123 protein-coding genes, 1 riboswitch and 3 other annotated features (1 of these 127 running past the window's edge) are annotated in these 115343 nt (G+C 39.9%); of the genes, 53 read left to right on the top strand and 70 right to left on the bottom strand.

The genetic code is table 11. The features are described 5' to 3' along the window. Positions 1-61: 61 nt before the first annotated feature. On the bottom strand, positions 62-1213 hold the full coding sequence (locus ACTWPF_RS18290; protein ID WP_443150036.1) for a thiolase family protein: 1152 nt from the start codon (positions 1211-1213) through the stop codon (positions 62-64). A gap of 166 nt (positions 1214-1379) precedes the next feature. On the opposite strand from ACTWPF_RS18290, the gene ACTWPF_RS18285 reads away from it, so the two are divergent. The 6 genes from ACTWPF_RS18285 to ACTWPF_RS18260 all read left to right on the top strand — a co-directional run bounded on the left by ACTWPF_RS18285 (position 1380) and on the right by ACTWPF_RS18260 (position 5742). Next, positions 1380-2102 carry a 3-ketoacyl-ACP reductase gene (locus tag ACTWPF_RS18285; protein ID WP_443150035.1) on the top strand — a complete coding sequence of 241 codons (723 nt, stop codon included), beginning with the start codon at positions 1380-1382 and terminating at the stop codon, positions 2100-2102. A gap of 162 nt (positions 2103-2264) precedes the next feature. Next, positions 2265-2423 (top strand): YfhE family protein, encoded by a 159-nt coding sequence (locus ACTWPF_RS18280; RefSeq protein WP_081779442.1) that lies wholly within the window; start codon positions 2265-2267, stop codon positions 2421-2423. Between the two features lie 136 nt (positions 2424-2559). After that, the gene (locus ACTWPF_RS18275; RefSeq protein WP_443150034.1) at positions 2560-3486 is read left to right on the top strand and encodes an ABC transporter ATP-binding protein; all 927 of its coding nucleotides are present in this window, start codon (positions 2560-2562) and stop codon (positions 3484-3486) included. Continuing rightward, a complete protein-coding gene (locus ACTWPF_RS18270) occupies positions 3479-4441 on the top strand; it encodes an ABC transporter permease (RefSeq protein ID WP_161464436.1) in 963 nt (320 codons plus the stop codon). The genes ACTWPF_RS18275 and ACTWPF_RS18270 overlap by 8 nt, the downstream gene beginning before the upstream one ends. Positions 4442-4548: 107 nt before the next feature. Then, positions 4549-4728 carry a hypothetical protein gene (locus ACTWPF_RS18265; protein WP_106895694.1) on the top strand — a complete coding sequence of 60 codons (180 nt, stop codon included), beginning with the start codon at positions 4549-4551 and terminating at the stop codon, positions 4726-4728. A gap of 150 nt (positions 4729-4878) precedes the next feature. Then, complete coding sequence (locus ACTWPF_RS18260) at positions 4879-5742, top strand: dimethylarginine dimethylaminohydrolase family protein (RefSeq protein WP_443150033.1); 864 nt, start codon at positions 4879-4881, stop codon at positions 5740-5742. Between the two features lie 47 nt (positions 5743-5789). Here ACTWPF_RS18260 and ACTWPF_RS18255 read toward each other — a convergent pair whose 3' ends face one another. The 8 genes from ACTWPF_RS18255 to ACTWPF_RS18220 form a co-directional block, all read right to left on the bottom strand. Continuing rightward, positions 5790-6062: a YkvA family protein gene (locus tag ACTWPF_RS18255; RefSeq protein ID WP_106895692.1), complete on the bottom strand. Its 273-nt coding sequence runs from the start codon at positions 6060-6062 to the stop codon at positions 5790-5792. A gap of 222 nt (positions 6063-6284) precedes the next feature. Beyond that, the gene (gene treR / locus ACTWPF_RS18250; protein WP_238019556.1) at positions 6285-6998 is read right to left on the bottom strand and encodes a trehalose operon repressor; all 714 of its coding nucleotides are present in this window, start codon (positions 6996-6998) and stop codon (positions 6285-6287) included. Positions 6999-7010: 12 nt separating this feature from the next. After that, entirely contained in the window at positions 7011-8666 is a 1656-nt protein-coding gene (gene treC / locus ACTWPF_RS18245; RefSeq protein WP_443150032.1) for an alpha,alpha-phosphotrehalase, read from the bottom strand. A 24-nt stretch (positions 8667-8690) separates the two neighbouring features. Beyond that, positions 8691-10613: a PTS system trehalose-specific EIIBC component gene (gene treP, locus ACTWPF_RS18240; RefSeq protein ID WP_238019552.1), complete on the bottom strand. Its 1923-nt coding sequence runs from the start codon at positions 10611-10613 to the stop codon at positions 8691-8693. A 99-nt stretch (positions 10614-10712) separates the two neighbouring features. Further along, complete coding sequence (locus ACTWPF_RS18235) at positions 10713-11846, bottom strand: PQQ-dependent sugar dehydrogenase (protein ID WP_443150031.1); 1134 nt, start codon at positions 11844-11846, stop codon at positions 10713-10715. 422 nt (positions 11847-12268) lie between these two features. Next, positions 12269-14098: a translational GTPase TypA gene (gene typA / locus ACTWPF_RS18230; RefSeq protein ID WP_106895690.1), complete on the bottom strand. Its 1830-nt coding sequence runs from the start codon at positions 14096-14098 to the stop codon at positions 12269-12271. A gap of 404 nt (positions 14099-14502) precedes the next feature. Beyond that, complete coding sequence (locus tag ACTWPF_RS18225) at positions 14503-15828, bottom strand: sensor histidine kinase (RefSeq protein ID WP_238019548.1); 1326 nt, start codon at positions 15826-15828, stop codon at positions 14503-14505. Further along, complete coding sequence (locus ACTWPF_RS18220) at positions 15825-16517, bottom strand: response regulator transcription factor (RefSeq protein WP_161465039.1); 693 nt, start codon at positions 16515-16517, stop codon at positions 15825-15827. The genes ACTWPF_RS18225 and ACTWPF_RS18220 overlap by 4 nt, the downstream gene beginning before the upstream one ends. Before the next feature lie 168 nt (positions 16518-16685). Between ACTWPF_RS18220 and ACTWPF_RS18215 the strand changes: the two genes are divergently transcribed. After that, positions 16686-18035: a S1C family serine protease gene (locus ACTWPF_RS18215; protein ID WP_443150030.1), complete on the top strand. Its 1350-nt coding sequence runs from the start codon at positions 16686-16688 to the stop codon at positions 18033-18035. A gap of 215 nt (positions 18036-18250) precedes the next feature. Beyond that, on the top strand, positions 18251-19054 hold the full coding sequence (locus tag ACTWPF_RS18210; protein WP_443150029.1) for a hypothetical protein: 804 nt from the start codon (positions 18251-18253) through the stop codon (positions 19052-19054). A 52-nt stretch (positions 19055-19106) separates the two neighbouring features. Here the strand turns inward: ACTWPF_RS18210 and ACTWPF_RS18205 are convergent, their stop codons facing one another. From ACTWPF_RS18205 to ACTWPF_RS18195, 3 genes are all read right to left on the bottom strand, one after another. Further along, the gene (locus ACTWPF_RS18205; protein WP_106895687.1) at positions 19107-19313 is read right to left on the bottom strand and encodes a zinc ribbon domain-containing protein; all 207 of its coding nucleotides are present in this window, start codon (positions 19311-19313) and stop codon (positions 19107-19109) included. Between the two features lie 39 nt (positions 19314-19352). Beyond that, positions 19353-20057 (bottom strand): TraR/DksA C4-type zinc finger protein, encoded by a 705-nt coding sequence (locus tag ACTWPF_RS18200; protein WP_238019545.1) that lies wholly within the window; start codon positions 20055-20057, stop codon positions 19353-19355. A 67-nt stretch (positions 20058-20124) separates the two neighbouring features. Further along, entirely contained in the window at positions 20125-20571 is a 447-nt protein-coding gene (locus ACTWPF_RS18195; protein WP_238019544.1) for a GNAT family N-acetyltransferase, read from the bottom strand. Positions 20572-20667: 96 nt separating this feature from the next. Between ACTWPF_RS18195 and ACTWPF_RS18190 the strand changes: the two genes are divergently transcribed. Further along, positions 20668-21603 (top strand): aldo/keto reductase, encoded by a 936-nt coding sequence (locus ACTWPF_RS18190; RefSeq protein WP_238019543.1) that lies wholly within the window; start codon positions 20668-20670, stop codon positions 21601-21603. Positions 21604-21735: 132 nt separating this feature from the next. Then, on the top strand, positions 21736-22611 hold the full coding sequence (locus ACTWPF_RS18185) for an NAD(P)-dependent oxidoreductase (RefSeq protein WP_443150028.1): 876 nt from the start codon (positions 21736-21738) through the stop codon (positions 22609-22611). 166 nt (positions 22612-22777) lie between these two features. Here the strand turns inward: ACTWPF_RS18185 and ACTWPF_RS18180 are convergent, their stop codons facing one another. The 5 genes from ACTWPF_RS18180 to ACTWPF_RS18160 all read right to left on the bottom strand — a co-directional run bounded on the left by ACTWPF_RS18180 (position 22778) and on the right by ACTWPF_RS18160 (position 26880). Next, positions 22778-23065: a hypothetical protein gene (locus tag ACTWPF_RS18180; protein ID WP_106895682.1), complete on the bottom strand. Its 288-nt coding sequence runs from the start codon at positions 23063-23065 to the stop codon at positions 22778-22780. A 295-nt stretch (positions 23066-23360) separates the two neighbouring features. Beyond that, positions 23361-24050: a class I SAM-dependent methyltransferase gene (locus ACTWPF_RS18175; RefSeq protein ID WP_161464837.1), complete on the bottom strand. Its 690-nt coding sequence runs from the start codon at positions 24048-24050 to the stop codon at positions 23361-23363. 123 nt (positions 24051-24173) lie between these two features. Beyond that, positions 24174-24371 (bottom strand): cold shock domain-containing protein, encoded by a 198-nt coding sequence (locus tag ACTWPF_RS18170; RefSeq protein ID WP_036577114.1) that lies wholly within the window; start codon positions 24369-24371, stop codon positions 24174-24176. A 221-nt stretch (positions 24372-24592) separates the two neighbouring features. Beyond that, on the bottom strand, positions 24593-25711 hold the full coding sequence (locus tag ACTWPF_RS18165; protein WP_238019540.1) for a 5,10-methylene-tetrahydrofolate dehydrogenase: 1119 nt from the start codon (positions 25709-25711) through the stop codon (positions 24593-24595). After that, on the bottom strand, positions 25711-26880 hold the full coding sequence (locus ACTWPF_RS18160) for a hypothetical protein (RefSeq protein WP_443150027.1): 1170 nt from the start codon (positions 26878-26880) through the stop codon (positions 25711-25713). Before ACTWPF_RS18160 ends, ACTWPF_RS18165 begins: the two co-directional genes overlap by 1 nt. Positions 26881-27128: 248 nt before the next feature. Between ACTWPF_RS18160 and trhO the strand changes: the two genes are divergently transcribed. After that, positions 27129-28097: an oxygen-dependent tRNA uridine(34) hydroxylase TrhO gene (trhO, locus tag ACTWPF_RS18155; protein WP_106895678.1), complete on the top strand. Its 969-nt coding sequence runs from the start codon at positions 27129-27131 to the stop codon at positions 28095-28097. A gap of 183 nt (positions 28098-28280) precedes the next feature. Next, complete coding sequence (locus ACTWPF_RS18150) at positions 28281-28754, top strand: glutathione peroxidase (RefSeq protein ID WP_238019538.1); 474 nt, start codon at positions 28281-28283, stop codon at positions 28752-28754. Between the two features lie 271 nt (positions 28755-29025). On the opposite strand, the gene ACTWPF_RS18145 is transcribed toward ACTWPF_RS18150, so the two are convergent. The 4 genes from ACTWPF_RS18145 to ACTWPF_RS18130 are packed head-to-tail and all read right to left on the bottom strand — an operon-like array spanning position 29026 to position 32372. After that, entirely contained in the window at positions 29026-29748 is a 723-nt protein-coding gene (locus tag ACTWPF_RS18145) for an amino acid ABC transporter ATP-binding protein (protein ID WP_443150026.1), read from the bottom strand. Next, positions 29741-30400 carry an amino acid ABC transporter permease gene (locus ACTWPF_RS18140; RefSeq protein WP_106895676.1) on the bottom strand — a complete coding sequence of 220 codons (660 nt, stop codon included), beginning with the start codon at positions 30398-30400 and terminating at the stop codon, positions 29741-29743. Before ACTWPF_RS18140 ends, ACTWPF_RS18145 begins: the two co-directional genes overlap by 8 nt. 29 nt (positions 30401-30429) lie before the next feature. Beyond that, positions 30430-31203: a transporter substrate-binding domain-containing protein gene (locus tag ACTWPF_RS18135; protein ID WP_443150025.1), complete on the bottom strand. Its 774-nt coding sequence runs from the start codon at positions 31201-31203 to the stop codon at positions 30430-30432. 11 nt (positions 31204-31214) lie between these two features. Next, the gene (locus tag ACTWPF_RS18130; protein ID WP_443150024.1) at positions 31215-32372 is read right to left on the bottom strand and encodes a M20 family metallopeptidase; all 1158 of its coding nucleotides are present in this window, start codon (positions 32370-32372) and stop codon (positions 31215-31217) included. Positions 32373-32778: 406 nt separating this feature from the next. Between ACTWPF_RS18130 and ACTWPF_RS18125 the strand changes: the two genes are divergently transcribed. Then, positions 32779-33090, top strand: coding sequence for an HIT family protein (locus ACTWPF_RS18125; RefSeq protein WP_443150023.1), 312 nt, complete (start codon positions 32779-32781; stop codon positions 33088-33090). A 254-nt stretch (positions 33091-33344) separates the two neighbouring features. On the opposite strand, the gene proS is transcribed toward ACTWPF_RS18125, so the two are convergent. From proS to ACTWPF_RS18095, 6 genes are all read right to left on the bottom strand, one after another. Next, positions 33345-34784: a proline--tRNA ligase gene (gene proS, locus ACTWPF_RS18120; protein ID WP_161464350.1), complete on the bottom strand. Its 1440-nt coding sequence runs from the start codon at positions 34782-34784 to the stop codon at positions 33345-33347. A gap of 60 nt (positions 34785-34844) precedes the next feature. Then, positions 34845-35064: a binding site (T-box leader), on the bottom strand. 72 nt (positions 35065-35136) lie between these two features. Then, the gene (locus ACTWPF_RS18115) at positions 35137-35682 is read right to left on the bottom strand and encodes a GNAT family N-acetyltransferase (RefSeq protein ID WP_161464349.1); all 546 of its coding nucleotides are present in this window, start codon (positions 35680-35682) and stop codon (positions 35137-35139) included. A gap of 33 nt (positions 35683-35715) precedes the next feature. Continuing rightward, on the bottom strand, positions 35716-36267 hold the full coding sequence (locus ACTWPF_RS18110; RefSeq protein ID WP_443150022.1) for a cysteine hydrolase family protein: 552 nt from the start codon (positions 36265-36267) through the stop codon (positions 35716-35718). Further along, positions 36264-37112, bottom strand: a complete 849-nt coding sequence (thiD, locus tag ACTWPF_RS18105; RefSeq protein ID WP_161464347.1) for a bifunctional hydroxymethylpyrimidine kinase/phosphomethylpyrimidine kinase — start codon at positions 37110-37112, stop codon at positions 36264-36266. Before thiD ends, ACTWPF_RS18110 begins: the two co-directional genes overlap by 4 nt. Before the next feature lie 341 nt (positions 37113-37453). Beyond that, positions 37454-37939: a DUF456 domain-containing protein gene (locus ACTWPF_RS18100; RefSeq protein WP_106895669.1), complete on the bottom strand. Its 486-nt coding sequence runs from the start codon at positions 37937-37939 to the stop codon at positions 37454-37456. A 15-nt stretch (positions 37940-37954) separates the two neighbouring features. Then, a complete protein-coding gene (locus ACTWPF_RS18095) occupies positions 37955-38572 on the bottom strand; it encodes a glycerol-3-phosphate acyltransferase (RefSeq protein WP_443150021.1) in 618 nt (205 codons plus the stop codon). Positions 38573-38877: 305 nt separating this feature from the next. On the opposite strand from ACTWPF_RS18095, the gene ACTWPF_RS18090 reads away from it, so the two are divergent. Then, positions 38878-39456 (top strand): M15 family metallopeptidase, encoded by a 579-nt coding sequence (locus tag ACTWPF_RS18090; protein WP_161464451.1) that lies wholly within the window; start codon positions 38878-38880, stop codon positions 39454-39456. Positions 39457-39543: 87 nt separating this feature from the next. Beyond that, complete coding sequence (locus ACTWPF_RS18085) at positions 39544-40518, top strand: ring-cleaving dioxygenase (RefSeq protein ID WP_161464450.1); 975 nt, start codon at positions 39544-39546, stop codon at positions 40516-40518. 89 nt (positions 40519-40607) lie between these two features. Here ACTWPF_RS18085 and ACTWPF_RS18080 read toward each other — a convergent pair whose 3' ends face one another. Genes ACTWPF_RS18080 through ACTWPF_RS18070 form a run of 3 tightly spaced genes read right to left on the bottom strand, consistent with a single transcriptional unit; the run spans position 40608 to position 42698 of the window. After that, positions 40608-41588 (bottom strand): Gfo/Idh/MocA family protein, encoded by a 981-nt coding sequence (locus ACTWPF_RS18080; RefSeq protein WP_161464449.1) that lies wholly within the window; start codon positions 41586-41588, stop codon positions 40608-40610. A gap of 5 nt (positions 41589-41593) precedes the next feature. After that, positions 41594-41767, bottom strand: coding sequence for a YtzI protein (ytzI, locus tag ACTWPF_RS18075; RefSeq protein ID WP_081779439.1), 174 nt, complete (start codon positions 41765-41767; stop codon positions 41594-41596). Positions 41768-41783: 16 nt separating this feature from the next. Beyond that, entirely contained in the window at positions 41784-42698 is a 915-nt protein-coding gene (locus ACTWPF_RS18070; protein WP_161464448.1) for a ketopantoate reductase family protein, read from the bottom strand. Between the two features lie 427 nt (positions 42699-43125). On the opposite strand from ACTWPF_RS18070, the gene ehuB reads away from it, so the two are divergent. From ehuB to ehuA, 4 genes are all read left to right on the top strand, one after another. Then, complete coding sequence (ehuB, locus tag ACTWPF_RS18065) at positions 43126-44034, top strand: ectoine/hydroxyectoine ABC transporter substrate-binding protein EhuB (RefSeq protein WP_443150020.1); 909 nt, start codon at positions 43126-43128, stop codon at positions 44032-44034. 342 nt (positions 44035-44376) lie between these two features. Continuing rightward, positions 44377-45003, top strand: a complete 627-nt coding sequence (locus ACTWPF_RS18060; RefSeq protein ID WP_443150058.1) for an amino acid ABC transporter permease — start codon at positions 44377-44379, stop codon at positions 45001-45003. Then, positions 45003-45713 carry an ectoine/hydroxyectoine ABC transporter permease subunit EhuD gene (ehuD, locus tag ACTWPF_RS18055; RefSeq protein WP_161465409.1) on the top strand — a complete coding sequence of 237 codons (711 nt, stop codon included), beginning with the start codon at positions 45003-45005 and terminating at the stop codon, positions 45711-45713. Before ACTWPF_RS18060 ends, ehuD begins: the two co-directional genes overlap by 1 nt. Beyond that, entirely contained in the window at positions 45714-46484 is a 771-nt protein-coding gene (gene ehuA / locus ACTWPF_RS18050) for an ectoine/hydroxyectoine ABC transporter ATP-binding protein EhuA (protein ID WP_443150019.1), read from the top strand. A 107-nt stretch (positions 46485-46591) separates the two neighbouring features. Here ehuA and murB read toward each other — a convergent pair whose 3' ends face one another. From murB to ACTWPF_RS18035, 3 genes are all read right to left on the bottom strand, one after another. Beyond that, positions 46592-47536: a UDP-N-acetylmuramate dehydrogenase gene (murB, locus tag ACTWPF_RS18045; RefSeq protein WP_443150018.1), complete on the bottom strand. Its 945-nt coding sequence runs from the start codon at positions 47534-47536 to the stop codon at positions 46592-46594. 25 nt (positions 47537-47561) lie between these two features. Continuing rightward, positions 47562-48374, bottom strand: coding sequence for an alpha/beta fold hydrolase (locus ACTWPF_RS18040; protein WP_036577095.1), 813 nt, complete (start codon positions 48372-48374; stop codon positions 47562-47564). 287 nt (positions 48375-48661) lie between these two features. Further along, positions 48662-49459, bottom strand: coding sequence for a histidinol-phosphatase HisJ family protein (locus tag ACTWPF_RS18035; protein WP_443150017.1), 798 nt, complete (start codon positions 49457-49459; stop codon positions 48662-48664). Positions 49460-49735: 276 nt separating this feature from the next. Between ACTWPF_RS18035 and hisZ the strand changes: the two genes are divergently transcribed. Genes hisZ through hisC form a run of 9 tightly spaced genes read left to right on the top strand, consistent with a single transcriptional unit; the run spans position 49736 to position 57298 of the window. Beyond that, positions 49736-50977, top strand: a complete 1242-nt coding sequence (gene hisZ / locus ACTWPF_RS18030; RefSeq protein ID WP_443150016.1) for an ATP phosphoribosyltransferase regulatory subunit — start codon at positions 49736-49738, stop codon at positions 50975-50977. A 1-nt stretch (position 50978) separates the two neighbouring features. Further along, positions 50979-51629, top strand: coding sequence for an ATP phosphoribosyltransferase (gene hisG / locus ACTWPF_RS18025; RefSeq protein WP_161464515.1), 651 nt, complete (start codon positions 50979-50981; stop codon positions 51627-51629). Further along, the gene (hisD, locus tag ACTWPF_RS18020; RefSeq protein WP_443150015.1) at positions 51610-52902 is read left to right on the top strand and encodes a histidinol dehydrogenase; all 1293 of its coding nucleotides are present in this window, start codon (positions 51610-51612) and stop codon (positions 52900-52902) included. The genes hisG and hisD overlap by 20 nt, the downstream gene beginning before the upstream one ends. Continuing rightward, a complete protein-coding gene (gene hisB, locus ACTWPF_RS18015; RefSeq protein WP_443150014.1) occupies positions 52889-53473 on the top strand; it encodes an imidazoleglycerol-phosphate dehydratase HisB in 585 nt (194 codons plus the stop codon). Before hisD ends, hisB begins: the two co-directional genes overlap by 14 nt. 54 nt (positions 53474-53527) lie before the next feature. Continuing rightward, complete coding sequence (gene hisH / locus ACTWPF_RS18010; protein ID WP_443150013.1) at positions 53528-54133, top strand: imidazole glycerol phosphate synthase subunit HisH; 606 nt, start codon at positions 53528-53530, stop codon at positions 54131-54133. Beyond that, complete coding sequence (hisA, locus tag ACTWPF_RS18005) at positions 54130-54852, top strand: 1-(5-phosphoribosyl)-5-[(5-phosphoribosylamino)methylideneamino]imidazole-4-carboxamide isomerase (RefSeq protein ID WP_443150012.1); 723 nt, start codon at positions 54130-54132, stop codon at positions 54850-54852. Before hisH ends, hisA begins: the two co-directional genes overlap by 4 nt. Beyond that, the gene (gene hisF, locus ACTWPF_RS18000) at positions 54842-55615 is read left to right on the top strand and encodes an imidazole glycerol phosphate synthase subunit HisF (protein ID WP_106895653.1); all 774 of its coding nucleotides are present in this window, start codon (positions 54842-54844) and stop codon (positions 55613-55615) included. Before hisA ends, hisF begins: the two co-directional genes overlap by 11 nt. Next, the gene (hisIE, locus tag ACTWPF_RS17995) at positions 55606-56247 is read left to right on the top strand and encodes a bifunctional phosphoribosyl-AMP cyclohydrolase/phosphoribosyl-ATP diphosphatase HisIE (protein WP_443150011.1); all 642 of its coding nucleotides are present in this window, start codon (positions 55606-55608) and stop codon (positions 56245-56247) included. The genes hisF and hisIE overlap by 10 nt, the downstream gene beginning before the upstream one ends. Further along, a complete protein-coding gene (gene hisC, locus ACTWPF_RS17990; protein ID WP_161464419.1) occupies positions 56240-57298 on the top strand; it encodes a histidinol-phosphate transaminase in 1059 nt (352 codons plus the stop codon). Before hisIE ends, hisC begins: the two co-directional genes overlap by 8 nt. A 355-nt stretch (positions 57299-57653) precedes the next feature. On the opposite strand, the gene ACTWPF_RS17985 is transcribed toward hisC, so the two are convergent. The 10 genes from ACTWPF_RS17985 to ACTWPF_RS17940 all read right to left on the bottom strand — a co-directional run bounded on the left by ACTWPF_RS17985 (position 57654) and on the right by ACTWPF_RS17940 (position 66286). Then, entirely contained in the window at positions 57654-58397 is a 744-nt protein-coding gene (locus ACTWPF_RS17985) for a SurA N-terminal domain-containing protein (protein WP_106895650.1), read from the bottom strand. 325 nt (positions 58398-58722) lie between these two features. Further along, the gene (locus tag ACTWPF_RS17980) at positions 58723-59160 is read right to left on the bottom strand and encodes a VOC family protein (protein ID WP_161464418.1); all 438 of its coding nucleotides are present in this window, start codon (positions 59158-59160) and stop codon (positions 58723-58725) included. Positions 59161-59373: 213 nt separating this feature from the next. Continuing rightward, on the bottom strand, positions 59374-60318 hold the full coding sequence (locus tag ACTWPF_RS17975; RefSeq protein WP_443150010.1) for a siderophore ABC transporter substrate-binding protein: 945 nt from the start codon (positions 60316-60318) through the stop codon (positions 59374-59376). Between the two features lie 180 nt (positions 60319-60498). Next, positions 60499-61254, bottom strand: coding sequence for an iron ABC transporter ATP-binding protein (locus ACTWPF_RS17970; RefSeq protein WP_036577084.1), 756 nt, complete (start codon positions 61252-61254; stop codon positions 60499-60501). Then, positions 61248-62198 carry an iron chelate uptake ABC transporter family permease subunit gene (locus ACTWPF_RS17965; protein ID WP_119578531.1) on the bottom strand — a complete coding sequence of 317 codons (951 nt, stop codon included), beginning with the start codon at positions 62196-62198 and terminating at the stop codon, positions 61248-61250. The genes ACTWPF_RS17970 and ACTWPF_RS17965 overlap by 7 nt, the downstream gene beginning before the upstream one ends. Beyond that, entirely contained in the window at positions 62188-63141 is a 954-nt protein-coding gene (locus ACTWPF_RS17960) for an ABC transporter permease (RefSeq protein WP_238019502.1), read from the bottom strand. Before ACTWPF_RS17960 ends, ACTWPF_RS17965 begins: the two co-directional genes overlap by 11 nt. 352 nt (positions 63142-63493) lie before the next feature. After that, positions 63494-64210, bottom strand: a complete 717-nt coding sequence (locus tag ACTWPF_RS17955; RefSeq protein ID WP_106895646.1) for a DsbA family oxidoreductase — start codon at positions 64208-64210, stop codon at positions 63494-63496. A 102-nt stretch (positions 64211-64312) separates the two neighbouring features. Beyond that, positions 64313-65173 (bottom strand): MBL fold metallo-hydrolase, encoded by an 861-nt coding sequence (locus ACTWPF_RS17950; RefSeq protein ID WP_443150009.1) that lies wholly within the window; start codon positions 65171-65173, stop codon positions 64313-64315. A gap of 73 nt (positions 65174-65246) precedes the next feature. Continuing rightward, on the bottom strand, positions 65247-65708 hold the full coding sequence (locus ACTWPF_RS17945) for a DUF2188 domain-containing protein (RefSeq protein ID WP_161464310.1): 462 nt from the start codon (positions 65706-65708) through the stop codon (positions 65247-65249). A 59-nt stretch (positions 65709-65767) separates the two neighbouring features. Next, positions 65768-66286 (bottom strand): hypothetical protein, encoded by a 519-nt coding sequence (locus ACTWPF_RS17940; protein WP_443150008.1) that lies wholly within the window; start codon positions 66284-66286, stop codon positions 65768-65770. Positions 66287-66390: 104 nt separating this feature from the next. On the opposite strand from ACTWPF_RS17940, the gene ACTWPF_RS17935 reads away from it, so the two are divergent. Next, entirely contained in the window at positions 66391-67545 is a 1155-nt protein-coding gene (locus tag ACTWPF_RS17935) for a hypothetical protein (protein WP_443150007.1), read from the top strand. A 149-nt stretch (positions 67546-67694) separates the two neighbouring features. On the opposite strand, the gene fni is transcribed toward ACTWPF_RS17935, so the two are convergent. Next, positions 67695-68756: a type 2 isopentenyl-diphosphate Delta-isomerase gene (gene fni / locus ACTWPF_RS17930; RefSeq protein ID WP_443150006.1), complete on the bottom strand. Its 1062-nt coding sequence runs from the start codon at positions 68754-68756 to the stop codon at positions 67695-67697. 191 nt (positions 68757-68947) lie between these two features. Here fni and ACTWPF_RS17925 point away from each other — a divergent pair, with 191 nt between their 5' ends. Continuing rightward, on the top strand, positions 68948-69496 hold the full coding sequence (locus ACTWPF_RS17925) for an HD domain-containing protein (RefSeq protein WP_199848514.1): 549 nt from the start codon (positions 68948-68950) through the stop codon (positions 69494-69496). Positions 69497-69540: 44 nt separating this feature from the next. Here the strand turns inward: ACTWPF_RS17925 and rsgA are convergent, their stop codons facing one another. The 7 genes from rsgA to ACTWPF_RS17890 all read right to left on the bottom strand — a co-directional run bounded on the left by rsgA (position 69541) and on the right by ACTWPF_RS17890 (position 75068). After that, positions 69541-70578: a ribosome small subunit-dependent GTPase A gene (gene rsgA / locus ACTWPF_RS17920; protein ID WP_106898450.1), complete on the bottom strand. Its 1038-nt coding sequence runs from the start codon at positions 70576-70578 to the stop codon at positions 69541-69543. A gap of 293 nt (positions 70579-70871) precedes the next feature. Next, positions 70872-71696 (bottom strand): aldo/keto reductase, encoded by an 825-nt coding sequence (locus ACTWPF_RS17915; protein ID WP_106895640.1) that lies wholly within the window; start codon positions 71694-71696, stop codon positions 70872-70874. 82 nt (positions 71697-71778) lie between these two features. Next, positions 71779-72252, bottom strand: a complete 474-nt coding sequence (locus ACTWPF_RS17910; RefSeq protein ID WP_106895639.1) for a hypothetical protein — start codon at positions 72250-72252, stop codon at positions 71779-71781. Between the two features lies 1 nt (position 72253). Then, entirely contained in the window at positions 72254-72448 is a 195-nt protein-coding gene (locus ACTWPF_RS17905; protein WP_106895638.1) for a helix-turn-helix transcriptional regulator, read from the bottom strand. Positions 72449-72582: 134 nt separating this feature from the next. Next, positions 72583-74220, bottom strand: a complete 1638-nt coding sequence (gene abc-f, locus ACTWPF_RS17900) for a ribosomal protection-like ABC-F family protein (protein ID WP_443150005.1) — start codon at positions 74218-74220, stop codon at positions 72583-72585. Positions 74221-74354: 134 nt separating this feature from the next. Beyond that, positions 74355-74468, bottom strand: a complete 114-nt coding sequence (locus ACTWPF_RS17895; protein ID WP_286163045.1) for an RAxF-45 family protein — start codon at positions 74466-74468, stop codon at positions 74355-74357. Positions 74469-74555: 87 nt separating this feature from the next. Beyond that, complete coding sequence (locus ACTWPF_RS17890) at positions 74556-75068, bottom strand: GNAT family N-acetyltransferase (RefSeq protein WP_051557920.1); 513 nt, start codon at positions 75066-75068, stop codon at positions 74556-74558. Positions 75069-75250: 182 nt separating this feature from the next. Between ACTWPF_RS17890 and ACTWPF_RS17885 the strand changes: the two genes are divergently transcribed. After that, on the top strand, positions 75251-77032 hold the full coding sequence (locus ACTWPF_RS17885) for a methyl-accepting chemotaxis protein (protein ID WP_443150004.1): 1782 nt from the start codon (positions 75251-75253) through the stop codon (positions 77030-77032). A gap of 248 nt (positions 77033-77280) precedes the next feature. On the opposite strand, the gene ACTWPF_RS17880 is transcribed toward ACTWPF_RS17885, so the two are convergent. Continuing rightward, the gene (locus ACTWPF_RS17880; RefSeq protein ID WP_161464008.1) at positions 77281-77841 is read right to left on the bottom strand and encodes a DNA-3-methyladenine glycosylase I; all 561 of its coding nucleotides are present in this window, start codon (positions 77839-77841) and stop codon (positions 77281-77283) included. A gap of 2 nt (positions 77842-77843) precedes the next feature. Further along, a complete protein-coding gene (locus ACTWPF_RS17875; protein ID WP_161464007.1) occupies positions 77844-78686 on the bottom strand; it encodes a sulfurtransferase in 843 nt (280 codons plus the stop codon). A gap of 203 nt (positions 78687-78889) precedes the next feature. On the opposite strand from ACTWPF_RS17875, the gene pepT reads away from it, so the two are divergent. Next, complete coding sequence (gene pepT, locus ACTWPF_RS17870; RefSeq protein ID WP_443150003.1) at positions 78890-80131, top strand: peptidase T; 1242 nt, start codon at positions 78890-78892, stop codon at positions 80129-80131. A 31-nt stretch (positions 80132-80162) separates the two neighbouring features. Here pepT and ACTWPF_RS17865 read toward each other — a convergent pair whose 3' ends face one another. Further along, on the bottom strand, positions 80163-81344 hold the full coding sequence (locus ACTWPF_RS17865) for an MFS transporter (protein ID WP_443150002.1): 1182 nt from the start codon (positions 81342-81344) through the stop codon (positions 80163-80165). A 208-nt stretch (positions 81345-81552) separates the two neighbouring features. Between ACTWPF_RS17865 and ACTWPF_RS17860 the strand changes: the two genes are divergently transcribed. Beyond that, a complete protein-coding gene (locus ACTWPF_RS17860; RefSeq protein ID WP_443150001.1) occupies positions 81553-82575 on the top strand; it encodes a D-alanyl-D-alanine carboxypeptidase family protein in 1023 nt (340 codons plus the stop codon). A 164-nt stretch (positions 82576-82739) separates the two neighbouring features. Here ACTWPF_RS17860 and ACTWPF_RS17855 read toward each other — a convergent pair whose 3' ends face one another. Continuing rightward, complete coding sequence (locus ACTWPF_RS17855; RefSeq protein ID WP_443150000.1) at positions 82740-83273, bottom strand: HD domain-containing protein; 534 nt, start codon at positions 83271-83273, stop codon at positions 82740-82742. A 280-nt stretch (positions 83274-83553) separates the two neighbouring features. Here ACTWPF_RS17855 and ACTWPF_RS17850 point away from each other — a divergent pair, with 280 nt between their 5' ends. From ACTWPF_RS17850 to ACTWPF_RS17840, 3 genes are read left to right on the top strand one after another with little or no spacing between them, the layout of a single operon-like run. Further along, positions 83554-84306, top strand: coding sequence for a DeoR/GlpR family DNA-binding transcription regulator (locus tag ACTWPF_RS17850; protein ID WP_443149999.1), 753 nt, complete (start codon positions 83554-83556; stop codon positions 84304-84306). Beyond that, positions 84303-85223, top strand: coding sequence for a 1-phosphofructokinase (gene pfkB / locus ACTWPF_RS17845; RefSeq protein ID WP_443149998.1), 921 nt, complete (start codon positions 84303-84305; stop codon positions 85221-85223). The genes ACTWPF_RS17850 and pfkB overlap by 4 nt, the downstream gene beginning before the upstream one ends. Positions 85224-85228: 5 nt before the next feature. Then, the gene (locus ACTWPF_RS17840) at positions 85229-87127 is read left to right on the top strand and encodes a PTS fructose transporter subunit IIABC (RefSeq protein WP_443149997.1); all 1899 of its coding nucleotides are present in this window, start codon (positions 85229-85231) and stop codon (positions 87125-87127) included. A 78-nt stretch (positions 87128-87205) separates the two neighbouring features. Here the strand turns inward: ACTWPF_RS17840 and ACTWPF_RS17835 are convergent, their stop codons facing one another. Next, positions 87206-88243 carry a PTS transporter subunit IIC gene (locus tag ACTWPF_RS17835; protein WP_443149996.1) on the bottom strand — a complete coding sequence of 346 codons (1038 nt, stop codon included), beginning with the start codon at positions 88241-88243 and terminating at the stop codon, positions 87206-87208. Between the two features lie 341 nt (positions 88244-88584). Here ACTWPF_RS17835 and ACTWPF_RS17830 point away from each other — a divergent pair, with 341 nt between their 5' ends. Together ACTWPF_RS17830 and ACTWPF_RS17825 are read left to right on the top strand one after the other, a co-directional pair. After that, positions 88585-89145: a nitroreductase family protein gene (locus ACTWPF_RS17830; protein WP_161464510.1), complete on the top strand. Its 561-nt coding sequence runs from the start codon at positions 88585-88587 to the stop codon at positions 89143-89145. Positions 89146-89364: 219 nt separating this feature from the next. Beyond that, the gene (locus ACTWPF_RS17825) at positions 89365-89655 is read left to right on the top strand and encodes a UPF0715 family protein (RefSeq protein ID WP_443150057.1); all 291 of its coding nucleotides are present in this window, start codon (positions 89365-89367) and stop codon (positions 89653-89655) included. A 113-nt stretch (positions 89656-89768) separates the two neighbouring features. Here the strand turns inward: ACTWPF_RS17825 and ddlA are convergent, their stop codons facing one another. Then, on the bottom strand, positions 89769-90866 hold the full coding sequence (ddlA, locus tag ACTWPF_RS17820) for a D-alanine--D-alanine ligase (protein WP_443149995.1): 1098 nt from the start codon (positions 90864-90866) through the stop codon (positions 89769-89771). Between the two features lie 147 nt (positions 90867-91013). After that, positions 91014-91262, top strand: a binding site (T-box leader). A 37-nt stretch (positions 91263-91299) separates the two neighbouring features. Then, positions 91300-91566, top strand: a binding site (T-box leader). Positions 91567-91631: 65 nt separating this feature from the next. Between ddlA and trpE the strand changes: the two genes are divergently transcribed. Genes trpE through trpA form a run of 7 tightly spaced genes read left to right on the top strand, consistent with a single transcriptional unit; the run spans position 91632 to position 98022 of the window. Then, positions 91632-93047, top strand: coding sequence for an anthranilate synthase component I (gene trpE, locus ACTWPF_RS17815; RefSeq protein WP_443149994.1), 1416 nt, complete (start codon positions 91632-91634; stop codon positions 93045-93047). Further along, a complete protein-coding gene (locus tag ACTWPF_RS17810) occupies positions 93028-93639 on the top strand; it encodes an anthranilate synthase component II (RefSeq protein ID WP_106895620.1) in 612 nt (203 codons plus the stop codon). Before trpE ends, ACTWPF_RS17810 begins: the two co-directional genes overlap by 20 nt. Further along, complete coding sequence (trpD, locus tag ACTWPF_RS17805; protein WP_443149993.1) at positions 93611-94639, top strand: anthranilate phosphoribosyltransferase; 1029 nt, start codon at positions 93611-93613, stop codon at positions 94637-94639. Before ACTWPF_RS17810 ends, trpD begins: the two co-directional genes overlap by 29 nt. After that, positions 94636-95433, top strand: coding sequence for an indole-3-glycerol phosphate synthase TrpC (gene trpC, locus ACTWPF_RS17800; RefSeq protein WP_443149992.1), 798 nt, complete (start codon positions 94636-94638; stop codon positions 95431-95433). The genes trpD and trpC overlap by 4 nt, the downstream gene beginning before the upstream one ends. Beyond that, positions 95423-96037: a phosphoribosylanthranilate isomerase gene (locus tag ACTWPF_RS17795; RefSeq protein ID WP_106895617.1), complete on the top strand. Its 615-nt coding sequence runs from the start codon at positions 95423-95425 to the stop codon at positions 96035-96037. The genes trpC and ACTWPF_RS17795 overlap by 11 nt, the downstream gene beginning before the upstream one ends. Further along, positions 96034-97230 (top strand): tryptophan synthase subunit beta, encoded by a 1197-nt coding sequence (gene trpB / locus ACTWPF_RS17790; RefSeq protein WP_161464204.1) that lies wholly within the window; start codon positions 96034-96036, stop codon positions 97228-97230. The genes ACTWPF_RS17795 and trpB overlap by 4 nt, the downstream gene beginning before the upstream one ends. Beyond that, positions 97231-98022 (top strand): tryptophan synthase subunit alpha, encoded by a 792-nt coding sequence (gene trpA, locus ACTWPF_RS17785; RefSeq protein WP_161464205.1) that lies wholly within the window; start codon positions 97231-97233, stop codon positions 98020-98022. Positions 98023-98101: 79 nt separating this feature from the next. On the opposite strand, the gene ACTWPF_RS17780 is transcribed toward trpA, so the two are convergent. The 3 genes from ACTWPF_RS17780 to ACTWPF_RS17770 all read right to left on the bottom strand — a co-directional run bounded on the left by ACTWPF_RS17780 (position 98102) and on the right by ACTWPF_RS17770 (position 100189). Continuing rightward, a complete protein-coding gene (locus ACTWPF_RS17780; RefSeq protein WP_058949296.1) occupies positions 98102-98296 on the bottom strand; it encodes an SHOCT domain-containing protein in 195 nt (64 codons plus the stop codon). A 67-nt stretch (positions 98297-98363) separates the two neighbouring features. Further along, entirely contained in the window at positions 98364-99224 is an 861-nt protein-coding gene (locus tag ACTWPF_RS17775; RefSeq protein WP_443149991.1) for an AraC family transcriptional regulator, read from the bottom strand. 164 nt (positions 99225-99388) lie between these two features. Further along, positions 99389-100189: a hypothetical protein gene (locus tag ACTWPF_RS17770; RefSeq protein WP_443149990.1), complete on the bottom strand. Its 801-nt coding sequence runs from the start codon at positions 100187-100189 to the stop codon at positions 99389-99391. Positions 100190-100617: 428 nt separating this feature from the next. On the opposite strand from ACTWPF_RS17770, the gene ACTWPF_RS17765 reads away from it, so the two are divergent. Beyond that, positions 100618-101193: a CotY/CotZ family spore coat protein gene (locus tag ACTWPF_RS17765; protein WP_058949294.1), complete on the top strand. Its 576-nt coding sequence runs from the start codon at positions 100618-100620 to the stop codon at positions 101191-101193. A gap of 82 nt (positions 101194-101275) precedes the next feature. On the opposite strand, the gene ACTWPF_RS17760 is transcribed toward ACTWPF_RS17765, so the two are convergent. Then, a complete protein-coding gene (locus ACTWPF_RS17760) occupies positions 101276-101476 on the bottom strand; it encodes a hypothetical protein (protein ID WP_238019454.1) in 201 nt (66 codons plus the stop codon). Between the two features lie 319 nt (positions 101477-101795). On the opposite strand from ACTWPF_RS17760, the gene ACTWPF_RS17755 reads away from it, so the two are divergent. Beyond that, a complete protein-coding gene (locus tag ACTWPF_RS17755; RefSeq protein WP_443149989.1) occupies positions 101796-102122 on the top strand; it encodes a thioredoxin family protein in 327 nt (108 codons plus the stop codon). 24 nt (positions 102123-102146) lie between these two features. On the opposite strand, the gene ACTWPF_RS17750 is transcribed toward ACTWPF_RS17755, so the two are convergent. From ACTWPF_RS17750 to ACTWPF_RS17735, 4 genes are read right to left on the bottom strand one after another with little or no spacing between them, the layout of a single operon-like run. Next, the gene (locus tag ACTWPF_RS17750) at positions 102147-103337 is read right to left on the bottom strand and encodes a hypothetical protein (protein ID WP_443149988.1); all 1191 of its coding nucleotides are present in this window, start codon (positions 103335-103337) and stop codon (positions 102147-102149) included. A gap of 17 nt (positions 103338-103354) precedes the next feature. After that, entirely contained in the window at positions 103355-104188 is an 834-nt protein-coding gene (locus ACTWPF_RS17745) for a hypothetical protein (protein WP_443149987.1), read from the bottom strand. Beyond that, the gene (locus tag ACTWPF_RS17740; protein ID WP_058949287.1) at positions 104185-104874 is read right to left on the bottom strand and encodes an ABC transporter ATP-binding protein; all 690 of its coding nucleotides are present in this window, start codon (positions 104872-104874) and stop codon (positions 104185-104187) included. The genes ACTWPF_RS17745 and ACTWPF_RS17740 overlap by 4 nt, the downstream gene beginning before the upstream one ends. Continuing rightward, the gene (locus tag ACTWPF_RS17735; protein WP_443149986.1) at positions 104867-105262 is read right to left on the bottom strand and encodes a GntR family transcriptional regulator; all 396 of its coding nucleotides are present in this window, start codon (positions 105260-105262) and stop codon (positions 104867-104869) included. The genes ACTWPF_RS17740 and ACTWPF_RS17735 overlap by 8 nt, the downstream gene beginning before the upstream one ends. 338 nt (positions 105263-105600) lie before the next feature. Between ACTWPF_RS17735 and ACTWPF_RS17730 the strand changes: the two genes are divergently transcribed. After that, positions 105601-106365, top strand: a complete 765-nt coding sequence (locus tag ACTWPF_RS17730; RefSeq protein WP_106895605.1) for an exodeoxyribonuclease III — start codon at positions 105601-105603, stop codon at positions 106363-106365. A gap of 80 nt (positions 106366-106445) precedes the next feature. Here ACTWPF_RS17730 and ACTWPF_RS17725 read toward each other — a convergent pair whose 3' ends face one another. From ACTWPF_RS17725 to ACTWPF_RS17710, 4 genes are all read right to left on the bottom strand, one after another. Further along, positions 106446-107393 (bottom strand): MBL fold metallo-hydrolase, encoded by a 948-nt coding sequence (locus ACTWPF_RS17725; protein ID WP_443149985.1) that lies wholly within the window; start codon positions 107391-107393, stop codon positions 106446-106448. A 30-nt stretch (positions 107394-107423) separates the two neighbouring features. After that, positions 107424-108728, bottom strand: coding sequence for an alpha/beta hydrolase family protein (locus tag ACTWPF_RS17720; protein ID WP_443149984.1), 1305 nt, complete (start codon positions 108726-108728; stop codon positions 107424-107426). A gap of 157 nt (positions 108729-108885) precedes the next feature. Then, complete coding sequence (locus ACTWPF_RS17715; RefSeq protein WP_443149983.1) at positions 108886-110247, bottom strand: tripartite tricarboxylate transporter permease; 1362 nt, start codon at positions 110245-110247, stop codon at positions 108886-108888. A 3-nt stretch (positions 110248-110250) separates the two neighbouring features. Next, the gene (locus tag ACTWPF_RS17710; protein WP_443149982.1) at positions 110251-110508 is read right to left on the bottom strand and encodes a hypothetical protein; all 258 of its coding nucleotides are present in this window, start codon (positions 110506-110508) and stop codon (positions 110251-110253) included. Positions 110509-110702: 194 nt separating this feature from the next. Between ACTWPF_RS17710 and ACTWPF_RS17705 the strand changes: the two genes are divergently transcribed. The 5 genes from ACTWPF_RS17705 (at position 110703) to ACTWPF_RS17685 (ending at position 114503) form a co-directional block, all read left to right on the top strand. Then, positions 110703-111503 carry a TIGR00266 family protein gene (locus ACTWPF_RS17705; RefSeq protein ID WP_058949280.1) on the top strand — a complete coding sequence of 267 codons (801 nt, stop codon included), beginning with the start codon at positions 110703-110705 and terminating at the stop codon, positions 111501-111503. 243 nt (positions 111504-111746) lie between these two features. After that, positions 111747-111920, top strand: a complete 174-nt coding sequence (locus ACTWPF_RS17700; RefSeq protein ID WP_081779436.1) for a YfhD family protein — start codon at positions 111747-111749, stop codon at positions 111918-111920. Between the two features lie 129 nt (positions 111921-112049). After that, a complete protein-coding gene (locus ACTWPF_RS17695; RefSeq protein ID WP_106895600.1) occupies positions 112050-112496 on the top strand; it encodes a YueI family protein in 447 nt (148 codons plus the stop codon). A gap of 131 nt (positions 112497-112627) precedes the next feature. Further along, a riboswitch (purine riboswitch) is annotated at positions 112628-112729 on the top strand. Between the two features lie 83 nt (positions 112730-112812). Then, positions 112813-113877, top strand: a complete 1065-nt coding sequence (locus ACTWPF_RS17690; RefSeq protein WP_106895599.1) for a guanine permease — start codon at positions 112813-112815, stop codon at positions 113875-113877. Positions 113878-113963: 86 nt separating this feature from the next. After that, the gene (locus ACTWPF_RS17685; RefSeq protein ID WP_106895598.1) at positions 113964-114503 is read left to right on the top strand and encodes a phosphoribosyltransferase family protein; all 540 of its coding nucleotides are present in this window, start codon (positions 113964-113966) and stop codon (positions 114501-114503) included. A 113-nt stretch (positions 114504-114616) separates the two neighbouring features. Here the strand turns inward: ACTWPF_RS17685 and ACTWPF_RS17680 are convergent, their stop codons facing one another. Beyond that, a protein-coding gene (locus ACTWPF_RS17680; RefSeq protein WP_106895597.1) for a BCCT family transporter crosses the window boundary here: on the bottom strand, positions 114617-115343 show its 3' end. 761 nt of this gene lie beyond the right edge of the window; 727 of the gene's 1488 nt are visible here — the last part of the coding sequence; its start codon lies beyond the right edge, outside the window — the gene reads right to left on this strand; it ends in the stop codon at positions 114617-114619.

The raw sequence follows: 115343 nt of genomic DNA, 5'->3' as shown, positions 1-115343 counted from the left end.
TGTTCTATTCTACCTTTCAAGCAAGTTTAGTTTGTTCATTTTCTCAAAGCCCTGTTATGCTTTATGATAGCCTCTCAATAATCGTAGCATTCGCCATCCCCATACCTTCACAAACAGCAAGCAATCCGTACCTTCCTTCCACTCGTTCCAGCTCATGCATTAAGGAGACTAATAGTTTTGTTCCTGTAGCTCCTAATGGGTGGCCAAGCGCAATTGCCCCGCCATTCACATTCAATTTCCCAGGGTCTGCCCCCGTTTCCTCCAACCAGGCAAGTGGCACCGATGCAAAGGCTTCATTTACTTCGTAACGATCCATGTCCTCGATAGTCAGACCCGCCCGCTTTAGTACTTTATCTGTAGCAGCGATAGGCCCTGTCAGCATAAAGATAGGGTCAGATCCTACAACGGTGCGGGCAATAATACGTGCTTTAGCTTTGACTTCAAGTTCCTTCGCCTTATCAGCGGACATCAACAAGACAGCACTTGCCCCATCACTCATTTGGCTAGCATTCCCGGCAGTTATTTTTCCATTATCTTTGAATACTGGTTTTAGCTTAGCTAACGCTTCTCTTGTTGTATCTGCTCGAGGGCCTTCATCTATTTTAAACTTATTTATATCCCCATTACTTCCTGCTACTTCAACAGGTAAAATTTCCTTATTAAAATATCCTGACTCCATTGCGTTTAAAGCGTTTTCATGGCTTTGTAAAGAAAAGGAATCAAGTTGTTCTCTTGTGAAGTTCCAATGGTCAGCGATTTTTTCTGCAGATATCCCCTGGTTCACAATGTCATAGTTAGCAGTCAGACTACTACTAGGCTTTGTTTCTCCAATATTAGAAAACATTGGCGCTCGTGACATACTCTCTACACCACCAGCAATCACAACTTCCATGTCACCTGAGGCAATCGCTTGTGAAGCAAAGTGCACAGCCTGCTGACTTGAGCCACATTGTCTATCAATCGTAACACCAGGTACATGGATAGGAAATCCTGCCATTAAAGCAGCGGTACGGGCAATATTTCCTCCTTGCTCTTTTACCTGTGTGACACAACCTAAAATAACATCCTCTATTAAATCCTCGCTAAGGTTTGCTCTAGAAGTCACTTCACTCAACACAGCTGCTGCCAATTCATCAGATCTCACCTGGGCAAGTGAGCCATTTCTTCTTCCTACAGCAGTTCGGCACCCTGACACGATAACAACCTCTCTCATTCCTTTCCCTCCAATCTGTTATACGATTATTATATCTTCCTTACTCGAACTATGAAAGATAATTATCAAAACCCTCTGAAATATCGCGTGAGGCTAATCGGTAATTTTTGAATCTAGCTAAAACAGCACGTATACTTAACCTATAACAAAGAAAGGATGATCTTTTGTGGGACAGGTGATTAAAGGAAAAATAGCTTATATTACAGGTGCAGGCAGTGGTATCGGAAGGGCTACAGCACTCGAATTAGCAAGTGAGGGAGTCCATGTTGGTTTAATTGCACGGACAAAGAGTAAACTGCAAGAAGTAGCAGAAAAGGCTCAACTACATGGTGTAAAAACAAGTATCGCTGTTGCTGATATTTCAAACCAGGAAGAAGTGGATCTAGCTGTTTCTAAGCTTCAAAGAGAACTTGGTACAGCTGACATACTCCTTAACAATGCAGGGATTGGGGCCCACGGAAACATCCTGGAAATGGACCCAGAAACCTGGAAACACACTTTTGAAGTCAATGTCTTTGGGACCTATCATGTTACGCGAGCGGTGTTACCAGACATGATAGAAAAAAATCAGGGAGACATTATCACCATTTCATCAAGTAATGGCTTAAAGGCAACAGCTGGTTCTACCTCCTATAGTGCTTCTAAATTTGCTATCCAAGGGATGACAGAAGCCTTAATGCAAGAGGTAAGGCGCCATAATATTCGCGTGTTTACTTTGAACCCAAGTCTGGTCGCAACAGAACTTGCCTTTGGTGACAAACTGGATGAACAAAACAAGGAAAAATATATGCAGCCAGAAGATCTAGCGGAATACATGGTGTCCCAGTTGAAATTACATCCTCGTATATTCATCAAACAATCCTTACAATGGGCGACAAACCCATTTTAAAACAAGCTTAAACAGATCCCAATAAGAGGACTCCAGTACTGTTTATTTTCACCAATGCTTCGGATAAGCTAATGCTCTCTAATATATAGATCGTATGTTTATATGTGTGTTTTCTAGGGAAAAGGTTAGAGATAACAATACTTCTAACGAAAGGATGCTAGAATGCGAAATTCACAATACCAACCAACAAAGGACAAACAGCTATCCGATGCACAAGAAGTGCGTTATGCGAAAGAATTTAAGCAAGCAGATATGGCTGGTGGCTACCGAAAGCCCCGCGTGAAAGAAGCGAAAAGAGAAAATCCAAATTTAAAGAAATAATTTCGAGACACCTTGCTGGGAGGCAAGGTGTTTTTTATGCATGACAACACAATAGCCTCGCTTATCTTTAACAAAATAAGTGAAACTATCATTATACTAATTCGTATTACTATGTAACAGAAGGAGGGATCGTTTGATGTCAAATGTAGCAATGGAGTTACAAGATGTCAGAAAATCAATTGGCAAAAAAGAAATTATTAAAGGACTAACTTTCTCCATTTATAAAGGAGAAGTTTTTGGCTTTATCGGACCAAACGGTGCAGGAAAAACAACTACCATCCGGATGATGGTCGGTTTAATGGAATTAAGTCATGGGGATGTTCTCATTCTTGGAAATAGTATAAAGCATGATTTCAAGAATGCCATTCGTGAAGTTGGCGCTATTGTAGAGAACCCTGAAATGTATCCATTTATGACAGGTTGGCAAAACCTAATGCACTATGCACGTATGATACCAGGCATTTCAAAAGAACGTGTACAAGAAGTAATTAAACTGGTGGGGCTTGAAAAACCAATAAAAGAGAAAGTTGGCAAATACTCTCTTGGTATGCGTCAGCGTTTAGGAATCGCACAAGCCTTGCTTCACAGCCCTTCCATTTTAATATTAGACGAGCCTACTAATGGGCTGGACCCAGCAGGAATTCGAGAGATTCGCCAGTACATAAGACGCCTAGCAGCAGAAGAAAATGTTGCAGTCATTATTTCCAGTCATTTACTTTCTGAAATTGAGTTAATGTGTGACAGGATTGGGATTATTAAAAATGGAGAACTGATCGCTACCCAGACTGTGCAGGATACAAATACAGCTGAAACTCAGGATATAATTCAGGTACAAATGCAAGTATCCCCAATGAAGCAGGCAGTTGCTGTATTAAAAACAGATCATGCGCTTGAGGCTAAATCAGAGGGGGAGACAATTCTTTTCCAAACAGAAAAAGAAAAAATACCTGAGATTGTCCGCAGTTTTGTCCAACATGAAATAGCTATATACCAGGTAAATTCGTCAAAATCCAGCCTTGAGGATAAATTCTTTGACTTGATTGGAGAGAATACGATTGAATAATTTTTTTAAACTTGTTTACAATGAGCTATTCAAGATCTATATACGAAAATCCACGTGGGCAATGTACATAATCCTTGCTGGGATTATTATTGGCGTAGGTTTTTTGAGTAATATAGATGAATTGAGTTCTAAACAATACAGTGACGATAACTGGAGAGAAACCTTAGAAGAAGAAAACCAGGAACTTACAAAAGAAATGGAGGAAGCAGGAGAGGACGGTATTTTTTATGATATGAATTCTAATATAATTGCGGAAAATAATTATTATCTAGAAAATGATATTCAGCCAGATGGTTATGGCGCCATGCAATTTGTATTAGAAAATCAACTACTACTGTCTCTTGTTAGCTTGCTCACCATAATAATTGCAGCTGGGATTGTTGCTAATGAATTCCGTTGGGGAACAATAAAGCTATTGTTAATTCGTCCGATTACAAGGACCAAGGCATTGCTATCTAAATATGCTGCAGTAATCCTGTTTGCCTTTTTCACCTTGCTGTTTGTGCTGATATTCTCATACATTATTGGTTTAATTTTCTATGGGTTCGGGTCATTCAATCCTCATATGCTGGTAGACGATGGAAATGGACTTGCATACGTCTCCGTTATAAGCGAAATTGTTCCGGCATACGGCTTTAAGCTAGTAAACTTAGTTATGATGGCTACTTTTGCGTTTGCAATCTCAACAATATTCCGTAATAGTGCTCTTGCCATTGGGGTTGCCATATTCCTTATGATGGCAGCGAATCCGATTATGTTATATTTCTCTGATCGAGCATGGGCGAAGTTCATTTTATTTGCTAACACGGACTTAAGTCAATATACTGCTGGGAGCACGCCTTTCATGGAAGGCATGACACTCGGCTTTTCCATAACTGTGTTAATCGTTTATTATCTCCTATTTATGGCTCTATCTTGGGCATTCTTTACAATACGGGATATAGCCGGACAATAAAGTAAACTTCTTACGGACGGTTGCACCGGACTTTCCTTCAAGAAGTTTAAGTATTAGAATGAACCTATAGTATGTAATAATTTTCCTAAACTCTAGGGGTGTTATACGTGAAACGATATCTAACTGCTTTCTTTCTTGGTATTAGTGCCATTATTCTCATCATTGGACTACGTATTGATGTCCAGTGGAATGGGATTGTTTCCTGGGGGCTCTCTTTTATATGCCTATTATTTGCAGCATATTTCACCAAGTATATCCCAGACGAGAAGAAAAGTAGAAAACCTTAATATGGAAGGAGACTGCCTAATTGCAGTCTCCTTTTTTTATCTCAGTATGAAAAGTGGGAATTTATAGAAGTTCTAAGATTGTTAAGCTGGTTTATAAAATATCCTAGAGGGAAAAGAAATACAAAAAGGATTTTCAACGGGGGATGAAAGATGATGACAAGCATACCAACAAAAGAGCAAACTAACATGATTAGCTGTAATAGTGAATATGATGAACTTCAAAAGGTGGTAGTAGTACCTCCAGAACACATGAAGATCAAAGAAGCTATTAATGAAACACAACGCCACTTTCTAAAAGAAAACATTGATCAGTCTAGAGCTTTACGACAACACCAGCAATTTGTCAATGTGCTAAAGAAAGCAGGTATAGAAGTAATCAGCCTCCATCCCAGTCAAGATCTTAACGAACAGGTTTTCACAAGAGATATCGGCTTTACCATTGGTGATACATTATATGTTTCAAAAATGGAGGAAGCATTACGCAAACCCGAAAAAAGGGTTTTAATAAATTGGCTGGAAACAAACCAGTATAGCTATGAGGATATATTCTCCGATTCTATTGAAGGAGGAGACGTTCTGGTAGATGGACAGGATATTTGGGTTGGGAGGAGTAATCGCACCTCTGATGAGGCAATTCAAACACTAAAAGACCACTTACCGACCTACAACGTGATGCCAATTACATTGGATGATGAAATTCTTCATCTCGACTGTGTTCTAAATATTGTTAGCCCTGATACAGCATTAATTTATTCCAAGGCAGTTGACTCCGTTTCCCGCAAACGATTACGAAAGAAGTATCACTTAATAGAAGTGTCAGACGAAGAACAATTTAATATGGGGCCAAATGTGCTCTCGATTGGCGGAAACCAAGTTATCAGTCTTCCTGAAAATAAACAGGTCAATAAACAATTACGAGAAGCTGGATTCACTGTGCACGAAGTTCCCTTCTCAGAAATCATCAAATCCGGAGGCTCCTTTCGCTGCAGTACCTTACCACTCAAAAGAAAATAAAGTTAAACAAATAGAAAGACACACCGATATCAAATCGGTGTGTCTTTCTATAATGAATACTTCTCTCTTAATGAGGCTGGGGCTGACTTCACCATTCTCTCTAGGATAAAGAACACTACTGTGATGTCATCAATGAAGCCCAGACCAAGTATAAAGTCAGGAATAATATCAAAGGGAAATAAAATATAGCCAAGCGCTATTCCTGCATATAAAAACTTCTTGCCCTTACCAACTTGATTGGTTAGGAAAAAGTCCCTGAGAAATGGAATAAACTTCTTAAATTGGAATATAAATTTAAATCGTTTAATAGAGCGAATCATTACTTCACCACCTCTGTATCCAGTTTTCCCTCTTCATACGTAAACCAATCCATTTAATTCTCGCCCACGTAAATGGCAGTTAATATGCCGTTTCCAGTGTAATCCCTAAACAAAACGAAACAGTGGGTGATTAAAGATATCCGCTTGAGCTCAATGGCCTATCATTTCATACAATTGGGGTACTAAAAAACAGTGGTAGAAAACAACCACTGTTTTTTAGTATCACTTTATCCTTCTGGCAAAATCAACGAACCGAAATCGGTCAGGACGATGTCTTGACTCTGTATATTGGAACAGACGGGCATCTTCCAAATAAATAAGACTTTTTATCACAACAACATTGCTAAAGCCTTCTAGATCCAAGAATACTTTATCTTCCTCTGTCGGTTCCTCTACTATAATTTCCTTTTGTGCAAAGCCAATCGTAAGCCCTATCTCTCCCTCAATATATTCGTAAATGGACTCCTCACATATATTGGCGGGAAGCTTTGGCACGATTTCCCCTACAAAATAATCTTTATCAAGAATGACACGAACACCATCGATTGTTCTTACTCGACAAACTTTCCAAGCATCTTCTTGTTCTTCTACTTCTAATAAGGAACGTACCTGGTCTGTTGCAGTAATGTATTCCAAGTTCACAACAGATGTCTTGGTATCCAACTGCAAATTGTTAGCAAGCTCTTTAAAGCTCGTAATCCCTGATACAGGGAAGCTAAGCTTCTTCCTGTCTATCACTATAGATCCCTTACCACGAATCTTCTGTATATATCCATTTTGTGCTAGTAGGTTTAATGCTTTACGAATCGTCTCCCTGGACGTATCGTAAGTTATTGTAAGTTCCTTTTCAGATGGAAGCATCGAAGCTGTTGGCCAAACGTTTGTTTGAATGTTTTTCACTAAATCATGGTAGATCGTTAAATACTTTTTTTGCATTGGATCCCCTCATTACTCCAAATAATATACGATAGACTCGTATGGACGAAGCCTAATGGCACCAAACTTATCCGCTGAATCAGGATAATTAGAAAGAAGAATTTCTGGTTTTCCCTGCAGGCTAACTGAGAAGTTAGCTGGTTCAGCATAAAAATTACTAATCACAACAAGCTTTTTTCCTTCCCACGACCGGATATAAGCAAACACTTGCTGATGATCCTGCTGAAGAATCTGAAAATCTCCATTGGTAATGATATCATACTTTTTACGCAATGTAATAAGCTGCTTGTAATAATGGAAGGTTGATTTAGGGTCCGCTATTACTGTTTCAGCATTAATATCGGGATAGTTATCCGCTATTGGAATCCAAGGTGTACCTTTGGTGAATCCGCCATTCTCTGCTGCTGACCATTGCATCGGGGTGCGTGCATTATCTCTTGATTTCTGCTGTAAAATATCTAGTACTTCTTTTTCAGTCATTCCTTGTTGTTTAAGGTTGGTATATGCATTCAGTGACTCAACATCCCGATACTTTTCAATCGAGCTAAAGTTTGGGTTAGTCATCCCAATTTCTTCTCCCTGGAATATATAAGGTGTCCCTTGCATCATGTGTAGATTTGTCGCAAGCATCTTAGCCGACTCTACGTGGTAATGCTCGTCATCGCCAAAACGGGATACTACACGAGGTTGATCGTGGTTACACCAAAACAAGGCATTCCAGCCTCCTCCATCATGCATTCCCACTTGCCAATGGGTCAAAATTTCCTTAAGCTTACCAAAATCAAATGGAGCTTTTGTCCACTTTTCTCCGTTAGGATAGTCCACCTTCAAGTGGTGAAACTGGAAGGTCATATCTAATTCATCTCGGTTTGGGCGTGTATAAAGAATACAGTTTTCCAAAGTGGTAGATGACATTTCTCCCACAGTCATCATGTTATATGGTTTGAATACAGTCTGATTTATTTCGTTCAGGTATTCATGTATTCTAGGTCCATCCGTATAAAACCTTCTTCCATCTCCTACATCGTCATGAGGAAACTGCTGATTTTTGGATATTAAATTAATAACATCTAATCGGAATCCATCAATCCCTTTCTCAGCCCAAAAGCGAATGACCTTATAAACTTCCTCTCGAAGCGTTGGATTTTCCCAATTTAAATCTGCTTGTGTTTTATCAAAAAGATGCAGATAATACTGCTTTGATTGTGCATCATACTCCCATGCAGAACCACCAAACTTAGATTCCCAATTGTTAGGTGGACCTCCATCTGAAGCAGGGTCCTTCCAAATATAGAAATCCCGGTATGGGCTATCCTTTGAGGAAATAGCCTCTTGGAACCACTCATGCTCTGTTGAAGTATGATTGATAACCAAATCCATAATTAATTTCATCCCTCGGTTATGTGTTTCAGTTAAAAGTTCCTCAAAGTCAGCCATCGATCCGTAGAATGGTTCTATTTCATAATAATTACTGATATCATACCCATTATCCTTCTGTGGGGAACGATATACAGGTGTTAACCAAATCACATCAACCCCAAGTTCTTTTACATAATCCAATTTCTGAATGATACCTTGAATATCTCCGGTTCCACTTCCTGTCGTATCATGAAAGCTTTTTGGATATATTTCATAAACGGTAGCTTTTTTCCACCATTGTTCATCCATATACTCACCTCTGATGTCTAATATTTAATGTGTCTTTAATTTTTTCTTGGCAATCGCAAATGTAATGGTAAATGGTATAAGCAGTACTATGATAACACCAATACCAAATGCTCCCCAGCCGCCTGGGATGATAGAGAAAAATGCCGGTAAGCCACCTACACCGATAGATGAAGCAAGCACATTTTGGAAGGTGATGAATGCCCCCGCAATCGATGAACCGATTACTGCGGCAATAAACGGATATCTAAAACGTAAATTCACACCGAACATTGCCGGTTCAGTTACGCCCAACCATGCAGACAAACTAGAAGTACTTGCAAGGCCTTTAAGCTTATCGTCTTTTGCTGCTAGGAACATAGCAAATGCTGCTGCCCCCTGTGCTATATTAGACAATGCAAGGATCGGCCAAAGAAATGTTGATTCCGTACTACCGATTAATTGTAAATCTACAGCTAGGAAAGTGTGATGCATTCCCGTAATAACCATTGGGGCATAAAGCGCACCATACACCAAACCTCCAATGATTGCAAACTGATCAAATAGAGAAACCAGGCCGTCTGTAATCCAGTTCCCTATCGCAAATGTAATGGGCCCAATAATGATAAATGTAAGAAACCCAGAAATAAGTAAGGCTACTGGTGCAACAACTAAAAGTTGTAATGAATCCATTACACGTTTTTTCAAGAATAGTTCTATTTTAGCTAAAACCCATGATGCCAGCAGAACAGGAAGTACCTGGCCCTGATAACCGATTTTGTTTATTTCCAAACCAAACAAATTCCATGTTGGGACATTTCCTTCTTCCAACGCTGCACCATAATCCCAAGCATTGAGAAGTGCCGGATGAACTAAAATAAGTCCCAATACTACCCCCAGCAATTCACTTCCACCAAAACGTTTCATTGCTGACCACCCTATTAAAGCAGGCAGAAAGGTTAAGGCCGTATTTGCAATAATATTGATCATGTCTGCAATACCTGCCCATTGAGGGTACATTTCAATTACAGCTTGTTCACCAAAAATGCCCCCATTTGCAAGGATGTTATTAATCCCCATAAGTAAACCTGCAGTTACAATTGCCGGAAGGATTGGAATGAATATATCGGCCAATACTTTAATGCCACGCTGTAAAGGATTTTGTTTTCTTCCCCCAGCTTCTTTTACATCTTCCTTTGAAGCTTCTTGTATGCCCGTTTCGTCTACCATAGCACGATAGACCTTGTCCACTGTACCTTGACCAATAACGACTTGAAACTGGCCATTTGTAGTAAAAGAGCCTTTTACCAGGTCGATATTTTCCAATTCATCGTGATTAACTTGATCTTCATCATTCAAAGCAAAACGCAACCTTGTCACACAATGTGTGGCTGCTTGTATGTTTTCCAAACCACCAACAGCTGCTACAATTTGCCTTGCCTCATCACTATACTGCACAGATTGTTTTGGTTCCCTTGTCTTCTCTTTAGGTCGATCTTCCCCACTATTCGTTACAGAGAATAAAATAGTTTCCCCGGCCTTTACGTCTGTTTCTGAGGAAAGAGCAACCTCTATTCCCTCACCATTTGTTAATATAATTGGCGTGATAGCGCTTGCTGCATGCGCTTTAATATAAGCAAGATCAAATGTAATTAAAGGCTCTCCGACTTTCACCCAATCTCCCTGTTGTACATGAGCCGTAAAGCCCTCTCCATCTAGTGAAACGGTTTCAAGTCCGATATGAATAAGTATTTCCGCTCCTGAATCACTCTCAATTCCTACTGCATGCTTGGTTGGAAAAACTTGAACAATCTTTCCATCGACTGGTGATACAACCTCACCATCAGTTGGATTAACAGCAAGTCCTTCTCCCATTAACCCTTTAGAAAATGTTGGATCTGGAACTTTATCGAGTGGCAGAACTTGCCCACTGACAGGTGCGTATATTGTTTCCTTATGTTGATTCCCCATTGTTTATCCTCCTCTAAATAACCTTAACACTTGTATATACATGTTTCCAAAAGTATAACATGTATATACAAGTTATGCAAAGGCTTTCAAAATCCCAAATTATTGTGATTCGTGAAGTTGATTAGTAGGAAGCTTTAGGAAAATTAGATGGTCATCTTCTTCAGACGGCGAGCCTCTTCCATCTGTGTTATTTGTAATAAAATATAGCCCCCCGCTATCGGCATACACATCCCTTATTCTTCCGAAATCAGATAAAACCGTACTAATTGTCTCGTTTTTAGGATTAAACCGCTTTAAGCTTTGCCCACTCAGGGTCGCAAAGAAAAAACTACCATGCAAACTTGTCATTCCAGATGGCGCCCACGTCTCTTCACCAGAATGAGCGAGAGGTGTTACCATCTCTCCTTCAGTTTCATCCCCTTGTATCACAGGCCATCCATAATTTTCTCCAGGTTTAATTAAATTTATTTCATCATGTGCATTGGATCCATGTTCGGTAGCGTATAGGGAACCAGCTTCATCCCAAGCCATCCCTTGTGGATTACGGTGGCCATAAGAATAAATATAAGAGTTTTGAAAGGGATTGTCTTCAGGTACACTCCCATCAGTATTTATCCGCAAAATTTTTCCCGCTAGACTCTCTACATCCTGCGCATTTTCAGGAACAGACGCATCACCTGTTGTGACATAAAGTTTTTCATCTGGTCCTATTTTTATCCTTCCTCCTTGATGCACCTGCCCTCCGGGAATTCTATCAAGAATAGTAGATACTTCGTGCCATGCCTCTTCTCTTTCTTCAAGCTCAATGACACGCTGGTAATAAGTTCCGTCCTGCTCATAAGAATAATAGGCATACGCAATTTTACTTGATGAAAAATCCTCCGGAATGACGATACCGAGCAATCCGGCCTCTGACTGTTGGGAAAGATCTCCTTCAAACTCAACAGGCTTTCGAGTTTGCCCACTCTTTGTAATGGTGACAATGGCACCAGGACGCTCGCTAACATACAAATTTCCATCATGCTTCTCAATTGCCCATGGCGCTTCTAAGTTTGTGGCTACTTGCTCTATGTTCTCCCCTTCATTACCGGCATTTTCATTTTCTCCTGCCTCCCCTGACATTTCTTCAGCAGGTTGCTCTGGCTCAATGGGTTCGGGTTTTCTCTCATCATTCGAACAGGCCGTAAGTATTACAAAAAAAGTGCACAGAATAGCAATTCCAGTAAATCGCATAGGGTGAGCCTCCTTTCTATTTTACCTTTATTAGTTGCCTTCCTTACTTCATCCTAAACCCGTTAAATTCTATTCTATCAACGGATACATAGCCGGTAACAAGCAATTCTGGTTGATTGGGGCTCTTCTGTGATCGATTGAGACACTCCTCTTGTTGATTGGATCTCTTTTATAATCGATTGGATCTCTCCTCTTGTTGATTGACGCTCTCCTATGATCGATTGAGACGCTCTTCTGGTTGATTGGCGATCTTCTATGATCGATTGACACACTCCTCTGATTGATTAGCACACTTTTATAATCGATTGGATCTCTCATCCTAACTGATTACATGCACAAAATCGCCACTTAATTTCAGGAAAATTCCAACAATAACAACCCAAAAAAGGGAACCCACTAATACCATGGGTTCCCTACTATAATTAGACTGTTTTTGATTTTTTCGATGCTTTTTCGCGCTCGTTTTTATTAAGGATTTTTTTCCTTAAACGAATGGATTCTGGTGTTACTTCACAGTACTCATCATCTGCCAAGTACTCAATAGCTTCCTCAAGAGACATTTTTCTTGTTTTCCTGATAGTAGAAGTTTGGTCCTTGTTAGATGAACGTACGTTTGTTAAGTGCTTTTCTTTTGTAATGTTAACAGTCAGATCATTTTCACGGTTGTGCTCTCCGACAATCATGCCAGCATATATTTCTGTACCAGGTTCTACGAAAATCACACCACGATCTTCTAGTTGCATAATACCGTAAGTGGAAGCTTTTCCGTTTTCCAAGCCAACTAATACACCTTCACGACGTCCACCGACTTGCCCTTTAATTACAGGCTCGTACGTATCAAACGTATGGTTGATGATACCATAACCACGTGTCTGGGTCATAAATTCTGTAGCATAACCGATCAATCCACGAGAAGGCACCTTGAACTCAAGGCGGACCTGACCAGTACCATGGTTTACCATATCTAGCATTTCGCCTTTACGCTCTCCAAGTGATTCCATAATTGCGCCTGTATATTCCTCTGGCACATCTACTTGCACACGTTCTACAGGCTCACAACGTACGCCATCAATTTCCTTGATGATTACCTGTGGTTTAGAAAGCTGTAGTTCGTAACCTTCACGACGCATATTCTCTATCAAGATGGAAAGATGTAATTCTCCTCTACCTGATACAATCCAAGCATCAGGAGAATCTGTAGGATCTACACGTAAACTAACATCCGTTTCCAATTGCTTCAATAGACGCTCTTCAATTCTACGTGACGTAATATATTTACCCTCACGTCCAGCAAACGGACTATTGTTTACTACGAACGTCATTTGCAATGTTGGCTCATCAATTCGAAGCCATGGTAGTGCTTCAACATGATCCTGAGGACAAATGGTTTCCCCGATATTGATATCTTCCATTCCAGCAATCGCAACAATATCTCCTGCAATCGCTTCTTGGATTTCAATACGTTTTAGACCAATAAAGCCGAAAAGCTTACTAATACGGAATGACTTCTGTGAGCCATCCTCTTTTAAGACAACAACTTGTTGACCAACGCTGATTTTACCACGAACTACGCGTCCAACCCCGATACGACCAACATAGTCATTATAATCCAATAATGTTACTTGGAATTGTAAAGGCTCGTCTTTCGTATCAGCAGGTGCTGGAATATGATCTAAAATAGTAGTAAAAACAGGATCCATTGTTTCTTCTTGGGCCTCTGGTTCAAGACCAGATGTACCATTTAATGCGGAAGCATAAACAACTGGGAATTCAAGCTGCTCATCATCTGCACCAAGTTCAATGAATAGGTCCAATACTTCATCTACCACTTCTGAAGGGCGGGCATTTGGGCGGTCAATCTTGTTAAGCACAACGATTGGAGTTAGCTTCTGCTCAAGTGCCTTTTTCAGTACGAATCTAGTTTGTGGCATGGTTCCTTCATAAGCATCTACAACGAGTGCCACACCATCTACCATTTTCATGATTCGTTCTACTTCTCCACCGAAGTCTGCGTGTCCAGGTGTATCTAAAATATTAATAGATGTATCTTTATATTTAATCGCAGTATTTTTCGCCAAGATAGTAATTCCACGTTCTCTTTCAATATCTCCTGAGTCCATTGCTCTTTCATTGACTTGTTCGTTTTCACGGAAAGTTCCTGAGTATTTCAGTAACTGATCAACCAGTGTTGTTTTTCCGTGGTCAACGTGGGCAATGATCGCAATATTACGAATATCTTCTCTTAATTGCATAAAAGTACGCTCCTCTTTAAATTAGAGTTGATTCAAACTATACGATTATACCATAAAACCATAGGTATATTAAAGTTTTTTCAAAAAATTAACGAAAAATGTACAAAAGCGTCGAGCGCCTGAATGAAAAACGTAGCAACTGGACCGAAGCAACTGAGATAAAGAAATCATGCCCCTGCAAAAGGGGTATGTCGGCGTTGGCCGGCAAGGCCGGTTTTAGTCGACCTGCCTTAATTTGCGAGCCGATGATGCCTTTCACCTTCCAGGTATAAGTGCGACTAGGCCTCTGGTTAAAACCATTCGGCAAGTCTACTTTATCGTAGGGAGCTGTGGGAAGTTGCCTACTTTTGGCGCTTGTAGCTAGATGTACAAAAGCGTCGAGCAACTGATTAAAACTTAATTTCCTATCCTTTAAAAATTATCTCAAATTTCGCTCCACCCAGTTCCGATTTATCGACAGCTATTTTTCCATTTGATTGTTCAATAATTGCTCTAGCAATTGCTAATCCTAATCCAGTTTCCCCAGTTTTACCTTTTACAAACCGGTGAAAAATATGTGGCATTAATTCCTCAGCCACCCCTTCACCATCATCTTCTATTAAAATATGGGTGTTGCTTTCCTGCTTCTTCACTTGTATGGAGACGGTCGAATTAGCATGACGAATAGCATTAAATACCAGGTTCAAGAGAGCGCGTAAGAGTTTTTCCTCGTCTGCATAAAGGACAATATTTGCCTCTACCTCTTGTTTTAAGTGTATTTTTTTGTCATTAATAATTGGTAAGGCACGATCCACAACTTGCTCTATCAAATCGTCTACCAACACTTTATCTTTATTGTATACTTCCGTATCGCTGTCCAGCTTTGCAAGCAAGATCATCTCATTAATAATTTTCTTCAGTCTTTTTACCTCTGTAACCATCACTTCAAGACCTTTGTCTTGATCATTTTCATCAAAAATACCATCTCTGATACCTTCTGCGTATCCTTGTATTGTCATTAACGGTGTTTTCAATTCATGGCTGGCATTTTGAAAGAATGTTTGCTGTGACCTAATGTATTGCTTCAATTCATTTGCCATTTCATAGACACTTTGTTCTACTTCTTTAATTTCCCCTGTTGCTTTAATACGGTTGATATCATCAAACTGTCTATTCTCCACCTTTTTCAACTGTCTTTTTAGTTGGGAAAGTGGTGTAACAAGTTTATTGGTTAAAAAATAACTAAGAAGTATGGCAGCTGCTGCCCCAATGAGAAAAACAATGAGCAGTCTGAAGATAAACTGCTGTTGCACTTCCTGCAAATCATCTAACGGTGTAAGCAATATAAGCTGGTCGCCATTGCTTTCAGGGGTTATGATGATACGAGAAGTTACATAACGGGCATTTTTATATTCCCACAGTGCTTCATCACGGGCAGAAAAGTCATTATTCTCAAACAAGCCCTTAACGATTTTACTTGGAATGGTTGAATACGGTATGACATTGTTATTTTCATTATACATAATGAGTTGAAGGTTCTGCTCATTCAAAAAGTTACTGAGCCCCGCATTACTGATCGCTCCGGACTCGTTAATTAATTCGGCTAGTATCTCTCCATTTTGCTTTAATTGCCTTTGTTCATCCTCAATCAGCATATCAAGAATAAGGGAATAAATGATATACCCCGTGACAGCCAATATTACGAGCAATAAGGCAGTGAAGGCAGCATTTAGCTGTGATTGCAGTTTCATTCTGTTTCCTCATCATCACGCAATCGGTAACCATAGCCCCAAACCGTCTCTAGTGGTAGATTAGGTAGTTTCTTTCGTATTCGTTTTATTAAATCATCTACCGCTCTGTCACTACCAAAATAATCATCTCCCCAGACCCTTACTAACAGATCCTCTCTAGAAAAAGCCCGATTGACATTTTCCGTTAAAAACACCAGCATGTCATATTCCTTCGTTGTGACATCAAGCTCATTTCCATTATAAAAAATCCGTCTTTCACTTTTATATATTTCCATATGATGTGTTTTGATAATTTCCTTGTCTTCATTTCCCCCATTTATCCTCGGTGCCGAGCGCTTAAACAATCGCTTGATACGCGCTATCAATTCTCTAGGGCTAAATGGTTTTGTTAAATAATCGTCCCCACCGAGCTCAAGACCAAGAATTTTGTCAATTTCATCATCTTTTGCAGAAATAATGATAATCGGTACTTCACTTTCATTGCGTATTTTTTTACAAAACTCGTACCCATCCATTCCTGGGAGCATAATATCCAATATCCACATATCTGGCTTGCGGTTTTCCCAAATCTCCCATGCCTTCTCAGCAGAATCTGATAGTGAAACTTCAAAGCCCTCTTTTTTCAAGTATGCCGTAACAATATTTTGGATATTCGGATCATCTTCCACAACCCCTATATGATAGTTCATACACGCTCACCTTTTCGATTTAATGTCATTACTTCTATTTTTACATAAGACCTAACTGTTGAACAAGCTATCACTTTTACACATTTCTACCACATTTATACCAAATGTTTCCCAAAACCTGTGGGTATACTCAACTTATGATCAAAATCAGCGAAAGGGTGATAATCAATGGACCAAGACAAATATAATACAAATCATCAAGAAGAACCGGAAAGAAATGAGCGCCAAGAAATAGCTGAACAGAACCTGGAACAAGACAGTGGGACAGAAAACGATGATTACCTTATGCAACAACAGCATACAGTTCATCATGAATCAACGCCAGCGGAACAGCGGTCTGAAAATGTTAAACCAACTAAAAGCAAAAGCGGACTACACTTCATACTTGGTGGTTTATCAGGAGGGATTGTATCTGTTGCTCTAATCATTGCCCTTATTATGACGAATATTATTCCAATAAATACAAGCTCTTCGGCTTCAGGAGGGGATGGCGCTAACTCTTCCTCAACTCCGGATATTGTGCAAACACTAGCATCGGATGACGCAACCCTTTCTTCCAGCATTGAAGAAACAGCCAAGGCCGTAGTTGGAGTTAGCAATATGCAGCAACAAAACGTTTGGACAGATAGCCAAGAAGCCGGAACTGGATCGGGGATTGTCTACAAAAAGGAAAACGGTAAGGCATATGTTGTTACAAATCAACATGTTGTAGAAGGCGCCGAAGAAGTTGAAGTTGTGTTAGATGACGAAGAACACATTAATGCAACAGTACTCGGTACTGATGCATTAACAGATTTAGCAGTACTTGAGGTAGATGGAGAGAAAATTGATACAGTGGCAAGTATCGGCAGCTCTGAGGACCTTACAGTAGGTGAAACGGTTGTTGCCATCGGTAACCCTTTAGGGATTGAATTCGCTAACACGATTACCAAAGGAATTGTCAGTGGACTAAACCGTTCTGTAAGCATGGATACAAATGGGGACCAACAAGCAGACTGGGTAACAGAAGTAATCCAAACGGATGCCGCTATTAATCCTGGTAATAGTGGTGGAGCGCTCGTTAATGGAAATGGCGAGGTAATTGGAATTAATTCCATGAAGATTGCCCGTGAAGAGGTAGAGGGAATTGGCTTTGCAATACCAATGGACACAGCACTACCAATTATGGATCAATTAGAGCAGAACGGGGAGATTGAACGCCCGCTTATCGGTATTAGCACTGCTTCCTTAAGCCAGGTTCCTGCCCAATTTCGGAGTGAGATTGAGCTTCCTGAAAAAGTAGATGGCGGCATGGTCATAGCAGACGTTCAAGCTGGATCCTCTGCAGAATCAGCAGGTCTACAAAGATTTGATGTCATCACACAAATTAATGGGAATGCCATCACTTCCATTTTAGAGCTAAGAAAATTCCTGTACTCTGACGCTGCAGTTGGGGATACAGTTGAAATAGAGTACTATCGTGACGGAGAACAAAAAACTGCTGAGGTTACCTTGCAAGCAGGAGAAACAGAACAATAAACGTCACGTGAAATTCTTTAGAAGGGGGGACTATCCTCCCTTCTTTTTTTTGCTTTTTCGCATTATACTTATAGAGGGTGCGTACATTTCTTCTAATATCAATCTGCGAGCGGTTTACTTCAAATTGATTTATTAATAATTTCCAACAAAAACAGGATTTACACTATTTTTGTCGAATGCATGTAAGTATCCAAATAATAAGAAGGAGTGATTTTATGATTTGTCCAAGTTGTGGACAGCAAACAGAAGAAGGAAAGTTTTGCACGAATTGTGGTGCGCCGTTACCAGTAGAGAACAATGCAGCTACTCAGGAACCTGTAAACACTGATCCTACCTTAGAACAGGAAAGCAATGTTGGTGAACCGAGCCAGCCACTAGCATCAGGACAGCAGCAAAACCAGAGTCAGTCGAATGATTTTATGGAGACAGTAAAAAGAGAGACTTCGCAGTTTGGGGCGTTTTTTGTAAAGCTTTTGAAAAAGCCTAGCGAAGGACAGAACGTCGCAAGCAGCCAATTGATTTCAGGTATCATAACTATCGTCATTTTTTCCCTGCTAATCTCCCTTGGAACGTACATAATCTCAAGTAGCATTGGTTCTTATTTCATGCAGGTTTCCTTTGTTGACAGCTTTCTGCTACCTCTTATCCAGTTTTTAGTTTTGTTCGGTGTGATAGCAGCCATTACATTTGCTGGTGTGAAGATTGGCGGGCAATCCCTATCATTTACAGATGTTGTAGCGAAGACTGGGGCATATTCGGTGCCGTTTTTAGTTTTAACCGTCTTAGGCTCTTTGCTAGCTCTTGTAGAGATCCCTCTTTCAGGGAACATTCTTCTAATTGGTTTGATAGGACCTATTCTATTAGTACCAACTCTTATCTTACTTGAAAGGCCAGCTCCGGCATTTGATCGAATCTACTTGCTAATCGGTATTTACTTTGTAACCTTACTTGCCTCTGGTTACCTTTTAGCTAATATAGTGGATGCTTTACTTGGTGGCATGATGGGCAGCTTGTTCTAAATTTAGTGATAAAGATGAAAAAAGCGGACCTTATGGAAAGGTCCGCTTTTTGCTATCCAAAAAATAAGTCAAAGACATTACTGCCAGTTGAACTTTTCTTATTATAAAATTCGGAGTATCCGCAGTTTTTACAGTACACAACAAGAAATTGATTATGCTGCATATCAAACATTTTGGATAGGCCAGTCCCCGTCATGGCAACTTCCTTTGAATCTGCATCAGTACTCCCGCATTTAATACAACCCGTTTGTTCACTCATCTTATCCACTCCCTCTAATTAATAATACGGAAGTATGGACTATATGGTTTCATCATCACTATCACTTTCCACTGAATCGAGATTCTTTTCATAACGATTGTGGTTATAGGTAACCCCTTCAAACTTTCCATCAATATCTGCAGCGAGAAACTCTTCTACATTTTCTGCAGAACCTACAAGTTCATCACTATTCGGATACATCTCATCATAATTTTCTTGATCTCCATAAAAATCAGAAGCTGTTTCGGAAGTACCATATCTGCTTACTTCCTGCCAGGTGTCTTCTGCATCATAGGAAACCTGCGTTTCATCTGTTTCTTCATCTGGGTTAATATTGGGGCTAAAGACCTCTTCTTCTACAGTACGGTCTTCTTCAAAAATCACATTATTTCCAGCGTGCTCCATACAACGGTCGGCAGTTGGCAGGGCAGCTAACCTTTCAAAGGGGATATCTGCACCACATTGGCTACAAATACCATATGTCCCTTCCTCTACCGCATGCAAGGCCTTATTAATATCCTCAAGCTCTGTTTCAGCATGCTCGTTCAAGGCAATATCCTTTTCTCTTTCAAACAGCTCTGTCCCCAAATCACCGGGGTGGTTATCGTAATTGGATAGTTCACTCACCGATTCTTTTGCCAGTTCAAGTGTTGTACCAAAATGATCCTGTATATGATTTATCAGTTCATTCTGCCTTTGCACCAAGTCTGCTTTACATTGCAATAATTGCTCTTTGGTGATCATACGGATCCTCCTCTAATTGCTTTAACTATGTAGGTATACTATGTGCAAAACAATCGAGGGTGATTCTTTATTTCGACTCCCAAATCATGTCAATATGTAAAATCCCATCATCTAAATATGGTTCTGTAACTTGCTTAAACCCAAGTGATTGGTAAAACGCTTTTAAATATTCTTGTGCCTGAATCTTAATTCCAGATTCTTTCCATTCTTCTGCGATAAATTGCAGAGCCTTTTCCATCACTTTTCTCGCATAGCCCTTGCCACGGAATTTGTTGACCACCATTACTCTTCCAATTGACGCCTCTGTGTACTTGTTACCTGCAGGGATCATACGTACCAGTGCAACGATTTCATCTTCTTCCTCTAAATATAAGTGCATGCTTTCCTGATCATAATTATCTAGTTCCGGGTAGGCGCAGTTTTGCTCAACGACAAATACGTCCGTTCGTGCTTTCAAAAGTTTATACAGTTCAGTAGTCGTTAGTTCAGAGAATGCTTTTGTATGCCAGTTCATTTCTTTTCCTTCCTTTGCTTTTTTCCTTATACTATTATATGCAGGGATTATCGTAAAGGATAATTCACAACGCTTAAGAAGGAGAGGATATTACCCATGGAAAACAAGACGAAAATAGGACAAACAGAGCTGACAGTTAACCCGATCGGCTTAGGGACAAACGCTGTTGGTGGACACAATATTTATCCAAATCTTGACGAAGAAGCAGGCAAGGAATTAGTTAAAACAGCCATTGACAATGGTATGAACTTTTTGGACACTGCTTACATTTATGGTCCAGAACGTTCAGAAGAACTTGTTGGGCAAGTTATTAAAGAAACAGGTAAACGTCAGGAAGTAGTACTTGCAACCAAGGGTGCGCACAAATTTGTTGGAAAGGACATCGTTTTCGATAATTCACCCGCTTTTTTAAAGCAATCTGTGGAAGATAGTCTTAAACGCCTTCAAACAGATTATATTGACTTATTTTATATCCACTTCCCAGATGAAGAAACTCCTAAGGATGAAGCGGTTGGTGCATTAAAAGAACTGAAGGATCAGGGTAAAATAAAATCAATAGGTGTATCTAATTTTTCTCTTGATCAACTAAAAGAAGCTAATAAAGATGGCTATGTGGATGTACTTCAGGGAGAATATAATCTTCTGAACAGAGCTGCAGAAACCGAATATTTCCCTTATACAACAGAAAACAACATATCCTTTGTACCCTATTTCCCGTTTGCTTCTGGTTTACTTGCAGGGAAATACGATAAAAACACTACCTTTGAGGATGGCCGTGCTAAGGCACCAAACTTCCAAGGGGAAACATTCCTTCGTAACTTAGAAAAGGTGGAAAAGGTACGTAAAATAGCTAACAATAAAAATGTCGAGGTTGCACATGTCGTGCTAGCGTGGTATTTAACTCGGGATGCTATTGATGTGGTTATTCCTGGCGCAAAACGCGCTAATCAAGTATTAAATAACCTACAGACACTCAACGTGGAATTGACCACTGAAGAAATGAAAGAGATCGATACTATATTCAAAAGTTAACAGGGATTAGGGAGGTATACACACATTGTATGCCTCCTTTTTATGCTATACTTTTTTAAAGAGAAACACTAGATGCTACATAAAATATTACGACAAATAAGCACATGAAATTCAATTAGGAGGCGAGAAATAATGGGTATCAAGGAACAGCGAATTGGGTTTATCGGGACAGGTGTCATGGGAAGCAGCATGGTTAAAAATCTAATGCAAGATGGGTTTTCCGTGACAGTCTACAACCGGACAAAAGAAAAAGCACTTCCATTATTGGAACAAGGTGCAGAGTGGGCAGATTCTGTAAAAGATCTTGCTACCTCTAGCCATATTATCATCACCATTGTTGGCTATCCTCAGGATGTTGAAGAGGTTTATCTTGGCAAAGATGGATTGCTCGCACATGCTAATTCTGGCAGCTACCTAATTGACATGACAACATCAAAACCTGCATTAGCTAAAGAAATTTACGATCGTGCAAAAGAAAAAGGCGTCTACGCACTAGATGCCCCTGTATCCGGTGGGGATATTGGTGCTAAAAATGGCGCGCTAGCCATTATGGCAGGTGGTAATGAAGAAGCATTTACTACAGTACTTCCTGTATTGGAGGCAATGGGAGAAAATATTATTCTACAGGGTGAAGCAGGTGCTGGACAGCATACAAAGTTAAGTAATCAAATTGCGATTGCTTCAAACATGATTGGGGTATGTGAAGCGATTGTCTATGCAAAAAAAGCCGGTCTAGATCCGTCTAGAGTGCTCGATACCATTACAACGGGTGCCGCAGGGAGTTTCTCTTTGTCAAAATTAGCACCAAGAATGATTGCTGGCGATGATGCACCGGGATTTTATGTAAAGCACTTTATCAAGGATATGACCCTTGCATTAGAATCTGCTAAGGAGCTTGGCATGGAGACCCCAGGGTTGGCTCTTTCATTTAAGCTATACAAAGAGCTAGCAGAAAAAGGGGAAAATGATAGTGGTACACAGGCACTTATAAAACTATTCGAACAATAAGGTGTTAAAAGATTGAGAACAGATTATTTCTGTTCTCTCTTTTGTTTACACTTAGGAAAGCATAAAATTTCAGCTAGGAAGCAATAACGACGTAGTTTAAATTTTGAAGCCCCAAGTATTAGAAAAACGTACACATTCGCTAAAAAGCGAGCGAACGTGCGTTTTTCTAATCCAATTCACTTTGGACGATAAAGGCTAAGTCGTCATTGCCGAACAACTGTAGCACCTGTAACACCGTATGTGTTGGTATTTCTTCAGACTCTTTCTTCGGTACCGTAAGCTCCATTGCTTCCGTTAAGGATGGGTTATGTAGCTGATTCGGATAGGCTTTAACATATAATGCTTCGGGGTCTAGATCATTATTAATACACCATTGTGCATAGATTAAGATCATCATTTTTTCATCACTTTGATAACTTTTTATTACTTGATCTTCCATTTCCTTTTTATCCATTGTAATCCTCCTTACTTCTAGGACAAGTTGGAATTTCTCACTACAGCATAACATTGCGCTTTCCGTGGGCACGGCCTCAGCCTCCTCAGAAGCAAAGGACGCTTCTTCCGGGGTCTTCGGACTCGCGCTGTTCCCACTGGACAAGTAAGGGTTCGTCAGCGACTCATCGCACGCAGAAAATGCTTAATGCATTTTCAAGGAGTCTCCATGTTTTGCCTACGCTATATTGTCCTCAATCATCTACGAATGGAAAGTAAAAACACTACCTTACATTTGCTTAAACTCCACAACTCATCTACGTGGTTCCAGCCTTCTCAAAGAGATACACCCACATGAAGGATAGTGCTTGTTTTAGGTCCAGTGGCATGTTCTCTACCTCGGTTGGTTTCACTTCTTTTTTATAAACTCCAATGTCATCAATATGTTGAAGATTTACCTGCATTGCCAGCTTTTTAAGTTCCCATGGCATCATGGTATTGCAAATTGCTTTTTCACCATATAACCTGGGAAAACTGTTCACACGTGGCCCAGCCGTTGGTCCTAAAATCCCAACGCAAAGGTATCCACCCTCTTTTGTAACTCGAATCATTTCCTTTAATGCATGGAATGGATTCTCAGTCCATTCTAAAACATTAATGGCCATGAGTGCATCAAATGAACTTGCCGGGAAGGGTAAATCATTTACATCCGCTTTTTGATAGACGATTTCACGCTGTGGCGCCGTCTTTTTAGCATGTGTGATCATTTCAACGGAAAGGTCGACACCCGTTACGCCATAACCTGCCTTGTTTAGCAAATAGGAGCCATATCCATCCCCACACCCAACGTCCAGTATATCGCTTCCCTTTTTAACATGTCGTTGTATAAAAGGAAGAATAGTCTTTCTGCTGCCTGTTTCCCACATATTCCTGCTACGTTCATGCCAAAAGTCGGCCCGGCTATCCCATTCTACTTCAGCCGTTTCTTTCCAGTTAAAACTTTCCATGCTATTCCCCCTTTTTTCGGTCATTCCTATAGTGTTAACTGCTTTAACTTTCTTTAGCAATTACTCTATGGTACAAAAAAAGGCTTATCTCACGGATGAGATAAACCTTTTTGTAATTAACTATTATAGGCGAACAACGTTAGCTGCTTGCGGTCCGCGGTTACCTTCAACGATTTCAAATTCAACATCTTGACCTTCTTCAAGAGTTTTGAAACCTTCTGATTGGATAGCTGAGAAATGTACGAATACATCGTCTCCGTCTTCGCGTTCGATGAAACCAAAACCTTTTTCTGCGTTAAACCATTTTACTTTACCAGTCATTAAAATGACCTCCTTATACAAAATATCGTGCAAAGTAATTGAATCATAAATACTTTTACACCACTTTGATAAAGAGATCGTAAAGTATTATTCAAACTCCAATTTCCTTTTGCTACTATCCACTTTAACCTTTTCTAGATTAAAAAGCAAGTAATTAGAAGTGTTATTTCAAAAAAAATTTGATTGCTTAGTCCCACTGCGAGTTGAGAGTAAGCGTTTCCCTATTCTTTGGAGTTTATATCATTATATCTCCTTTTTTGTCGATATCCATACGTTATGTCACGAACTAGTTCTTCATTTTCCAGACTTGCGCCAATTGCACCAACAATTGTAGAAATAGAAGTTGCAATCCAAGCTAATCGAAGGAAGTATAGGAACGTAAACTCTTCTTTTAGATTTATGGAAAACACAAACACGTCTGGCGGTATGACAATAACAATTGCAATAAGAAACAATAAGAATAGAACGGCATAATAACTTAACACAGATATCAGTAAAGTGAGAACTGTTGTTTGATTATATAAACGTCTTAGTTTTGAGTCTGTACGTGTGGCCGAGTTTTCCCAAAGATTATGTGCAGTAATAATCCAGAATACCATTAAACCAATAGCCGCTGCATTTAACCCCAAAAGTCTGTAGGTGCTAAGAAGATAGCTTAGTTCCCATATTGTAGAAAAGATAAGACCAAAAATACCTGTAGAAAAAGCTACCGCAATTATTCTTTTAAAAGAAGGCATAATACTCATCGGTCGATTTGCTTGTGTCATTCCCATTAGCAAACGTAATATCCCTAGCTTTTTTGGAAACACAATATAGCGCGCTTCTTTCCCCACATGATCATCATCGGTGCTGAGTCGTTTTACCCGACTAACCGGAAATTGCTTCTGAAGTACAACTTCAGGGTCTGATTTCTCTAGTTCCTCAATTTTATCAGAATTACCTTGATAATAATAAATCTCCCTAATAATTTGAATGATGGATTTCTCGATTCGTTTCTTGGTTGGTAGCCAGCCAAAAACAGGGATTGATAATTGTGCAACAGCATGGTGCAGACTAATATCTGCACCCACAAGGTTTTTATTGTGAAACAGAGGGAGGTCCGTTAAACACACCGCATAATCCCATCCCTCTGCTTTCTTTATTTCAATTGCTTTCTCTAACATTTCACCCACTGTCTCCGCTGCTCCAGTAAGTGGATCTACAATAAACTCCATTTCCCATGAAACATCTTTTTCGATTTGTTTCTGAAGTTGGTGAGGAATCTTTTCAATATACTTTTTTCCGATAGTCGCAGGTAGCTCTGGAGCCGCAATTAATCCAACTACAATTTTCTTTGTCATTAGGTGCACCTCTTTTCAGGCTCAGGATCCTCATTCTTATCTTCTTCGTTTTCTTCCTCACCTATTTCATAATAGCGCTGCTGTTGACGGAAAGAGTAGGTAACATTGCGAATTCTATCCTCACTCTCTAATCCCGTACCTATCGCTCCAGCAAGTGTTCCAAATGAAGTGACCAACCAGACTAGCTTCATATAATAAACAAAAGATGGTGAACCTTCGACTTGCGTCCTTATTTGGAATAACTCCGGTGGAACGAGAAGGGACATAGCAGCAAGAAACATAATGAATAAAACAAGATAATTTAAAAACACAATACTTGTGAGAGTTAAAAATGTCGTACGATTATATAAATCCCGCCAACGCTTCTTCCCGTGTTGTGATGGCTTTTCCCACAGGTTATGGGAAAATATAATCCATGTTACCATCCCTAATATAGATAAGAGAGACAAGAAAATTAGTCTAAGGGGAGAGTAGGCTACACTAAGCACCCAAGGGTTTGGGAAAATGGAAACATAGGCACCGGATGCAAAAGAGAGCATCGTTATCTTTTTAAACGAAAGTAACGCGTCCCACGGGCGGTTGGCAAACGTCATGCCAAACAGTATACGCAAATATCCGATGACTCGAGAGCGGATTATATAACGAAAATCTAACTGCTCTTCCGGGGATGCACCTAACCTCCGCACACGAGAGAAGAAAAACTGTCTACCTATATTTTTTGCAGCATCTTTTCCATTTTCTAGTGTGTGTTCTTTTGGAGAAACTTGTTCGCCGGAATTGTGGTATAGTTCTTTCATCAACTCTACCATGATAACGCGAATCCTTTTATGCATCGGCATTACTCCAAATGCAGGAATGGATACCTGTCCAACCTTATGGTCCAAATTCGCATTTCCCACAACTATCTTTTTCTTAAAGAAAATCGGGAGATCTGTTAGACAAATGACATATTCCCAGTTTTGTTCCTTTTTTATATTGTTTGCTTTATCTAGCACTTCCTTCGTTTCTTCCGCAACTCCGACAAGTGTATCTACTGTCGTCTCTACTTCCCAGCTTGTTTCGTTATCAATCTCTTCAGAAAAATAATCTGGCAATTCTTGACACAATTGTTCTGCTATATATGCTGGAAGATTGGGAGCAGAAACCAATCCCACACGAATAGTCTCCATTATTTCCACCTCCATTCAACTTACTATGTAAGATACCTGGCTTTCTTTATTTACCCTTTTCTTACTATGAGAAACACGAATCCTATAATGGAATTAATTTGTAAAAGGGGTAATACACTTAACCTACGTTACGGACTAGAAAAAGAAATTCAAACGTGATAAAATAATGTCTTGCAAGATTATAAAATAGAATAACGACTACCAAACATTTATATCTTGCAAATATGAATGATAGGTGGTAAATCAACATGGAGAATTTAAATTATCAAGTTTTACTTTATTATCAGTATGTGCCAATTGATGATCCTGAATCCTTCGCTACAGAGCATCTTCAGTTCTGTAAAGAGCTTGAACTAAAAGGAAGAATCCTTGTAGCAGCGGAAGGAATAAATGGAACGGTATCTGGTACAATAGAACAAACAGAAAAATATATGGAAGCAATGCACAATGATCCACGCTTTGCTGACATGGTGTTTAAAATCGACGAACATGATGGACATGCTTTCAAAAAAATGCATGTACGCCCGCGGGAAGAAATCGTGTCTCTTCGCCTTGAAGATGACATTAATCCTTTGGAAACAACAGGTAACTACCTTTCCCCGAAGGAATTCTTTGAAGCAATGCAAGAGGAAGATACCGTGGTAATCGATGCTCGAAATGATTATGAATATGATCTAGGACATTTTCGCGGTGCCATCCGACCGGAAATTGAAACATTTCGCGAGCTTCCGGATTGGATTAAGGAAAATAAAGAACAATTCAAAGACAAGAAAGTGCTAACTTATTGCACAGGCGGAATCCGTTGTGAAAAATTCTCCGGATGGTTGCTGGAGGAAGGCTTTGAAGATGTAAGCCAACTACACGGCGGCATCGTAAGCTATGGAAAAGATCCAGAAGTACAAGGAGAACTATGGGACGGACAATGCTATGTATTCGATAACCGTATTTCTGTGCCAATCAATCAAAAAGAACACGTTGTAGTCGGCGTAGATTATTTTGATGGACAGCCATGTGAACGTTACGTAAATTGTGCAAATCCTGAATGTAATCAACAAATTCTCTGCTCTGAAGAAAACGAGCATAAATATATGCGTGGCTGTACTCATGAATGTCGGGTAAGCCCACGAAACTTGTATGTAGAAGAACATGGCTTAAGCGAACAAGAAGTAGAAGAAAGACTTACTGCTATCGGCGAATCCCTTAAGCAAAAAGCTTAATATATTGTTTCAGAAAAAAACGGCCTAGATGGGTCGTTTTTTTTCACGTTAAAATAATATAAAATTTTAACTAGGAGGCAAAAGCGATGTAGTTAAATTCCGAAATCCCAAGTAGAAGAAAAGCGTTTGTTTGGACACGCTACAATACCATTGCTATTCTTTTACTAAGGAGGCTTGCTTATTATGAGTGTATATGAATTCAAAGCTGAAACAATTAGTGGCAAGGAAATTTCATTATCAGAATATGAAGGAAAAGTTCTTTTAATCGTTAACACAGCAAGCAAGTGCGGCTTTACTTCTCAGCTAGAGGGGTTGCAAAAGCTTTACGATACGTACAATCAACAAGGTCTTGAAATTCTAGGTTTTCCATGCAATCAATTCAACAGCCAGGATCCTGGATCGAATGAAGAGATTGCTGAATTTTGCCAGCTAAACTATGGGGTTACATTCCCAATGTTCAGCAAAGTTGATGTTAAAGGGAAAAATGCACATCCACTTTTCAGCTATTTAACAGAGGAAGCAAAAGGTCTACTAACGAAACAAATCAAGTGGAATTTTACTAAGTTTTTAGTTGGCAAAGATGGACAGGTTATAGATCGTTTTGCACCCCAAACGAAACCAGAAGAGCTCGAAAAAGCAATTCAAGACGCGTTATAATAAAGTAAAATGTCAAATAGTTGGGGGATTTTGTTCTTCCCCCACTGTTTTTTAGTTGAACGAATCGGGGTGTTAGTCATCCGTTTACTCCCACTAAAAATTTCACGGTTTCACTTCATATTTTGAAGTGGGAGTCTTACAGACGGTTGCTCCGGGATAAATATTAAACAAGAGTTAATAAAATAGCCGCGTAGGTTCGATACTCCTTTTAAAAGGTTCGATTCCACGTGGCTATTGTTTTCCTAACTACTCTATTACAATCATGCGATTTTTACAATACTTTATCTAGAAAGTCTCTTGCTCTGGAAGACTTCGGATCATGGAAAAAGTCTTTCGGTTTTCCTTCCTCCACTAGCTTTCCTTGGTCTAAGAATAATACACGGTCTGCTACTTCTTTAGCGAAGTTCATTTCGTGTGTTACGATCACCATCGTAATTCCTGTATCAGCCAAATCTTTAATAACATCAAGCACTTCTTTCACCATTTCCGGATCAAGTGCTGAAGTAGGTTCATCAAACAACATTACTTCCGGTTCCATCGCCAACGCTCTCGCAATTGCCACCCGTTGTTTTTGTCCACCTGATAAGTGATTCGGATAGGAACTTTCTTTGTCTGTCAGCCCAACCTTTGCTAAAAGCTTTTTCGCACTTTCCACAGCAGTTGACTTGTCTATGCCCTTTACCTTTTGCGGTGCATAAATAACGTTCTCAAGCACGGTCATATGTGGAAAAAGATGAAAGTGTTGAAATACCATCCCAATATTTTTTCTAACTTCCAGCTTATTAATTTTAGGAGATGTGATCTCGTTTCCGTTCATAAATATCTCACCTGAAGTTGGAACCTCTAAAAGATTTAAACAACGCAGGAAGGTCGATTTACCAGAACCTGAAGGTCCAATAATGGTTACCACTTCACCTTGTTGAACAGTAGTGGATATCTCTTCAAGGACCATATTCTTTCCAAACACTTTTGTAATCTTTTCAGCTTTAATCACTTTGACGAAGCCTCCGTTCCACTAAACTTCCTGCCACCGTAAGAATATAAACCATCACCCAGTAAATAAGGCCTGCTAAAATAAGTGGCTCAAAATTCCGATAAATATCGGCACCCACAATTTGCGCCCTCCGCATTAAATCCAAGTACCCGATTGTGGAAACGAGGGCGGACTCTTTTGTTAAGGTTATAAACTCGTTCATCATGGCTGGTAAAATATTTTTGAATGCCTGCGGAAGAATAATGTTCAACATCATTGGCTTATAAGGCACTCCTAAGGCCTCGGCTGCTTCTGTTTGTCCCCGATCCACCGCCTGGATTCCACCTCTTATAATCTCTGAAATATAAGCTGCAGAATTTAACCCAAATGTGAGTACAGCTGATAAAAATGCCGAGATATCATAGCCAGTGAGCTGTGGAACAGCAAAATAAATAATCATTAATTGCAAAATAAGTGGGGTTCCACGAAACACTGATGTATAAAACACAGCAAATCCCTTTAAAAATGGTACTTTCGTTATTTTACATAATGCGAGTAATGTACCAAGTACAAACCCAATTATAATGGATATACTTACAAATTTTAATGTAGCCCCGATTCCCTTTAGTATAAAAGGGATATAAGGCACAATTTGGCTGAAGTCCAAATTCATGCCTTAACACCTCAATTCTCTGCTGTATTTTATTCCATGTCAGAAAGCCATTTCTCTTCAAGCTCCTGTATCTTTCCTTCATCTTCAAGCTTTTCAAGTACTTCATTCACTTCTGTTACCATTTCACTACCTTTCGGAAAAGCAATTCCCATTCCTGGAGAGCTTGTCGTTGGGTCATCAAAGCCCATGAGTCCTTGCTCTTTTATAAACCCAGTTGCCACCGTCTTATCCATATAACCAGCATCAATTCGGTTGGAATTAAGTTCCTGAATAATCAATCCTGCATCATCTACCTTTTTCACTTCAAAACTATATTCCTCACTAAGTGTTTCTGCACCTTCCTCTTGAATGGTACCGAGCTGAACACCAATGGTTTTACCTTTCAAATCTTCAAGACTTTCAATTGCCGAATCAGATGTTGTAACAAACATTTCACCAGAGTGATGGTATGGGGTGGAGAAGTCTACATTCTTCTTCCGTTCATCAGTTGAACTCATACCTGACATCACCATATCTACTCGATCTGCCTGCAAGGCACCAATTAACCCGTCAAACTTCATATCTTCAATATCCAATTCATAGCCTAGTTCCTCTGCTATTAAATGCGCTAAATCTATATCAAACCCTTCAAAGTTCCCCTCGTTATCCCGAGATTCAAATGGAGGAAAATCTGCCGAAGTTGCCATTTTTAATACCTTTTTGTCCTGCTCCGAACTTCCTGAAGCTTCATCTGATGTCCCACAAGCCGCAAGACCCCCTGCAACTAGCATGATAAATAGTATAATTCCAATTGTCTTTTTCATTTTTTCTCCCCCTATTTTCCTTTAAATTCTTGTTGCATCGATTGATAAAGTGCTTTGTCTGTTAAAAGATCATATCCTGTAAAGGCTAGTGATAGTGCACCATTAGCCAAGGTTTGATGCCCCTCTTCTGTTATTGTTTTATCTGCGAAGTCCTGCGTATGGGCGATTAGCCCTTCTTCGCCAAACCCGATATATGGGTGAATTGCTGGTACAACTTGACTAACATTCCCCATATCAATAGATCCATAGCTTTGTTTTGCTGGTAAAACAGGTCCTTCACTAACTTGCTGTAAGTTTTTGTTGAATGCATCTGACAATGCTTTGTTTGTGATCATATTGTCATAGCTTAGTTCATAATTGGAAATCTCCAAAGTGGCGCCTGTCATGAGCGCTGCGCCTTTTGCGATGTTATGAATTTTTTCTACAACCTCATTTAAATAATCTCTTTCTTTCGCTCTTACGTAAAATTGAGCCACAGCAGAATCGGGTACAACATTTGCTGCCTGTCCTCCCTCGGAAATGATGCCATGAATTCGCACATCGGAAGTAACATGCTCGCGTAAGGCGTTTATTCCGTTAAATAGTTGAATGACACTATCCAAAGCATTTATTCCCTTTTCAGGAGAAGCAGCTGCATGAGAGGCTTTTCCTGAATACGCGAACTGAATAGCGTCCATTGCCAAGGAATCTCCACTTGAGTATGATAGATCACTTGGATGTACGATCATTGCTGCATCAATGTCTGAAAAGATCCCCTCGTCACTCATTGGAACTTTTGCGCCATTCGTTTCCTCAGCAGGTGTTCCAAGTACAACGACACTTCCGCCAATATGGTCAATCTGTTTACTAAGTATTACCGCAGCTCCCACACTCATTGTTCCGATTAAATTATGTCCACAGCCATGGCCAACTCCAGGCAATGCATCATACTCTGCTAAATAAGCTATTTTAGGCCCCGGTTTTTCTCCTTCGTATGTAGCTTTAAATGCTGTGGTTCTTCCAACTAAGCCTGTTTCTACTTGAAAGCCCTGTTTCTCAAGATAGTTTGTTAGTAGTTTCATTGATTCGAATTCCTGATCACCCAGCTCAGGGTTATAATATAGATGATCACTCATTTTCTGCAAGTCTTGTTTTATATAATCAAGTTCTTTAGTCAATTCATCTTTCATGTTTATCCCCCGCTGTATGTTTTTGTATATTTATTAATCTATGTGTATATTTATACCATAATAATGTATAAAAATTCAATAGTTTTTCGAAAAAAATATATTTATTTTTATTGAAAACCTTTACAGAGAAGGGGTTTGAGGGTTAAACAATGATTGAGAGTCCTTTTTCCAAAATAAGAATATAGTGAATATTCCATTGAATTTCTATAGTGAAGAGGATTCCTCTAATAGTTTGGTGTAATTACATGCGTAGTCTGTTCTAAAAGGCTATGGGTGTTGAGGAGGAATAGGATTGAATTGTTTTGGCTGTAAACTTGCAAATAAAAAAGAAGACACTTCGACAGTTTATGAGGATGCGTATGTATGCTGTTTTCTCGATCACAGTCCTTATAATGAGTGACATGTTTTGATTTTACCTAAGGCTCACTTTCGATTTTTTGATGGACTGGATGAACATACTGCAGCCTCTTTAGTTGAAGCTACAAAAAAAGTCTCTAAAGTGATCAGAGAATTGTACCGTCCTGACGGAATTACTATCTGCCAAAATGGCGTGGCATTTGACGAACTTACGCATTTTCACATGCATGTTGTTCCAAGATATGAAGGACAAAACTTTGCAGAATTCTATAGTGAAGATGAAGCGAATTATATTGAGGATAGAAGCAAATTAGAAGCGACGAAAAGGAAAATGAAGAAAACATTATTGGAATTAACCTAAAAAGAAAAAGTCGAATGATAATCCAAAGCCTTAGCACCAGCTTTAGAATTCATTCGACTTTTAAATTAATTTTAAAAGGTTATCGTTACAACCCCTTTAAGTGCGTCTTCAAAAAGGAGGATAAAAAGGACCAAGAAGTTCGAGGCGGCGCAGCTTTGAGTACCGGAACGTATGCAATTAATACGTGAGGAACGGAAAAGCAAGCCAACGAAGAAATTCGATGTGTCATTTTTACTGGACTTTTTGAACAACCTCTAATATGCTTTTGCCCAATAAACCATTTCTTTAGCTTCTTTACCACAGCATACGCAAGTATCTGCTACTGTTTCTTGGTCAAACGGAATACAACGTGAAGTAGCGGTTGTTTCTTCCTTGATTTTCTCTTCACACGCAACATCTCCGCACCACATTGCTTTGATGAAGCCTGGTTTTTCTTCTAGCACTTGTTTAAATTCATCCATCGTTTTAGCAATAGACGTTTTTTCTTCACGATGCGTTTGTGCTTTTGTATATAGATTCTGTTGAATTTCTTCCAACAATACAGGTAAGCGTTCTTCTAGTTCACTTAGTGGAATAAATTCTTTATCGCCTGTATCTCTGCGTGCAAGTACTACTTGCTCTTTTTCAATATCTTTTGGTCCCATTTCAATACGTACAGGGATCCCCTTCATTTCATACTCATTAAATTTCCAGCCAGGCATTTTATCACTAGCATCAATATCAACACGCACAAGTTCCTTCAAGCGATCACGTAAATCGTACGCTTTATCCAATACGCCTTCTTTATGCTGAGCGATTGGAACAATCATAGCCTGTGTTGGTGCAACTCTAGGTGGGATAACTAGTCCACGATTGTCACCATGAACCATGATCAAAGCTCCCATAATTCTAGTGGATAGTCCCCAAGAAGTTTGGTGTACAAATTGGCTCTCTCCATTTTCATCTAAATACGTAATATCAAAAGCTTCTGCAAATCCAGAACCGAAATGATGTGATGTACCTGATTGCAGGGCTTTTCCATCATGCATCAGCGCTTCAATTGTCAGAGTGTAATTAGCACCTGCAAACTTTTCTTTATCGGTTTTACGTCCTTTTAGTACAGGGATGGCGAGATATTTTTCTGCCATATCAGCATATACTTCAAGCATGCGATTTGTTTCTTGCGCTGCATCCTCATCTGTAGCATGCGCCGTATGCCCTTCCTGCCAATGGAATTCAGACGAGCGCAAAAATGGTCTCGTAGTTTTTTCCCAGCGCACTACATTTGTCCATTGATTATAAAGCTTTGGCAGATCTCGATAAGAATGAATATTTTTTGAGTAATAATCACAGAAAAGCACTTCCGAAGTTGGGCGGACAGCGATACGCTCTTGTAGTTTTTCCTCGCCACCATGAGTTACCCAGGCTACTTCTGGTGCAAATCCTTCTACATGATCCTTTTCTTTTTGCAACAGACTTTCTGGAATAAAGAGTGGGAACGCAACATTAGAATGTCCTGTCTCTTTAAACTTTTTGTCCAGCTCATCTCGCACATTTTCCCAAATAGCGTAACCATATGGTTTGATGATCATTGTGCCGCGAACTTGACCATAATCAACCAAGTCTGCCTGTTTCACAACATCTGTATACCATTGCGCGAAATCATCTTCCATTGCTGTTATTTTTTCCACAAACTGCTTGTTCTTTTTACCCAAGCCTAACACCTCTTTATATAAAGATATTTTAAATATTGAACACAAAAAATCCTCCATCCGAAAAGGGACCGAGGTTATGGTGGTACCACCCTTGTTTGCACCCATACTACTGATGCACACTTAAATGTATAACGGCATGACCCGCGCTCATTTTACGGTTTAAACCTTCCAATGGCGAACTCAGGAGGCAGGTTCTAATTCGTGTCAGTAGGAATTCACAGCGCCATTCCCTCTCTTGTACAGACAAACAAATTATACTAATCCTCGTCAACGTTTCGATATATCCCTAAATATAAAGGGATATGCTTGTAAAGTCAAGGTGAGAAGATACTCTCTTCTCACCCCTTCACATTCAGGAGTTTAATGTTCGAGAGGGAGTCTCTTTTTCATATAAGGAAAAAGAGTCACCATCAGCATGCCCCTGTCCTAAATAATTGAACCCTACGTGCTTATAAAAATCATTCAAAACAGTGTTATCCGCGATACAGTCGAGTCGAAGCGTTGCCCCCTTTAAATTTTTATCAAGCCACAACAGAAGATCTTTTCCTATTCCTCTTCTCGTATAGTGGTTATGTACGGCAAGACGATGAATGTAATAAGCATTATCCTCTCTAGCTCCCCAAAGCTGAGCATCCCAATCGTTTTGTTTATTGGTGAGATTAAAAGTAGCAACAACTCTATCACCGTCTGTCACGATATAGGTAACACCGCGTTTAATAGAATTAATAATCTCCGCATCTTCTCCACCATCAAGTAAGAACTCCCATTGATTTAATCCATTCTCTTGCAAGCGAGTGGCGACACCTTTAAGTAACTCCGTTACTGCTGCCGCATCTGATGGAGCGGCTTGCTTTACCGTGAAAGAGTTAAACTGTTCCTTTAAAAATAATGATTCCATCTCTATTCTCCCTCCTATATGGGACAAACTTTTCTATATAACACTTGCTCCAAGAGTATTTTCAAAATGACCAAGCGCCCATTCATGGCTAGCTTGATTAAAGCTAGCGACCGCACCCTTATGAACTACGATCTTGAACCCTTTGTTATAGGCATCTACAGCTGTATGCAACACACAAATGTCTGTACATACTCCAATAATATGTACTTCCTCAATACCGCGTTCGCGCAGCTTTAATTCTAGATCAGTCCCAGCAAAAGCGCTATATCGGGTTTTATCACGATAATAAACATTCTCTTTATCCTTATATTGCTCATAAAGATTGGCTAAACTTCCATAAAGATTCCTGCCAGATGTTCCTATAATATTATGTGGCGGAAAAAGCCTAGCTTCAGGATGTAATGCGTCTCCTTCAAGATGAGCGTCAATTGCTAGCACAACATAATCTCCCGCCGTAATAAACTTTTCTGTTAAGCTTACGATGTTATCCTCTATAGCTTGACCCGGTTCGCCGCATGTTAACTTCCCATCCTCTGCGACGAAATCATATGTGTAATCTACATTAATTAAAGCGCGTTTACTCATTTGGCTTCCCCCTGATTAACATGATAGATTTTAATTTTGCTAGCTTCTCCATATTTTCTCTCGGCCGCATGGTAAGTCGGACCAACGATATCCGTATAGGAAAAACCATATTCAATCGCACTCGTTACAAAACTTTTTGCTTTTTTGACAGACTCATAAACAGAAAAACCTTTTGTTAAAAATGCTGTAATGGCTGCAGAATAAGTACAGCCAGCTCCACTTGTATTGGCGGTTTCCATACGCGGGGCTTCAAACAATGTCATATTTTTTCCGTCGAATAGGACATCAATGGCAGGACCGTCCAGTCTCCCCCCTTTTACAAGAACATTTTGACAACCAAGATTATAAAGATCCACCGCTGCCTGCTTTAGTTCCCCCACAGACGTAATACTTCTTCCATCTAATAATAAAGATGCCTCTGGTACGTTCGGTGTAATAATAGTCGCCATTGGAATCATTTTTTCCTTGAGTGCATGAATTGCTTTATCCTCAAGTAGCTTCGAATTCATCTTTCCTACCATTACCGGATCAACAACTAAATAGTTAATGTCTGCTTGTTTCACTAATCTAGACACATTCTCTATTATCTCTTCGGAAAAGAGCATCCCTATTTTTACTCCTTCCACACCTACCTGCTCGATAGCAGTTGCAAACTGTGCTTCAATGGCCTCTATTGTCTGGAGATGAACATTTTTCTTTGTCTTGGGATGCCTGGAAACAATCGCTGTAAGTACGCTCATTCCGTAGGTATCTAATTCTTGAAATGTTTTCAAATCTGCCTGAATCCCTGCACTTCCTCCTGCAGCAGATCCGGCAATGGTCATCACTCTAGCTGGTAGTTTCATCAAAAAAACCCTTTCTATCTTACTTTAGAGAGCACCAATATTTAGCGAGAATAATCGGCGCTCTCCGCTTTTCTTTTGTCTAGCTCCGCGCGCCAGAAACTAGGCTTCTTCGCAAACCAACCTGTGATAAGGCATCATCGATTCGTTAAACAAGGTAGGTCGACTAAAACCGGCCTTGCCGGCCAACGCCGACATACCCCTTTTGCAGGGGCATGATTTCTTTATCTCAGTTGATTCACTCCAGACGCTACGTGGGCCCGGAGGATCCGGGTCATGCCGACGTTGACCCAGGACGGGTCGTGTTTAGTCGGCGTTCCATAAACGGCGCTCTCCGCTTTTCTTTAGAATATCACAACGATTATAAACCAGATAATCATAACGAGCTGTATTACAACTTTGGCAACTGCTCCTCCTAAAAAACCGATTAAGGATCCTACAGATGCAAGCAGTGCTTCCTGTGCTGTTCTCTTTTGAATCATTTCAATAATAAACACAGCAGCAAATGGGATGATAATGATACCAAACGGTGGAATAATAAACGATCCAATGATAACTGCAATCGCCGCTCCCCGCTCTCCCCATTTACTACCACCATATTTTTTCACAAAATAACTATTGGCTATAATATCTGAAACAATAAGCACAACCGTTAAAACAATCATTACCGTCCAAAAAACAGCATTAAGCTCGTTGCTATTTAACACGAAATGATAAAGCAAGAATCCTCCCCATATCACAAGCACAGAGGGGACAATTGGGAAAATAATGCCTACAAAACTTAGTATAAACAATACGCTAATAGCGATCCAAATGATAATATCTAGCATAAGTTCCTCCAGTGATTATTTTTTACGAAACATACTTGAAAGCTTCGTCTCTTCTTTTCTCCATATACGTTTATAATTTTCTATATGTTTCATAATACTCAACAAAGATAAGAACACGACGATCATGGTTGGTTCCACACCGAAAAATAAGTATGTTGTCACTAGAAATGACAGGTACATAAACAGTACCCCAACAACAAGGTAATCTGTCGTAAAAGTAAATAGAAACAATATAGCAATCCCTATCACGGCAATTTTCCAATCAATCGCCAGTAGGCCCCCAACAAGGCTGGCTGTCCCTTTTCCTCCACTAAATTTCATCGTGATAGGATAGTTATGCCCTACAATTACAAAGAGTGCCGTGACATAAACAAGTAAAATCTGAGCATCACCATTAACACCGCTCTCTCTTATGATAAATAAAGCTAGCATTATTGCTGCTGTTGCTTTAAAAATATCAATTAATGCAACAAGAATACCGTATTTCCAACCAAGTAAAATTGTTGTGTTGGAAGCCCCAGCATTCTTAACACCACTATTTTTTATATCGACTTTCTTCATCCTGCTAACCACCTGGGAACCGTGGATACAACCGAAAATATAACCCAGTAAACTAACAATAAAGGTTAACATACGCAATCCTCCTTTATACCGGTGCAACCGTCCGTAAAACCCCACTTTTATAACTTAAAGTGAAACCGTAATGTTTAAGTGGTAGTAATAGACGCTAACACCACGATTCGCTAACTAACAATCAGTCGGGAAGGACGACCCCCCACTGATTGAAGTTTCACTTTATTGGCCTTATTATAACGTAAATAATATAAAGAAAGAACATGAAATTTGCTCAATAATCCTCCCTCGCCAACAGCATAATGCCCTCTTTATTTGTTAGAATAAGATAAGAACTAGAAATATAGGTTGAGGGGAATAACAGCATGCGGCAGACATCTAGCATACTTAGTACGTGGCTTATCATTATCCTATTCTTCGTATTGCTTTTTACATTATATAACCAACAAAACAAAAAATATGATGACAAAGGAAAGGATGCATCCATTCCAACAGAGCTTCATCCTATCGTAGAAGAGCATAAAAACAAGCTAGTGAAAGAGGCTGAGAATATAGGTATAGAATTGATTATCACGGAAACCATTCGAACCTATGATGAACAGAACGCACTTTATGAACAAGGGCGAACGACAGAGGGAAACATTGTTACACACGCACAAGGAGGAGAATCCTATCATAATTATGGCTTGGCCATTGATTATGCCCTCTCCGATCAGGATGGGAACCTTATCTGGGACCTTAACTATGACGGAAATGGAGATGGGGATTCTGACTGGTTCGAGGTTGCAGATATAGCAAAGGATCTCGGCTTTGAATGGGGTGGGGATTGGGAGAACTTCAAAGATTATCCGCACCTTCAAATGACGTTTGGCCTTTCAATAAGAGATCTTCAGAACGGGTTAAGACCAAAGATTGAACAGGGAGTCGAGGAAGTAGACAATTAATCCAGTGAGGATTATAATAAAATTATCTTGAATTCAAACTATTTTCCGAGTAAATATCATACACAATTGATCGAAGGAGGAAAACATATGGAACTGAAAGGTATCCACCACGTCTCAGCATTAACGTCAAACGCAGCAGACAACTACTCTTTTTATACAGAAGTTCTTGGAATGCGCCTTGTTAAAAAGACTGTAAACCAGGATGATACTTCCGTGTACCATTTATTTTATGCAGATGAGATAGGCAACCCTGGTACTGATTTGACGTTTTTTGAAATACCACGTGCAGGTACGACCTATCCTGGTGTCAGCAGTATCTCTGCAACATCTCTACGTGTTAAGGATAACAATGCTCTACAATACTGGAAGCAACGTTTCATCGAGTATAAGGTTGACCATGATGAAATCATTACTGTGGGTGGCCGAAAAATTGTCTCTTTCCGAGACCCAGAAGGCCAGAGGCTTAAGTTAATATCAGATGAAACAAATAATGGTGTAAAAGGTGGTACCCCATGGAAAAAGGGGCCAGTTCCCGTTGAAAATGCCATCATCGGACTTGGACCAAGTCATCTCACTGTTAATGATCCAGATCCAACCATAAAGGTGCTGACAGAGGTTCTCTCCTTTAAGGAGATCGATCGTTACCCTTCCTTAGTTCAAGGTCAACAGGATGTACGTGTCTTTTCAACTGGCGAAGGTGGCACTGGTGCAGAGGTTCATTTGGAAACAAGATCCGACCTCCCAAGAGAACGACCTGGAAGAGGGAGTGTCCATCATGTGGCATTCCGTGTAGATAACGAAGAGGAATTACAGTATTGGAAGGAACGCTTGCAAAGTGCCAGACTTCCCAACTCAGGATTAGTGGAGCGTTATTACTTTAAATCACTTTATTTCAGAGAGCCAAATGGTATTCTTTTTGAACTAGCTACAGACGGTCCTGGCTTTACAACCGACGAAGATCCAGAACACCTAGGCGAATCGCTGGCATTGCCACCATATTTCGAACAAGATAGGGAACGTATTGAAGCTAGATTAAAACCACTTGATACAAAAAGAGGCTAAGGTATTTATATTCGCCTTTGAACTTTATAGAAAAAAAGAGGTCGAGCGATTTTAAATTTATCGCTCGACCTTTTACTTATCGTCCCTTATTACTCTCCTGGAAATAGGATATTGTGTTGTTTTCTTGCTTCGGACGTCCATTTTGCAACCTGTCTACTACGTTCTAGTCCTGCCGCGTGATCCTCAAGGTTTTGTTCCTTTACCATCTTAACGAAAGCTCGGGCTTCATAAATCATGTCTAATTGCTCCTGCTTTTCAGCTAATTCTGTTGTCTCTTTTGTTTTTCTATCATAAAAGGACAGCTGTTCGATTGGTGCCACATGATCCATTCTTAAGGCACCATCTTCCCCATGAATTTCAGATGGTGCGGTCCCTTGGGCTATTTTTGAACAGAGGATGGTGACAACAAATTCGTTATAGGTTAGTACAAGGGTGCCACTTCCATCCGTCCCGTTCGACAGCAGGACAGGAAAATAGTTAATGTTATTCGGTTCGCCAAACAAGTCTAGTGCCAAACTTAGTGGGTAAACGCCTAGATCCATTACTGCGCCACCAGCAAACTCTTTGGAAAACACATTAGGTGCTTTTCCTTCTTTAAAGGCATCATATTTAGAAGAATACTGTACATATTGCAGCATCACACTGCGAACCTGACCAACTTGAGTCAACTGATCTTTTAACTTCTTATAGTTAGGGGAATAAAGATGGCGAAATCCTTCAAATACAAAGACGCCCTTTTCCTTTGCTGTCTCCTGTACATGATTCCACTGTGATTCATTTAAGACCATTGGTTTTTCACAAAACACATGTTTGCCATTCTCCATACACATAATCATATGCTCATAATGCATTCTATTCGGTGAAGCAATATAAATAAAATCGGATTCTTCGTCCTGTAGCATAGCTTCCAAATTAGAAAACCACTGTTTCGCTCCGTTTTTCTCCGCGAATGCTTTAGCACTTTCCTCTGTTCTAGAATAAACAGCATGTAGTTCAGCAGATCCTGATTGTTTCGCTGCTGCTATAAAGGATTCTGTTATCCAGCTTGTACCTATTGTTGAAAATTTCATTTTTATCATTTCTCCTCTTCTTTTTCTTCCTGGTTATCCTCTTTGTTGCTATCCTCACCAGGTAATGGATCAACTTCATGTTTGTATGCATACCCTTTTGAAATGGTAAACAGCGATAAAAGCAAAACAATTGCCACTACAGCGACCATCACAATAATAACAATAGTAAATGTAGACAAATTGCCCCCTCCATTTCTACGCCTTTTCAAATGGCTTGATGATACCGTATATAGCTTTTGTGTAAGGCAGATTAATACCTGTCTTTTCAGCTAACCGGATTGCGCCACCATGAAGATGTTCTAATTCAAGATGAAGACCTTTTCTTCGGTCTTGGTGCATTGAGGAGGTTGCTTCAGCCTGAAGTGTGATCAATTTCTTTTCCGCCTCTTTAATATGCTCATCTTTTAATTCTGCTCCATATGCATTTGCCAGCTGCTTCATTTCTTTCAGCAATTCTTTGGCAATCTGAAACGTCTCCGGTTGTTCTCTTATTTCTCCAATAGCAAGATTCGTAGCCGTAGTAATGCCAGAAAAGGCATTGATAAATGAATATTTCTTCCAAAGTTCCTCAAGGATATTCTCGCTATTTATAGCATGAAAGTTTGCCTTAGTAAACAGAGCTTGGAGCTTTTCGCATATTTCTGTTTGCTCCGTATATAGCGGACCAAAAATAAGGTCATGAAAGTCACTTGAATGGATCACATGGCCCTTATTATCCAATGTTGCGATAATAAAAGACAAGCCTCCGAGTACAGCTTTGTTCCCTAAATGCTTTTGTAGAAGTTCAATATGTTCTATTCCATTTAAAACAGGAAGCACATAAGCGCCTTTATTGGAAAGCACTTTTAGTGGCTCAAGGACCCCATCTAAGTGATATCCTTTTACGCCTGCTAATACAAGGTCTGCTTCAGGAATATCATTTGGATCGGTCGTTACATTTGGGTTTTTAATAGTATAATCACCTTGTTTGCTCGAAATTCGCAAACCTTGCTCCTTCAGTTGGACTGCTCTCTTTTCTCGTACCAAGAAGGTTACTTCTGCCCCTGCCTCGTGTAATCGTGCCCCAAAATATCCACCCAATGCTCCGGCTCCCATTATCACAACTTTCATAAGTATTCCCCCTTTGTTTAATCTTGTTCCACTCTTTCTATCGTACCTTGTCCTTAACTGTATTGTCTAGAATAGCTTTATAAATCAATGTCTTCATTTTCAACCAAATGTTGGGAAAATGATAGCATATGGAACAATACACTAGTATATTTCTGTCTCTGACACTCTAACTTACTTATTTGCACTATACGCCAGTTAATTATAAATAATCAAAATATACTGGGTTTGAAACGTTCTTGTAATACCTTTAACATAACTATATAAGTGCTTTTCATTAAGTCAGCCAATTTTCGGTAATTTTTTTTACATATAAGGGGTGATGTTTTTCCTAGGAGTAAAGTACGCCTTGATTGATTACCTTGTAAATATGGCTTAATAAAAGAAAAGCACGCTTGGAAAATAAAAAATAGGAGGTCAATAGAAACATATGAAGAAAATTATACTTACTAGTTTATTAGGTTTAATATTAATCGCTCTGGCTGCCTGCGGCTCAGAAGATGAAGGTGCAAGTGGGGATGGCGGCGACAGCGAAAGCGAAAGTAATGGCGGAAAATTGGAAGAATTACAAGAAGCAGGAACAGTTAAAATTGGATTTGCCAATGAAGAGCCCTACGCTTATGAAGAAGATGGGGAACTAAAAGGAGCAGCAGTAGATATTGCAGCTGCTGTCTTTGCGGAACTAGGTATTGATAACATGAAATCACAGCTTTCTAATTTCGATTCTCTTATTCCTGGACTGCAAGCAAATCAATTTGATGTCGTGACAGCTGGAATGGCTATTACTCCAGACCGTTGTGAACAGGCAGCCTTTGGCGAACCGGAAATGGTGTATGGTGAGGGCTTGGTTGTACAGGCTGGAAATCCACTTAACATTCAAAGCTACCAGGACATCGCCGACAACCCGGACATCCGAGTAACTGTAATGTCTGGTGCAACAGAAGTGGGTTATCTTGAAAGTGTAGGAGTTAGTGATGATCAAGTAACACCTGCCGATGATATTCCAGCAACATTCTCTGCCATCCAAGCGGATAGAGCTGATGTTACAACTGCCACAGAAATGACACTTCGCATGGCGGTGGAAACAGCTGGCGATGATCTTGAGTTTGTTGATAATTTCGAGCAGCCTGATATCGAAGGGGTACCAAGCTATGGGGCAGCTGCATTCTCTAAGGATAATACCGAGTTAAGAGATGCGTATAATGAAAAACTTAAAGAACTGAAAGAAGATGGAACTGTTGCCGAGTTGCTTGAAGCAAATGGGTTTGACCCGGAGAGCAACATGGCTGAAGCCGGAGAAATCACAACTGAATCAGTTTGCAGCGGAGAAAATTACTAATCATAACAAAAAATAAAAACTGCCTTATTCCTTTAAATGGATAAAGTGAACCTTCAATCAGTGGTGGTTTTCATTCTTCCCCCCTGATTGTTAGTTGAACGAATCGGGGTGTTAGCGTCCGTTTACTCCCACTAAAAACTCACGGTTTCACTTCATGTTTTGAAGTGGAGTCTTACGGACGGTTGCACCGGGATAAAGTGAGCGTTTCACATCTTCTAGATGACGAGACTCCATAGGGTCTTCCTCCCGCCAAAGGGGGGCAGGTCCTATGTTTTTCTGTGTTGACTACTATGAAAAGGAGTGCTTCCAATTAGTGTATTTACAGATATATTCCCCTACCTTATGCGTGGGATTAATATAACTATCTCTGTCCTTATCGCCACCGCGATTTTAGGTTACCTGATGGCATTTATAGCAGGTCTTTGCCGTCTATCTTCAAATGTATTCATACGCAAGGCTACCGGATTCTATATTGAATTATTTCGTGGCACCTCATTAATCGTTCAATTATTTTGGCTCTACTATGCTGTACCCATGCTTTTTGACATTCAGCTTGGCAGCAATTGGCTTGTTGGGGTTATTGCCATTGCGCTGAATTATGGTGCCTATATGTCAGAAATTGTAAGGGGATCTATTCTTTCTGTGGCCAAGGGTCAGACTGAAGCTGCCACAGCACTCAATATGTCTAGCTTTCAGCGTATGCGGCTGATTATTTTGCCACAGGCAGTGCGCATGATGCTACCAGAGTTCGGAAATTATTTAATTCAAATGCTAAAAGCAACTTCCTTAGTTTACTTAATTGGCATGAACGATATATTATACTACGGAAACATTCTGCGAAGTAATGATTTGTCACAAGCTCCAACCGTGTACTTACTTCTTCTAGTATTCTACTTTATTCTAGCGTTGCCAATTATCTGGCTAACGCGCAAAGCAGAAGTTATTTCCAAGAAAGGAGTGGCTAGCTAATGGATAATTGGAGTTGGGAGATATTTTTTGACGCCTTTCCTGTTGTATTGGAAGGACTGGGCATTACCGTTGGACTAACATTAGCCTGCTACTTATTTTCACTCATATTCGGCTTTGTGTGGACCTTTTTACGAAGAGTACCGTTTAAGCCTTTGAATTGGATTGTGACATGGGTAATGGAATTTATTCGTTCTACCCCACCTTTGGTACAATTATTCTTTATTTACTTTGCATGGCCAATGGTTCCTGTCGTAGGGATGACTCTGTCGCCATTTACTAGTGCAGTACTCGGCCTTGGACTTCACTTCAGTACCTACATCGGAGAAGTATACCGATCCGGAATTGAAGGAGTTGATAAGGGACAGTGGGAAGCTTCACAAGCTCTAAATCTCTCTACAAGGCAAAAGTGGTTAAAGATTATTTTGCCACAGGCAATCCCTCCAACCATTCCCATGCTTGGAAACTACTTAATTATTATGTTTAAAGAAGTTCCACTTGCCTCCACGATTGGCGTAGTAGGAATCCTTCATATGGCGAATAGTTATGGCGCACAATATTGGGCATATTTGGAGCCTTTAACAATTGTTGCGATTTTATTCTTAGTTTTAAGCTATCCTTCTGCTATTCTAATAAGTAAGCTAGAAAAAAGGATGAATCGACGGTTTGATAAAAAAGAGACATTAAATAGTAGTAAAGGAGCGACAACTTAAATGACAGAGCCAATTGTAACATTTCAGGATGTGCACAAATCCTTTGGGGATGTAGAAGTATTAAAAGGGATTAATCTTGATATTAAGCCCGCTGAAAAAGTAGCGGTAATTGGACCAAGTGGTTCAGGGAAAACTACCATTATCCGCATGTTAATGACATTGGAAAAACCAACTTCCGGTGATATTATCGTCGACGGGAAAAACCTATGGAAGATGGATAAGAATGGACAGCTTGTTGATGCGAATGAAAAGCATTTGCGCGAAGTGCGCGGAGATATCGGCATGGTCTTTCAGCATTTTAACCTTTTTCCACACATGACTATTTTAGAAAACTGTATGACCGCACCAATCCATGTGAAGAAGGAAAATAAACAGACAGCGAAACAACACTCTATCCAGATGCTTGAAAAAGTTGGACTTGGACATAAATTGGATAATTATCCAAGCCAGCTTTCCGGTGGACAAAAACAGCGAGTTGCCATGGCCCGTGCTTTAGTTATGCGCCCGAAGGTCATGTTGTTTGATGAGGTAACCTCTGCTTTGGATCCAGAGCTTGTCGGAGAAGTACTCGAGGTAATTCGGGACATTGCAAAAGAGGGAGAAATGGCCATGATCCTCGTTACACATGAGATGGATTTTGCTCTAGATGTTGCAGATAAGGTCTTGTTCCTTGATGAAGGTGTTATCGCAGAACAAGGAACAGCAAGTGAAGTTATTGAACATTCCAGTAACGAGCGACTGCAAAGCTTCCTTAAGCGCTTTAGAGCTTAACTCTAGTTAGTTTCATTTAGTAAGAAAAATTTCTTAACATGTAAAAAAGCTTTGGAATCTGCCGTTTAGCAGTCCAAAGCTTTTTTAATAAGAAGATGCCCTATTAGTTATGCATCTTCTCCAATAATTTTAACTTCACGTTCTAACTTAACGCCAAACTTTTCATCGACTGTCTTCTGCACGTGATGAATTAAAGCAATATATTCACTCGCTGTGGCTCCATCTTTATTTACAATAAAGCCGGCATGCTTCAGGGATACTTGCGCCCCGCCAATCTGTTTTCCTTGCAAAGCGCTATCTTGGATTAACTTACCTGCAAAATAGCCAGGGGGACGTTTAAATACACTTCCACAGGACGGGTATTCCAATGGCTGTTTTGACTCGCGTTTAAACGTTAAATCATCCATAACTTCCTTAATTTGTTCATAATCGCCTGGTTGAAGTACAAAGGTTGCTTCAAGTACAATATACTTCTTTTCTGGGATGTTACTTGTGCGATAATCCATCTCTAATTCCTCTACTGGCAGTGTCAGCAAATTACCTTCCGGGTCTACCACTTTTGTACTGACAAGGACATCTTTTATCTCCCCGCCGTAAGCACCAGCATTCATAAATAGCGCCCCACCGACCGAACCTGGTATTCCACAGGCAAATTCCAGTCCGCTTAACCGACGCTCCAATGCTTCTCTTGATACATCAATAATCCTTGCGCCACTTCCTGCAACAATGGTGTTTGAAGTCGTTTGAATTGAGCTGAGTTTTTTTAGGTTCATGACTATCCCACGGATGCCACCATCTTTTACAATTAGATTGGATCCGTTTCCTAACAACGTAAAAGCTACCATTTCGCTGTTAGCCAGCTTTACGATAGCCTGCACTTCTTCATATGTTTCCGGTGTAACAAGAATGTCCGCTTTTCCACCGAGTCGCGTATACGTATGGTTGCTTAACAATTCATCTACCATGACATTTTGCTTGTTCGTTATTTCTATTAGCTTTTCATATATGGGATGATTAATCATCTGTATCATTCCTTTGAAGTTATTCCGCATGCCGTAGCACCTATTTCATTTTAAGTTATTGAACACGATCTTTCCATAGAAAAGAATGGATAAGTTGGTCGACCTGTTGATTTTCATGCAATCCACTATGCCCAAGACTCTTATCCTCTATCACAATCTCTTCAAGCTGTTCCTTTGGGATAATCTGACGCAAGGATTTAAGGCTTTCTGGCACCGCTACCTTATCCCCTGTACTCCCAATGCTTAAGACACTGATATCTTCAGGGAATGGCCGTTCACGCAACATTTCCAGCGCAGCCGATCCAGGTATAAGATCTGTAGCGGCAGGACCATGGTTTACTTGAAAATAGCCCTCGCTGTAAATACCATCAAATGGACTAGCGATAGCCACAAATTTATCAACCTTCGGATATAGTTCTTTATCATTATATTGTTTCAAGAATTCAAGTGACACTATACCACCCATGGAATGCCCAACTAAATTAACGTTTTCCACATAATAGTGCTGCTTCATATGCTTTAGAACAGAGGCAAACCAGGCAGCACTTTGAGTAAAGCCTGCGCGATTATCTTCGAATACAACTTGGACAAGTGGCGGCTCTGATCTCCCTTTGCTTAAATTGCGTGTACTGATTTCACCATTGGCAGAAACATAGTAAATTAACGCCCTATTTCCCCAGTTATATTTGTCCTCAAATCGATCAAGCATGAAGCCAAACGAGTTAAAGGTCCCCTTATAGCCATGCAGAAAAACCGTTGGCTTGGTTGTACTAATATCAGGTTTTCGTTCAGATTGATAACCCAATGAGATCATTCCCAACAAGACTATAAAGCCTACAGTTAGCCTTGTAATATTTTTTCGGTTCAAAGAGTATCCCTCATTTTTCACAGTTGTACCCTAAGTATACCATTTTCGCCCTATTTCTGTCCCTGACACACCAAATTATTCGTAAGTTAGATAAATTTCGCGTCCTTTTTGGTAACTCTTTCTAATATCATGCCCTTGTCCCGGTGCAACCGTCCGTAAGACTCCCACTTCAAAACATGAAGAGAAACAGTTAGTTTTTAGTGGGAGTAAACGGACGCTAACGATTCGTTCAACTAAAAATCAGTGGGGGAATAATGAAAACCCCGACTGATTGAAGTTTCACTTTATTAAAACAACTGCTCAATCGCGTGAAAGGTTGGCTTCTGATCGGAATAAGTAGCAATATTGGAAAAGCCAATTGATTGGAGCAACTCTAAAGCATCCCTAAATCCGTAAGCAACCGTTGTTTCCATATGAGAGTCAGAGCCTAAAGTAATGATTTCTCCCCCACACTCCTTATAAAGTTTTAATATATCTGTGCTTGGCATTCCATTGTTCAGCCCATAACGAAACCCTGATGTGTTCAATTCAATCCCTTTTCCGTCTGCAATAATTCTCTTGAAAATTTGTTCTAATAAATCGTGAAAATCAAGCCTACTCTTTTGCTCTGTATACCTTTTGACCAAGTCAATGTGACCCAACACGTTATAGTCCTGAAAATGGGTTATACAATCGAGCAACTCTTCATAGTAAATCTGATATGCCTCTTCCACCGTTTTACCAGCAAAGAAACTCCCTGAATGAAGGTCCTTTTGCTCAGACGTATGCATGGAACAAATAATAAAGTCAAAGCGGTTCGCTGCAATAAGTTCTTCATAGCGGGAAAGAAGATGTGGTTCGACCCCAATTTCCACACCTTTCTTAATACTAATGCTTTCCCCGTAATTCTGTTTCATTTCCTTTAGCTTTTTCTCATATTGATTGAGATCAAGCTCAAATGAAATAGTTGGATCAGGGTAGTCGAAATCAACATGCTCGGTAAAACAAATTTCCTTAAGCCCCTTATCAATCGCAGATTCGATCGTTTTCTCCATTGGCGTAGAGCAATCAGCCGAGAAATTGCTGTGTATATGGTAATCAAACATTAAAATCTTCTCCTTTTGGTTGACTTTTCTAACTATACTACTTACAATACTATATAACTTTACTAAGATAAAGCGATAAAGCGATAAAGGATATAAAATATTTTGATTTATTGAGAAAAGCGTAGAACGGCTGTTTAAAAACGTAGCGGCTGGACCGAAGCGATTAAAATAAAGGAATCACGATGAGGTACGAATCGATGATGACTTATTGAAAAGAGCTAAGGGAAGTCGCCTAGTTTTTGCCGATCGGAGTTAGACAAAGAAAGGAGTATTGTCATGCCATCCTATCAAATTGGTTCAGCGAAAGCGGAATATAATGCAGAGGGATTTAAACGAAGAGAAACCTTGATAACACAATTTAAAAATCGTTTTTCTACTTACGGATATGAACAAATTAGGACATCTACTTTTGAATCCTATGATCTTTATTCAAAGCTTACTGGTACAGTAAATAAAGACGATATGGTAAAGGTTATTGATTCTTCCGGAAAGGTTCTTGTTATGCGGCCGGATGTTACCATTCCCATCACGCGAATGGTTGCCGAAGGTGGAATGCCAGAAGAAGAGTTGCGTTACTTTTACATTCAAGATGTTTTTAGAAGTACAGCCAGTAATGGTACGAAGGAAAGTACGCAGGCAGGGGTCGAATGCTTGGGTAATAACCGGCCTGAAACAGATGCCGAGGTAATCATGCTCGCTATCCATAATTTAAAGGAATTAGGATTCTCCAACTTCAAAATAGAAATTGGCCATGCTGGATTCTTTAAATCATTAATTGCTCCAGCAGGATTGAACCCTTCGGAAATAGAACAGCTACAATCGTTGATTCAGTCAAAAAACATTGTAGAAATGGTACCGTTTCTTGAACAATTATCTTTAACAGAAGATCTGCGCGAAGCCATGCAAGCTATTCCCATGCTCTATGGGACACCGCGGGAAGTCATGCAACAGATTTCCGATAAGCTATTAAATGAAGAGATGCATAAAAATCTTAATAACCTATCAGAGATTGTGGATATATTAGAAGATTACGAGGTTGGAGAACATATCGTCTTAAATCTTGGACTAATCAACAACATGAATTATTACTCAGATGTCATTTTCCAAGGATTTGTTGAACAGGTCGGACACCCCCTTCTCATGGGAGGTCGCTACAATAATTTAGGAGACCAATACGGTGTTCACCTGCCTGCTATTGGATTTGCTATAGAAGTGGATCTACTACAGGATGCGCTAGTGCATAAAGGCCAGATAAGTGAAGTAACGATGGCGCAACAGCTTATCATGACCTATGAGAAGATTAAGCAGAAGGAAGCAATCCAAACAGCACAATTTCTACGCGAAGATGGATTTCCCGTTCGTATATTTCCTGAGTCATCTGTGGTTACCACAAATCCTATAGACATAAAAATTACTCTCAGCGAAGGTGTAAATACCATAACAACTAAAGAAGGCACACAAACATTTCATAACTACCAAGCACTTTTAGACATTCTGAAGCGAAACGGAGGTAGGTAAGATGTCCAATATAACCCTTGCACTAGCAAAGGGCAGAACCGCCGATAGCACGATTCATTTATTAAAGAAGATAGGGATTCAGTTTCAGGACTTTCATGAAGATACGCGTAAGCTTGTTTTTCTAAGTGAGGACGCTTCGATAAAGTTAATTTTTGTTAAGGCCGTTGATGTACCAACTTATGTTGAAAAAGGGGCGGCAGACATTGGCATCGCAGGAAAAGACAACATTCTTGAATCACAGGCAGATGTCTATGAATTACTAGATTTGAAAATAGGACAGTGTAAATTTGTTGTCGCTGGAAGAGCAGGTGACTTTTCCCCTTCCAAGCAACGCCTAACAGTGGCTTCAAAATATCCCAACATCACCGAACAACATTTTCGAAAAAAAGGATTGGATGTGGAGACTGTCAAGCTAAATGGATCTGTTGAGCTTGCTCCCCTAATCGGATTAGCTGACGTCATAGTGGACATTGTGGAAACAGGAAATACGTTAAAAGAAAATGGATTGGAAGTCTTCGAGGACGTTGAAAATATTAGCACAAGGCTGATTGTGAATAAAGCGAGCTTCGCCACAAAATCAAATGATATTCAGCTATTCATCAAGAGACTTACAGTAGGACTGGAGGAAAAATATGAGAATCATAACGGCTGACTCATACCTTGAAGAAGAACGTAACACAACTACCTTGGAACAAGATAATCAAAACCTTGATAAAACTGTACTAGAAATCATTCAAATGGTGAGACAAACAGGAGACCAATCATTATACGATTATACCGAAGCATTTGATGGCGTAAAGCTTACAGAGTTGCTCGTATCAGAGGAGGAATTTACAGAGGCAGCAGAGCTTGTTGATGGTACTTTTATAAATTCCTTGAGGAAAGCAAAACAAAACATTGAGGAATTCCATCAAAAGCAGCTCGAAAAGTCTTGGTTCTTTCATAAGTCACCAGGCATAACACTCGGCCAAATGATTACACCCATAGGTCGAGCTGGCATTTATATCCCTGGTGGAAAGGCTGCCTACCCTTCCTCTGTGCTAATGAACGTGATTCCAGCAAAACTAGCTCAAGTAGAGGAAATCGCTATTGTGACACCACCACAGAAAGATGGAAAGGTAAATCCTTATGTGCTTACAGCAGCAAGGGAAGTGGGTGTAGATACTGTATACAAAATCGGTGGCGCTCAAGCAATAGCCGCATTAGCTTATGGTACAGAGACAGTTTCTAAGGTAGATAAAATCGTAGGACCTGGGAATGCTTTTGTCGCCAGGGCAAAGAAGTGGGTATTTGGTGATGTAGCCATTGACATGATTGCAGGACCAAGCGAAATATGTGTAGCAGCAGATGGTTCCGCCCCTCCAGCATATATTGCCGCAGACCTGCTCTCACAGGCCGAGCATGATGAGCGTGCTCGTACCTTTTTCATTACAAACAATACCGCTTTAGCTGAAAAAGTTAGAAGTGAGATGTACAGCCAACTAGAAATGTTAGAAAGAAAAGACATTATAAAAGCTTCCTTACAAGATTTTGGACGTATTATTATCACAAAGAATGAACAAGAAACATTCGACCTTATCAACCAAATAGCACCTGAGCATTTAGAACTGATGATGGAGAATGCTTCTGACAAATTGCCATTTGTAAAAAATGCAGGAGCTATTTTCCTTGGCAATTATTCTCCAGAACCGCTTGGTGACTATTTTGCAGGACCCAATCATACCTTGCCAACGAGTGGAACGGCAGCCTTCTCCTCCCCTCTAGGTGTCTATGATTTCATGAAAAAATCAAGTATTATCCAGTACTCACAAGAGGCTTTACTAGAAGCATCTGAACCGATAATTCACTTAGCGGAAACAGAAGGACTAACTGCCCATGCCAACGCAATTTATCAAAGAAGGGATGGGAAAAATGCGCAAAAGTAATGTTACACGAAAGACAGCCGAAACGGACATAACGTTAGACCTTTCAATCGACGGAGAAGGGAACTCCGCGATCCAGACAGGGATTGGCTTTTTTGACCATATGCTTATTCTATTAAGCAAGCACGGGTTATTTGATTTAGAGGTTACATGTGATGGTGATTTGGAAGTGGACCAGCACCATTCAGTAGAGGACATTGGCATTGCGCTAGGTCAAGCCTTTCGAGAAGCGCTTGGAGGCAAAGAAGGAATAACACGCTATGCCACCGTTTCTAGCCCTATGGATGAAGCATTATCTAGCATATCTCTTGATATAAGTGGTCGGTCCTATCTGGTATTTAACGTAGAAGGGTTAAAAGATAAGGTTGGAAGTTTTGATACAGAGTTAGTAGAAGAGTTCTTTCAAGCTTTTGCAAGCAATGCAAAAGTGACACTCCATATTAACCTGTTATATGGAAAAAACTCTCACCATATCATTGAGTCTATTTTTAAAGGTGTAGGTCGTGCCCTCGATCTAGCAAGTCAACAAAATAGCCGGATAAAAGGAGTTCCATCCACAAAAGGAACCCTTTAATAAATTTCATGTAAAAAAAGTGCACAACGCTATTCACAGAAGGAGCGAAAAGTAATGATTGCGATAATTGATTATGGTGCAGGCAATATAAAGAGTCTGCAATTCGCATTAGATAAAGTGGGCCTCTCCTCTGTCGTTACTACAGAACCTAACGTAGTCCAGGAAAGTAAAGCTATCATTCTCCCAGGAGTTGGTGCCTTTAATGACGCGATGGAAGCCATTAGAAGTCTAGGATTGGCAAAAGTATTAAAGGAAGAGGCTGCAAACGGAAAGCCTTTACTCGGCATTTGTTTAGGCATGCAATTATTCTATGAAACGAGCTATGAAGACGGAAGATGGGAAGGGCTTGGACTGCTTAAAGGTGCTGTGTCACGGATAACGGGAGATGTAAAAGTTCCTCATATTGGCTGGAACACATTAGACCAGCATGGGAACAGCGCTATTTTGCGGAGTATTAACCCAGAAGCATATGCCTATTTTGTCCATTCTTATGCTGTCACGGATTATGAGAACCAATCTTTGGTCGCAAGTACCTTGTATGGAGGGACTATTCCTGCACTCGTTCAGGATAAAAACATAACAGGGATGCAGTTCCACCCAGAAAAAAGTGGTGCGGTTGGTTTACAGCTATTAAAAAACTTTGGGGAGATGATCAGATGATTTTATTTCCAGCTATAGATATCAAGGATGGAAAGTGTGTACGACTTACACAAGGAGATTACAATCAACAAAAAATATATAGTGATTCCCCATTAAATGTTGCCCGTCAATGGGAAAAGCAAGGCGCGGACTTTATCCATATCGTTGATTTAGATGGAGCGAAATCAGGTATATCTGCAAATCAATCGCTCATCGAAGAGATTGCTTCTATAAGTCCCATTCCTGTACAAGTCGGTGGCGGTATCCGCTCACTGGAAACAATAAAGAGGTATGTTGAATCAGGAGTGGAAAGAGTAATTATCGGAACTGCAGCAATTTCAGATCGTCCATTTCTCCAGAAGGCAGTAGAGCTGTACAAGGGGCGAATAGCAGTATCGCTTGATGCCCGTAACGGGTTTGTTGCGACAAATGGTTGGACCGAAACAAGCACCATTCGTGCCATTGACTTGGTTAAAGAGCTTGAAGAAATCGGCGTCGAAACCATTGTATACACAGACATTTTAAAAGATGGGATGCTCCAAGGTCCTAACCTGGAAGAACTTGAAGCCATGAATCAGGCAACAAACCTGAACGTAATTGCTTCAGGTGGAGTCACAACGAAAGAAGATATTCAGCAGCTAAGAAATCTGCAACTATATGGGGCTATAATCGGAAAGGCCTTGTATGACGGCACACTATCTTTTGAAGATATCGTAAAGGATGAGTCAAATGCTCGCTAAAAGGATAATCCCTTGTTTGGATGTAGATAAAGGACGGGTAGTAAAGGGGAAAAAGTTTCAAAACATACAGGATGTAGCTGATCCAGTCGAACTTGCACAACGATATAATCAAGCCGGCGCAGATGAACTCGTGTTTTATGATATAACCGCCTCCAATGAAGAACGAGACATACTTGCTGACATCGTAGAAAAAGTAGCAGCGGAGATCGCGATTCCTTTTACGGTTGGTGGCGGGCTAAGGACAGTCGATGATATTCACAAAATCCTTCGCTCAGGTGCCGATAAGGTTTCAGTTAATAGTTCAGCAGTAGAGAATCCGCAACTTATTCAACAATCTGCCTTGAAATTCGGGTCTCAATGCATCGTACTATCCATTGATGCAAAGCAAACAGCAGATAATAAATGGATGGTGTTTACCAAAGGTGGCCGCACTAATACAGGATTAGATGCAATCGAATGGGCAAAGCGCGGTGAAGAACTAGGCGCTGGGGAAATTGTGATTAACGCTATTGATACAGATGGAGAGAAAAACGGCTATCAACTTGATCTAATTAAGCAGCTTGCAGAAGCTGTGAATATTCCAATCGTCGCAAGTGGTGGTGCTGGGAAATTAGAGCATTTCTCGGATGTACTCCAAGAAGGATATGCAGACGCAGCCCTTGCCGCCTCTGTATTTCACTATAATGAGATCCCAATTCCAGAATTAAAACAATATTTACAGAAGAAAGCAATCAACGTTAGGAGTGAACAATCATGGAGGTAGAGATAGAAAAACTTTCCTTTGATAAAAATGGCTTAATTCCTGCCATCGTACAAGATGCCGAGAGTGCTAAGGTACTTACATTGGCCTATATGAATGAAGAGGCAGTTATGAAAACCATTCAAACTGGTGAAACGTGGTTTTACAGTAGGAAGCGCCAATCCCTTTGGAATAAAGGCGAAACCTCAGGAAACAAGCAAAAGGTTAAGAAAATCAAATTTGATTGTGATGCAGATGCCTTATTGATCCACGTAACGCCGGTTGGACCTGCCTGTCATACTGGAGAGGAAACGTGTTTTCACAATACACTCTACGAAAAAGAAGAAGTTGCAAGTGAGATTATCCCAATGTTGACTAGTAACATTAAGGAACGTCGGAATAATCCCGTAGAAGGGGCATATACAACCTATCTGTTTAATGAGGGAATTGATAAGATATTAAAGAAAATAGGCGAAGAAGCCAGTGAAGTTATCATTGGGGCTAAAAACACGGATAAACAGGAGATTACCTGGGAGATAGCAGACTTAACCTACCATACACTGGTATTAATGGAGCTGCTTGATGTTTCTGTATCAGATATAAAAAAAGAGCTAATGAAACGGCATATTAATAAGGCTGGCAACCAAAGTGAGTAGGTTTTGGAGCAAAGCCACCCTCCGCTGTGAGCCCTATGTACCTGGAGAACAGTTAAATCAGCCAGGGATCATTAAACTGAATACAAATGAAAATCCCTATCCCCCTTCCCCTGCCGTGGTAAGGGCAATTGAAAAGGAAGCCGCTAACAGTCTCAATTTATATCCATCTCCTACTGCGGATCAGTTGAAAAAGCGAATTGCAGACTTACATGGACTAAAGAAAGAACAAGTTTTTGTCGGCAATGGATCAGACGAAGTACTTGCTTTTTCCTTTATGGCCTTTTTTGATCAAGATAAAACAATTCGATTCCCGGATATTTCCTATAGCTTTTATCCTGTCTATGCACGTCTGTTTAATATTCCATTTGAGACTGTACCCTTACAAGAAGATTTCACTATACCTAAGGAAGCTTTTTTCCAATCGCAAGGTGGTGTCATTTTTCCGAACCCAAACGCACCGACGAGTATTTATCTGGAGTTGGATTTTATTGAGGAAATTGCTGCGCAAAACCCGCATCAAGTCGTTATTATTGATGAAGCGTACATCGATTTTGCCAGTGAATCTGCAGTGAGACTTGTTCAAGATTACGAAAATATCTTGGTCATTCAAACCATGTCTAAGTCAAAGTCGCTTGCCGGCCTTCGAGTGGGATATGCACTTGGAAATGAGGATTTGATTTCAGGTCTTACGCGTATAAAGGATTCTTTTAACTCTTACACCTTGGATCGACTTGCTATCGCGGGAGCGGAGGCGGCGTTTCAAGCGACCGATTACTATGCTGACATGACAGAGAAAGTTAAAATCACAAGAGAATGGACGATTAGTGCATTGAATCAACGTGGGTTTACCGTTCTGCCATCTCAGACAAACTTTATATTCACTACACATGAAACAATTCCTGCAGAAGAGCTCTACGAGAGGCTTAAGGAATCTGGCATCCTAATTCGGTATTTCAACAAGCCACGCATTGAAAATTACGTACGCATCACAATTGGAACGGATGAAGAAATGCAGCAGCTTTTCCATCAGTTAGACCAAATTATAAAGTGAAACTTCAATTAGTGGAGGTCTTCATTCTTCCCCCACTGATTGTTAGTAGAACGAATCGGGGTGTTAGCGTCCGTTTACTCCCACTAAAAATTCACGGTTTCACTTCATGTTTTAAAGGGGGAGTCTTACGGACGGTTGCACCGGGATAAAAGAAGCAACTTAGGGGTGCCTAAACGGCGCTACAGCAAATACTTCGCTAATTGACGAGCACACTACAAATGACACAAAAATGCCGAATCATTACTAGCCTATAGGCTTTGATGTAATGATTCGGCATTTCTTTTAATCAACTTTTATCTCGCTTCTTTTTTATAATAAATACTCCAACGTTCCTTTCATTATAAGAAATCGCTATTTAGATTAACGTTTCTACTTCTGCATCTTCTTTTAGTTCAGCTACTTTACTCTGTAGCTCAGTTGCAGTTTTTTGCTGTGTTATCTGATTTTTAATAGTCGGCTCTAAATCTTCCAGTTTACCAACTTCCTGATCGCCACTTTGTTCTTTCAACTTGTTGTAATATTCTTCGACTTCTTCATCTGTTACTTTAATATCCAACTCAGACTCTACGTATTTATTGGTAATCAAGTCATCAGCAAGTTGTCTTTTAAAGTCATCTTCGGACAACTGAAACTGATCAAGAACTGCTGTTAATTGCTCGCCATTCTCTTCCTTAATCGTGTCAAATTCGGATTGCACTTCCTCATCCGTCACCTCTAAACCTAGCGTTTCGGCTTCTTGACGAATCAATTGCTGTTCGATTAGAACATTAACGGCTTGTTCTTTGACTACTTCCGTATCCGAAACATCTTGTCCACTTCCGGCCATTTGGGTTTTCAACATGCTATATACTGAATTATAGCTATCTCCCATTACCTCCGTACCATTAACAGAAACTACTGCTTTCTCCGGATCAAGTTTTTCTTCTTCTGTTATCTCCGTTGATTGCTGCGCCTGTTCATTTTCCCCTGGTGCACTTTCTTCCGTTTGTGCACTATCTTCTTGTTCATTATCTTTGGACTCTTTCGATGAATCATCATTACAAGCTGCCAATACTATAGCTAAAGTTAGTGCAAAGCCTAACAAAATCAACTTCTTCATTAACAATTCCCTCATTTCATTATGTTGTCCCTTCATTCAAACATACTTTTCTACCACTTATCAAGTGCCAGGAAAGGCGATAACCCTTGAAAAAGCTATTTTGACAGGGTTTTCAAACCAACGTAACATTTCGGTAACAATCTGAACCGCCTTTCCCTTCATTCTGCCACATTTTGCGACAACTCTTTAATGCACTCATTTAGATACTTTAGAAAGCGCCTAAACAGACCATAAACGGTGAGTAATCACTTTAACGTTTCCACTGGGCCGATGCAACAGTTCGAGGGTACGAGTCGATGGTAATCGTACCTTTAAAACCTAATATTTACCCGATTTTCTCCGCCAATTCTAAAATAATTCCTTCTGGACCACGAACATAGCATAACTTATAAGCATTTTCGTAGTTTTGTATCTCACCGAAAAGTTCCGTACCTTTATTCTGCAAATTGGCTACTACGGATTCTATATCTTCAACAGCAAATGCAATATGCCTGATCCCTAAGGTATTTGCAAAAGATTGCTGAATTCCTTTTTCATCTGTCGGTGTATGAAATTTGACCAGTTCCAACGTTGCCTGACTATCCGGCATCCCTAACATTACAACCGTCTCTCTCACGTCACTAAGCCCTATAATTCGTTCTACCCACTTACCTTCTACTTCTCCTTCCCCTAACATTTCAAGCCCAAAATCGAGGAAAAACTCTTTAGCAGCAGAGAGATCATTTACGATTACACCTACATGGTCTATTCTTTTGATCTTCATACTTATACCTCCCACTCTCTATTTTAAAAATATTCCGCATTATTTATAAGTATATCAGTTGTTCTTACTGTCCTCACCAAATTTATTATAATTAAACCCATTATAGAATCTAAGTTTCCACCAAACGTTATGTCAACAAACATTAATAGGGTCTTAATACAAAAAAGCTTGCAGAAAAACACATGGTTTCTCTACAAGCTTTTTATTTAAGGTTTATTCTATGCTGGACTCGATTTGTTTTACCATTTCGGACACAGACACCAGTCCGCCTCCAGATAGGTACCAGTAATCAGGGTCCAAGTACACGATATTATCTTTCTCATATGCTGTGGTTCCCTTAACAAGATCATTCTCTACTAATTGCTTGGCAGCTGAATCTCCTCCGATTGCCGCTCCTCTATCGACTACATACAATAGGTCTGGGTCTTGCTCCACAACATATTCAAAAGAAACATTCTGACCATGTGTAGAAGCTTCAATACTCTCGTCTACTGCTGGCACACCAAATACGTCATGAATAATACCAAAACGGGAATTTTGACCGTATGCACTGATCTTGTCATCATTAGCCAAAATAATTAGTGCCTTCTCATCAGTTGCAGAAGCCTTTTCATTTATTCCAGCAATGGACTCGTCAATTGCTGCAAGCTCTTCCTCTACTTGTTCCTGTTTGTCAAAAAGTTCCCCAACCTTATTCATGTTTTCTTTAAATGATTCCATGTAATTCGTTGTATCTACACCTAAATAGATTGTAGGAGCAATCTCTTCAAGCTGGTCATATACTGCTGCTTGCCGTCCTGAAATTAAAATTACATCTGGATTGATTTCGGAGATTTTCTCGAAATCTGGTTCTTTTAAGCTTCCGATATTTTCGTATTCATCCCCATTGTACTTTTCAAGATAGGAAGGAATGTTTCCTTGTGCAACACCAGCTACATCAACGTCTAGCTGATCAAGGGTATCTAGAATTCCGAAGTCAAATACGACAACTTTCTCCGGATTCTTTACAACCTCAGTATCTCCATATTCATGGGAAATCGTGATCTTTTCAGAACTCGCTTCCTCTCCACTCGTTCCTTCACCACTAGCGTCATTTCCACAAGCTGCCATAACAAGCGCTAAAAGTCCCATTAAAAGAATAATCGTAAGCTTCTTCATATTAAATTCTCCTCAATATTTGGTTTTTAATCCAGGCTTCATTCCCTGGCTTATATTCTGTAAGCATATATATTTACCATTTTCTCTGTTTCATATAAAATACAAGTACGTTGATTCCTTTATATCGGCATTGCATTCCCGTGCAGTTCGCCTTTATAAGGGTTTTTTTATTTTTACTTCTTAAAAATAGACACATATTCTGCGGTCATCAATATTTTTAATATCAATGTCCATATCATATATTTCTTTAAGTACACACTCATCAATCACATCACATGTGCGGCCTGTTTTTGCAATCTTTCCATCCTTTAATGCCACAATATTATCCGAGTAACAGGAAGCAAAATTGATATCGTGTATCACGATTACAATTGTCTTCCCCCATTCGTCTACAAGGCGACGCAAGGTTTTCATGATCTGTACAGAATGTCGCATATCTAAATTATTTAGTGGTTCATCAAGCAGAATATATTCTGTATCCTGTGCAATTACCATTGCAATATGGGCACGTTGCCTTTGGCCCCCACTAAGTTCATCTAGGAACTTATGCTGCATTTCCCGCAACTCCATGTAGTCAATCGCTTCTTCCACCTTTATCCAATCTTCCTTCGTAAGCTTTCCTTGCGAATATGGAAAGCGCCCAAAGGAAACGAGCTCTCGCACTGTTAATTTTAAATTAATGCCATTTGATTGTTTTAAGATCGAGATCTTTTTGGCTAGCTCATTGTTTTTTGATTTGAGTATGTCTTTCCCATCAATGGTTATATCCCCATTATCTCTCGTAATCAAGCGACTGATCATGGAAATAAGTGTACTCTTTCCAGCACCATTTGGGCCGATAAAGGAAGTGATTTTTCCTTTTTCGATATGTAAAGAGACATCTTCGATTACTTTTTTTTCGTTATATGACTTGAAGACATTTTTGATAGTTACCATGATTTATTCTCCTTTAACAAAAGATAGATGAAGTAAATTCCACCAATAAAGTTAATGATGACACTTACAGTCGTCTCAAACACAAACACTTTTTCTACAAGGAACTGCCCACCAAGAAGTGCAATAATACTGATTAACATAGAGCCGATAATAATGTAAAAGTGTCGATATGTTTTTAAGAATTCATATGCGACATTGACAACAAGTAGGCCGAGGAACGTAATTGGTCCAATAAGTGCTGTTGCGACAGAAATCAGTATCGCAACAATGATTAACAGCCGCTTTACGACATAGTTGTAAGGTACCCCAAGATTAATAGCGTCATCCTTACCAAGTGCCAGTACATCTAAATACTTATAAAGCCTGGCAAAATAGAGAGCGACCAACACCAGAATGACAATTGATAAATAGACAAGGTCTGTATTTACGTTATTAATACTGGCAAACATCCTGTCCTGTACTAACGAAAATTCATTTGGGTCAATAAGTACCTGCATAAACGATGTTAAACTACCAAAGAAGGTTCCTAGAATCATCCCGATTAGCAATAAAAAGTAAATATTGCTCCCCTCACTCTTAAATAACCATTGATATAGAATAAGTGAAAATATTACCATCATCCCAATCGAAACGAGGTAGTTAACCTCACCACTCAACATCACAAGTGATCTCGAACCAAGCACAAAAATAATAATGGTTTGAATCAACATATACAGAGAGTCAAGCCCCAGCACACTAGGTGTTAGAATACGATTATTCGTAACAGTCATAAAAAGGGTGGTCGCGAACGCAATAGCCCCGCCTGTCATAATTATCGTTACTACTTTAATGATCCTTCTAGGTAAAATATAGCCTATATTTCCAGTCAGATTGTAAAAAATATACAAACATGCAAGAGCCAATGCGATAACAGCAAGTATGATTGTTTTCTTTTTATAGCCCATATTTTCTTCTCCTTAGCAGCATGTAAATAAAGATCGCACTGCCAATAACACCAACTGTCAGGCTAATTGGTATTTCATATGGATAGATAATGATTCTGCCAATAATGTCACACATTAAAACAAATATCGCCCCAAGCAATGCTGTATGTATTAAGCTTTTCTTCAGATGATCGCCCTGATAAATGGTAACAATATTCGGAACAATCAACCCAAGAAATGGAATAAGTCCAACTGACAATACGACAGAAGCCGTTACAAGAGCTACAATTACTAACCCCAAATTTACAACCTGACGATAGTTAAGGCCAAGATTACGAGAGAAGTCTTCTCCCATTCCAGCAATGGTAAATTTATTCGCATATAAGAAAGCCATTATCAAGATAGGGATACTAATAAACATCAGTTCATAATTCCCTGACATTATCATTGAAAAGTCACCCTGCATCCAACTGGACATGTTCTGAATAAGATCATGACGGTAGGCGAAAAACGTTGACGCGGAACTGATAATATTCCCAAACATAAGACCTACTAAAGGAATGAAAATCGTATCCTTGAACTTGATTTTCTCCAATATTTTCATAAATATAAACGTGCCCAAGAGTGCAAAAACAAAAGATACTAGCATTTTTTGTAATGGGCTTGCTGATGCAAATACCATCATCGACACAAGTACGCCTAGCCTTGCAGAATCCAACGTACCCGCTGTTGTTGGGGAAACAAATTTATTTCTGCTGAGTTGTTGCATGATTAACCCGCATATACTCATGCTCATTCCGGCAATGAGAATACTAATTAATCTTGGTAGTCGACTGACTAAAAGTATGTTAGCCTGCTCTGGTGTTAAATGAAATAAGTCCAATGGTGTTACATTCGATACTCCGATAAATACAGAGGTTATGGAGAGTACACCAAGGATCAGGATGTAATAACGTATTTTCATAATGACCTTCTCTTTCTATGTCTAATGCCGTATTTCTTGTTCCCCTATCAATGATTAATAATGATATTCATTATCAATTAGCCTGTTTTTTATTATAACAGATTATGAGGCCTCGTCAATATATTGTGAAAGGTTTTCCATATTTCTGTCTTTTTACCTAGTTAATTCTTCTTGGATATTATAGTAGAAAAGCTTGCATTCGCTCGTCTTCTAACGGATGTTACGTTTTTCTTATACGTGTTTTTTCTATATTTTAGCTACAATGTCTTTGCTTCCTGGATAAAAATCTCATGCATCCTACCTACCAAAAAAGTCTGTGGAGAACCTCCACAGACTTAGACTTTCATATTTGTTATTCCGTTTCACAACCCTCATCCGTACAGTACGTCGTCTTGGACTGTTTAGGATTTAAAGATGTTAGTACCGGCTTCTCTTTTTCTTCTTGCCAAACTGTTTCAAGGACTTCTGTGAAGACCTCAGGTGGCTGAGCACCAGAAACAGCATACTTCTCATTAAATACGAAGAAAGGAACACCTTCCACGCCTATTTGACGAGCCTGCTCTTCATCTGCCCGGACATGAATGGCATAATCATCTACTTTTAGTAAAGTCGTTACCTCATCTTCATCAAGCCCAATTTCTGATGCTAGGTCAATTAACGTCGTGTGATCGCTGATTAACTTAGATTCTGTGAAATAGGCATATAGTAGTCGTTCCGTCATTTCTTTACCCTTGCCTTGTTCTGCTGCATATTTAGCAACACGATGTGCATCAAACGTATTTGTATGCTTCATTTCATCAAAGTTATATTGTAGTCCTAATTCCTTTGCTTGTTTCCCCATATCCTCATTCATTTGCTTCGCTCTTTCTACCGGCATATTATACTTTCCGGCAAGTAGCTCATGAATCGTTTTATCAGGGTTTACTTCTGCATTGGGATCAAGCTCATAGCTCTTGTATATTACACTTACTTCTTCTTTATGAGGAAATGCTTCTAGTGCTTTTTCCAATCTACGTTTTCCTATATAACAAAATGGACATACAAAGTCTGACCAAATTTCTATTTGCATTTATTCCACCTCATTTCTGTAAATATTGTAGCATAGCTTCCTATTTCAAATGAAGTATTGTGCTTATTTTACAGAAGTCAGAATGTCTTGAAGTAAGGCTATCTAATGGAGCTTTCCTTTGTCTACATATTTACCAAAATCAGGCACAGCTACTTTTTCAAATTCACGAACAAGTCTTTCCATCCCTTTTGTAAGTTTATCACCTTCCATAGCCGAACCATGTCCGGAAATCATAACGCTTGGCTTTAGGTCTGCCAAGATACGCGCCGACTCCCATGCTGCCTGCCAATCTGTCGTCAAATACCTGGGTGGACCATTTACCTCTGACTGTTGCAGGAGAACCTTATGAAGAGAATCTTGCCTTACTGTAATCACGGCATCCCCAGAAAATAATAGCCCATCACTTTCCCGGTACAAGGATACATGGCCAGGGGAATGGCCCGGTGTATGAAGCCATTTCCAGTCATCTAGAAAAGGCACCCGCTGATCTGAGGGTAATGGCTGTACAGATGAACCTAAATCAATCCCCTCATGTGGGTACAGGAAGGACATTTTTGCGAGCATTCCACCTTCCACGTTTGTATCCGGTTCAGGGTAATCTTTTTCACCTTGAAGATATGGTAGTTCTAGCTCATGGGCATAAACAGGGACATCCCATTCCTGTATAAGGTCATACAAGCCGCCTACATGATCAAAATGAGCGTGCGTCAGGATTATTGCTGCAGGCTTACTATTCCGTCCAAATCTGTCTACCACCACTGATTTAATTTCTGGTGCTGCATTAGGTAAGCCAGCATCGACTAATACCCACGTATCACTACTCGGATGCCCAATAAATCCAATATTAACTATTTGATCTGTATAATAATATACATCTTCTTTTACCTCAATTCCCCCACCGCTTGTAATGGAAGTCATAGGGATAAATTTATGGTGTTCTTTTGGTCTTTCATTCTGATCCACGTTATTCCTCCTTCGCCATTTCCCTTAGTATTTGGTAAGGAGTAAAAAAATAATCACTTCCTAAGGGGAGTGATTACGACTCATTTGTATAGTTTTGTTTTTCTTGTACGTCTCCATTCTCTTTATGAATGGTTAAAGATGTTCCTTTATTTTTAGCGATTTCACGCCCACGCTTAATAGCATCCTCTTTTTTAGCGAATACATCGCTTGGTTTCTTCGCGTTACTTGATGAAACTGCCCATCCATCTTCGTGGGACAAAACATGTTCACCCTCTTCTAAACGTTCCGGGTTATTATCATATCGCTTTCCCTCTTCAGATCGTTTCGTTGGCTTACCGCTATCTTCATATTCTTCAACTTCTTTTTTACTTGCGTTATCTCGCCACTCTTTTGCCTGTTCGATGGCTATCGGAATAGCTCTTCCTTCCTCGTATCCTTCGTCAAGCATGGAATTGGCAATATCTATTGCCTTCTTCTTTGTTATATCTGGCAGGTTTTTCATTGAAGACGGGTAATCATTCATGGTCCAGGGCATCTACTTTTCCTCCTAGTCGCTTTTTAAGTATCATACCCTTTCCCTAACGTATCCAAAACCTATCCTTCAAAGGCATACTGAAATCTAGCTGGTGCTTCATTTGTTGTAAAGTAATTATCAAGTTCAATGCTATCCCCAGGCTCTAAAGAAATCCCTTCATACGTCTCTTCTTTCAGAAGCGAACCATCTTCGCCATAAATAAGAATTGTTACGTTTCCGGAAAACTTCTCTGAATTATCGTAGTTCCCACCATAAATTTTGACTTCAAAATCGCCGTCTTCATCCTCAAATGAACCGACATATGCAACTAAATGATCATTTTCGACTTTCCCTTTATTTGTTTGATAAACCTCATCCAGCCCCGCAACCATTTCTTCTTCCATATGCTTTGCATCCATCGTGAAAAGAGCAATTGGAACAGTAACAATGATGTAAATGGCTACTAGCCACTTTATAGTAGAAGAGATGATGGTTTTTTTCGAGTATCCTCCGATAATTAAACCAAACAGTACGATGCCAGTCCAAAAAACTATAATTAAATGCCATTTTGATAAAAACATTTCTGGATATAATGCCATTGGTTCCCCCACTATTATCTCTTTTTTGCTATAATTATTAATTGTTCATTAGATATCTAGCTACTAGCTATATATTTAACCATTAGATGGAGTGTGGTGCCTACATGTATAACGAATCATACATACATGAACATAAACAAAGACAGATGGAACCTTTTTGGTGGGTGACGGCATTCCTATTCAGCACGCTCGGCCTCTTGCTAGGGTTAACATTTATAATCGGCGGGCCTGTATTATTCGCCGTTTATATGAAAACATGGCTATTATTATTTATACTTCTTATTCCATTAGGTATTTGGATATGTATTGCACTCACGCGCGTCTTAAAGAGAATGGTTTGGCGAAACCGACATCTTTCCTCTTACCGTTTGGGGAAAAACCAAATTACATACCATACCTGGAACGAAGACAATAAAACAGACAGCGAAGGCACCATTAACTTTAACCACATCCAATATGTAGTGGCGTCCATTTATTTAATAAAGGATAACCATGCTTATACAAAGTCTCGCATCGCGGAGCAAGTACCACGTATGGCACTTGCCCCTGTTCTATACATTGTCTATGAGAAAAACGACCAGCAACAAATTTTGACTGTGCCGTTTTATATGGATACTGCTATTAATACATGGCTACAAGGATTGAAGGAAAATCAGATTCCTCTCCTTTTTTCCAGTTTAAATCTGTACGACATGGAAGATGAGGAAAGATTTCAATCGATTGCAAAGGGGGAGAAGCAATTACCTTTTACTTTTGAAGGCGACTGGCTGAAGCAAGCTGATTCTTTAAACAAAGAATGGTTCTCTCAAATGGAAGACACCACCTTACCAGAGGAAGATAACTCTGACGAAGAATATCAGGAAATGATGCGTGAAGAGCAAGAAACCAAAAAGGTCCACTTCAGGGCTTGGCTTCGAGCAGCAACCCGTGTGTACCCCTTACTAATTATCGGCAGTTATATCTCTATCTATCTGGGAGAGTCTCACATTATTTCGGATGATGGTGTGCTTCCAGGTCTTATATTGTTAATCATCTCCGCCTACTTATACTTCCACTTTCAAAGAGGACATCTTAGAAAGTCCCTTATACCAAGGTTCTGGGTAGAGAGTTTTATTATTTGCCTTATACATTCAATGTTCGCAGAAAAATACGGTACTATTGCGGAGGAAATAACCACGGGAATTCTCGGCGCCTCTATAATTATCATTGTTATCGTATGGATTCCATATCTTTTTGTTGCTAGGTTAAGAAAAGCATAGATCAGATCTACCTATCGCCCGTCATCACCACGATGATAAGCTTTCCTATCTGATTTCTTTCGCTTTTTGCTTGTCATAACCACACAGCAAAACATTATAGCTCTGTGGCTCTCATCGAAAAGCGATACAAATAGAAAAACAGCTGAGGATTATTCCCCAGCTGTTTTATTTAGTAATGATTTCCCCATCACCATGACGCGATCGGTGTTTTTTAATTCATTTAAAGATTTTGTTCCGATACCAAACATCGTCATTTTTAACTCTAGTTCAATTTGATCCATCGTTCGGATAACAGATTCTGCAGACTCGGTAGCTGCTTGTAACAGCTGTCTAGCAAAGCCAATCACATCTGCGCCCAGTGTAATAGCTTTCGCTGCATCGACTCCCGTCTTCATTCCGCCACTTGCCACGACAGGAACTGCTGCATTACTACTTTTAACAGATACAATACAATCCTTTGTAGGTAATCCCCAATTATTAAATGCTTCTGCAGCTGCTTTCTTTAATGGATCTTCTGAGCGTAATTTTTCCACTTGGCTCCAGGATGTCCCACCAGCTCCTGCTACATCAATAAAGGATATTCCAGCATTATAAAGTTTTTCTGCCACCGTGCCATCAATGCCAAAACCAACTTCCTTGGCACCAACCGGAACAGGGAGCTGCTTGCAAACAGCTTCAATCTTAGGCAGGAGGTTTTCAAAATTCAAATCACCGCCATCTTGAACTGCCTCCTGTAAACTGTTTAAATGTAGCACCAAGGAATCGGCTTCGGTTAGCTCTACAATTCGCTCTGCTTCATCGGCTCCATAGCCATAATTCAATTGAACCGCACCTAGATTTGCGATAAGTGGTACATTAGGTGCCTGCTTCCTAATTAAGAATGACTCTTTATGTGCATCACTCTCAAGTAGCGCTCTCGTCGAGCCTAACGCTACTGCCCAGCCCTTCTCTTCCGCAGCAATAGCAAGATTCTGATTGATTTTTGCAGCCAGCTCACTTCCACCAGTCATGGAACTAACCAAAAATGGCGCCTTAAGGGCTTTATTTAAAAAGGAAGTCTGCAAGTCTATATCTGCAAAGTTTATTTCAGGAAGGGCATTATGTATAAAGGATATTCCTTCTAGCCCTGTTGATTTATTAACCCCTTCCACATTATCATCCAAACAAAGACGGATGTGTTCTGTTTTTCTTCTATTTATACCTTCTTCCACTATGTACGGCCTCCTTAACTAGAACTACATCAATAATTTCTATTATAGAACCAGTTTACTTGTTTCTATTCTTAAATGAAAGAGAAGACCCACTGACTGATTTATTATTGCACAGTTTGGGAACAAACCTATACAATAACGATAAGCGAAATAGACGGCATATTAACCTATGTATTAAGGAGGCGACGATATTGAGGGAAAGAGCAAAAAAATTTGCCGAAATGGCACACAAGGGACAAACAAGAAAAAACTCTAATGCACCATATGTAACACACCCGATTAGAGTAGCAGAACGATTAGAGAAAGAAGAATTTAGCGAGGAGCTTATTTGTGCAGCATATTTGCATGACGTTGTGGAAGATACACCATACGAGATACAGGACATGGAGAATCACTTTGGGAGCAAAGTAGCCGAACTTGTTGCAGCCCATACGGAAGATAAATCAAAATCTTGGGAGGAAAGAAAACAGCATACAATTGATACTATTCGAGACGGATCAAAGGAAGTAAAATATTTGATTGTGGCTGATAAATTAGATAACTTACTAGGACAAGAACAAGATATTAAACAATTAGGATCAGAAGTTGCGTGGAGAAATTTCAACGCTGGCGTAGGCAGACAAAAATGGTACAACGAGTCCATTTGTGAAGCAATGTATGTTGGCTTGGAGCCAAAAGATATTCCAACTTATTTTAAGGAATATGAGGATTTGGTCAAACGTGTCTTTCATTTTTCATAAATGAACAAACCCTCTTACAGTGCTGGTACTGTAAGAGGGTTTGTTTATCTTGCTCGGTATTTCTTTTTTTGATCTTTACTAATCTGCTTCCATTTATTCTTTTCTTCCATTAAAGCCTTTTGGTTTTGCTTTCTTTTTTCATATGCCAGCTCTCGCTGCAGTTTAAGATAGCTTTGAAATCGGTCCATAGATAATTCTCCATTATCCATTGCTTCTTTCACCCGACAACCAGGTTCCGTGTCATGTTGGCAATCTTTGAACCGACACGCTTCCTCCAGTGCTTCCACATCCTGAAACGTGGCGCTCATTGCTCCTTCGCCTTCCCATAGTTGCAATTCTCTCATACCAGGAGTATCAATTAAGAGTGCTCCATTTGGCAAACGAAACATCTCCCTATGGGTGGTGGTGTGCCGTCCCTTGCTATCGTCTTCCCTAATTCCTCTTGTTTCCTGTATTTCTTTACCTAGAAGTGTATTAATTAATGTCGATTTTCCTACCCCTGACGAACCTAGCAATGCCCCGGTTTTGCCTGATGGTAGATAAGACAGTAATTGATCCAGCCCTTCTCCTGTTTTTCCGCTAACAGAAATGATGGGGACACCTAACGCGATTTCTTCTGTAGAGGAAATAACTTCTTCCAGTCTTTCCACCGTACACGAATCCTTTTTGGTGAAAATAATTACAGGAGTAGCACCGCTCTCATAGGTGGATAGTATATAGCGTTCAATCCGTCTGCTATTAAAATCATGATCGAGCGCGTTAACTATAAATACAGTATCCACGTTAGCTGCTACTAATTGAGCCTCCGTTCGCTCGCCAGCTGCTTGCCGTATAAACTGACTCGTTCTAGGGAGAAGCTCTTTTATCACTGCCTTTTCTTCATCATATAACTTCTCTACTACCACCCAGTCACCAACGGCAGGAAAATCAAGTGTCCCACTGGCAGTATGCAAATATTTCCCGCTCACCTGGGCCAAGAATTCCATATCGCCGTCGGAAAGGCGGTAGCTGTTCTTTTGAACTGTTATCACTCTAGCAAGTTTGTCGTGTTCTTCTTTTTCTATAGGTTGGGTCCATCCCATTTTCTCTAAATTCGTCAATCCTTTTCCTCCTGTTTTACAGAGGAACAGTCTATTTAACTTGAACGTTCCTCCATTTTGTAGTTATTGGCTTTGAACTCTTTCTTCATTTTATTTGCACTCATAAACCATCACTCCTTCCAAAATGGATAAAACGCCTCGTTACATCTTATCGATTTTTAATGTTAGTGTGAAAAATTTCTCACATCTTATTATTTCGCCTTAACAGCAAAAAATCCTGCTAATCCTGCTAATATTAAAAAAAGAACCAGATATGCTGTATCTGGTTCCTTTTATTAGCGTTTGTTCATTTCACTTGGTTCTGCACCTTTTCTTTCGTTGCGGTCCAGCCCTTTAATTTCTTTCATATCTTCTTCACTCAACTCAAAATCAAATACATTAAAGTTCTCTTCTATTCGAGAAGGGGTAACAGATTTAGGAATTACAACATTATTATATTGCAGGTGCCAGCGTAAAATAACTTGTGCTGGTGTTTTGCTATATTTTTCAGCAATATTTGTTACAACACTATTATTTAATACCTCTCCACCTTGCATTAAAGGACTCCATGCTTCTAAATAAATATTGTGCTTGTCACAGAAGTCTTTCAACTCAGCTTGTTGTAGGTAAGGATGGCATTCAACCTGGTTAATGACAGGTACCACCTCACACTCATCCAACAGACGTTCCAAATGGTCGATATTGAAATTACACACCCCAATAGCTTTTACTCGACCATCTTTATACAATTTTTCTAGTGCTTTATATGTTTCCACATACTCGTCAAATTTCGGTGTTGGCCAATGAATTAAGTAGAGGTCAACATAATCTAGTCCCAATCTTTCTAAACTCGCATCAAATGCCTTTAACGTATTTTCATAGCCTTGGTCACTGTTCCAGACCTTTGTGGTAATAAATAGTTCTTCGCGTGGTACGTTTTGGTTTGCAATTGCACTTCCGACACCATTTTCATTTGCATACACCTTCGCGGTATCAATAGAGCGGTAGCCAACTTCAATTGCTTTTTCTACAGCAGGGGTTGCTTCCTCATCAGGTACCTGCCAAACGCCAAATCCAAGCTGAGGCATTTTTAATCCATTATTCAAAGTTACATACTGCATTGTTCAACATCCCTTCCATTGAAATGTCCCTATTTTATCATACTGTTTAGAAAACACGTATTCTTATGCTTGAAGCCAAACCCTAATCATCCGTTAATTCTTTATTTTTCTTAAAAGAGCGCTTGAGAGATATAAAATCAAATAGAATAAAAAACACGATAAATAAAACGGAAGGCCCAATTATATCCAGCCATTCTTCCAAATTAGTTGGGATGCCTTTAAGAAAAAAATTTACCAATAAAAATACGACCCCTGAAGCAAATGCTGTTTTAACCCTTAGCTGCCGTTCTCTCTTATATTGCTTTTTGTTATAAACAGAAGTGAACTCAATACCAGAAAAGATATAACGTAGATACACATAAAAGATAATGAAAATATAAATTAGAAATAATGTAAAAGTGAGATCGAGCTCCCCTATCTCAAACCAATAAATATTTAGCCCTGTAAATATAAGTAATCCTACCGCCAGTATAACCACACTTTCTGCAAGAAAATAAAGAATACGAGTCCGTTTGTACTCATCATCAGGTAGTAAGTAATTTAAAAATGATTTCATATTAAAACCCCTCCCAAAATAGTTCGTCCAATGTCTTCCCAAGCTCTTTACAAATGGCAATGCATAGATTAAGGCTTGGGTTGTATTCGCCTTTTTCTATAAGTCCGACAGTTTGTCTTGTTGCTTTAACCCTGCTTGCAAGTTGTTCCTGAGTCCAACCCTTTTCCATTCTCGCTAGTTTTATTTTATTTACCATGGCGACCCCTCTTTGTATGATATAAATTACATATGTTAGTTATATATTACATTAGACACATAAATATTGCAAACGGATCTTTCAAAAAGAAGAAGACCCGGCAGTAACTATACTGACAAGCCCTCTTATTTACATTATAATTCGTTTTTTTCTAGCCATTTCCCTCTGGCAAACGTATAGTTGCCTTCAAATCGCGTAAGTTTTTGGTCTGCAAGCAAATAAGTTACCGAAAATAAGCGATCCAGAAAATAGCGGTCATGAGAGACGGTTATAATCGTGCCCTCAAATTGCTCTAATGCTTCTTCTAATACTTCTTTTGATTCAATATCTAAATGGTTGGTGGGTTCATCTAATAGAAGCAGGTTATGTTTTTGATAAACAAGCTCTGCCAAACGAAGCCTCATTTTTTCGCCACCGCTAAGCTGCCTTACCTTTTTAAAAACATTCGGACCATAAAAAAGGAAACTCGCCAAGATTCCTCTTGCTTCTCCTTCCGTAACTGCAACATGCTCTCGAAACTCATCTAAAACAGTTAGATTTGCATCCATCTCAAGCATGTGCTGGGAAAGGTAGCCAATAGAAAGGTTACTTCCCTGTTTGACCACCCCTTGATCAGCATTCTCCGTTCCTAGCATGAGGTGTAACAATGTACTCTTCCCCGTTCCATTCTCTCCAATTAGGGCGATCCTCTCCTGGAAACGGACTAACATGGAAAGCTCTTCATATAAACATTGGTTTCCGAAACGCTTTGATACGCCATCAAGCTTTAGTACTTCTTTCCCACTGCGCCTCTCCATTTCGAAATCAAGATTAATCTTCTTCTGGTCCAATACGGGGCGTTTTACCACCGTCAGTCTGTCCAGAGCTTTTTGCATACTTTTGGCTCGTCTGTGTAGCCCATCATTAGGCGGGTTTGCCTGATTCGCCCACTCTTTAAGCCGTTTAATCGTTTCCTTCATTTTTCTAATCTTTTTTTGCTGGTCTTCGTATTGTTGAAATTCACGCAGCAGTCTTGCTTCTCTTTCTTTTACGTAATCCGTATAATTCGTATGATATTTAATCAGCTCTCCTTGATCCATTTCCAAAATTGAAGTGACGGTTTGATCAAGAAAATAACGATCATGAGAGACAATTATCACAGTACCTTCATAATGCTTAATAAAAGAAGTCAGCCATTCTATTGCCAGGAAATCTAGATGATTTGTTGGTTCATCAAGTAAAAGAAGATCAGGGGCTTTTAATAATAATTGCGCCAAGCCAACTTTGGTCTTTTCTCCACCACTTAGCTGATACCATTTCTTATTTTCCAGTTCAGTCATTTGCAATCCATTTAGAACTTGGCGAACCTGTGCGTCCATTTCGTATCCGCCATCTTGCTGGAATTTATCTAATAACGTGCCATAGTTCTCCATATGACGTTCTAGTTTGGCAGGATCCTTTTCCTCTGCCATGCGTTGCTCTAATTCCGTCATTTTCTCTCTTATCTTGTTTAAGTCTGCAAACACGTCATACAACAACGCCTGCACTTGCTTCTCTTCTTCTGCGACTGCGATTTGCTTTAAAATCCCTGTCCGCAGTCCCTTTTTCCAAGAAATAACACCGCTTGCTGGGTCAGATTCCTTGGAAATTAGGTTTAATAAACTCGTTTTTCCTTCGCCATTTCTTCCGATAAGTCCAATTCGCTCGTCTTGTTTTATTTCCATATTAATATCTTGAAAGATGGTATTTGCACCAATTATTTGGGTAACATTTCGTAAACTACATAAAATCATTTGTTTTGCCTCCTTATAGAAGAGACAACCTTCAAATGGATAGTGTGCCAATTAAAAAAGGACGACAAAGAGCAACCGCTCCCTGTCGTCCACTATATCCGTAGCAGGTAGATGTCTCTTACTGGTTTTTTCCATTATTTTACTTCCGAAAAGGGCATACGTGTCCCTTGGATAAAAATGATGGAAAAAAGCGCATAACAAATCCAAAGATACTCTCTGAATTTAGAAATGCTTCCAGTACGATTCATCTAACCCACCTCCTTTTTTCATTCTGACTAAATCTTACTCGATAAAACCCTATAGCGTCAAGTTATGCTATGGCAATTGTTTGGTTACTACCTCTCATTCCAAATAATTTCTCCGGAAAAATCTTGATGATTTATTTTTACATCGAAGTGATGTTTGCTATAAAAGTGTTTTAGTCTATTAACATGATCAAAATCTCTCTCCACAATATCACCTGTAATGTATTGCATGTTTTCTTCTCTCGCTATTTCTTTTAAATGCTTCATAAGGACCGAACCAAAACCTTTATTTTTAACTCCCTTAATATCAGCAATATGAAGGGTCGAATCACTACGATATTCTGCCTGAATGGCAGAATCCCAATCTCCACGATAAGGTTTTGTACACTCGTGCAACATGACCTGGCAATGCTTTCTTCCTTTGTCCGCATAAATAATAACCCACTGTTCTTCATTTGCCTGGTCTATGCTAATAATCTCTGACTTTTTGGCAATCTCCTTCATATTACTCTGCATCCGGTGTAACTGTATTTCCAAGGAATCCAATTCTTCCTTTAGTTCTTCTTTGCCTTTTTCCTTTTCTAAAAAAGCTGAGTAGATCATCTATATCACCTTACTTATTAGTTATGTCTTAAACACACAATTTGCTATTTTACAGGATAAACATCGCCAAATGCAACTATCTGAAAATTATTTTTCGAAAAATTTATAATAGTACTAAAGACTTAGAAAAATTAGCCGATATTAAAAATAAATGTTTTTTTCTAAAAATTGGGGGCAAAATCGTGAAGTTTAGAAAAGCAACGAAACCGAAGAAAATAAAAGAGAATAAAGAAAGGAAAATTAATCGTTCCAAGCTTCTTAGAAGGTTTGCTTGGCGTAATGTTAGTATCGGTCGTAAATATATAACTGTTTTCTTTTTAACATTGCTTTTATTTGTAGCGTCAGCTTGTGTGGTATTTTTTCTATTGACTAAAGGGCAGGAAGATATTACCGAAATTAAAGAAAGCAGTTCACGAGTAAATGATATGGCGGATATGGCTTACCTTATCCAAGCTAAGGATGTCCAAATAGCCGATTATTTGCTAACTGAAAGCGATAAATATAAAGATCAATTTATTCAATATCAGGAAGAGTTTTTAGCATTAGCTGATAAACTAAGGACTACCATGGTGACCGACGAACAACGCAGTAATTTCGATGAAATTATCAAAAAGAATGAATCCAATGATGATGCATTTACCGAACAGATTGTTCCAGCCGTAGAAAATGATCAATCGCTCATAGCAAATTCGTTGCGTGATTTTACCTCCCGATTAAGAACAGAAACCATTGATCATGTAAATGTATTAGTGACACTCATTAATGAAGATCAAAATAAATCAGTACAAAATGCGGAATCGAGTATTAAAGGGAGCACCATTACCCTAGCCATTGCCACTATTCTTGCAGCAATAATTGGCATTCCATTAATGATAATTATCAGCAGGATCATTACCAAAAACCTAAAAAAGATTGTTGGCGTAACCTCCGAAGTAGCAAATGGAAATCTCCAGACCCCTGATATGGATTACAATGGTACTGACGAAATTGGCCAGTTAGCCACAGCGGTTAACAAAATGAAGGGAAACATTCACAGTATATTACTAAAAGTAGCGGATGCTTCCAATTCCGTTTCCTCAAGAAGTGAAGTGCTGACAATATCCTCTAAGGAAGTTAGCGAAGGAAATACACAGATTGCGACAACGATGGAAGAGTTATCTACTGGGGCAGAAACCCAGGCAAATAGTGCTTCTGACCTATCTGAAAGCATGAATGATTTTGTACAAAAAGTAGAACTCTCAGAGCAAAACGGACAAGAGGCTGCACAAAATTCCAGTACTGTACTGGAATTAACAAATGAAGGAACGGCCCTAATGAATAAGTCAGTCGCACAAATGAAGCAGATTGATACCATCGTGTCTACTTCAGTTGATAAAGTGCAAGGTCTTGATAAACAATCCAATGAGATTTCTAAGCTTGTACTCGTAATTAAAGACATAGCTGATCAGACAAACCTTCTTTCATTAAATGCAGCAATTGAAGCGGCAAGAGCTGGGGAGCATGGAAGAGGTTTTGCGGTAGTTGCAGATGAAGTCAGAAAGCTTTCTGAACAAGTAGCTTCCTCTGTTGGAGAAATAACAACCATTGTACAAAGCATCCAATCTGAGACAACAGAAGTCGTAGGCTCCCTTAACTCAGGATATAAGGAAGTTCAAGAAGGTACGAAACAAATTGAAGAAACAGGTAGAAATTTCAACTCGATTAATCAATCCGTTTCCGAAATGACTAAAAAAATTACATTTATCTCTTCTAACCTACGGGAAATTTCCCAAAACAGTAAAGAGATGAACAATCTTATTGAAGAAATTGCTTCCGTCTCTGAGGAATCAGCTGCTGGTGTAGAACAAGCTGCAGCTTCCGCACAACAAACTTCCAGTTCCATGGAGGAAGTTTCGTACAGTGCAGATGAATTGGCCAAATTAGCCGAACTACTAAATAAGGAATTAAAAATCTTTAAGCTATAAAGTGAAACTTCAATCAGTGGGTTTTTCGTTCTTCCCCCACTGATTGTTAGTTGAATGAATCAGGGTGTTAGCGTCCGTTTGCCCCTTTAAAAACACACGGCTTCACCTCATGTTTTGAAGTGGGAGTCTTACGGACGGTTACACCGGGATAAAGACAATGGAATTTGGGAGCCAATATAGATCTATAAAAGAAAACACTACGTATGCTTGTTTGCAGCACACGTAGTGTTTTCAAATTTCGTCCCGTTTTAATTCCGAACTAAAAAGCATGATTCTGTATGATCCCAGACCATCCCTGTCGCCTGCATAAAAGCATAGCAAATTGTTGGACCAACAAACTTGAATCCGCGACGTTTTAAATCCTTGCTCATACGCTCTGATTCCGCCGTTACAGCAGGAACCTCTTCTATCGACTTCCAGTGATTCACAATTGGCTTTCCACCGACAAACTGCCAGATATAAGACTGGAAGTTACCAAATTCCTCTTTGACCCGTAAAAAGGCTTGTGCATTCGTTATAACAGAACGAACTTTCAACTTGTTACGAATTATCCCCTCATCAGCAAGCAATTGTTCGATCTTCTTCTCGTCATATTTGCTTACTACTTCTGGTTGAAAATTATCAAATGCTTTTCTGTAATTCTCTCTTCTTCTTAAGATGGTAATCCAGCTTAAACCAGCCTGCGCACCTTCCAGGCAGAGCATTTCAAACAGTTTTCTATCATCTTCTACTGGGACTCCCCATTCTTCATCATGATACGCAACATAAAGCGGGTCTTCTGTGACCCATCCGCAACGTTCTCTATCCATCTTTACTCTTCCTTTGTCTCAATTTTATTTTCTTCATAAGAAATCCAGTCACTAAAGCTGCCTGGATAGAGTTTTACATTATCGTAGCCTGCCATTTTTAATGCAAGTATATTTGGACAAGCCGAAATGCCTGAACCACACGAAACAATAACTTCCGTATCTTTGGGAATGGCTGAAAAGTGTTCTGTTAATACCTCATCCTTTTTCCAACTTCCCTTTTTATTTAGTACGTCCTTCCAAAAATAATTTTTGGCGCCAGGTATGTGTCCAGCTTTATGATAAAGGGGCTCAATATTCCCCAGGTATCTCTCCCTTTCTCTGGAATCTATCACAATCGCAGTATCATTTTCTAGTTTTTCTTTCACTTCATCTATGTTAGCAGTCTGCTCATCTCGTAAGATTGGTCTAAATCTTTTAGGTTCTAATACAGGCATCTGGTCTGTTACTGGATTTTCTTGTCTAAGCCATTCTTCATAGCCACCATCCAGCACATAAGCCTTCTCGTGTCCTAGGCAGTGCAAGAGCCACCATAACCTAGCTGCGAACATTTCATTTGCCTGATCATAGATTACAACCGTTGTATCATGATCAATTCCAATATTCCCTACTTTCCTCGCAAAAGTAGTCATATCAGGAAGCGGATGCTTTCCACCATGCTTCTCTGCCTTGCTGGAAAGATCTTTTTCCAGGTCAAGATAAACAGCCCCAGGAAGATGATCCTTTATATATTGCTTTCTACCAGCTTCTGAATCTGTCAATTGAAAGCGCACGTCCACAATAACTGTATTGTCTCTATTGTTTTCCAACCGATTCTTCAATCTAGATACACTAATAATATAGGTCATCCTTACCCCTCCATTGGGTCATTATTTATATAATCATTTAACTGATTAAGAATAATTTTAACGCAACTATGTATTGAAACCAACTCTAGATAAACAGTTTCCTAAAATAAGAAAGTTTTCCCCGCAGTTCTTTCAATGTTCAGATAACCCATGATACGGTATACTAGCAATATATCTAAATTTTAAAACAGGGGATGAATACATTGAAGAAAGCATTGATAGATCGCTTTATTACCTATGCCAAAATGGATACACAGTCTAATGAACAAAATGAAGCAACCCCTTCTACTCAAGGACAATTCGAATTAGCCAACCTCCTAGTAAAAGAATTAAGAGAAATTGGCATGATGGATGTAACGGTTGATGATAGTGCCTATGTAATGGCAACGTTGCCCGCTAACACGGATAAAGATATTCCAACAATTGGATTCCTAGCACATTTGGATACTGCAACAGACTTCACAGGAAAAAATGTTACCCCTCAGCTTGTCGAAAATTTCGACGGAAAAAGTTTGATATTAAATGAGGCGTTGAATGTTGTACTTACGCCGGAGGAATTCCCAGAGCTTCCTGCCTATAAGGGACATACATTAATTACAACAGATGGAACGACATTACTTGGAGCTGATAATAAAGCAGGGATTGCTGAAATTATGACGGCTATGCACCATTTAATTGAAAACCCAGAAATAAAACACGGAAAGATTCGAGTGGCCTTTACACCTGACGAAGAAATTGGCAGAGGACCTCATAAATTTGATGTAGAGCGATTCGATGCAGATTATGCGTATACCATTGATGGTGGTCCGCTTGGGGAATTACAGTACGAGAGCTTTAACGCGGCCGGTGCACACCTCACGTTTTACGGAAATAGCGTGCACCCAGGTACCGCGAAAGATAAAATGGTTAATGCAGGGAAGATGGCGGCTTCTTTTATTAACAAGTTCCCTGAGCAAGAAGCGCCAGAGTATACGGAGAAATATGAAGGTTTCTATCATTTAATTTCCGTTTCCGGTGACGTTGAAAAAACGGAAGTTAGTTACATTATTCGTGACTTTGATCGCGATAGCTTTGAAGCTAAAAAGGAGACATTTGTTAAGTTCACGGAAGAGATTAAAGAGAAATACGGTGAAGCAAGTGTCAAACTAGAGTTGAAAGACCAATATTACAACATGCGCGAAAAAATTGAACCCGTGATGGAGATTGTAAACATAGCGCAGGACGCTATGACTAACTTGGGAATAACCCCGATTATACAGCCTGTCCGTGGTGGTACTGACGGTTCCCAGCTTTCATACATGGGATTACCAACTCCAAACATCTTCACTGGTGGGGAAAATTTCCACGGCAAGTTTGAATATATTTCTGTAGAGAATATGGAAAAGGCTTCAACTGTCATCGTGGAAATTTGTAAATTATACGAAGCAAAACACGAAGATCAATAATACTTTGCATGGAGGCTGGGACAAACGTACATCATGTCCTGGCCTCTTCTTTTTCTCGAATCAATAATGAAAAAATTGAGCCAGTACACAGAATACCTGCCAGCATGAAGCAGCTAACCATAAAGCCATACTCCTGAAAAAAGAACATAGCTAGCATCGGGCCAAGTGTCGCCCCAATAAAAAGAATAAAGGCATACAGGGATGAAGCAGCCGCTCTCTCCATACCTCCCCATTTTCCGATTAGGAGCATAATAACTGGAAACGTTAGTGATATACCGGCAACAAAAAGAATACTCATGATAGTGATCATAGTTGGCCCAGAAAGGAGACCAATTCCCACCAATCCAACTATACTCATGGAAAGACTACCTCTTAGCGTTCCCGCAGCGCCAAATTTCCTTACAAAATAACCCGAACCAAATGAAAGAAGCATTCCAATAAACCCTGCTGACCGTAAATATAAAAGCTGTTGATCTGACATATAATATGGCGCGTTTTGCAAGTGACCTCCAAGAATCGTATACATTCCGATAAATGATAGGAGCAGTACGCTTGTCACAGCATAGCAGTATAGGAGAATTTTTCTTTTAATGAGGCGTCCTACCGAACGAGGATACTGCTTAAAGCGAAAGGTAGTGTCTGTCCCCTGCTCTTTAGGAAAAACTAGTAGCATGGTAATACAGATAACTAAATATAAAATGCCAAACGAGAAAAAGATTGCTTGCCACCCGTAATATTGTTCTACCAACGTTGCAAAGGCTTGACCGAATATCCCTGCTGTCACATAGCCAAAACTAATAAAGCTAATAGCGGTAATGCGCTGTCGTTCGGCGAAGATTTGAAAAACGTAAGTCAATGCATTTGGAGCAAACGAAGCGGCAAAAAAACCTTGAAACGCTCTAAATAAAAGCAATGCTTCGTAATCCGTAGCTAACCCGCTTGCTCCTGAGATCACCCCAAGGATTAGCAAACCTGTCATCATCGTGCGTCTATAGCCATAGCGGCTTCCAATTGGACCGAACACTAAAAAACCAACAGCATAAAAAAGAGAAAAAATACTTGCTGCTCCTGCTGCTTGGGTACTACTAATTTGAAAGCTCTCCATTAATGCTTGTGTCAATGGTGTCATCGTATAAACACTTGAGACAACAATCAAGGCGCTAAAGAAGAGGGTCGCTATTATAGCAGTTTGCCTTTTTTGGGAAATGTTCATAGGCTAACCCCCAGTTGTTCCTGTTTTTACGATAGCTTATGCCCAGAACTTTCTCATGTTACCATTCTCTTTTCACCCCATTGGGAAAAATCTCTATTGCTCTCTTATCCTAAAATATGAGAGAATAATAGATAGTTTTTGTCACATAAGCACTAGACTGAGTTAATATATGTATTTAATAGGAAAAACCAATTAGGGAGAGTTCATCATGTTAAAGAGACTAAGCATAACTCTAGCAATACTTGCGGTTATTTCCGGCTGTTCCTCTAATTCGGAGGAGCCAGAGGAGCAACAGGATGAAACCTCTTCAAATCATCAGGAAAGCCCTGCCGATAACCAGGAGGTTAAAGAAGAGATTACCGCACCAAAAGAAATGCTACAAAAGAAAGATCAAGGAGAAAAAGTTACATCCTTACAAAATGCTCTAAGAAAAATCGGCTATAACCTATCCGAGGAGGGTGTTTACGAAGAAGCAACTACGTGGGCCGTCACAGATTTACAACTTCAATTTGAAGAATTGCAGGCATCTGGAGTTTATAATAAAGCTACCCAAAAAGTACTGAGTGTCTTATTAGATGGTTCAGAGGCAAACTTCCAACCTGGAAAGGCGTTACCCGAAAAAGCTGAAACAACGACTACGACAAACGGCACGCCCGTTTTAAGCAATCCATATGATCAGCTTGCATTAGTAAATAAAGAGTTTGCGTTACCTGCTGACTATTTACCAGAAGACTTAGTGACACCAAACGTTCGATTTCCGTTCACAGAAGAGCTTCCCAAAAAACAAATGCGCCAAATAGCTGCTGAGAAATTAGAGGAGTTGTTTGCAGCAGCCGACGAAGCTGGCCTTGATTTATATGCACAATCCGGATTTCGCTCCTATGACAGGCAAGACGCTATTTTTACCAGCAACGTTGCGGAGCATGGAGAAGAGGCAGCAAATAACTTTAGTGCAAGGCCAGGTGAAAGTGAACATCAATCAGGCCTCGCGATGGACGTAACAAGTCCTGATGTCAATTTTCAATTAATCATAGACTTCGGTGAAACAGATGAAGGGAAATGGTTAAAAAAGAATGCAGCAGAATTCGGCTTTATTATCCGTTTTCCTGAGGGGAAAGAAGAGATTACACAATACCAGTTTGAGCCATGGCATATCCGCTACGTTGGAGAAAAAGCAGCAAAAGAAATCATGGCACAGGGTATTACCTTAGAAGAATATTATGAAGAATAATCATGAAGCCTGTTCTACCTGAACAGGTTTTTTTGCGACTTGAAAACTTGTTTTCCTTTAAAACGAGGGGCCATAAAAAAACAGAATGTATCTTTATTTTTAACGTAGTAATATAAATGGATTTATGTAGGGAAAGGCTAGGGGATTTGTTTGTATTGGGCCCCTTAACTAATGCCCTCCACCCTTTCTCTTTCCACTTGGTCAATTTGCCTGTCTAGTTTACGAATCCGCTCCAATGCAACGTGGTCTTCCATTTTCTTGTAATGATGATTTCCCCCTACCTCTTCATCGGCTTCATCCGCCATGTTCACCACCTGCTGTAGTGGCTTTAGCTGCAGATCGCCTTCTGGTAGATAAGAATCTGTATGGAGAAGTATTGCCACAGCTATTTCCTTCGCCGCCAACCGATCTTCACCAATCCTGACCAACAACTTATGTGCGCGACTCGCACCTTTTATCGCATGAATATCATTTTCCTTGTAAAGGTCGTAATCCCATTCTCCGTCCCTGTACCATGTGTAATGCCCCACATCATGTAATAATGCTGCCTTTGTAGCGTGATCTGTATTGACATTGTATTTTTTGGCAAACATAAACGCATATTCCGTTACGGAAATTGCATGAGCGATGCCTGAACGCTTTAGATATTTTTGCGTAATAGGATGGCTGAATATCTCTTCTAAGGTGACTTTCCTCATATCTTTCACTCCTTTTTTACATGTTGGTAAAGTGTATAACGTTGTCCCGAAATAAAGTAACCGCTAGCTACAAGCTACCCCCCTTCCTTTTTATATAAATTTTTATGACTATAGCATTTATAAAAGGCTTTTGCAATAGATTAATTACCTATTTTCTGCTATTTTAAACAATCTCCTTGCTCATTTGATTATTTTTGATTGTTTTTGATTGATTCTGGTTGATTTTTGCAATCGTTTACTTTATAATTTGGATGAATCAATCGTACTGGAGTGATCCACTATGCTAACAACGGAAAGACAATCCATAATCATTGATCTTCTCAAGGAAAAACAGACTGTTACTATTCAAGAAATGATTGAAGCAACCAACGCATCGGAATCGACAATCCGACGTGACTTAACAGATTTAGAGAATAAAAAAATGTTAACAAGAATCCATGGTGGCGCTACATGGACGGAGCAAAAAATTCGAGAAATGAGTATTTTGGAGAAATCAACCAAAAACCTTCAAGATAAAAAAAGAATCGCACAGCATGCCGCTTCTTTAGTAGAAGATGGAGATTGCATTTTTCTTGATGCCGGTACTACAACTTTTCAGATGATTCCTTTTTTACAACATAAAGATATAGTCGTTGTTACAAATGGTATTAATTTAGTAGAGCGTTTAATGGAGCATGACATACCTGCCTATTTAACAGGTGGAAAAATAAAAGCAAAAACTAGTGCACTTGTTGGCTCACAAGCAATAGAGTCGATTAAAAACTATCGTTTTGATAAATGCTTTCTTGGTGTAAACGGCTTTGATTTGAAATTCGGTTACACAACGCCAGATCCTGAAGAAGCTAGCGTAAAACAACATGCAGCAAAATTTTCAAAAAAAGCTTACGCGCTCGCAGATCATTCCAAGCTAGGTAAGGCTAACTTTGCAAAAATATTTGATTTGGATGAGGCTATTTTAATCACAGGGAATTTACCTGAACAGATAAAAAGCGAACTTAACGCAATGAAAACAGTAGAGGTGATACACATATGATTTACACATGCACCATGACACCATCCATTGACTACACTACTTACCTTCCATCATTTCAAAGCGGGGAACTGAATAGAACGAATGAGGTCTATTACTACCCTGGCGGAAAAGGAATTAATGTTTCCAGGGTCCTTCAACGCCTAGGAATTGATACAACGGCGACCGGCTTTGCTGGTGGTTTCACAGGAGATTATGTAATGGACTTTCTTAAACAGGAAGGTGTCCAAACAGATTTTATACAGACAGAAGATATTACAAGAATAAATGTGAAAATTAAAGCTGATACAGAATCAGAATTAAATGGCCCCGGCCCGAATATTACGGAAGGCCAATTCGCGCAATTGACAGCCAAGATTCAAACACTCTCAACAAATGACTGGTTTGTACTTGCTGGGAGCTTACCCAGTTCCATTAAGATGGAAGACTACCGCAGAATTTTGGCAACATGTCGAGAAAATAATGTACCCTTTGTTCTCGATACCTCTGGCCCGGCATTAAAAGCGCTTATTCAAGAGAAACCTTTTCTCATTAAACCAAATGAACATGAATTAGGCGAGCTTTTCAATGTAACCATACGATCTAAGCAGGATGCCATTATCTATGCTAAAAAGCTCGTTGAAACTGGTATCCAGCATGTCATTGTTTCCCTGGGGAGTGAGGGTGCCATATTAGTTAGTGAGAAGCAGGTACTGGCCGCAACTGCTCCAAAGGGGCAAGCAGTAAATACAGTTGGTGCAGGCGATTCACTCGTTTCCGGTTTCCTGGCCTCCTATGTAATGAACCATGATACAAGCGCTGCTTTTCAATACGGTGTAGCAACAGGAAGCGCTACGGCCTTTACAACGGACTTATGCGAGAAGAAAGATGTTATCCGGTTAGTGGATGAAGTCAAAATAGAAACATTAGAATGGATGTGACTGACATGAAAATAACAGAATTGCTGAAACAAGAAACCATCATTCTTAATTTGCAGGCAAATACAAAGGAAAATGTCCTAACCGAACTTATTGACCAGCTAGATCGAGCTGGGAAGTTACAGGACAAACAGAAATTCACAGAAGGAATACTAGGTAGAGAAGAACAGAGCACAACAGGAATCGGGGAAGGTATTGCCATCCCTCACGCTAAATCAGCAGCAGTTAAGGAGCCAGCAATTGCTTTCGGACGTTCTGCAGATGGAATTGATTACGATTCTTTGGATGGACAGCCTGCTCACCTTTTCTTTATGATCGCAGCAACAGATGGGGCAAATAATGCACATCTCGAGGCACTTTCCCGCTTGTCTACCTTTTTAATGGATGAAAAGTTTCGAACTAAAATTTATGAAGCGACATCTGTCGATCATATTCTAGAAGCGGTTAACCAGAAAGAAGCAGAGCTAGACGAACCTGAAGAGCCTGTAACGGAGGCACCAGCAGATTCTAAAAAGATCCTTGCTGTAACGGCATGCCCTACCGGAATTGCGCATACGTATATGGCCGCTGAAAAGCTTAACGAGACAGCAAAAGAAATGGGAATTAACATCAAAGTAGAAACAAATGGTTCAAGTGGTGTTAAAAACCGTCTAACAGAGGAAGAAATAGCAGAAGCTGACGCAATCATTGTCGCTGCTGATACAAAAGTAGAAATGGCTCGTTTTGATGGGAAGCATGTGATTCAAACACCTGTTGGAAAAGCACTTCATGAATCTAACAGCTTGCTAACACGAGCTGCTGAACAAGATGCTCCTGTGTACAAACATGAGGGCGGAAAAGATGAATCAGCAGAAAAAGGTGGTAAAAGCGGTTTTTACAAGCATTTAATGAATGGTGTATCCAATATGCTACCATTCGTAGTTGGTGGTGGTATCTTAATTGCCCTGTCCTTCTTCTGGGGAATTGAAGCAACCGACCCAGACAGTGATAGCTATAATGCATTCGCAGCAATGTTAAATACCATTGGTGGAGGAAAAGCATTCTTCTTAATGGTACCAGTTCTTGCCGGATTTATCGCCTCAAGTATTGCCGAGCGTCCAGGATTTGCACCTGGTATGGTCGGTGGTCTGATTGCAATCACAGTGTCAGGAGCTGATGGCGCGGATGGTGGATCTGGCTTCCTTGGTGGTTTAATCGCAGGTTTCCTTGCTGGTTATGTAACACTATTTGTTAAAAAGGCATTCTCTAGATTGCCTAATGCTTTAGAAGGCTTAAAGCCCGTTTTATTCTTCCCGTTATTTAGTATCGCCATAACCGGAATCATTATGATGCTGATTAACCCTCCACTTACTCAGGTGTACACTGGTATATCTTCCTTCCTAGAGGGAATGGGTGGAACAAATCAAGTGCTTGTCGGTATTATTTTAGGTGCGATGATGGGCTTTGACCTTGGTGGACCAATTAACAAAGCTGCTTATACATTTGGTATTGCCATGCTTGATGCTGGTAACTATACGTTTATCGCAACCGTAATGGCAGCTGGAATGGTCCCTCCATTAGGAATGGCCATCGCCACAACCTTGTTTAAGAACAAGTTTACCAAAACAGAACGTGAAGCCGGGAAAACAGCTTACGTGTTAGGCGCCTGCTTTATTACAGAAGGTGTTATTCCATTTGCAGCAGCTGATCCGGCTCGTGTTATCCCATCTGTTATGGCAGGTGGTGCTGTAACTGGTGGTTTAACGATGCTATTCGATATTGGACTTCGTGCCCCACACGGCGGAATTTTCGTAATCGGCCTTGTTGAAGGTGGATTAGCAAAAGGCTTGCTCTATGCACTTGCTATTATAATAGGTGCTGTTGTAGCAGCATTACTAGCAGGTGTACTTAAGAAGAGAATAGTTTAAACAAAGAGGTGCCTCCCGTCTTTAGAGACGTATAGGCACCTCTTTTATGTAGCTAGTTCGTTTTTCTTTGACACTCGCCTACTCATAAGTAATTTTCATATCTCCCTGCTTGATCAACCCTTTCTTTCGCAATAACTCCGAAATGAGCAGACTGATAAGTGCAGGCGCAATAAAGTGTAACAGCAAGACACTCCAGAAAACCCCTGTTGAATAGCCCATTGATTCAAATGTCATGATTTGTCCAACCAAACCACTTGTCCCCATTCCTGCACCAGAAGCATTGTTTGTCAGTTGTAGCCATACTGTGGCTAACGGTGCTAAAACGATCGCCGCAATGGTCGGCGGAACCAAAATGATCGGCTTTCTAAGAATATTCCCGACCTGGAGCATAGAAGTACCGATTCCTTGGGCGATAAAACCACCAAAACCATTTTCTCTATAACTTGCGGTTGCAAATCCAATCATATGTGCAGCACAGCCAATTGTAGCTGCCCCTGCCGCTAATCCATCTAGGGATAACATAATGGCAATAGCTGCAGACGAGATTGGTGCTGTTAAAGCAAAACCCATTAGCACCGCTACCAATATTCCCATGATGAAAGGCTGCTGCGTAGTCGACCAATTAATTACTTCACCAAAGCCAAGCATAAATGTATTAATTGGTGGTCCAATAAAGGAGCCGACTAAAAAGCCTGCACCAATGGTAACAAACGGTGTCACAATAATATCGACCCGTGTTTCCTTATAAACTATTTTCCCAATTTCTGTTGCCAGTAGTGCAGCAACATAACTTCCTGCTGGCCCACCAAGCTCCGCTCCATAAGCACCAGCAAATAAAACCGAAAACAAGACAAGCGGTGGAGCCTTGAGACCATAAGCAATTGCGACGCCTATCGCACCGCCCATAATTTTCGTATCCATCGCAAAGCTACCCATTTCCGCCATGGATGCTCCTAGTGTTGGTGAAAAGCCGCTAATGAGTTCCTCGCCAAGTGTCTTCATAATAAGTCCAATAATTAAAGATGAAAATAATCCCAATGCCATGTAGCTTAACGCCGTAATGAGGTACTCCTTTACGGATAGAGAAACCCCTTTTTTATTTAGAAATGCTTTCATTTTTCCACCCCTTCCGCTAGCTTATGTGAAATAAATCACATTTAATGAACTAGAAAGCCCTTTCCCTCTTCTTATTATTACGGGGGCCCACGTATTTATCAAGCCTTTTTTCTGTCTGTAGCTTAGAAAAATTCGCATTCGCTCGTCTTTTAGCGAATGTATACGTTTTTCTTATACTTGGAACATTAAAATTTTAACTGCATCGTAATTGCTTCCTAGCTAAAATTTTATACTTTCCTAATGTGCAAAAAAGAAGGGCAGTTGCTTTTACCTATTTATTCCGATACAATTTAAGTGAAAACTATTATCAATTATGCATACGCATGACCAGGAGGCATAAGATGAATACGACAGGCAAAAAAACTGCACTGGCAAAGGCTATCCGGGAGCGTCGGTCAGTAAAAAAGGGCTATAATAATAAAGCAGTAACAGAAGAAGTTATCTTGGGCTTACTAGAAGATGCAGTCTGGGCACCAACTCACGGTATGCGTCAACCATGGCGTTTTATTTTTGTTGGACCTGAAAAATTAGGGACTTTTGCCAAAAAGATCGCTTCTACCTATCCTGAGGAACGACAACAAAATCGTGAGGATTACCTCAACGAACCAAATGCTATTCTCGTCGTAGTGATGGATGAACCAGAAATACCGAAGCAATGGGAGGAGAACTACGGCGCAGTAGCTTCTATGATCCAAAACTTTTGGTTACTTGCTTGGGAAAGACAGCTTGGGGCCGTTTGGAAGACGAACCCTCACATTTATGACCCGAAAGTAAAAGAAATTTTAAATATAGACGATGAAGAAAAAATCGTTGGCTTTGTTCATTTAGGTTATTTTGATGAACAACCAGCCTTAAAAGAACGACTGCCAATCACTGAAAAATTCACTCGATATGAAGGCTAACATTAAAGAGCTTATAAGAAATCAACTTTGTAACATGTTGATGCATTAAATGGCACCATAGATTTAGGGTACAACCCTCTCTATTTGGTGCCATTTTTATACTTATTACTCGATATTTATTTGGTAAATCAATTGCTCATAGAGGTGGTGTTGAACATTATTGCACTAGTATTCATTTGCTTAACGGGCTCCTCCGTTTTAGCAAGTTTATTTTACTTTATGCTTTTATATCCCCACTTTAGTTATATCGGATTTATCATTATTTTTATCATTTATTTCTTTTGTTTTCTAATCTTTGCTGTACCAGTTCAAATATGGTTAAGAAAGAGACCTAAACTATTTTCTATTAAACAGCTTCTTATTTATTTTTCAGTGGCCTTCCTAGTAACAATGCTATTATTCTTAATATATGGTAATCTTGATTTTCCCCAAGTGCTTTTAATTTCTTCTTATCATTCTATTGTTTTTTGGTTACTAGACTCCATCCTTTTAAATGCTAAGAAAATATAGTGGAACTAGCCATAAATGGAAAATGGTTCATCTTACTAGTAAGAACAAATCTCACCAAAATTCCTATAGGTTTAGAGATTCAACATTTTAAGGTCGTTACATATTGATTCTTATTACCACACCGTACTTTTCAACTGTTGATCTTCTTCATAACGCTCCATTGCCAAGTCAATTAATGTTGTAATAAGATCTGTGTATTCCAGACCACTTATTTCCCACAATTTAGGATACATGCTAATCTTCGTAAATCCTGGCAAAGTGTTTACCTCGTTTACAATGATTCTTCCCTCTGGTGTTAAAAAGAAATCTACCCTTGCCAGACCTTCACACTGCAACGCTTGAAATGCCTGTATGGCAGTAGCTTTTATTTCTGCTGCCTTCTCCTCTTCAAGCCTTGCTGGAATGGAAAGCTCTGCGCCCTTTTCATCAATATATTTGGATTCATACGAATAGAAATCATTTTGAGGGAGTATTTCACCAAGTTCAGATGCTTTAGGGGTAGCATTTCCTAATACTGCACATTCAATTTCCCGACCATTAATCATTTCTTCAATGATAATTTTATGATCGTATTGAAAGGCTTCCTCTACTCCAGCTATAAACTCTTCTTTTGTGGTAGCCTTGGTCACCCCTACAGAAGATCCCTGGTTTGCAGGTTTAATAAAAACGGGTGTACCTAAGGCCTCTTCTATCTTTTCAAAAGAGATGGTGTCTTTCTTCGCCCGATTAAAGGAGAACCCTTTGGCTACTTCCACTCCTGCTTCTTGAAGTACTATTTTTGCAATCCCCTTATCCATGCATACTGCCGAAGATAGAACATTTGGCCCAACATATGGGAGGTTAGCCATTCTCAGCATACCTTGCAAACTTCCATCCTCACCTAATGTTCCGTGTACAATCGGAAAGATTACATCAAGCTGTTCTATCGGAGTAGCATCACCTGCTTTTACTAGCTGGTCATTTCCTTTTCCTGGCACTACCGCAACTGCATCATTTGATTTATTTAACTCTATTAATTTAGGGTTCTCTTCATTCAATAAATAGGATGAAGCATCGTTTATATGCCATTCTCCTTTTTTATCTATACCAACTAAGACGACATCAAATAACTCTTTATTTATAGCATCCACTATATTTTTAGCAGATTGCAAGGATACTTCGTGCTCTGCGGATTTGCCTCCAAAAATAATTCCAACCTTCTTCTTCCCCATCCATCTAACATCCTTCCATTGAAATATATTTTTACCATACCATAAGAATGCTTGGGAGAACTAGAAGGTTAATACAGAAAAAACCCACGAAAAAATCCTTGACTTTTATTCGCAAAGCCTTTATCATTATTTTCAATCAACTTAATCTAATGAGCGTTGAAGAAGAATAGTAACCTAGTTTAGACACTTGCAGAGAGCTGATGGTTGGTGAGAATCAGTGTGGACATTTAGGTGAATGGGCTTCTGAGCTTCCAAACCGAACCAGTATGCAGTAGGCTTTGGCGAACAGGTCTCATCGTTACACGAGACGAATATTGGGCAATGCAATGCCCGATGTTGCTAAAGTGAGCTGTATTTCAGCTAATAAAGGTGGTACCACGGTCCCTCGTCCTTTTCGGATGTGGGGCCTTTTTGTTTGGAAAAAATTAAATATCTAAAATCGTTTATGTAAGAGAAGTAGGTATACTAAAGTCGTTTCAGAGAGCTGGAATTGGTGGGATCCAGTACGAATAGGTATGCTGAATGGACTTACAAGAGGTTTTCTGAACATGTTTTTATAAGTAGGAAAACACGGAGTTCCGCCGTTACACGGATAGGATATCGATCTCCATAAGTTCTGGGCTTCCGTATCTGAACAAGATGAAAAGAGAAAGATTCTCTTTTCAAGAGAGGTGGCACCGCGGTCACAATCGTCCTCTATAAACGCAGTATTTGCGTTTGTAGGGGATTTTTTTATGGTTTGGTATTTAAAAGTAAAGGAGATGAATGACATTGAAAAGCCCAGTGAAACAGTATGTTCATTACAAGTTTTTAAAAATAAATGCTGATATTTTAACACCTATTTCTACTTTCCAGCGATTGCCTGGGGCCAAGAAAGTACTTTTAGAAAGCTCCTTCAAACATGAAACGAAAGGAAGATACTCTTACATTGCCTGTAACCCTTACAAAGAGATTATCGGCCATGATAATGTGACGCTAGTCAAAAAGGAAGGTTGCCGGGACGAGAAATATTCCCAAGAAGCTCTAGCGTACTTGAAGGAGAATCTTCCCCCGCTAGAAGCAGACCTACCTGTCCCTTTTCAAGGTGGAGCGATAGGCTATATCGGGTATGATGCTATCCGACAATTTGAAGCAATAGGAGAAGCCCTGCAAGATCAGTTGGAAATGCCGGACATTCATCTTATGCTCTTTAAGACATTCATTGCGTTTGATCATCGAAATGAAGAAATCTATTTGATTGCTATGAATCCAGACCAAGAATCAGAGCAAACGTTACACTCTCGGCTGGAAAACTTAAAGAAAACATTAAGTGAACCCTTTCCAGATCAAGGCATTGACAACAAACCCATCAGCTTTCAGCCAGAAATCTCACAGGCTATTTTTGAAGAAAGGGTGAGAATCGCTAAACAATACATTGAGCAGGGGGACATATTTCAGGTCGTGTTATCCCAACGAATGAAGGCCCATATGAAAAGTGACCCTTTCTCTTATTATCGCAAGCTACGAAAGGCTAATCCGTCTCCATATATGTTTTATATTGATTTTGAGGATTACCTCTTGCTAGGTGCTTCCCCGGAAAGCTTGATACAGACTAATGGAAAAGAAATTCTAACAAATCCGATAGCAGGCACAAGACCAAGAGGTGCAACACAAGAAGAGGATGAGGAATTGGCGAATGATCTCCTGCATGATGAGAAAGAAATTGCCGAACATCGTATGCTCCTCGATCTTGGCCGAAACGACCTTGGTCGTGTTTGTGAAATTGGTAGTATTTCTCTTCCTACCTTTATGAAAATTGAAAGATACCAGCATGTCATGCACATTGTTTCCGAAGTTAAAGGAACATTGAAGGCGGGTTTATCTAGCATTGATGCTCTGATCTCTTGCTTACCAGCAGGCACAGTTTCCGGTGCACCTAAAATTCGTGCCATGCAAATTATTAATCAATTGGAAGATGCAAAACGAGGCGTCTACGCAGGGGGTATTGGTTATATTGGCTTTAACCAAGACATCAACATTGCATTAGCCATCAGGTCCCTTGTCATAAAAAATGAGATTGCCTACTTGCAGACAGGTGCAGGAATTGTACATGATTCCCTTCCGGAAAACGAATATGCGGAGACTTTAAACAAAGCAAAATCACTTATGGAGGTGGCTAAAGTTGATCCTGTTACTAGATAACTATGATTCCTTTACGTATAACATTTATCAATACGTTTCTGAAGAAGGTGAGGAAGTGCATGTGTACCGAAATGATGCGATTAGCATCCAAGAAGTGGAACGTCTAGCTCCAGAAGCCATCATCCTCTCCCCTGGTCCTGGCCTTCCCGCTGCATCTGGTATTTGTCTTGAACTTGTTTCTTATTTTCACCAAAAGATACCGATCCTTGGGATTTGCCTAGGACATCAGGCGATTGCTGAAGCACTTGGAGGCTCTTTAAGAAAGGCTAAACAAATGAAGCACGGCAAGACATCACTTATAACCCACAAAAACTCCGGGCTTTTCCGTAATTTAAGTCAGCCACTTGAGGTAATGCGCTACCACTCCTATGTGGTGGAAAAAAACACATTGCCCCATGCATTCGAAATTACGGCAAAGTCATTGGAGGATGGCGAGATCATGGCAATAAAGCATCAAAGCCTCCCTCTATATGGCGTGCAATTCCATCCTGAATCGATTGGTACAACGGAAGGAAGAAATGTGATTCGCAATTTTTTAGAGGATATAAGAGAGGAGTTTTCCTATGAAACAATATCTAGAGAAACTAATTAACCAAGAAAATTTAACAACAGAAGAAATACAAGTGGTGATGACCTCATGCATTAACGGGGGTGTGACAGATGCTGAGATTGGCTCCTTTCTAACAGCATTACGAGTAAAAGGGGAAACGCCAGAGGAAATAGCCGGAATGGTAGAAGTGATTCGTAGCCACTCTACATTTAACGGAACGCGTATTGTTAACGTAATGGACAATTGCGGCACGGGTGGGGATCAGTCTAATAGCTTTAACATTAGTACAACAGCTGCTTTTGTTATCGCAGGAGCTGGCATCCCCGTCGCCAAGCATGGGAACCGGAGTATATCCAGTAAAACAGGTAGTGCCGATGTCTTGGAACATTTAGGGGTTTCTCTCTCTTTTTCCAAGGAGCATGTAGAAGAAATGCTTACGGAAAACAATATTGCTTTTCTATTTGCCCCACATGTTCACGCTGGATTGAAGCCTTTCTCAAAAGTTCGTAAAGATCTTGGTCTCCCTACTGTATTTAATTTGATTGGGCCACTAACAAATCCAGTTCAGCTTGATACACAGCTGCTTGGAGTCTACCGAAGAGATATGCTACCCATGTTGGCAGAAGCTTTGAAGAAACTTGGACGCCGCAGAGCACTTGTCGTTAATGGTGCAGGCTATATGGATGAAGCTTCTCTTGCAGGCGAAAACCATCTCGTCCTGCTTGAAGAAGGGAATGTAATATCATTCACTCTTCACCCCGAAGAGGTAGGCCTGCCTGTGGTGCCAAATGAAAAAATACAAGGTGGGAGTGCTGCAGATAACGCGGAAATAACCCAACAAGTTTTACGGGGAATACCTGGACCATATTTAGATACGGTTTTACTAAACGCTGGTTTAGGCCTTTATGCAAACGGGGTTGCCGGAACAATTCGTGAGTCTGTGGAGCTTGCAAGAGAAAGTATTCAATCAGGAGCCGCTCTGGAGCGGCTAGAAAATTTGGTCAACTACAGTAGGAAACTGATAGGTGAGGTGGTCTCATGACAATATTAAGAAAAATAGTGGCGCAAAAGGAAAAAGAAGTGTTTGCATTGCTAAATCAAACGTTTGATCAAGAGCATTCTAGAGAGAAAGTAACACCCTTAAGTGAAGCCCTTATTACATCTAATCAGCTTGGTGTTATTGCGGAAATAAAGCGGTCTTCTCCATCAAAAGGAGCTATCTCCCTGACAGTAGATCCAGTCACTCAAGCGAAGCAATATGAAGCTTATGGTGCAGCAGCTATCTCTGTCCTGACAGACAAGACATTCTTCAATGGTTCCATGGAGGACCTTCAGGCGGTAAGCAATGCTGTGAATCTTCCAGTATTGTGCAAGGATTTCATCATACATCCTGTACAAATTGACCAGGCAAAAGCAGCTGGAGCTAGTATCATTCTGCTTATCGTAGCGGTATTGCATGAACAACAGCTAAATGAGCTTTATGATTATGCCAAAAAACTTGATCTTGAGGTGCTCTGTGAGGTACATGATGAAAAAGAGATGGAGATAGCCAACAAACTTAATCCTGATTTAATCGGAATTAATAATCGAAATTTAAAAACCTTTGAAGTAGATCTCCATACAACGGAAAAATTAGCTAGACTTGCTAGGCCAACATCCATTTTGGTTAGCGAAAGCGGGATAAAAACAAGCGCAGATGCCCAATTGGCTGCAACAGCTGGCGCGAGGGCCATTCTGGTTGGGGAGACATTGATGCGCTCAAAAGATCTAAAAGGAACTTTTCGAGCATTACGAGTCCCGAAAATAATAAAAGGAAGTAAAGAAAATGCTCGTTAAAATTTGTGGAATCCAGACAGATCAAGCTGCAGAGGCTGCGGTAAAGGCGGGAGCAGACTTTATCGGATTTGTTTTCGCAGACAGTAAACGAAGAGTTAATCCAAAGGTTGCTGCTGAGATTGGAACTCACCTCCCCCCTACCATTAAGAAAGTTGGCGTATTTGTAAATGAAACAAAAGAGAAGATGGAGCAGATTGCTGAGGAAGTAAACCTTGATTACATTCAACTACATGGAGATGAACCAGCTTCTCTTGCTAGAGAACTATCTTATCCAATCATAAAAGCTTTTTCTGTAGGAGATGGCAACGTGGAAGAGATGAAAGACTACCCTTGCGATTATTACTTATTGGACAGTCCTGTAGGAAGATACCGTGGAGGCAATGGCAAATCTTTTGACTGGAGCCTTATTAAAGATCTAGCATTTAAGCCCAACAACTTTCTACTTGCTGGAGGATTGACATCTGAAAACGTATCACAGGCGATACAAGAGGCAAATCCGCTCGGCGTCGATGTCTCCAGTGGTGTTGAAACACTTGGAAAAAAGGATAGTGAGAAGATAATGAAATTTATTATGAATGCTAAACGGAAGGAAGCGATTAAATGACAACCTATACGGCACCTGACAAAAATGGAAGATATGGTAATTTTGGAGGAAGGTTTGTACCCGAATTGTTAATGCCTGCGCTACTTGAATTAGAAACTGTCTACGAAAAAGCAAAACAGGATCCTGCATTCCAAGAAAGCTTGGACTACTACTTGAAACAATATATTGGCAGAGAAACACCTCTGTACTTTGCCGAGCACTTAACGCAAAAGTTGTCTGGTGCGCAGATTTATTTAAAGCGAGAGGATCTAAATCATACTGGCGCCCATAAGATTAATAATACAATTGGCCAGGCCCTGCTGACAAAACGGATGGGGAAACAGAAGGTTGTCGCAGAAACAGGTGCTGGTCAGCACGGGGTGGCCACCGCTACTGTATGTGCCTTATTGGATCTTGATTGTATTGTGTTTATGGGAGAAGAAGATATACGCAGGCAAAAACTAAACGTGTTTCGGATGGAGCTGCTCGGGGCAGAGGTTCGCAGTGTATCACAGGGAAGCGGTACCCTAAAGGATGCTGTCAATGAAGCCTTACGCTATTGGGTAAATAATGTAGAGGATACACACTATATCCTCGGTTCCGTTGTTGGTCCACACCCTTTCCCACAAATTGTGCGCGATTTGCAATCAGTCATTGGAAAAGAAACCAAACAGCAAATAGTGGAACAAACTGGGTCCCTTCCTGATGCAGTCATTGCCTGTGTAGGTGGTGGAAGTAATGCGATGGGAATGTTTTACCCATTTGTCGAGGATAATGAAGTGAAGCTTTACGGCGTAGAGGCTGGCGGAGCTGGCATTGAGACGAAGCAGCATGCTGCCACCCTATCAAGTGGGAGTATTGGCATTCTTCATGGCACGATGACACACCTACTTCAAGACGACCACGGACAAATTGAAGAAGCCTTTTCTATCTCGGCCGGTCTAGATTATCCTGGTGTTGGCCCTGAGCATAGTCATTTGCATGCATTAAAGCGCGTGAGCTACACCTCGATTACAGATGAAAAGGCACTAGAAGCTTTTCAGATTTTATCAAGAACAGAAGGGATTATACCAGCACTTGAAAGCGCGCATGCCGTTGCCTATGCCCTGGAGCTTGCAACAAAAATGGATCCAAAGGAAAAAATTGTGATATGTCTTTCCGGGCGCGGTGATAAAGATGTGGAGCAAGTAAAAAACACACTGGAGGGAAAGTAAATGGGAAAAGCCAACATGGAAAACTATTTTAAGCAAAAGCAATCTAAAGGGGATAACCTTTTCGTACCTTATATTATGGCAGGTGATGGTGGCTTAGAAGTGTTAAAAGAACGTGTTCTCTTTCTACAAGATTGCGGAGTCGCAGCTATTGAAATAGGCATCCCGTTTTCTGACCCTGTCGCTGACGGCCCTACCATTCAAGCAGCAGGAAAGCGGGCTTTGGAGAATGGCACGACTCTTTCTGGCGTCTTAAAAGCATTACAGGCATTTAAAGATGAACGGAAGGTTCCCATCATTTTGATGACATATGTAAATCCTGTTTATCGTTACGGATTAGCCTCCTTTGCACAGGATTGTGCCATCGCTGGGGTTGATGGTGTTATCGTACCAGACATACCAATCGAGGAGGAGAAGTTTATAGCAGATGAACTGCAAAGCGAATCGCTAGCCTTTATTAGATTGGCAGCTTTAACAAGTACAAAAGATAGACTAATAGAAATTGCCAAGAGATCGGAGGGCTTCTTATATGCCGTAGCAGTCACAGGTACGACAGGAGCACGTGAAGCATATGGCGATGAGGTAAAAGCTTACTTGGAAATGCTTAAATCAAACAGTTCCGTTCCTGTTCTGGCCGGTTTTGGTGTATCCACTCCAGAACAGGCTCAGACTTTAAGTAGCTATTGTGATGGCGTTATTGTCGGTAGTACCATCGTTGAGTTTTTTCATCGTGGAGATACTGAAAAGATTCAACAACTGATTCAAGATACCACACATCCAGCAATAATTGGCTAAGGTTAAATATCTGTTCCTTCTTTGATAAGGGACAGATATTAGGGGGGTAAAAGAAGGATGTTGCGATGCACATCCTTCATTATTTCCCACGTCTCTTGAGAGCTTCTTCATATTCCTCTTTGGTCAGCTCTCCTTTTTCATACCGCTCCTGCAAAATAGAAAGCGAATCCGTAGCCTTTTGCCTTTTGTTACGACTAAGAATAATAAAGATGACAACGAGAACAATGATAGTAAGAGTTATTCGAACATAAGGTTCCGTGAAAAAACCAAGCATAAAAGCCCTCCTTCTCACTATTACATTGCCCCGTAACTGCTCTTTTTACACATTGAACGTGGGTATATTATTTTTTGACAATCGGGACCCATATTTCGCTATAATAATCCTCATGGTAAGGATCCCCCTTTTGGTATGCCTCTATTTCTGGCCCACCAGCATGTTCGTATCCTGTTGATGGAAACCATTCTGAGAAGATCCGTTCCCACACATGCTGTATCGCTTTTGGCATAGGTCCTTTCACAGGAAATACTGCCCACGTAGTTGCCGGAATTACGCCTTCTTCCCATGTATCCGGTACTTCCGTGTTTGATTTCTCTGCACCAATAAAATAGCGCACCTGCTCCTGCTCCTTATCAAAATCCATACAAATTCCCATAATCCCCATCTCTCCAGCGTATACTGCTAATTCGTCGTCCAATCCATTATTTCTGGACTCTTCCCAGAATGCCGGAACTTCCAATTTATTTTTGCCATCGACCAGTGATGTCTTGATACTCTTTCCCATTACAGAAAAAGCATTTTTTTCTACAATCTTGTAATCCATTTCTTCATCACCCTTTAATTGAATTTGAAAGGAGAGTTTCGGAAAGGCTTTTAATGGCTGATCATACTTACGAACAGATGAGGGGCTGAGGCCATGTAGCTTGCGAAATGCTTTGGAAAACGATTCTGGTGTTTCATACCCATACTTCATTGCTATATCAATTACTTTCGTATTAGAATGAATTAACTCCTGGGCCGCCAATGTTAGACGCCTTTTCCGAATATACTCCCCTACTGTATATCCAGTCAGCATCGTAAACATCCGTTGATAATGAAACTTGGACATGCAGGCAATCTTAGCAGCTTCCTCCACGTTCAGCACTGTACCTAAATGCTCCTCTATGTACGTTAAACTTTCAGCCATGCGATTTAATGCTTCCATTCCCTTCCTCCCTTTCTTTTATCCAATTTAGCACCCATATAGCGTGATATCTGGTTATTCCCTGCTCACTACAGACAGATTCCTATTCATCATTATAGCATCAGCTCTATTTTTAAATGCAAATACTCCGAAGCTTCATGCTCCGGAGCTGTATGCAAAAATTGTTATGAGGTTGTATTGTTGTTATTAACTTGGTTGGCTTGTGCCGGTACCGGTGCGCCCCCAGTAAGTGCAGATGAGTTAGAGATAAGGTTTTGTGGTGTATTGATTGGAATAGGACCGTTTCGATGCTTGTCGTGAGTATCCAAATCACAGAACTTACCGTCTCTTTCGATTCCTTGACGTACAACCGTAATGTGTGTGCGCAAGATTGCTTTGAAAAGAAGTAAGTTAATGACGGTTCCACCATCATCAGTACCGATTAACGGCTGTATAAGCTGTGCTTCGACAACAGGGTCTGTTTCAAAGACAACGTCACCAGGTCGTGCTCCAGGACAGTGCGTATGCTCTTGGAAGAAGACTCTGATCGGAATGCTAAGTTCCACGACTCCACCTGCTACAATAACATCAATAGTTGCTGGTACGAACCCAAAATTAACTACAGTGTCTTTGAGAACGGTTATTTCCTGCTCAATTCCTGCATAGTTTGGCGTCACCCTGATATTTACCAATCCAGGGATGAGGCCAGTTAAAAGTCCAAGAATTCCTGTCAATAATGCATCTCCTGCTCCAAACGGTCCTAGAGCTGCTGGAAGGGCAAATTCTGCAGTTTTGTGTGCATCTTTTGAACAGATAACCTTCTCCACTAAAGCACCTTGTGATCTTGGTCTTTCATGACAGCTACAATGATCGCTATGGCATCTGTCACAGCTGTTGCTGCTTGGTGCTAGATCGCGGTCATCATGCCTGTGATGATCATTTTGATTGTCATTATATGCATTATAAAAATTGTTTCTTTTATACATTAATAATCCTCCCTTTGTATATTTTATAGAAGCTTTCTGCCTACTAATTTCTGTGGAAAACTTCCTTACGCTTATATATATATGTCAGCCATCGAATTTTGAATAGATAGATGTACCCGTACATATGCGTATTTTTAGTAGATTAAAAGCATAAGAGAAAAAGAAAAGAAAGCTGGTGATCAGCCAGCTTTCCCGTTTCCTATCTAGGGGTAATATCATGGGCAAATCTTCTACAGGCCTGTATCGATTTATATTATGTTTATGCCAAATGACAGAAAGTGGCTCTGCGAATCCACCAGGTTATCCACACAAATTAATAATCTTATAGACTATATACTCAATTAGCTAGAAAATGGACGAGTAAACAGGCTAAAACGTGCAGAAAACATACATTAAGTAGTGACATCATTATCAGAAGGAGAGATAATATGGGCTATTATAGAAACAGCGATATGTTTCAATTTAAAGAATCCAAAGATTGTGTTTGTGATACTGTACAGAACATCGTAAAGGCTCAAAAGGAGGTGCAGGAGGAAGGTTGGAATTATTCTATTCGCCAACTTAAGAAGGGAGACGGTATGGATCCACAATACTCCACTATCCCGTTTATTTTATATACAAAGGATGATGGCAGTCCTTTTATAGGAAGTGGAATTTTCCAGGCACCTTATCATAGAAATGATACGTTTTTCGGCTGCATCGAAACTCCTGTATTACGCGCAAAGCATTTTTCCATGGATAGTAATTGCTGTGTAAAAGTAGAACTACTACTTCCTATTTCGAATGGTCGGGAGATTCAACCCTATCCAAAGGATAAACATAGGGTAAGTGCATATTTCCCAGAGGATGAACCTGTTACAGACTTTCTTGCTACAGGGCTCTGCCTCACACTAGATCTTAAAAAGTTTCTCGGTATAACCTGCTTAGATGCCATTACCCCGATCCCCCATGAAGAATTTTTTGCAGAAGAAAGACCTCATAACCATCATCACATGGAATATTAATGTTAAAATGCTTTACAGACTCAAAAAGAGCCAAGCGGGTTTAATGACCGCTTGGCTCTTCTATATTTATATGCTTTGAAGACTAATTAATATTCTTTTTCTCACTTTGAGAGGTATTTTTCGTTTTCTTTTTTTTCTTTTCCTCATCCATCTCTGCATTCAGATCATCCATTGGTATATCATCAACAAATTTCTGATCCTCAAATGAATCAAGCTCTGTTCGCTTTTCCGATTTACGGTTCTTCACTTCATTTTCAGGTGAACGTTCTTCTTTTTTCTTCAAATCCATCACCTCATTTTCCTTTTTTAAATATATTCCTCAGATCAGAAACCTGTAAACATCAATCCAAAAGCGTAAGTGCCCGTTTAGAAACGTAGTGAGTGGAACGTATCAACTGAGATAAAGGAATCAGGGTGAGCTTGCGAACCCATGATGACTTATCGTAGGGCGATTCGTGAAGTCGCCTAGTTTCTGGGCGCTGGAGCTAGACGTGGCCGTTTCTGTTAGGTAACAATTTGATGCTTAGATTTTTCTTTCCTAATATGTACAAATTTGTACAAAAGGGTATAGTATTAAGACATTAAAAGGAAGAGGTGATTCCATGAAAGATTTACGATCACTCGAAGAAATCGATGAATTTATAGATGCGCATGACCTTACCCTACTTTACATTTCAAGAGAAGGCTGTAGTGTTTGCCATGGTTTGCTGCCACAGGTAGAAAGTCTACTATCAGACTACCCTCGAATTGTGACAGCCCACATAGAAACAAATGAAGTTCCAGATATCGCTGGGCGATTTAGTATCTTCACTGTCCCTGTCATTCTCCTATTCGTACAAGGAAAAGAGTACTTACGGGAGGCTCGTATCGTGCATATGGATTTATTCGAAGAAAAACTAAATAAAATATATAAAAATATGGTTGGATAGCGATCGCTTTCCAACCACACTGCATTATTTAATATAAATACTGTCTATTGAAAAGAATTGATTCACTCCATTTGCACCTTTTTTCTTATAGATGCCCTGGTATAGAGTCACCCCTGTATTTACGTCCACTATCGTAATAGGCAGTTCTTTACTATCTCCACCCACAATATATAGACGGTCTCCCTTTCCATTCACTATCATATTACCTTGGTCTGTGGAAGGAAAATCTACATTAAATTCATTCTCTTGCTCGTTTTCTAGATTGTAGCTTATGACCGTTAACCCTTGCTCTGTGCGTTGGATAAAGTATATCGTCGAGCCGAGTATAAGCTCATTAAACGAATCAGTACTTAAATCTGCAGGAATATCCAGTTCTGTTTTTTCCATAGTAGATAGGTTATAGGCAACATATTCTGTCCCCTTCTCTTCCACCATGTATTCTTCATATTCTGTTTCTACTTCTTCCATTTCTGTTTTAGCGAAAACGACATTCTCTGTTGGCTCTGTTTCTGTACTGGTTGTCACTAAGTTACCTTCATGCCATTTTTTACTATTCATTCCATCTAGATTCATTAAACTATCCTCACTAATTAACTTCTCACTCGCTAAATCAAAGCGATACACACGAAATTCTGTAGGAGCATCTGTATTTCCTTCATTTCTTGTAAAAATGCTCAACTGTCCATCCTGGACCTGTACATCCATTACATACATGTAACGATAATCTTGCTGATTTGGCACTTTCTGTTCAAAAGTGATCCGTTCATTTTCTCCCTTTTGCAAAACATCTATTTCAAAATTGTGGTCTTTATACCTGCTCTGTCCATCCCATTTTGAATCAACATTCGCATAAGCAAGTAAATGTTCATCCTCATAAAACCCTGCTAAGTCAGAGTTTTTCCCCCGCATAAAACTTCGATGATCATTTATTAATTGATTTATTTTCGGTTGATAAAACCTTTCAAGGCTCCCAATAAAGGAGTCATCATTATCAAACTCTAGCTCCCCTGCTGTAATGGTAAACCTTTTATTCCAAGAGTTGTCGAAATATCCTCCTGATATCTCCATTCCCTTTAATTCCGCCACTTCACCACTGACTGTGTCTAAGGCTAGTTCCAGAGAGTTTTCATTTGCGATTGCCTTTTGAATATAAAACGTGCCAATAGCTAAAACAGCAATAATGGTAATCGACAACAGTTTCCAATACTTTTTCATTTTCTTCCCATCCTTCCCTACACCGTAATACGCTTAGTCAATAAATAATTTGCTACCCAGATCGAGGCTGCCGATACAATTAACCCAAGAATAATCTCAAGAACAAGTAATTCCATTGGATATAAATAATTTGTACCTATAATCCCTTCTAGTATAAGAGGAGAAAGGAAAATGCCAGTTGCTAATGCAGCATAGATTGCACCGAAAACGATACCTTTTATACGATAGCTCCGCTCAAATAGAATGGCAGTAAATAATATAAAAATCACCATAATACCTGCTCCATAAACCAGAATAAAATCAATAATTCCAGCCGGCAAAATAATCATTAACTCACGAAAGCCAGACACTACCTCTGCAGGCGATAAATCAAGTCGGAAATCCCTTGTAACCAACCATTTTAAAAGCACACTCTCTACCGGCAACAAGACGATCTGAATTGCCACTAGCCCAAGTACCATTAAAAGGATGGAGGTTGCCTTTGCCAAATAAACATTAATTCTTGCGGTTGGAAGCATCAGCAAGCGATAAATAAAAGTGTTTTTGCCAAACCAGTCTCGATACCAGACAAAAAAGATATTGAAGAGTAATGCAATCGCTCCTAGCGCTATTGGTCCAAGGAACCACAATGTTCTTGTTAATACCAATAGACTCATTTCACCATTGTCACTTACGAATTGTGCTGGTGAAAGGTTCTCTTCGAACATGGCATAATTCGCACGTTCCATATAACTGTTAGAAACTACCCACAGTCCCACTAGCTGGGATAAAATCGTTATACCAATTATTACACCATATAATTTGAAAAACCGACCAAGTTCAAAATTAACTAGCTTGAAATAGCGCATCATGCTTTATACACCTCTCTCATCACGTCCACAACCGACTTCCCTTCTGATTCGCGAACTTCTTCACTATTAAACTCTTTAAGTACAATTCCTTCATCAAGAAGGACCACTTTATCAATCAGATGTTCAATATCACTAATTTCATGCGTGGTAATAATGACGCCTCGCCCTTCAATTAAGTGACTTGTGAATACATCAGCAATTTGCTCCCTACTAAAAATATCAATCCCAGAAAATGGTTCATCCATTAGGATATAATCAACGTCGAGTGCCAGGCCAAGTAGTAAATTCACTTTGGCGGTATTCCCTTTTGACAGGCTGGATATCTTATCCTCTTGTTTAAGCTTAAAGAATCCTAATAGTTCTGTGGCTCTATTTTGATTCCAGGAATCATAATAATCGTCCATAAATTCCATTGCTTCGGCGATCGTCATTTGCGGGATCATGGTAATAGCATCTGGAATAAAAGTTATCTTTTCAAAGCTTTGTTTGGTTACCTTTTGACCATCAAGAAGAATTTCTCCACTGTTAACTGGAGTCAATGCCATAATTGCATTTAGAATCGTGGTTTTTCCTACCCCATTTATCCCAATTAGACAGGTGATTTCTCCTTTGTTTGCAGTAAAGGAAACGCCGTTTAAGACTTGCTTCCTGCCAAATTTCTTTTTAATATCCTTCACTTCAATCATGTGCGCTTCCTCCTTGTTCATCACTTTGGTAGTCATACTTCTCCTTGACTAACTCTAGAAGCTCATCTACAGGGACATTAATGGAACGAACTGATGTGACAAATGTATCCACTGCCTCTAAGATAAGTTCTTCTCTTACACGATGAAGCACATCTTCATCTCTCGTAATTTTACTAGGCGAGTTTTTCTCCGTATAAATCAATCCCTGTTCCTCCATTTCCTTATATGCCCGTTGAACGGTATTTGGATTTATTTTTAACTGGCTCGCCAACTCTCTTCTAGAAGAGACCTCTTGACCAGGCTCGAGCATACCTCTAGCAATTTGCTCTTTAAAATGGCGAACGACCTGTACGTAAACAGGATCTCTGTTGTTAAATTTCACTATCATAGCAGCAGCTCCTATTCGACTTTCTTCACTCTTTCCCAAAGTGTATTATACGCATAATACACTAGTCGCAAAAAAACACCTGTATTAATGTGTCAATACGCTTGATAAGTGTATTATATGTTTAATACACTTAAGAAGTCAAGAGGATTTTTTAATCTTTTAAAAACCCATCTATTCGTAACACCCTACAGCGCTAACGGTTCTATGATAAAATAATAAAATACCAATAGTAAGAAAAGCTCTTAGAGCGCTCCGGGAAATCTTTTAGTTTCTGGCGCTCGTAGCTAGACACTTGCGTACATCTTATACTTACTTAAAAAGGAGTTTAAATAGATTCTATGAAACTTGTATCTTGGAATGTAAATGGCATTCGTGCCTGTGTAAAAAAAGGCTTTATGGATTATTTTAAAGAGGTGGATGCAGACATCTTTTGTTTACAGGAGATTAAGCTTCAAGAAGGTCAGCTTTTTCTAGATCTTGAAGACTATTATCAATACTGGAATTATGCTGAGCGAAAAGGCTATTCTGGCACAGCTGTCTTCACCAAAGAGAAGCCACTGCAGGTCAAATATGGTGTAGGGGATGCTGAAACAGAAGAAGAAGGACGGATTATTACACTCGAATATGAAAAATTTTATTTAGTGAATGTTTATACACCAAATTCTAAACGAGATCTCACCCGTCTCGATTACCGATTAGAATGGGAAGACGAGCTTTTTGCATACTTAAAAGTACTTGATGCGGAAAAGCCTGTTGTATATTGCGGTGATCTGAATGTTGCGCACCAGGAGGTCGACCTACGTAACCACAAAACAAATCATGGCAACTCCGGGTTTACAACGGAAGAGCGGGGAAAGATGAGTCGTCTTCTCGATAGTGGTTTCACCGATAGCTTACGTTATTTTCATCCAGAAACGGAAGGGATTTATACATGGTGGTCCTATATGAAAACCATTCGGGAAAGAAATGTCGGCTGGCGGATCGATTATTTCATCGTCTCAAATCGACTAAAAGAGTACCTCCTTCGTTCTGAAGCGCATCCCGACAGACTAGGTAGTGACCATTGCCCCATCATGCTAGAAATGGAACAGCCAAATTCATAAAAGTGAAAAGCTATATAGTGTTAGAAAAGCCGAGAAGATTTGATTTTTTAATCGATCCACTCGGCTTTCCTTTATCCATTTTATTGCTTTAAATTTTTAAAGTAATCAATAATTCCTAGTGCGCTTACTTGTAGGTCTAGATTAATTATAATATATACTTCGTCGTCATCTGGAACACCTTTTAAGCGTAAGGCTGTCTGTACTTTAGCTAAGAGTCGCTCTGCAAGGGTATCATATCCCTTCCCTTCTGCCACAACCTGCTCTCCTTCTCCCATGAAGATCTCCAACCATTCCAATACTTGCAGTAGGGCAAGCTCCGTTTTTTCTGTCATATTGTAATGCCCGAAGTAAATCCGATCAAGCTCTTTTACCTGCATTCGTTGAATGGATTCCTCCATCTTGTTCGGTTGAAATTGATTTGGAGAAGTGGAGGGCAAGAAAAAGTCAATTTCGCGATTTGCCAACTGCTGATAACGGATACCAGCGGTGTCCCCCGCAAAGATTCCATTACTAATTGGATCATAAATAGCGAGGTGATGCTTTGCATGCCCTGGCGTATCCCAAAATTCAAGCACGCAGTCCGGGCCAATTTCTAATCGCTCTCCTTCTGTTTTTACAAGCAGGCGATCTGCTTCTATTGACACAATAGGATCAAATAGTTCAGAGAAACTCTCTCCATATACCGCTCTTGCACCGGCAGCTAATCTTTTAGGGTTAATTAAATGTCTCTCTCCTTTTGGATGAACGACTATTTTGGCATTTGGACAATCTCTAATCAATAATCCAGCTCCACCTGCATGGTCTAAATGAATATGTGTCAACACAATGTACGCCACATCTGTTAACTGATAGCCAAGATACTCTAGCCCTTTTTTAATATGTTTTACAGATGGACTTGGCCCAGTTTCGACAATGGTCAGCTTTTCTTCTGCTATGACGTAGGAACCTGTACGTTCTGCTACGCCAAGGTCAAACCCATCAATTAAATAGATACGGTTATCAAGTTTCAATGGTCTTTTATCCTGCATTTTCATCTCCCCCTGTTTCCTTATTTACACTTATTCACTTATGAACTGATGGCCCTTTAGAAAACCCATTATCTCTTCCATTAACCCTGCTGCAATTGGTAATGCTGGGTCACCATAGGTTTGGATATTCTCTCTCCGCTCGGCAGGCGCTTCCTTAAGAACATGGTTCATTTTATCAATCGTTACCATTTCAGCATCTGGTTTTGCTTCTTGTAAAATTGCAGCTTCCTGTTGCTTTACCTGGAGATCATGCTCCCCTTGGATGATTAGTGTCGGTATTGATAATTTTGCTAGTTCATCTGCAGGAGTGTATTTCATCCAAGATGCGAGAAATGGTTGGATAGCTGGTCTAAATACAGATTGAAGTTCATCTGACACATTTTGGGATGTTTTTCCCTCTATTAATTCTTCTATAATTGCCTTACTTTCCTCAAGTAGATCGCCGGAAATTTGCTCCTCGAGCTGATCATAAAGCACTTCGTCCATGGAACGGCCAGCTCCAGCAAGGGATATAAGGGCATCAACCGATGATGTTTGCGCTGCCAAAATCCCTGTTAAAGAACCTTGACTATGTCCGATAATCCCAATTTTAGTATAAGATGAATCATTAGCCAATAGGTCTAACCACCCCTGTGCGTCCTGTACAAAGTGATCGTATCTTATTGATGCTTCCTCTATAACCGCCTGTTGATTCTTCCCTGCACCACGTTTGTCATAGCGGACACTTGCTATGCCGTTTTCTGCAAGCTCCTCTGCAAGTAGCTTGAGGCTGTCGTTTTTTCCTGGAAATGCTGGTGAGTTACCGTTTCGGTCTGTTGGCCCAGAGCCGGGAATGATTAGCATAACAGGGTATGGGCCAGCTGATGTCGGGGTCTCCAATTCACCATACAATATTCCATTATCTGTATTGATGCTCAAGAATTCTCCTTCTTCCTCATCCTCGGGTTTTTCTTTCTTCTCCCCTTTTACAAGTTCAAATGGAAACTGCTGTCCACTCTGTGTAAACGTTCCTGTCATCTCTTCTCCTTTCACCTTGCCTTCAAAAGTTAGCAGCTGATTTTGGATCTTCATCGTGATAAATACGTTTTGTTCTTTTGTCAACTCAACCGTAGACAGCGGATAATCCGTAACCCCTTGTATCGGTATACTGATTGTTCCGCTTTGCTCGCCTTCCAAATTCATTTCGAAAGCTAAAGGCTGATTAGGTATGTTTATCTCTCCGTTCCATTTTCCTTTTAGCAACATTGTTTCATCCCTCTCTTCTCCTTCTTCTGGTGCGCATGCTACAAGGAGAATTAATAGCAGCAAAAAATACCCAACTGTACGAAACTGCAAGCAATACCCCTCCCTTTTTTAAGTAGTACGACTGCATTTTAAAAAAGTTCCCCAGAAACTTTTCACCATATAAAAACACTCCACCGGCTAGCGGAAGAGTGTTTCTTACCTAATATAATTCAGCGAATGGTTTTATTACTTGATTCTTGGACGTCCATTACAGGCCAGGTATAAACACAGAGATAAGCCACGGCGCTGCATATAAGGTCATAAATTGCACCCCATAGTTCACTCCTCTGCGATGAAGAAATCCTGCAACAAGGGCTACTACAAGCACACCTGCCACATTTACAATACCTGCATCCATAAATGCAAGCATAATTACAAGTCCAAAAAACAGACCTAACATTGCCTCATGTGGAACATAACGAAACACAAAGGCACAGATTTGTTGGGCATATTTAATTGTTACATAAAACGTGATGGTAATTGCAACGAAAGCGCCAATTACCGTAGCCACAATAAAGTCCCCTGTTGATAACATGTGGTGGATATTATTTTCCGGCGTGAATACGGGCGGGGCATTAAATAACGCTCCGCCTGGTCCAATTGCAGTTGGGGACAGTGGTAACCCAATCGCAATGAGCGGGATAAGTGTCCCTGATATATACGCTGCATTCGTTAAACCATCCATACTGGAGATTGCACGTGTTGCCTTTTTAACTGGATCCTTGATTCTACTTGTTAGTGTTTCCCCAAGGAATATAGTCATTCCAACTGGACTCATAAAAAATGTTAAGACACCCAAAATAGACGAAAATGATGATGTGCCTATTTCTTGTCGGTCTAAAATCTTAAATGGGTTTGGAAATCCCTTTTCAGTTTTTGTCTTTTTGAGGACGATTTCCTTTAATCCATAACGCGGGAGCTGTCTTCTCACCTTTCCGCTCAACAGTTCAGCAAGCTTTAAAATCACAGGTCCGATCGTAATACCGAGGAAAAAAGAAGTAAATACGGTAACGTCCTCTGGCACAATTCCTGTTTCCCAATAAGCAATTCTTAATCCCTGAATTAAAAAGGCAAACGGAATGATAGAAAGCAATGATACCCAGCGATTCTTTGACATAAGAGCAAGGAAGATAGCACCACCAAGAAATATTTGATTAGAATACTGAGTAATAACATCTGCTAGCGGGATAATTAAATTAGCTAAAAGCAAGCTCATAGGTACAGCAATAAATGTTCCAATAACAGAACCAGAAGCCATTTTCCTAATACTCACTTCAGGCATGCCATGCTTTTTGAGCACCATGGCATGTTCCACCATAGGTGCTGACATCACGCCACCAGGAATACCTGCAATGGCAACCGGTATAGAATCGGTAAGCTTTTTGGCAACGATAGCAGAAATAAAAAAGGCTAAAATAACGATAGGCTCAAACCCCGACAATACAAGAACCAATGTGACAGGTGCTAGAACTGCTGTCTCATCTGTTCCTGGTGCAATCCCGATAATGGTATACAATACAGCACCTATAACGGAGGCAGTAATCATTTCTAGGATAAGTGTCAGTTCCATAACTTACTCCTCCCTTTCCTCTGCAAAACGTAGTGTACGCTTTGGTTTAATAGCGATGCTGCTGATCACAAAACCTATTACAGCACCAATCAGCCCATATATTAATGGTTTAGGAGGTTCATTTGGTGCAATCAAATAAGCACCTAGTGTTATGACTGTACATATAACAATGCTTAGTACCAGGTCCTTAATATGGACAAGGTCTTCCCACACTTCAATATTGTTCTCACCATCCTGAGGACGGATCTGCTTCTTATTCATTTCTTACTACTCCTTTAAAAGACGTATGATTTCTCATTATACATGGTAGCCTGCTTTAAATGAAGTACAAGGGTGCGTTGTATAAATAAGGAAGAATTGGCCGCTGTTGGTATACGTAATTTTATTATTTCGAATCCATTTAAGTTGCTTAAACGTATTATAAACACCAAATTAAGAAAGGGTTGAAGTTCACGATGAATAATCATGAGATTGACTACAAGCTCCATGGAGACGATATGCAATTTGTGGAGGTTGAGCTTGACCCACAAGAAACCGTTATTGCTGAAGCCGGAAGCCTTATGATGATGGATGATCCAATTAAAATGGAAACAATTTTTGGTGATGGATCGTCCAGCCAACAAAGTGGCTTGATGGGGAAATTGCTTGGTGCAGGAAAACGGGTTATAACAGGTGAAAGTTTGTTTATGACTACATTCACAAACGAAGGAACAGGAAAAAGCCATGTATCTTTCGCTTCTCCCTATCCAGGAAAAATTATCCCGATGGACTTAAGCGAATTAGACGGAAAGCTTATTTGTCAGAAGGATGCGTTTTTAGCGGCAGCAAAAGGGGTAACTGTAGGAATTGAATTTCAGAAGAAGGTCGGTGCTGGATTCTTTGGCGGAGAAGGATTTATTATGCAAAAGCTCGAAGGCGATGGGTTGGCATTTGTCCATGCTGGGGGGACCATTCATAAAAGAGAGTTAACAGCAGGTGAGTCAATTCGCGTTGATACGGGATGTCTCGTGGCAATGACCGGCAATATTGACTACAATATTGAGTACGTTGGTGGAGTTAAAACAGCCCTATTCGGAGGAGAAGGTCTTTTCTTTGCTACATTAAGAGGTCCTGGTACTGTGTGGGTTCAATCCCTTCCATTCAGCAGATTGGCTAGTCGGATATTTGCCGCAGCGCCAGAAAGAGGCGGCTCAAAAGGTGAAGGAAGCATTGCCGGAGGCTTATTTGACATCCTCGGCGGTGACAGAAACAGATAAAAGGAAACTTCAAACAGTGGGGTTTGGTTTAATCCCACTGTTTGCATGAACTACGTGTTTGACCTTGAAAGTATCGAGCAACTCTCCTGAGAAATTCGTCCTCACACCTCCTGTTTATCTTCGCCTGCTATGATTCAACTGTAATACATATTGCCAGCTATTACATGATAAAAATTCCCATGCAGATGATTCTCCTCCTTGCACATACTAACGATGTAAGTCTCCTAAAGTGAGGTGACAATCATGGGTAGAGATGAACATAGGAATTCCAAAAATAACTTTCTTGCGCAAACACCTAAGAATCTAAAAGATTCTGATGGGTTGGACATCGAATTCTCCAAAGAACTTGCAGATAAAGAAGATTTAGAGGCACAAGCAAGAAGCAAAGCAGCAGATCACCGCGCAAGAAAGAAATAAACATAAAGGATGCAGGGAGACGTTTACCTGCATCCTTTATGCATTTACAGTCTGAACGATCCTACCGAGATTCTTTACCTGGCCAATTTAGAGGTGTAGAATATAGTCATAGAAAGCGAGGTATCGTAGGTGGCAAACAAAAATGTAGACGACTACCTGACAGAAGGCATGTATGGTGCTCGACTTCCTAAGGACGCTGAACGAAAACAGTTTCTTGGTACCTTAAGAGAGCGAATTGTAATTGCCTTGACAATAGGTCAAGTGATGACAGATAAGGGTGTAGAAAAACTAGAGGACGCAATGAAGGAAAACCCTAACACCACATTGCTCATTAATGGTCAGGTATCTTACCGATTTTTAAAAGAAGAAAAAGATTTAGCTAAAAAATATAATATTACCTATACTACCATCACAAACGAAGAAAGCAACACGGAAATTGGTGCCGTGTTAACGTATGATTACGCTATTGATAAGGAAGAAATTTTTATTGACGACGAACCAGAAGAACCATCACAGGAAAAAGAGGAACAAGAAACCACGATCCTTTCAAAAATCAAAAGAATATTTTTGAACTAAAAAAGGCTTCCACAACTGGAAGCCTTTTAATATTGGTTTTCTGTTATAACCTGCGAATAAATTTGCATTGTTTTGTCGAAATGTGTTTCAAAACTGAATCTTTTGTACTATAATCATTTTAACGTTCGTAAATACAAAATAAAAACAAACCCCATATATTCCCGATAATATGGTTCGGGAGTCTCTACGAAGTGACCGTAAACCACTTCTCTATGGACGGTGTAGCTTTCATGTGGGAAAAAACCGTTCATTCGTGACCGGTTTTTTCTTTTTTTGTTCACCATTCCATTTTCTGGGGGGAAAAGGAGAAATCAACATGGAAATACTGAAGGATCTTTTAGCAGCAATTAGTGGGGTATTAAATGCCCTGCCACAAGGATTGCTAGCTCTCACGTTTGGCTTCGCCTCTGTACCAACGGCTATTGCATTTGTCATTGGTGCATTTGGAAATGCTGTGACAAGTAATGTTGCAGTTATCTCGTATCAGGCAGAAACGATCACCCTCGCCGGTACTTTGGGAAAAAATCTAAGAGAACGCATCTCTATGATATTCTTCGGGGCACTGATTATGCTGATTATCGGTTTATTTGGCCTGCTAGAAAGAATTATCGATTGGATTGGCCCTGTTATTACAAACGGGATGATGGCTGGTGTTGGAATCATGCTTGCAAAGGTAGCTTGGGATATGGCAAGAAACGACCGTCTTGTCGGCATCTCTTCTTTTGCCAGTGCACTAATTGTTTATGTAGCTACCAATGACTTAGTCTATACCATTACAATCTCAGTTATTCTTTCCAGTATTATCTATTATTTTGCGAAAAAGGGAGAACACGTGATAAAAGATAATGCGCCAAAAGAAAAGCTTGTCCTCCAGAAACTCATTCTCAATCCTATGGTTATTCGCGGAGCATTGGCAATGGTTTGTCTTAATATTGGAGCTAATATAGCATTCGGGAAAATAAACGGGGACATTGCATCCACGGAGGTTAATGTGGATACCATTACAATTATTAGCAGTCTGGCAGACATGGGTTCAGCCCTATTTGGTGGTGGCCCCGTGGAAGTTGTCATTTCTGCAACAGCTAGCGCACCTCACGCGGTATGGGCTGGTGTAATTATGATGTTCCTTATGGCGATAATTCTATTTGTGAAACTACTCCCGAAAATAGGAAAGTATGTACCAAGTGCATCTATTGTTGGATTTCTATTTGTGCTAGGTGCAATTGTTACACTGCCAGATAACGCCGCTGCCGCTCTAACTGCCGAAAGCGGAGGAGCTACATGGATTGCCGGTGTCACAATGGTTGTTACCGCAATTTCTGACCCATTCCTAGGCATGCTTGCTGGTGTCCTCATGCAATTATTATTGGGGATTTTTTAAGGGCGCTGTTTAAACTTATTACCTATAAATACTATCTATTGCACCCATTGCTTTATATTTCTTACCAATAGAAAAGGTGGTACATTATGAAAACATATAACCTGAATGTAGCTGGTTTAACAAGGACTCTTCCGATAATTAAGATTACTGACAATCTCAGTATTGCCAGCTTTGTTATCCTTGGTGATACAACATTAACATCTGCTGCTTCCCCCCTATTAGCTAAAAGGCTACCTGAGGTAGATGTCCTGGTCACTGCAGAAGCGAAGGGAATCCCTTTTGTACATGAGTTGTCTAAGAATCTGGGCATGGACAGCTATGTTGTTGCAAGAAAAAGCACGAAGCCTTATATGCAAGACCCTTTTGTACATAAAGTGGTTTCCATTACGACACAGAAAGAACAAACTCTCTGTTTAGATCGGAAGGATGCAGAGAAGCTTGATGGAAAACGCGTTGCCCTGATTGATGATGTTATTAGTACAGGTGAATCGATGAAAGCTTTAGAAGAGCTTGTGCGTAAAGCAGGTGCCGAAGTGAAAGCACGAGCTGCCATTTTGGCAGAAGGAGACGCTGCAGATCGAGATGATATTATCTTCCTAGAAAAGTTACCATTGTTTGTAAAGTAAATCTTAACTTTTAAAGATAAGAAAGAAGACAACTCAATTTAATTCAAAAACCCTCTTATGCCTAAAACGGATGGTTATCCATTTTCCATAAGAGGGTTTTTAAACACGTTACTTTATTTCCTCGGCTTAAATTCTGAATGCGCTGCTTTGAAAAAGGATGCACCCATAAGTAGTATAACAATGGAAAATGGGAGTGCTGCAATGATAAGCATATTTTGCAATCCTTGTGTACCACCGAAGTATACAATAATCCCGGCAACAGCTGATTGCATCAGTCCCCACATTATTTTAACCGAATTAGCAGGGTTTAACAGTCCATTTGTGCTTAACATCCCTAAAACAAATGTTGCAGAATCAGCAGAGGTGATAAAGAATATCGCGACAACAAAAAGCGTTATAATTGACATTAATGTACCAAGTGGATACTCCGCCAATACCCCAAATGTTGAGGTTTCAAGGGACAACGCAGAAATTTCTGCGATTCCATTTTGTTCGAGATTTAATGCCGAAACTCCAAACACTGCAAAGAAAATAAAACAAACAAGTGCTGGAACTAGTAAAACGCCAAGCATAAATTCTTTTACGGTTCTACCTTTTGATATTCTCGCTATAAAAATACCTACGAATGGTGCCCATGACACCCACCATGCCCAATAGAAAATGGTCCAGGCATTAATCCAGCCTCTATTGTCATTATCTAATGGAGCAAGTCGTAAACTCATATCGAAAAAATCAGAAATATAATTACCTAATGTGTTAGTAAACATATTTAGTATGTAAAGTGTTGGTCCAACAATAAATAAGATAAGTAATAGAACAAAAGCAAGTCCCATGTTAATA

Source organism: Oceanobacillus sp. M65, assembly GCF_052246275.1.
GTDB classification, from domain to species: Bacteria; Bacillota; Bacilli; order Bacillales; family Amphibacillaceae; genus Oceanobacillus_B; species Oceanobacillus_B jordanicus.
The sequence above is the reverse complement of the archived record's forward strand: the minus strand, read 5'-3'. Positions and strand labels throughout refer to the sequence as shown.

What these genes read in the sequence shown, in the direction of transcription:
- ACTWPF_RS18135 (WP_443150025.1), bottom strand. Translation starts at nt 31,203, where the DNA reads ATGAAAAAGACAATTGGAATTATACTATTTATCATGCTAGTTGCAGGG.
- abc-f (WP_443150005.1), bottom strand. Translation starts at nt 74,220, where the DNA reads ATGATTTTATGTAGTTTACGAAATGTTACCCAAATAATTGGTGCAAAT.
- ACTWPF_RS18220 (WP_161465039.1), bottom strand. Translation starts at nt 16,517, where the DNA reads ATGAACTATCATATAGGGGTTGTGGAAGATGATCCGAATATCCAAAAT.
- ACTWPF_RS18035 (WP_443150017.1), bottom strand. Translation starts at nt 49,459, where the DNA reads ATGTTTGATTACCATATACACAGCAATTTCTCGGCTGATTGCTCTACG.
- ACTWPF_RS17835 (WP_443149996.1), bottom strand. Translation starts at nt 88,243, where the DNA reads ATGAAAGCATTTCTAAATAAAAAAGGGGTTTCTCTATCCGTAAAGGAG.
- hisZ (WP_443150016.1), top strand. Translation starts at nt 49,736, where the DNA reads ATGCCATCCTATCAAATTGGTTCAGCGAAAGCGGAATATAATGCAGAG.
- ACTWPF_RS17980 (WP_161464418.1), bottom strand. Translation starts at nt 59,160, where the DNA reads ATGAAGATCAAAAGAATAGACCATGTAGGTGTAATCGTAAATGATCTC.
- rsgA (WP_106898450.1), bottom strand. Translation starts at nt 70,578, where the DNA reads ATGGGATGGACCCAACCTATAGAAAAAGAAGAACACGACAAACTTGCT.
- typA (WP_106895690.1), bottom strand. Translation starts at nt 14,098, where the DNA reads ATGCAATTAAGAGAAGATATTCGTAATATTGCGATCATTGCCCACGTT.
- ACTWPF_RS17905 (WP_106895638.1), bottom strand. Translation starts at nt 72,448, where the DNA reads ATGGTAAATAAAATAAAACTAGCGAGAATGGAAAAGGGTTGGACTCAG.
- ACTWPF_RS17705 (WP_058949280.1), top strand. Translation starts at nt 110,703, where the DNA reads ATGAATAATCATGAGATTGACTACAAGCTCCATGGAGACGATATGCAA.
- ACTWPF_RS17725 (WP_443149985.1), bottom strand. Translation starts at nt 107,393, where the DNA reads ATGCAGGATAAAAGACCATTGAAACTTGATAACCGTATCTATTTAATT.
- ACTWPF_RS17795 (WP_106895617.1), top strand. Translation starts at nt 95,423, where the DNA reads ATGCTCGTTAAAATTTGTGGAATCCAGACAGATCAAGCTGCAGAGGCT.
- ACTWPF_RS18130 (WP_443150024.1), bottom strand. Translation starts at nt 32,372, where the DNA reads ATGAAAGATGAATTGACTAAAGAACTTGATTATATAAAACAAGACTTG.
- hisIE (WP_443150011.1), top strand. Translation starts at nt 55,606, where the DNA reads ATGGAGGTAGAGATAGAAAAACTTTCCTTTGATAAAAATGGCTTAATT.
- treC (WP_443150032.1), bottom strand. Translation starts at nt 8,666, where the DNA reads ATGGATGAACAATGGTGGAAAAAAGCTACCGTTTATGAAATATATCCA.
- ACTWPF_RS18290 (WP_443150036.1), bottom strand. Translation starts at nt 1,213, where the DNA reads ATGAGAGAGGTTGTTATCGTGTCAGGGTGCCGAACTGCTGTAGGAAGA.
- ACTWPF_RS17770 (WP_443149990.1), bottom strand. Translation starts at nt 100,189, where the DNA reads ATGTATAAAAGAAACAATTTTTATAATGCATATAATGACAATCAAAAT.
- ACTWPF_RS17855 (WP_443150000.1), bottom strand. Translation starts at nt 83,273, where the DNA reads ATGAGGAAAGTCACCTTAGAAGAGATATTCAGCCATCCTATTACGCAA.
- ACTWPF_RS18165 (WP_238019540.1), bottom strand. Translation starts at nt 25,711, where the DNA reads ATGACAAAGAAAATTGTAGTTGGATTAATTGCGGCTCCAGAGCTACCT.
- hisF (WP_106895653.1), top strand. Translation starts at nt 54,842, where the DNA reads ATGCTCGCTAAAAGGATAATCCCTTGTTTGGATGTAGATAAAGGACGG.
- murB (WP_443150018.1), bottom strand. Translation starts at nt 47,536, where the DNA reads ATGCGGAATAACTTCAAAGGAATGATACAGATGATTAATCATCCCATA.
- ACTWPF_RS17765 (WP_058949294.1), top strand. Translation starts at nt 100,618, where the DNA reads ATGGGCTATTATAGAAACAGCGATATGTTTCAATTTAAAGAATCCAAA.
- ACTWPF_RS17945 (WP_161464310.1), bottom strand. Translation starts at nt 65,708, where the DNA reads ATGCCCTGGACCATGAATGATTACCCGTCTTCAATGAAAAACCTGCCA.
- ACTWPF_RS17735 (WP_443149986.1), bottom strand. Translation starts at nt 105,262, where the DNA reads ATGATAGTGAAATTTAACAACAGAGATCCTGTTTACGTACAGGTCGTT.
- ACTWPF_RS17685 (WP_106895598.1), top strand. Translation starts at nt 113,964, where the DNA reads ATGAAAACATATAACCTGAATGTAGCTGGTTTAACAAGGACTCTTCCG.
- pfkB (WP_443149998.1), top strand. Translation starts at nt 84,303, where the DNA reads ATGATTTACACATGCACCATGACACCATCCATTGACTACACTACTTAC.
- ddlA (WP_443149995.1), bottom strand. Translation starts at nt 90,866, where the DNA reads ATGGGGAAGAAGAAGGTTGGAATTATTTTTGGAGGCAAATCCGCAGAG.
- ACTWPF_RS18190 (WP_238019543.1), top strand. Translation starts at nt 20,668, where the DNA reads ATGGAAAACAAGACGAAAATAGGACAAACAGAGCTGACAGTTAACCCG.
- hisB (WP_443150014.1), top strand. Translation starts at nt 52,889, where the DNA reads ATGCGCAAAAGTAATGTTACACGAAAGACAGCCGAAACGGACATAACG.
- ACTWPF_RS18070 (WP_161464448.1), bottom strand. Translation starts at nt 42,698, where the DNA reads ATGAAAGTTGTGATAATGGGAGCCGGAGCATTGGGTGGATATTTTGGG.
- ACTWPF_RS18090 (WP_161464451.1), top strand. Translation starts at nt 38,878, where the DNA reads ATGCGGCAGACATCTAGCATACTTAGTACGTGGCTTATCATTATCCTA.
- trpD (WP_443149993.1), top strand. Translation starts at nt 93,611, where the DNA reads ATGAAACAATATCTAGAGAAACTAATTAACCAAGAAAATTTAACAACA.
- ACTWPF_RS18085 (WP_161464450.1), top strand. Translation starts at nt 39,544, where the DNA reads ATGGAACTGAAAGGTATCCACCACGTCTCAGCATTAACGTCAAACGCA.
- ACTWPF_RS18170 (WP_036577114.1), bottom strand. Translation starts at nt 24,371, where the DNA reads ATGACTGGTAAAGTAAAATGGTTTAACGCAGAAAAAGGTTTTGGTTTC.
- ACTWPF_RS18115 (WP_161464349.1), bottom strand. Translation starts at nt 35,682, where the DNA reads ATGGAATCATTATTTTTAAAGGAACAGTTTAACTCTTTCACGGTAAAG.
- trpE (WP_443149994.1), top strand. Translation starts at nt 91,632, where the DNA reads ATGACATTGAAAAGCCCAGTGAAACAGTATGTTCATTACAAGTTTTTA.
- ACTWPF_RS17745 (WP_443149987.1), bottom strand. Translation starts at nt 104,188, where the DNA reads ATGATGCGCTATTTCAAGCTAGTTAATTTTGAACTTGGTCGGTTTTTC.
- ACTWPF_RS17730 (WP_106895605.1), top strand. Translation starts at nt 105,601, where the DNA reads ATGAAACTTGTATCTTGGAATGTAAATGGCATTCGTGCCTGTGTAAAA.
- thiD (WP_161464347.1), bottom strand. Translation starts at nt 37,112, where the DNA reads ATGAAACTACCAGCTAGAGTGATGACCATTGCCGGATCTGCTGCAGGA.
- trpA (WP_161464205.1), top strand. Translation starts at nt 97,231, where the DNA reads ATGGGAAAAGCCAACATGGAAAACTATTTTAAGCAAAAGCAATCTAAA.
- ACTWPF_RS18060 (WP_443150058.1), top strand. Translation starts at nt 44,377, where the DNA reads ATGCGTGGGATTAATATAACTATCTCTGTCCTTATCGCCACCGCGATT.
- ACTWPF_RS17700 (WP_081779436.1), top strand. Translation starts at nt 111,747, where the DNA reads ATGGGTAGAGATGAACATAGGAATTCCAAAAATAACTTTCTTGCGCAA.
- ACTWPF_RS17775 (WP_443149991.1), bottom strand. Translation starts at nt 99,224, where the DNA reads ATGGAAGCATTAAATCGCATGGCTGAAAGTTTAACGTACATAGAGGAG.
- ACTWPF_RS17755 (WP_443149989.1), top strand. Translation starts at nt 101,796, where the DNA reads ATGAAAGATTTACGATCACTCGAAGAAATCGATGAATTTATAGATGCG.
- ACTWPF_RS17710 (WP_443149982.1), bottom strand. Translation starts at nt 110,508, where the DNA reads ATGAATAAGAAGCAGATCCGTCCTCAGGATGGTGAGAACAATATTGAA.
- ACTWPF_RS18200 (WP_238019545.1), bottom strand. Translation starts at nt 20,057, where the DNA reads ATGATCACCAAAGAGCAATTATTGCAATGTAAAGCAGACTTGGTGCAA.
- ACTWPF_RS18140 (WP_106895676.1), bottom strand. Translation starts at nt 30,400, where the DNA reads ATGAATTTGGACTTCAGCCAAATTGTGCCTTATATCCCTTTTATACTA.
- ACTWPF_RS17840 (WP_443149997.1), top strand. Translation starts at nt 85,229, where the DNA reads ATGAAAATAACAGAATTGCTGAAACAAGAAACCATCATTCTTAATTTG.
- ACTWPF_RS17850 (WP_443149999.1), top strand. Translation starts at nt 83,554, where the DNA reads ATGCTAACAACGGAAAGACAATCCATAATCATTGATCTTCTCAAGGAA.
- ACTWPF_RS17880 (WP_161464008.1), bottom strand. Translation starts at nt 77,841, where the DNA reads ATGGATAGAGAACGTTGCGGATGGGTCACAGAAGACCCGCTTTATGTT.
- ACTWPF_RS18235 (WP_443150031.1), bottom strand. Translation starts at nt 11,846, where the DNA reads ATGCGATTTACTGGAATTGCTATTCTGTGCACTTTTTTTGTAATACTT.
- ACTWPF_RS17740 (WP_058949287.1), bottom strand. Translation starts at nt 104,874, where the DNA reads ATGATTGAAGTGAAGGATATTAAAAAGAAATTTGGCAGGAAGCAAGTC.
- ACTWPF_RS17965 (WP_119578531.1), bottom strand. Translation starts at nt 62,198, where the DNA reads ATGGGCTATAAAAAGAAAACAATCATACTTGCTGTTATCGCATTGGCT.
- ACTWPF_RS18205 (WP_106895687.1), bottom strand. Translation starts at nt 19,313, where the DNA reads ATGAGTGAACAAACGGGTTGTATTAAATGCGGGAGTACTGATGCAGAT.
- ACTWPF_RS17890 (WP_051557920.1), bottom strand. Translation starts at nt 75,068, where the DNA reads ATGATCTACTCAGCTTTTTTAGAAAAGGAAAAAGGCAAAGAAGAACTA.
- ehuB (WP_443150020.1), top strand. Translation starts at nt 43,126, where the DNA reads ATGAAGAAAATTATACTTACTAGTTTATTAGGTTTAATATTAATCGCT.
- ACTWPF_RS17750 (WP_443149988.1), bottom strand. Translation starts at nt 103,337, where the DNA reads ATGAAAAAGTATTGGAAACTGTTGTCGATTACCATTATTGCTGTTTTA.
- ACTWPF_RS17825 (WP_443150057.1), top strand. Translation starts at nt 89,365, where the DNA reads ATGCTTTTATATCCCCACTTTAGTTATATCGGATTTATCATTATTTTT.
- treP (WP_238019552.1), bottom strand. Translation starts at nt 10,613, where the DNA reads ATGGGGAATCAACATAAGGAAACAATATACGCACCTGTCAGTGGGCAA.
- ACTWPF_RS17975 (WP_443150010.1), bottom strand. Translation starts at nt 60,318, where the DNA reads ATGAAGAAGCTTACGATTATTCTTTTAATGGGACTTTTAGCGCTTGTT.
- ACTWPF_RS17690 (WP_106895599.1), top strand. Translation starts at nt 112,813, where the DNA reads ATGGAAATACTGAAGGATCTTTTAGCAGCAATTAGTGGGGTATTAAAT.
- ACTWPF_RS17875 (WP_161464007.1), bottom strand. Translation starts at nt 78,686, where the DNA reads ATGACCTATATTATTAGTGTATCTAGATTGAAGAATCGGTTGGAAAAC.
- ACTWPF_RS17955 (WP_106895646.1), bottom strand. Translation starts at nt 64,210, where the DNA reads ATGCAAATAGAAATTTGGTCAGACTTTGTATGTCCATTTTGTTATATA.
- ACTWPF_RS18185 (WP_443150028.1), top strand. Translation starts at nt 21,736, where the DNA reads ATGGGTATCAAGGAACAGCGAATTGGGTTTATCGGGACAGGTGTCATG.
- ACTWPF_RS17915 (WP_106895640.1), bottom strand. Translation starts at nt 71,696, where the DNA reads ATGCAGTATGTAACTTTGAATAATGGATTAAAAATGCCTCAGCTTGGA.
- ACTWPF_RS18080 (WP_161464449.1), bottom strand. Translation starts at nt 41,588, where the DNA reads ATGAAATTTTCAACAATAGGTACAAGCTGGATAACAGAATCCTTTATA.
- trhO (WP_106895678.1), top strand. Translation starts at nt 27,129, where the DNA reads ATGGAGAATTTAAATTATCAAGTTTTACTTTATTATCAGTATGTGCCA.
- ACTWPF_RS18255 (WP_106895692.1), bottom strand. Translation starts at nt 6,062, where the DNA reads ATGATTCGCTCTATTAAACGATTTAAATTTATATTCCAATTTAAGAAG.
- ACTWPF_RS17960 (WP_238019502.1), bottom strand. Translation starts at nt 63,141, where the DNA reads ATGAAAATACGTTATTACATCCTGATCCTTGGTGTACTCTCCATAACC.
- ACTWPF_RS17865 (WP_443150002.1), bottom strand. Translation starts at nt 81,344, where the DNA reads ATGAACATTTCCCAAAAAAGGCAAACTGCTATAATAGCGACCCTCTTC.
- hisG (WP_161464515.1), top strand. Translation starts at nt 50,979, where the DNA reads ATGTCCAATATAACCCTTGCACTAGCAAAGGGCAGAACCGCCGATAGC.
- ACTWPF_RS18160 (WP_443150027.1), bottom strand. Translation starts at nt 26,880, where the DNA reads ATGGAGACTATTCGTGTGGGATTGGTTTCTGCTCCCAATCTTCCAGCA.
- ACTWPF_RS17910 (WP_106895639.1), bottom strand. Translation starts at nt 72,252, where the DNA reads ATGAAATCATTTTTAAATTACTTACTACCTGATGATGAGTACAAACGG.
- hisH (WP_443150013.1), top strand. Translation starts at nt 53,528, where the DNA reads ATGATTGCGATAATTGATTATGGTGCAGGCAATATAAAGAGTCTGCAA.
- ACTWPF_RS18110 (WP_443150022.1), bottom strand. Translation starts at nt 36,267, where the DNA reads ATGAGTAAACGCGCTTTAATTAATGTAGATTACACATATGATTTCGTC.
- ACTWPF_RS17830 (WP_161464510.1), top strand. Translation starts at nt 88,585, where the DNA reads ATGAATACGACAGGCAAAAAAACTGCACTGGCAAAGGCTATCCGGGAG.
- ACTWPF_RS18280 (WP_081779442.1), top strand. Translation starts at nt 2,265, where the DNA reads ATGCGAAATTCACAATACCAACCAACAAAGGACAAACAGCTATCCGAT.
- ehuA (WP_443150019.1), top strand. Translation starts at nt 45,714, where the DNA reads ATGACAGAGCCAATTGTAACATTTCAGGATGTGCACAAATCCTTTGGG.
- ACTWPF_RS18150 (WP_238019538.1), top strand. Translation starts at nt 28,281, where the DNA reads ATGAGTGTATATGAATTCAAAGCTGAAACAATTAGTGGCAAGGAAATT.
- hisA (WP_443150012.1), top strand. Translation starts at nt 54,130, where the DNA reads ATGATTTTATTTCCAGCTATAGATATCAAGGATGGAAAGTGTGTACGA.
- ACTWPF_RS18100 (WP_106895669.1), bottom strand. Translation starts at nt 37,939, where the DNA reads ATGCTAGATATTATCATTTGGATCGCTATTAGCGTATTGTTTATACTA.
- ACTWPF_RS17935 (WP_443150007.1), top strand. Translation starts at nt 66,391, where the DNA reads ATGTATAACGAATCATACATACATGAACATAAACAAAGACAGATGGAA.
- ACTWPF_RS17985 (WP_106895650.1), bottom strand. Translation starts at nt 58,397, where the DNA reads ATGAAGAAGTTGATTTTGTTAGGCTTTGCACTAACTTTAGCTATAGTA.
- ACTWPF_RS18180 (WP_106895682.1), bottom strand. Translation starts at nt 23,065, where the DNA reads ATGGATAAAAAGGAAATGGAAGATCAAGTAATAAAAAGTTATCAAAGT.
- ACTWPF_RS17715 (WP_443149983.1), bottom strand. Translation starts at nt 110,247, where the DNA reads ATGGAACTGACACTTATCCTAGAAATGATTACTGCCTCCGTTATAGGT.
- ACTWPF_RS18275 (WP_443150034.1), top strand. Translation starts at nt 2,560, where the DNA reads ATGTCAAATGTAGCAATGGAGTTACAAGATGTCAGAAAATCAATTGGC.
- ACTWPF_RS17970 (WP_036577084.1), bottom strand. Translation starts at nt 61,254, where the DNA reads ATGGTAACTATCAAAAATGTCTTCAAGTCATATAACGAAAAAAAAGTA.
- ACTWPF_RS17940 (WP_443150008.1), bottom strand. Translation starts at nt 66,286, where the DNA reads ATGGCATTATATCCAGAAATGTTTTTATCAAAATGGCATTTAATTATA.
- ACTWPF_RS17860 (WP_443150001.1), top strand. Translation starts at nt 81,553, where the DNA reads ATGTTAAAGAGACTAAGCATAACTCTAGCAATACTTGCGGTTATTTCC.
- ACTWPF_RS18215 (WP_443150030.1), top strand. Translation starts at nt 16,686, where the DNA reads ATGGACCAAGACAAATATAATACAAATCATCAAGAAGAACCGGAAAGA.
- trpB (WP_161464204.1), top strand. Translation starts at nt 96,034, where the DNA reads ATGACAACCTATACGGCACCTGACAAAAATGGAAGATATGGTAATTTT.
- treR (WP_238019556.1), bottom strand. Translation starts at nt 6,998, where the DNA reads ATGCAAAAAAAGTATTTAACGATCTACCATGATTTAGTGAAAAACATT.
- ACTWPF_RS17780 (WP_058949296.1), bottom strand. Translation starts at nt 98,296, where the DNA reads ATGCTTGGTTTTTTCACGGAACCTTATGTTCGAATAACTCTTACTATC.
- ACTWPF_RS18195 (WP_238019544.1), bottom strand. Translation starts at nt 20,571, where the DNA reads ATGAACTGGCATACAAAAGCATTCTCTGAACTAACGACTACTGAACTG.
- ACTWPF_RS18175 (WP_161464837.1), bottom strand. Translation starts at nt 24,050, where the DNA reads ATGGAAAGTTTTAACTGGAAAGAAACGGCTGAAGTAGAATGGGATAGC.
- ACTWPF_RS18095 (WP_443150021.1), bottom strand. Translation starts at nt 38,572, where the DNA reads ATGTTAACCTTTATTGTTAGTTTACTGGGTTATATTTTCGGTTGTATC.
- ACTWPF_RS17895 (WP_286163045.1), bottom strand. Translation starts at nt 74,468, where the DNA reads ATGAATCGTACTGGAAGCATTTCTAAATTCAGAGAGTATCTTTGGATT.
- ehuD (WP_161465409.1), top strand. Translation starts at nt 45,003, where the DNA reads ATGGATAATTGGAGTTGGGAGATATTTTTTGACGCCTTTCCTGTTGTA.
- ACTWPF_RS18225 (WP_238019548.1), bottom strand. Translation starts at nt 15,828, where the DNA reads ATGAAACTGCAATCACAGCTAAATGCTGCCTTCACTGCCTTATTGCTC.
- ACTWPF_RS18210 (WP_443150029.1), top strand. Translation starts at nt 18,251, where the DNA reads ATGATTTGTCCAAGTTGTGGACAGCAAACAGAAGAAGGAAAGTTTTGC.
- trpC (WP_443149992.1), top strand. Translation starts at nt 94,636, where the DNA reads ATGACAATATTAAGAAAAATAGTGGCGCAAAAGGAAAAAGAAGTGTTT.
- ACTWPF_RS18260 (WP_443150033.1), top strand. Translation starts at nt 4,879, where the DNA reads ATGATGACAAGCATACCAACAAAAGAGCAAACTAACATGATTAGCTGT.
- hisD (WP_443150015.1), top strand. Translation starts at nt 51,610, where the DNA reads ATGAGAATCATAACGGCTGACTCATACCTTGAAGAAGAACGTAACACA.